Consider the following 115343-nt stretch of genomic DNA (forward strand, 5'->3'; position numbering starts at 1 on the left):
CTACTTCTTACAGGAGAAAAACTGTTTCCGGAAGTACAGAAGGATACTCTAATGTGGCCACTGTTTATGTAACAGCGCCATTGGTAGCTGGTAATATCGGACCTGCCTCACAAAATATTGTGTACTACCAGGCCCCCGCCACCATTACGGGACCTGCGGCGTCAGGAGGCGACTGCAGCGGCAACTATATCTACCAGTGGCAGTCCGGTACGAACGGAACTAATTTCACCGATATCAGCGGCGCCAATGGCGTATCCCTGGTATTTCAGGGAACCTCGGATCTTACTGTCAATACCTATTTCAGAAGAAGGGTAACCTGCGGTAGCGCAGTAGGGTATACCAATAATGCTTTGGTAAAAGTATTTCCGTATTTATCTGCCGGTTCTCTTCAGGCAACAAATACACAGGTCATCTATAACACCAGTCCCGGTATCATACAGGGAACACCTTCTACCGGAGGAAGCTGTGATGGGGCTTATGTTTATAAATGGATCAAAAGTCCGGACGGTAACCAATTTGAAGTGATCAATGGCGCCACCGGCGTAAGCTATACACCTGGCCCCCTGACGGCAACTACCTTTTTCTACCGTCAAACTATCTGTGGTACTGATCTGGTGAGTGCGAATACCGTGCAGATTACCGTGGCACCTGCATTGCAGGGTGGCAGCATTTCAGCACCGGTGTTAAATATACCCAGCGGCACACCATCCGGTAATATTACCGGTACTGCTGCTGCCGGTGGAAATTGTAACGGTGCTTATAGTTACCAGTGGCAGTCTTCTCCCAATGGGGTCATGTTTACCGATATTCCGGGCGCTACTACCATAAATTTTGATCCCGGAATACCCACTGCCACTACTTCTTACAGGCGCGTGGTAAGTTGCGCAACAGAAACATCTTTCAGCAACATAGTCACTGTTGTAGTGCAGCAGGCTCCCGCCGATGCGCTTAATATGAACTATATCCGTACCCGTAGCTTCCTCAAACCCCTTATCGTGGATGAGGCGGTGGCAGATGCCCAGGCCAATCCAGAAGAGGTGCGGCAGGTAACGGAATACTTCGATGGCCTTGGCAGGTTGATCCAGAAAGTGTCTAAACAGCAAAGCGGGAGTGGAGCTCCTGCTGACCTGGTGCAACCGCTGGAATATGATGTATACGGAAGGGAGAGCAATAAGTATATGCCGTATGTATCGGCCGGAGCTGATGGCAATTACAAGATCAACCCACTGACGGAACAACAGAGTTTTAATGCGGCCCAGTTTCCCGGCGAATCCTCTTTTGTGGAGAAAGTGAGTTATGAAGCATCTCCACTTAACAGGGTTATTAAAACCAATGCTCCGGGTGCCAGTTGGTCCGGCAGCAACAGGGGTGTTGGTGTACAATTCCTCACCAATACTACTGCAGATGAAGTAAGGATCTGGAATATAAATGCAGATGGTACTTATACTTCGCCTTCTGCCTATCCCGGCGGTACACTTTACAAATCCATTACCACCAATGAGAACGGCAAGCAGGTGGTGGAGTATATTGATAAAAACAATAACCTGGTACTGAAAAAAGTCCAGCTGGCGGATGCTCCCGGTGTTAATCACACTGGATGGTTATGTACTTATTATGTTTATGATGATTACAAAAACCTGGTGATGGTGATACAGCCGGCCGGGGTAGAGTTGCTGATTAAGAATGCCACCTGGAATCCGGCCGCTGTAGCAAATCTGATTACACAGTATTGTTTTGAGTATGCTTACGATGTACAGGGAAGAACGATATCCAAAAGAATACCCGGAGCCACGCCAATATACACCGTGTATGACCAGTGGGGGCGGGTAGTATTAACACAGAGCGGAGAATTACGGAAGACCAACAAATGGATCTTTACCAAGTACGATGGTTTGGACAGGGTGGTGATGACTGGCTTTTATTCAGATGGTAGCCATATTGGTTTGGCGCAGATGAAGAGCTATGTGGACGCCAGTACCCCTACACTTGCCCGTGCAGAAAAAAGAGATATTGGCACTGCCCATGGTTATACCACCAGTCTCAGTTTTCCGTCGGTGTTGAATCCGCCTTTTCTTACCGTGAGTTATTATGATGACTACGACTGGTGCAGCACACAGGGTGTCAATGCGGTCAAAAATAACAGCTACGACAGCAAGCTGCCGGCTGCTTCCAATACAGTTTATCCCTATCCGCAGTCCATTGCACAGGGTACACAAATAAGGGGTTTGACTACCGGTGTGAAGAACCTGATACTGGACGATGGGAATACGGCTACGGTGAGCGTGAATTTCTATAATGTCAGGCAGCAACTGGTTCAGTCACAGACCAAACAGCAAACGGGAGGGATAGACATTATCACTACCCAATATGACTTTGCAGGAAGGATAAATGCAAGTTATCTCAAGCAGGAGAAAGCGGGTGCTAATGCACAGGTACATGAAGTACTTACCCGCAACACCTACAATCATGTGGGACTGCTGAGCGTGCGTAAGAAAATATCCTCTTCACTGGCGGCCGACAAACCGGAACAGTCCATTGTTACCTACGAATACAATAAACTGGGTGAACCGCTGCGCAAGAAGCTGGGCGCTAACGACGGAGCCCTGGAATCAGTTGATTATACCTACAATGTAAGAGGATGGGTGAACGGCATCAACAGCGATTATGTGAAAGGTAATGGCACCCACTATTTCGGTATGGTGATCGGATACGATAAAACTGATGCAGGTATCCCGGGCACGGCTTACCAGGCGGCCAGGTTCAATGGCAGTATCGGTGGAGTAGTATGGAAAAGTAAGGGAGATGGGATACTCCGCAAGTATGACTACAGCTATGATAACCTGGATAGGCTGAATAAGGCTGATTTTACCCAAAACCAGGACAACAGTGGTTGGTCTGCCGCCAGTGTTGATTTTAGTGTATACGGGGCTCCTGAGCATGGTAATAAGATTGGGTACGATGCCAACGGTAACCTGTTGAGCCTTTTCCAGAACGGCCTGAAAATAGGGGCTTCCGCACCGCTGGATAAGATGCGCTATACCTATGCTGCCGGCGGGAGCAGTAACCAGTTACTGGCAGTAACAGAAGATGCATCCATCGGGCTTACCAATAATAAGCTGAGTGATTTTACAGATGTTAACCGGAGTAACGATGATTATTCTTATGACGCCAATGGCAACATGCTAACGGATAAGAATAAACGAATCAGCAATATTGTTTATAATCACCTGAACCTTCCCCGGATCATCACGCTGCTAAAGAGTGACGGAACATCCAAAGGTACCATAGAATATATCTATGATGCCTCGGGAAATAAGCTGACAAAAAAGATAAATGAAACAGGCAAGCCGGTAAAAATTTTCCAGTATCTCGACAATGCGGTATATGAAGATGACCAGCTGAAATACTTCCAGCATGAAGAAGGCCGTATCCGTTTTACGAAAGGTATAGGTGGCAGCCTGGGCAGGTATGATTTTGACTACCTGTTAAAAGACTACCTGGGCAATGTCCGGATGGTATTGACAGAGGAAGTACAGACGGACGCTTACCCTGCATTATCCTTTGAAGGTGCATCCGGTAGTCCCGAGGTGGTAACTCAGGATAGTAATTATGAGAATCGAGCTGGTAACAGCATCGCTGTTGCCAGCAGCCGGACTGCCTGGCCTTCTGCTTATAAAGCCAATAACCCGGTAGCACCCGGCACGGTGAATGATTACGGTATGCTGGTGAAAAAGAGCGCTGGTGCCATTGGTGGAGCTAAGCTGCTGAAAGTGATGAGTGGTGACAGGCTGCATGTAAAGGTAGACTACTGGTATGATGTACCCAATGCTAATAATACCGGCGCCAATGGAGCGCAAAGCATTGTCGCCAGTCTGTTGAATGTACTTACCGCAAGCGCAGTGCCTTCTGAACTGATCAAGGGTAATGTATCAGCTATTACGAGTGGACTTTCCGGCAACGCTGACCTGGCAAATCTGCTGAATACCAGCCCCGCCACCAGCGGTACCAACCAGGCCCCCAAGGCATATCTGAACATTATATTCTTTAATGAGCAACTGCAGTTTGACAAAGTAAACAGTAAAGTTTTCCCTATAGGTTATATCAGTAATAAGGTAAAACAGACGATTGATAAATCGTTGTCCAATGCCATCAATGTCAATAAGAACGGATATGCCTATATCTATTACAGTAATGAAACAGAGGAAGCGGTATACTTCGACAATTTCCAGGTAACGCAGCAACGTAGTGCGATTCTTGAGGAAACGCATTACTATCCTTTTGGAGGAAGGCTGGAAGGTATTTGCAGTAAGGCATTCGGCAAGCAGGTCAACGATTTTCAGTTTGGCGGTAAGGAGTTGCAAAGTCGTGAATTCAGTGACGGGGAAGGATTGCAATGGCTGGATTTTGAGGCACGCATGTACGATCCACAGATCGGCAGGTGGTTTACCCCGGATCCGCGGGCAGATGAAATGAGGAGGTGGTCGCCTTATAATTACGCTTTTGATAACCCTATCAGGTTCGTTGATCCGGATGGAATGTCACCTGTTGATGGTCCGGGTCCCCGTAACAGGATGGACCAAATGATGGCCAATTATATAGCGAGAGGATTGAGGGTTCCGGGACGGGATAATGGAGATCATGGCGTGGATCCAAAACTGCAGGCTTACTTTAACTTCATGATGGATAAAGCCATCCCTGCAAGTAAGCCTTTTGTAAAAGCAATGGATTTTGCGCAGGAAGTTGTAGAAGGATTTGTACCTTTCGTAGACGCCGCTAAAGAGTTTAAAAAAGGGAATTACATTACCGGCGTATTATATGCTGCCGTTGACGTGGCAGGAGAGTCGTTACTAAAGGGGGCCGCTAAAGGCCTCACCAAGGTGACGATGAAAGTCGCCGAGAAAGTCCTGGTAAAGGAAATATCGGAGCAGGCGGTGAAAATGGCTGAAAGGGCCACGGTGAGGGTGGTGGTAAACGGAAATGAGCATTTAATTCCGAAAGGACTGACCAATACAGAACTGATACAGTTTGGCGCCAATGAGGCAGAAAGGATAGTAGGTGGTACGGGGAGATACGCGGGGACGCAGAAACACACTTATGTGAATGCACTTCTGGATAGGTTTGAACGTATCGATGGATCAAGGGGTTTCCAGTACGATGTGTATTTTGGACCTGAAAACGGTAACGGGCGCGGGTTCCTGGATTTATGGGATCCGCAGAATAATATGATATATGATTTTAAATTTGGGTATCCAGACAAAACACCTGCTATGTTGAACAATTCTCCCCAAATGGTCAGGTATCGTAATGAGTTTAGAGGTTCATCATCAACAATTATCAAACCAACTAACTAAGAATGACGGAGAAGGTATCAAGTAAAACGATTACACAGGAATGGCTGAAATCCTTGCCGGGTCTGTCGATGTATTCAGGTACAAGACTATTTAAGATACTCGGACCACTGGTTATAGGGGTAGAAATAATTAAGATCCCCGCCAGGGGACGTTATGCACCCTATTTTGTTTTTATTCCGCTGGTCGATCTAAAGGAGGATGGAAAAGCAAGGGGTACACAAATAGTCATACAGGCAAGAGATACAGATAACAGGCAGTTATTTATATCTGAAGAACAGTATGATGCTATACCACCGACAGCAATTGATTGTGTACTTACGCAATTCAGCATTTCTTTGGATCAGGATATAACACAGCAGGCACTTTACAGGATGATTGATAATTTTACGGGATGGATCGAAGTGAAAGCGCGAATCAGATATCTGATAGATTTCCACCTGATAAAATTACATACGGCACTTTATCTCGATGACGAAATACAGATACAGGAAAGTCTGAGAAGCATCAGGGAAGAAACTGCAGCTGTTCCTGAGACTACGCTGATAGCATGGTTTGGTGACTTAGCCTGGGAGCAACGGTTGAATACAATGGTAACAAACCGGGCGGCTTACCTGGAGCAGATAAGGGAAAAGATAAAAAAAGATAAAAAGTTGTCGAAACTTCCGAGGAATGACATTTATCGTTGATGATCCGGACTGGTGTAATAAAAGAAGAGCGCTGCAGGGATGCAGCGCTCTTCTTTTATTACATAACCCAGCATGAGTTGTCAGCTGATATTGGGCAAAATTAAAAAAGCCCGCAGATACAATATCTGCGGGCTTTTCGGCATATCGTGTAACAAAGCGCTACTATGATTTTAGCCATTTTGTCGGGACGACTAGATTCGAACTAGCGACCTCTTGCACCCCATGCAAGCGCGCTACCGGGCTGCGCTACGTCCCGTTTTACCGGTATTCCCCCGTTGGACGGGGATGCAAAAGTAGCCAATTATTTTATTTTTCAAAATATTAAGTATACTTTTTTATAAAATATTTCAAATATAAACTGTTAGCCTTATCTATCGGCACGGATTGGCGCCGGGTACCTCGCAGGGCGTTATGAAGGTGATGAAGTATCAGCTTCGATACTTGATTTAAACACCTGGCAATTTTGAAAATTAATTTATTAAAAATAATATTTTCATTTTGTGTTAGTTGATGTACCTGGTAATAACTTTATCACTATTAATATTTTATCAATGCCTACATTTACAGCCATAATATCTGTGCTATTAATTTAGTTAACCAAAGCCATATAATGTAATCACATGAAGTATTATTTATCCCTGTTATTCCTCTCGTCAGGATTGTATCTGCATGCACAACAAAAAACAAATCTTATCGCCGATACCGGCAACATCGGCATCGGAACACGAACGCCCACTGCTTTGCTGCACGTGAACGGCGGCAATATTAAAGTATCGGATCCCATCGGCTACCCCTGGGGTATGGCGATAAATTTGACCAATCCTACCAGCCCCTGGGCCAGGGAATTCAGTATCTCTGCGGGTAGCACCGGAAAAATAGCAGCATTCGGTGCTTTTGGCAATGCCGGAACATTGAATTATGCTTATATAGGTGGCAATTTAACCGCGGAAAGCGCTCACCTTACACCCTGGATGGTTTTCAAACCCAATGGCTATATTGGTATCGGCACGGTTGATCCGCCAACAACATTTGCCGTGAATGGTGGGGTAACTATTTTCTCAGGTGTAAACGCTGTTATGGCAAGGCCTCTGATAACAAAGGAAACGATGACAGGAGAAATACGGGGTACTAGTCCGAACTGGTATGCAGGTGATGATGGTTTCCTGAGATTGAGTGCAGGCGGAGGAACCAACGCGGGTACAAAGTCTTTTATTGATCTGTCGGGTTACACAAACAACCAGCCGGATCGCTACCAGAACATCACGCTGGGTACTTCCGGTGCCGAAAGAATGCGCATCACTTCAAATGGAAACATAGGTATCGGCACCAGTAATCCCACGGCTAAGTTGGCAGTAAACGGTGATATTAAAGCCACACGCGTAAAAGTGACCACTAATGCTGCCGATTGGCCGGATTATGTATTCAGCACATCTTATCAATTGCCTGGATTGCAGGAACTCGAAGAATACATCCGGAAACATCAGCATTTACCTGGTGTGCCTTCTGCTGAAGAAGTGAAGAAGGAGGGGAGTGCAGACCTGGGAAGCATGAATGAAATACTGCTCAGAAAAGTAGAGGAGCTAACCCTTTATATGATTGAGCTGAAGAAAGAAAATACAGCCCTGAAAGGCCGCATCGAAAGCCTGGAGACTAACCGATAAATATAGGTAAGCAGCCCTGAAGATAGCCGTTTCAGGGCTGCTTTTATACGGTAATTTATTATCCCCGTTTCCCGCCACGGCTTATCAAAAAAATAATCAAACCTACTACCACTGCTACGGCAAGTATCCCTGTCCATACGCCTGCTTTGAATATTCCGCCTATCACCTCGCAACTGCTGAGGAAAAGTACCAGGCATGACAGCAACCAATAAGTGACGTGTTTCATATCGTTCAGTTTTAATGATATACACACCTTGACACATCCTGTACCAAAATATATTTGCAGGTGTCAAAATAATTCACAAGCTTTAGATGATCAACCAGGACATGTATGAATACAGGGAAAGCCTATAAATCAGGCCTGCGCGTGGTGGCTTCCCATTCCTCACTTTGGGGACTCTTTCTACAAGGTGACCGCCACGCTTTCGCCGAAATATATGATGCGCATATCGATGACCTCTTTCACTACGGTATGCACTTTTGCCAGGAAAAAGAAAGGGTAAAGGACTGTTTACAGGACCTGTTCCAGGACCTTTGGATCAGCAGGGCGCACCTGTCTGCCGACATTCAGAATGTACGCTATTACCTGATCAGCAGCCTGAGAAGACGTCTGCTCCGGGCGCTCCGTAAAGATCGCCGCTATCAGCACCGCGAGTCCTGGGAAGCTTTTGAATTTGAATATACCCTCCCCCTCGAAAATCAACTTATTCAGCAGGAAACCCTCGAAGCCCAGAAACGCCTCCTGCAGGAAGGTCTGGCTACCCTCACCCGTCGTCAACGGGAGGCCATCTATCTCCGTTTCTTCCAGAACCTCAACTACGATGAAGTAGCAGATATTATGTCTATGCAGGTAGATTCTGTCTATAATACCATCTCCAAAGCAATCGGCATCCTCAAGAAAAACATTTCTCTGCCGCTCCTGTTGCTGCTTTTAAGCAAATAAAAAAATATTTTGAAAAAAGTGATGAGATTTCTTTCATGGATGTCTCTTTAAGAAAAAGCACGTTCTCTTGGCAGCCAGCAACTATTTATCATACACGGCCAGGGAGTTTGCAATGGATGAGGATTTCCAGGAATGGGTATTGCACCCGGAGCTAAGAAATGTGTTTTGGGAAACGTGGCTCACGCAAAATCCGGATAAGGAACCCATTATCAGCAACGCCCGGCAATTGGTGCATAGTATCAGATTCCGCTCATACACCCTCTCCGCTACGGATAAGGAACAGCTGTGGGATGGGATATGGAATGGGCTCGCAGAAGAGGAAGAAACAACAAACGATATAGCCCGCATACCCTGGTGGAAAAACACCTGGAAATATGCAGCGGCAGTGTTACTGGGGATACTGCTCACAGGCGCCTGGTGGAAATGGCAGTCAACCAGCCATGAACCAGCTATCGTCAGCATACATACCCGGCTGGGCGAAACCAAAAATCTGTTACTGCCTGATTCTTCAGAAGTAACACTCAACGCCGACTCACGACTGCTCTATGCAGTAAACGGAGATGGCAAACGCGAAGTATGGCTCGATGGAGAAGCCTTCTTCCATGTAAAACATACCGCTTCCCATCAGAAATTTATCGTTCATACCTACGATAATCTCAATGTGGAAGTACTGGGCACACAGTTTAATGTGAACAGTTCCGGGAAAGAAATTATAGTAGTGCTGCAACAGGGTAGTATACTGCTGAATATAGGTGAACCCGTTAAGGGAAAAACCGCTGAACTATACCTGCATCCAGGTGAAATGGTTCGATACAATAAACAGGATGGCGATTATACCAAGAAAAGTGTAGACGCAGATCACTATACCTCCTGGCACACAGGACGACTGGTAATGGATGATTTTACACTGACAGATGCTGCCGCCTTTATGCAACAGGTGTTTGGTAAAACATTGATTGTTCGCGACACACAATTATTACGATATAAGGTATCAGGGTCAATGCCTATCATTTACAACCCCGATACCATGATGACTCAGCTGGGAAAGGTTTTCCGTATGCAATTCAACCAAAGAGGCGATGAAGTCTGGATCCATAAACAATAAAGATCGCCGCTCATAATTATAAGTAGTCTATTCCTTAATCGTTAAAACCTGTTCAAGATGAAAAAAGGTTTACGTGTTTTGCTAATGCAAACATTAGCCCTGTATTTCCTATCCCAAACGGTGTCGGCACAAAACCTCGCTGCCACCAATAATCAGCAGATTCCCCCTGAAACCGGTAACAGTGAGGAGCTGCAACCCGATGAGTCTTCACTGAAAACAGTGCTGCACCTCATCGAAGACCGCTTCAGCGTTTCTATTGCCTACAAAAGTAACCTGGTGAAAAATAAAAAGGTACAACTATCTGTTGCTACCTGTCAGTCACCCGAAGAAGCATTGGGCAAAGCCCTCCTGCCCTTCAACCTCCACTACGAAAAAGTGAGGGAACACTTTTATATGGTCACCGAAAAAGCACCGGCGCCAGCGCCTGTCGAATCAGGTGTTCTCCAGCAACAACATCCTGTGAAAGGGGTGGTGAAAGATGATAAAGGAAATCCCTTTCCAGGTGTAACGGTACGCATTACCGGCACAAACATTGGCACGGTGACAAGCCCCGAAGGTACCTATTCCATCTCCGCTCCGGGCAAAAGTAACGATGAACTGGAAGTCAGTTTCATCGGATACGAAACACAACGTGTAGCCATTAGCGGTAGACAACTCATCAATATCACTTTAAAAGAAGGCGCCAGCGCCCTCAACGAAATTGTGGTAACAGGATATACCACCCAGAAAAAGAAAGATCTTACCGGCTCTGTAGCAGTGGTAAATATCGATAACTTAATTAAACAACCTTCCGCCCAGGTAACAGAACAGTTACAGGGACAGGCCTCCGGTGTTACCGTAATAGGCTCCGGCCAACCGGGACAAGCACCACAAATCCGTATCCGTGGGGTAAATACCTTTGGTTCCAACTCCCCGCTGTATGTAGTGGATGGAGTGCCTACCACCGATATCGCCGACCTCAATCCAAATGATGTGGCCAGTCTGCAGGTATTGAAAGATGCCGGCGCATCTTCTATTTACGGTGCCCGTGCTTCCAATGGTGTGATCATCATCACCACCCGCCGTGGTTCCGGTAAAGTAAAAGTAAGCTACGATGGTTACTATGGCCGCCAGCAACCGAAGAAAGGTAATGTATGGAATACACTCAATCCGCAGGAACAGGCGGACCTCAGATGGCTGGCGTACAAAAACTCCGGTATAGATCCCGGCACAGAGCAATATGGTAACGGCGCCACGCCCAGGATCCCTGATTATATTCTGCCTTCGGGTGCCATGGAAGGCGATCCACGGGTAGATCCTTCCAAATATTATCTGAATCCGAATTATACTGATCTGACGGATTATGGTAACTTCTACCAGATCTCCAGGGCAAATAAAACAGGTACCGACTGGTATCATGAAGTATTTCGTCCTGCCCCAATAACCAGCCACAATGTGGCCGTAAGCGGTGGTGGTGATAAAGGTAATTATCTCTTCTCCCTGAATTATTTTAATCAGCAGGGAACATTGATGAATACCTACCTGAGAAGATATACTATCCGGTCCAATACCCAATACAATATCACGGATCATATCAGGGTAGGAGAGAACCTGGCATTCTCTATGTCTGAAAATCCTACCGTTGAAATCAATACTTCTGATGCCGCTATTGGTCATGCAATGCGGGAGCAAAGCATTATACCGGTGTACGACATTAAAGGCAACTTCGCCGGTTCCGCAGGAGATGCACTGGGCGATGCTTTTAACCCGGTGGCGATGCAGTATCGTACCCGTAACAATAAAGCCTTTAACAGCCGCTTGTTTGGTAATGTGTATGGAGAAGTAGACTTCCTGAAATACCTGACCTTCCGTACCAGCTTCGGTGGTGAAATATCTTCCGGATGGTCGCACAGTTTTACCTTCCCGCAGTATGAAAATAAGGAGAACTCCACCAGCAACTCCTATACAGAAGGATCTACCAACGCTCATGCATGGACCTGGACGAATACCCTGACCTATCACCAGACATTCAACCAGGTACATGACCTGAAAATAATTGCAGGTACGGAAGCATTCGACAGCCGTAACAGAAGCGTGGGAGGTACTACAAAAGATTATTTCACTTTTGATGCCTACTTCCCCGACCTGACCACTGGTACCGGCGTACAAACCAACTACAGTACCCGCGAATCAGAAAGCCTGTATTCCATACTGGGTCGTATTGATTACTCTTTTAAAGACAGATACCTGCTGAGTGCTACTATTCGTCGGGATGGTTCGTCTAAGTTTATAAATAACCGTTTCGGTACCTTCCCTGCTATTACCGCCGGCTGGCGTATTTCGCAGGAAGAATTTATGAAGAAGGTGAGCTGGGTTTCTGATCTGAAACTCCGTGGTGGCTGGGGAATTATGGGCAACCAGTTAAACCTCGGTGTCAACAATGGTTACTTCCTGTATGGTGGTAAACGCAGCTCTACCTACTATGATCTCGCTGGTGTGAATAATGGCCTCACCGCAGGTTTTGCCAGTTTCCAGATCGGCAATCCCGATGCAAAATGGGAAAGTGATGTTAATGCCAACATTGGTATTGATGCCAGCCTGTTTAACGGTGAACTGGATTTCTCCGCCGACTATTATCGTAAGGATATCAGGGACCTCCTGTACAATCCGGAACTACCGGGCCTTGCAGGTACTTCTGCACAGCCTTACGTGAATATTGCACAAATGAAAAATGAGGGTTTCGACTTCTCTATTGGCTGGCATAAAAATATCACTAAACAACTGCAGATAAACCTAACGGGTACACTAACTACTTATAAAAATAAGATCGTTAAAATTGCTGACGGAGTGGAGTATTTTGATAGTGATGGCCGTCGTTTTGATGGTAGTAATATTATCCGTAATGCGGTAGGTCAACCGGTGTCTTCTTTCTTCGGTTATAAAGTGATTGGTTTCTGGAATGATGCAGCTGAAATTGCAGCAGCAGATAAGCAGGCGCAGAAAGCTACCAGCACGCCGGATGCTACTTACCAGGAAGGCGAAGGACTGGGACGTTTCCGTTACCAGGATGTGAATGGCGATGGTATCATTACACCGGATGATCGTACTTTCCTGGGCAATCCAAATCCGGATTTCTCTTATGGATTGAATATCGGTCTGAGCTACAAAGGTTTTGATTTTAGTTTGTTCCTCTTCGGTACCCATGGTAATCAGATCTGGAACAACGTACGCTGGTGGCGCGATTTCTACCCTTCTTTTGAAAGCGCCAAGAGCAAAACCGCGCTGTATGATTCCTGGAGACCAGATCATAAAAACGCTAAAGCACCTATACAGGAAGTGGCCGGGTCTACCAGCACCCAGGGAGTACCTAACTCTTATATGGTGGAAAATGGTTCCTATCTGCGCGCCAAGAACCTGCAGCTGGGATATACTTTCCCGGCAGGTTCACTTAGCCGTTTACGTATAGAAAAATTGCGTGTTTACGTGCAGGCAGCCAACTTGTTTACCATCACTAAATACTCCGGTCTGGATCCTGAAATTGGCGGTTCAGATATTACCGATTTTGGTGTAGATGAAGGCGCTTATCCTAATCAACGCCAGTTCCTGATTGGTATTAACCTGGGTTTTTAACAATTGCTCATTTAAAAAAGTATGATCATGAAATCATTTTATCATATACTACTGAGTGTGGCTTTTGCAACTCCCCTGATGTCTGGTTGTAGTAAGAGTTTCCTCGAACGTACCCCGCAGTCTTCCCTGGAAGAATCATCACTTACCAATAAAAAAGGTGTCAACGCCCTGTTGATCGGCGCTTATGGTGCATTGGACGGACAGGATTTCAAGGACGGCGACCTGACCAATCTCTCCGGAGGCAGTGGCTATGCCGTATCTCCTGATAACTGGATCTATGGCAGCGTATGTGGTGGTGATGCTCATAAAGGTAGTGATCCCGGTGATGCATCTGCTATCCTGCAGATAGCTACTTTTGTTGGTAACGCTACCAACGGTTTCTTCAACGAGAAATGGCGGGTAGATTATGAAGGTGTGCGCCGTTGTAATTTCGTGTTGCACCTGTTGAAGAACGTTACTGACATGACGGAAGCTGAAAAGAAAGAAGCGGCAGGTGAAGCGCGCTTTCTTCGCGGACATTTCTATTCAGATCTGAAAAAGATGTTTGATCATGTATCCTGGGTAGACGAAAATTCCGAAAGCTATTCCAAGCTGAATGTAGATGATTATAAAGTACCCAATGATAAGGATATCTGGCCAATGATTGAAGCTGACTTCAAATATGCCGCCGATAACCTGAATGAGATACAGGATGTGATAGGCCGCGCCAATAGCTGGGCAGCCAAAGCTTACCTGGCCAAAACCTATCTCTATGAGAAAAAGTATGTGGAAGCGATGCCCATTTTTGAAGATGTGATTGCCAACGGCCAGACAGCCAAAGGTGTTCATTTTGAACTGGTGCAGAAGTTCCATGATAACTTCGATGCTTTTACAGAAAATAACAGCGAAGCCGTTTTTTCTATTCAATACAGCGCAAATGATGGCTCCGGTGGTACTGGTAATGCTAACCAGGGAGAGATGCTGAATTACCCTTATAATGGCCCTTTCAGCTGTTGTGGTTTCTATCAGCCTACGCAGGACCTGGTGAATTCTTTCCGCACTGATGCCAACGGGCTGCCATATATCGATGACTTCAACAGCCACCCTGTTGAAAATGATATGGGCATTGCCAGTGATGAAGCCTTTACACCGGATGCAGGCAACCTGGATCCCCGTCTGGACTGGACCGTAGGCCGTCGTGGTATTCCTTTCCTTGACTGGGGTAATCACCCGGGTAACAACTGGATTCGTGACCAGCATTCTGCCGGCCCTTATTCCGCTGTGAAAAATGTATACATGCAGGCCACACAGGATAAATTTTATGATGGTAATGGCTGGGCACCGGGAAATGCGATCAACTATGTACTGATCCGCTTCTCTGACGTACTCCTGATGGCCGCTGAATGCCAGGCACAGGTAGGAGATCTGAATATTGCGCAGCAACATGTAAATACGGTGCGTGCACGCGCCGCCAATCCGGTGAGCTGGGTAAAGACTTACATCGATCCGGAACATCCATTGGCTGGGTACACCAATACCCCTGCGGCTAATTATAAAATCAGCACGTATACAGCCGGCACCTTTACCGCAAAAGGCAAAGCATGGGCTACGAAAGCCATTCAGTTTGAGCGTAAGCTGGAACTGGCAATGGAAGGACATCGTTACTTTGACCTGGTGCGCTGGGGCATTGCCCAAACAGAGCTGAACCGCTACTTCAGCTACGAGAAGACAATTACTACTGATATTGCCACCGGTAACTTTGGCGCCAAAAATGTGAGATACCCGATTCCACAACGCCAGATAGATCTGAGCGTGAAGAACGGCGCCCCTGTACTTATTCAGAATACGGGCTACTAATTATACACATCTAATGAAGAGGGAAAGGCACATGCCTTTCCCTCTTTTATCAATCCTCATTACAAAAATATTAATTACATGAAACACGGCTATTACCTGTCGCTGTTAATGAGCCTTGCTTTGCCGGTACGTGCCCAGCAATGGATTACTGCCAGGCAGCCATTGGAAGGGAAATGGCAGATACAGTCTGCTGCTAAAGTAAAGGAAGGAGGGAAAGAGATTACGGCCATGAACTTCTCCGCAGCACAATGGTACCCCGCCAAAGTGCCGGGAACAGTAATGGCGTCCCTCGTGGAAGATGGCGTTTACAAGGATATCTTCTTCCATAACAATATGGAACATATTGCCACCGATCCCTTTAAAGATCCCTGGTGGCACCGCAGGACCTTCGAATTGCCTGCCATGGCCCCCGGACAGGTGGTACAGCTTCTTTTCAATGGTATCAACTACCGCGCATCGATCTGGCTGAATGGAAAGCAGGTGGCCACGGATACGGTAAGAGGTGGTTTCCGCAGATTCAAATTTGATGTGAGCCAACTGGTACATACCGGCACCAACGTACTGGCAGTAAAGGTGACGGCGCCGGCGCCCGGTGAGCCTACGCTCGGATTTGTAGACTGGAATCCCGCACCTCCCGATAAAAATATGGGCATCTGGCGTGATGTACAACTGCTGCTAAGTGGCCCCGTCACCATATCACAGCCATTTGTCCAAACAACGGTGGATACGGTGGCATTTAAGCGTGCATCCGTTACCGTGAGTGCTGTACTCAGCAATGAAAGCAATGCGCCGGTTACAGGTACGCTGGAAGGACATATCGGGGACGATATCCACTTTTCCCAAGAAATTACTTTAACCCCCAACAGTCACCAGCAACTTACTTTCACGCCACTGCAATACCCGGCGCTGATTATCCGGAATCCCCGCCTGTGGTGGACCCGTGACCTGGGCAAACCGGAATTGTACCAGCTGTTGCTGCAGTTTAAAACAGGTAATACAGTAACGGATACACGAAAAACAAGGTTCGGCATCCGGCAGGTATCCGACTATATCAATGCTGATGGACATCGGGGTTATATCCTCAATGGCCGCAAATTGCTGATCCGCGGCGGCGGATGGACAGACCCCATGCTGCTCAACGCCACCACCGATTACGAATGCGCCGGTATCGACTATGCCGTTCATATGAACCTCAATACCATCCGCATGGAAGGCTTCTGGGGCAACAATGAACACCTCTACGATCTGTGTGACGAAAAAGGCATCCTCATCATGGTAGGATGGAGCGCCCATTGGGAATGGGATAACTACATGGGCACAAAAGCAGACGACTTTGGCGGCATCATTACACCGGAACAACAATTTATTGCAGCGCAATCCTGGAAAGACCAGATCATCTGGTTGCGCAACCATCCTTCCATATTCGTTTGGGTATATGGCAGCGATAAGCTCCCACGTCCTGCCCTGGAACAGCAATACCTGGATATACTGCGGCAATACGATCCATCCCGCCCTTCGTTGAGCTCCGCCCACGATAATACCAGTACACTCACCGGTCCTGCCGCCGTAAAAATGCGCGGCCCCTATGATTATGTGCCACCAGACTATTGGTATATCGATGATAAAAATGGCGGCGCCTTCGGCTTTAACACAGAAACAGGCCCTGGTCCACAGGTGCCTATGCTGGAAAGTCTGCAGAAAATGATCCCGGCAGATTCCCTATGGCCCATTTCCAGCGCCTGGATGTATCATGCAGCAAGAGGGGAGTTCCATAACCTCGACTACTACAACAATGCCATGGAAAAACGTTTAGGCAAAGCCGTTAGCCTGGAGGATTACCTGCGCAAAGCACAATATCTCAACTATGAAGGTATGCGTGCCATGCTGGAAGCATTTGCTGCCAACCGTCCTGCCGCCACCGGCATTATCCAATGGATGTACAACTCTTCCTGGCCTAAGCTCTGGTGGCAGTTATACGACTACTACCTGCTGCCTACTGCCGCATTTTACGGTGCCCGCAAAGCAGGAGAGCCCCTGCATATCTCCTGGAACTATGGCCGCCGCGGAGTAGATGTAATCAACAATACCGGCCATACCACCGGTCAGCTGAAAGCCAGTATTCATGTTCTGGATGCTGCACTGCAAACTATTTATAAAACAGATACGCTGGTCACCGGCCTGCTGCCGCAAAATGCCAGTCACCTGCCCGCATTGCCGGTATCGCCGGCTACGGGTACCTGGTACCTGGATCTGCAGCTGCAGGACAAGGATAAAACGGTGAGCCGTAACTTTTACGTGCTATCATCCCGGCAGGACCTGCTGGATACCRCCAAAACAAACTGGTATGTTACGCCGCAAACAGCCTTTGCAGACCTCACTGCCCTGCAGCAATTACCTGCTGTAAAACTGGAGATGCAGTCGAAACTGCTACCCAAAAAAGATACAACTTTTGCCAGTGTAGTACTGAAAAATCCAGGTAAAACACTGGCATTTATGGTGCACCTGGATATCCGCCGCAAGAGCGGGGAAACAGTGGTGCCGGTATTCTGGGAGGATAATGACTTTACGCTGCTGCCCGGTGAAAGCAGGGTAATTAACGGATATGTACATACGAAAGATTTACAACAACAACCTGCGGTGGTTTCTTTAAGTGGCTGGAACATCGTACCAATTCATCAATAATGAAAAACAGGAATTATTATATTGTTGGTTTAATCATGCTCACCTTTTTCGTGATTTCTTTTCTCACGAATGTGATAGGGCCGCTGATACCAGATATCATTAATGGTTTCCACCTGAGTCTTACCCTGGTGGCACTATTGCCTTTTGCTTTTTTTATCGCCTATGGCGTTATGTCAATTCCTGCGGGGATGCTCATAGAAAAGTACAAGGAAAAGAAAATCATGATCGCAGCTTTTGTAGTAGCCTTCCTCGGTGCGTTGCTGCTGTCCTGCTTCCCGAATTACTTAACCGCGGTGCTATCTCTCTTTTTAATTGGTTGCGGCATGGCCATGTTGCAGGTAGTGATTAATCCATTACTGCGTACTTCCGGTGGAGAAGAGCATTATGCATTCAATTCCGTGCTGGCGCAACTGATATTCGGACTGGCCTCTTTTGTGAGCCCGCTCGTATATTCGTACCTGGTAGTACATATACAAAGTGGTAGCCTGCACACCTTTGCCGGTCTGGTACCGGCTAACTTGCCATGGATTTCGCTGTACTGGCTGTTTACATTGATTTGCATTTTCATGATTGCTATCATCGGACTGTCTAAATTTCCCAGCGTAGCGTTGACAAAAGAAGAGACGGTAGGTGCTTTGCAAACACATATCGATCTGCTGAAAAAGCCGGTAGTGGTATTGTATTTCTTTGCTTTGTTCTGTTACGTAGGAACCGAGCAGGGGATTGCCAATTGGATTTCGCAGTTCCTCATGGTATATCACCATTATGATCCGCAAACTACAGGCGCCAATGCAGTGGCGTATTTCTGGGGTTTGATGACAGCGGGTGGTGTATTGGGATTACTCCTCCTGAAATTGATAGACAGCCGCAAAGTATTGGTAGGCTTCACGCTGCTGGCCATGATCAGTCTTACTGCAGCGCTGTTTGGCAGCGGCCCGGTCGCCCGGATTGCTTTCCCTATGGTGGGTTTCTTTGCTTCGGTGATGTATCCCATTATTTTTTCACTGGCGCTCAACTCTGTATCCGAACACCATGGCTCTTTCTCAGGTATCCTGGTAACAGGTATCACCGGCGGCGCCGTATTGCCGTTGATAGTGGGCTGGCTGGGAGATCATTGGGGACTTCGTACTGGTCTGTGTTTCCTGTATCTGACGATGGGGTATATTTTAAGCATCGGCTTCTGGGCGAGACCGATTGTTACCAATAAAACATTAAGCTTCAGCGGGAGGGAGTAGCGTTAGCTGCTCTGCCCATTGCAAACCGCCGGCTAATGTACGGTTGCTGAATTCAATATGTATCACCCTGCGGTTTTGTCCGTTGCTGCTGCGGCTGGAAGCATGCATCAGCAGCGGCCGCATAATCATGATGCCGCCCCGTAGTACTGCACAACTAACATCACCTGTGCCGTTCATATCAATAGTGTTTGCCCGGTAAGCGCCTTTCAGGTGTGAGCCGGGTATCACTTTTAAAGCACCATTATGTTCATCCGTATCATCGAGGTGGATACGGATAGTGAAATTGTTTTCCAGGATATCAACAGGCGGCTGTACGGCATATTGGTCGGGCTTTATCGTCCACGGACCATATCCTTCCACCGGCAGTTTCTCCGCAACAGAAATGGTCAGGTCCTGGTGCCAGGCCACAAACCAGTTAGACTGCCCCGGCTTATCAAAATAGATGGATTTAACCGGGAAATATCCCACACCGAAAAGCTGCTGTAGCAATGTTTGTAATTGCGCTGTAAAAACAAGTGTTTGTATAGCCGGCACTACCTGCAGAAACCGACGGATAGCAAAAAGATCATTCGTCTTTCTGAATAAAGGTCCGGTAGGACTTATATCGTTGATAGCAGCCAGCATCGCATCGATCGCGGACTTGTCAAATACATCCGGTATCACGGTAAATCCTTGCTTGCTAATGCGTTCCTGGTGTGCTGTGATGTTCATATTACTGATTCATTGGGTATTCGTTAATCCAGTGAAAGCCTCTGTTGACGGGCAGGAAATCATTTGGATCGTTTCTTTTTAATTGCAGGTGTATACTATCTTTTTCGGCTACACCATTTACTATTTTATCAGCGTAATATTTCCCTTGAATTCAAATTTTTCCCCACTCTCACACACTGTTTGCATAGAATAAATGTAAGTACCCAAAGGCGCTTCTCTGTTGTTGCTACGGCCGTCCCATCCTGCGGAAGGTACGTTGACAGGGAAGTGCGTTCTCTCAAATACCATGGTTCCCCAGCGATCATAGATGCGTAACCATTCCACTTCCTTTACACCTTTTCCCTTAGGATAAATTCTTTCATTCCTGCCATCCTGGTTAGGGGTAAATGCATTCGGCATAAAGATGGCGCTCTGCTGGCAGAGCACATGCACTATCACATCATCAGATGCTTTACAGCCATACACATTTTCTACTTCCACCTTGTAAAGAGTGCTGAGATTAGGAAGGGCCTGTACCCGCTGACAGCTTGCACAGTCGAGATATTCAGCAGGTGTCCAGCTCCAGCGGATCACATCATTGCTGTTATTGCTGGCCAGGTACACGGGTATACCTGCCATGGTTTGCCGGTCAATACCAGCACTGACCACCGGTGTAGGATTTACTTTTACCGTGAGCGAGGTCTTGTCCGAGAAGCAATTATCTTTATCATAGCCGGTTACTTCGTAGGCATACTGGCCGGTGCGGTTAATGGTTGCAACCGGAGTAGGAGAGGCGGGCCTGTCGAGCCCAAATCCGCGCCATACATAGTAATCTGTTCCCCATACCCGTAGTGGCAACTTATCGCCCAGGCACAACAATGTATCGGGCGTGGCATGTATTGTAAAGGGTTGTACCACCCTTATTTTTACCTCGTCTGTATTCACGCAGCCTTTCGCGTTCGTTACTTTTACCTTGTAGGTAGTGGTAACAGTTGGAGTCGCTTTTGGATCCGGACTTGCAGGATTGTCCAGGCCGGCAGCAGGCGTCCATTCATAAATACTTCCCCCTCCGGCATGCAGTATGGTGGCGTTATTCAGACAAATAAATTCAGCAGGTGAACTGGCTTTAATATCCGGGAGCGCCAGTACATTCAATGGATGCGTAGTCTTGTCAGCACAGCCATCTTTGCTGGTAACCGTCAGCGTTACGGTCGTATTGCCGGTGGTAGAATAGGTTTGTGCCGCAGGTTGCTGTACGGTACTGGTTTTACCGTTGCCCAATTCCCAGGCCCAGGTTACATCTGTTGCCCGGGTGACACTGCCGCCAAAGGTAATGGGCGCATCTTTACATACTTCATCGGGGCCCGTAATCACAGCTAACGGTTGAGGATATACGTTATATGATTCCTCCACTGTTTGCGTGCAACCATATTTGGTGGTAGCGGTAAGTCCAAATTTATATACCCCCACTTTGTCCATATAAAACGAAGGGGTAGTGGTGTTGATGTTAGTGGGTGTAAGGGAAGCATCATATGTCCAGGTAAAGGCGGGAGGCATGTTGAGCTCATCTACAGAGTAGCTGTTGAAGGTTGGCGCAAAGGTCAGCGTACCTTCGCCGCATATCCTGTCCGGATTAGGATGCAGTTTAATATCCAGCTGATCTATTACGATCGGGTGATCCAGGAAGGCATTGCCTTTGCAGCCAGCATCATCTTTCAGCAAGAGTTGCGGCTTGTATATCCCTGGCTCGGTAAAACGATGGGTGATGTCCAGTTTATCCGTTTCTTCCACATCTCCGTCTGTAAAATCCCAGCTAAAAGAAGTGGCATTTTCCGGCTTTACTGTAAAGGATATTTCCTTTTGGAGGCATCCCCCTTCGGCACTGGTGGTAATGGTAGCATATGGGCCCTTCACCACTACTATTTCGGTGTATTCATCTTCTGTATCTGCAATACCTGTTACTTTCAGGGTTACTTTATAGTGTCCGGCTACCGTATAGGTATGCACCGGAAAGGCCTGATCGGAAGTGGCCCCGTCACCAAAGTCCCATGAACAGGTATTGTAGTTGATGGAAGTATTATTAAAGCGGAAGATCATTGGCGCACAGTTACTGCCGTTTACAAATGTTCCGGTATAAGTGAAGCCCGCACCCACAGCAGATACTTTGATGTTCTTTGTTTTTTCATCCGTACAGCCGTTATTATCTTTGATCTGTAGCTTTACAGGAAATACTCCTTTGTCGGGGTATTGGTGTGTGACGGAATACGGATCTGCAGAGGTGTTGCCATCTCCCAGGTCCCATTTAAGTTCGGTAATATTTCCACCCACATCGTAAGAGCTGTTCCAGAAATTCACATAGCTGCCCGGCATCACCACATATGCATCTGCGTTGAAGTCTGCCACCGGCCCGTTTACCTGTAAATATTTACCGGCGAACGTATTAACGCAACCATCCTTATCCGTTACAGTGACAGAAGGCGTGTAGGTGCCAGCTACCGCATAGGTGTGTTTAAATGGCCCGCTGGTGTAGGTTTGGGGACTCGAATTATCTCCAAAATTCCATACCCATTTTTTAACCCCGCTGCTGTTGGCAACATCTGTATTGTCTGTGAAGGTAAGTTCCGTCCCTTTACATTGTGCCTGAGAAGGAAGATTGTAATCCGCCAATGGCCCGCGTACCGTGATATCAATGTTGTTACTGTTGTTAGGGCAACCCAGTCTGTCCTGTATCCTTAGGCTAATGGTATGCTGACCTGGTGTAAGATTGGAATATGCCTGATGATTTTCATAGTACGAATAACCAGCACCATCCAGTTGCCAGTAATAAGCCCAGCTATCATGTATGCTTGCATCTTCTGCCGTTACGTGTCCAACTACTGTTTCATTACTGCATAGTGTAATCTTATCAGTAGCGATTGTTACGGGAGAAGGGGCTATAATGTTGACTGTGCTGGTGAGATACGTTGTACAATGGCCGTCAGAGGTAGTTAGTTTTATTGTATAAACTCCCGATTTGGCATAAATATGTGTAATGTTATCGCTATGGGTGGTATAACTGGTATCCTTTCCATCGCCCCAGCTCCATTTCCAGCTTGTAGCACCCAGTGAATATTCGGTAACGGAAACGGTAGTACGCTGATCACAATTTACGGGGTTAATCCTGAATCGGGGAAAAGGATTAACTGCGTTGATATAGGCTTTTTTTGTAATTGTATTCGGACAGGTACCGTTGGTAACTGTTAAAGTCACATCGTAGTAGCCAGGTTCTGCGTAGCTATGGGTAGATGTGCGGCCCGATCCCCAGCTGCCATCACCGAAAGCCCAGTACCAGTCGGTACCTGCATCGGATTTGTCGGTGAAGGTTGTCAGGGAATTTCCGCACACTTCCGGTGCATTCGGAGAGCTGAAATCCGGTGTTGGCTTTTTATATACGTCCATCCGGTAAGGAAGGTTGACCGTTCCCGTACAGCCGTTAACGGTAGTGTATTGCAGGGAAGCCGTGTAAGAACCGGCTTTAGGGTAGGTATGCGTGGGAGAGGGATCTGCGGAGGTGTTCCCGTCCCCGAATTTCCATAGATAAGTTTTTATCTGATCACCGCTGCTGCTCCCTGCATTGAAGGTGGCGGAGAGTCCTTCACAGCCATTGTAGTTAGTGGCATAAGCGGAGATATATGTTTTATAAATGTATAAACTGGAATAGGCGGTGGCAATACAACCATCTTTACTTTTCGCGTACAGATAAATACCGAAGTTATCTTCCCGGTTGTAGGTGTGTACAGGATTCTGTATAGCAGCACCCTGTCCGTCACCAAACGTCCAGTTCCAGCTATCAGCCCCGGTGGTATTGCCCGTGAAATTAATGGTAGCCGGTACATCACAAATAGGTTTATTATCGGTACTGATCGTTGCGGTAGGTGTTTGTTTTACGTCCACTGTTTTTTCTACTACATCGGGACAATTGCCGAACATAGCGGTCACTTTCACTTTTACAGGTCCTGCGGTGGTGGGATAGTAAGAAAGGGTATTATCCCAATACGCCCATGCAGGCTGTCCATTCACTTCCCAGGTGGTGCTTTGAGGTTGAACAGGAGAAAAGGTGGCTTTGAAATCAGCGTTCTGGCCGCTGCAAATGAGTGCAGGAGTGTTCAGTGTGGTCACGTAATTACCTACATTGATATCGTCTGCGGTTTTAGTAGCTGTGCAGCCCCGTTCATTGCTTACCGTGAGTTTTATACTGTGTGTACCTTTGGTGGTAAAGGTATGTTTGCCGGGGTCTTTAGCGGTACTGCTGCTGCCATCATCAAACTCCCATTTATACGCAAGTGTTCCGGCACCGGAAGATGTATTGGTAAACAATGCATCTACCGGCGCTTTACACAGTACTTTCTGTGCAATAGTGAAATCAGCATTGAGTGCCGCTGCCACATCCACCGCTTTGTCCATTACTTTAAAATTCGTGCAGCCATAGCTGTTAGTAACGGTCAGCAGTACACTATATACGCCCGGTACGGTGTAGTTATGACTGATCGTACCTGCTGCATTTTCCGCCGCGCCGCCATCGCCGAAATCCCAGCTATAGCTTTGCAGGGTACCATCTCCCGGTTTGGATTTATCTGTAAAAGTAGGGCTGAATGTTACACATCCTTTAGGGGAAGACACACTGAAATCCACAGTAGGTTTAGATCTTACGTGTATGTAGTCTGCCTTGGTTTCTGTTTTGGTACTGCCATCTGCATAAGTTACTTTCAGGGTAACGGTGTAATTCCCGGTCTTTACATAAGTAGCTGCAGGCTTCTTTTTCGTACTGGTATTGCCGTTACCGAAATCCCATTGCCAGGAAACCGGGCTGCCGGTGGATAAGTCCGTGAAGGTGGTACTCACAGACTCACAATCACTGACAACGGAAGCTGAAAAGTCAGCTTTTTGCTGTGCCCGGGCACTATGGATATTGAAAAAGGTGATAAAAAAGTATAGCATCAGGGAGCCAACAATGTTGCGCTTGACAGGGAACAGATACATCGTATGTATAGGTATAAGGTGCCAAAATTAAGTATTTCCGGGCATATTTTCCGGCGCATTCAGGTACTTGAATATTATGTTATCGCTATACGATAAAAGCTTAATTTTAAAGAACTTAAAAGCAACAGATTATGTCTCATTTGTTCAGTCCTTTTACGTTGAGGGAAATTGTGTTCCGCAATCGCATTGCAGTATCACCCATGTGTGAATATTCTTCGCAGGACGGATTTGCAAATGACTGGCACCTGGTACACCTGGGCAGCAGGGCGGTAGGTGGCGCAGGACTGGTGCTTACAGAGGCAGCGGCAGTATCACCGGAAGGACGTATCTCCATTCATGACCTGGGCATCTGGAAAGACGAACATATTGCTATGTTGCAGAGAATCACCACTTTTATTGCCGCACAGGGCGCCATCCCTGGTATACAGCTGGCACATGCCGGCAGGAAAGCCAGCACAGTAAGGCCCTGGGAAGGGAGTCGCGCGCTCCCGGCAGCAGAAGGGGGCTGGCAGGTGGTAGCGCCCAGCGCCATCCCTTTCAATGACGTATATCCATTACCGGAAACACTCACGGAAACGGGCATACGCAAGGTACTGGACGATTTCAGGGCCGGTGCACTCCGTGCTTTACAGGCAGGATTTCAGGTAGTGGAATTGCATGGGGCACATGGTTACCTGCTGCATAATTTCCTATCGCCACTCAGTAATCACCGCACAGATGAATATGGAGGTACTTTTGAAAACAGGATACGCTTGTTGGTACAGGTGGTAGAAGCGGTACGTACAGTATGGCCGGAACAATATCCGTTGCTGGTCAGGATCTCCGCTACAGATTGGGCAGAAGGTGGCTGGAATCTGGCGGAGTCGGTACAATTGGCCACCATCCTGAAAGACAAGGGAGTAGATCTGATAGATTGCTCTTCCGGAGGTTTGGCCGCTCATCAGCAAATCAAGGTAGGACCGCTGTATCAGACGCCATTCGCAGAAAAAATACGCCAAGAAGCCGGCATTGCTACCGGAGCAGTAGGGATGATCACCACTGCAGAAGAAGCAGAAGGGATCATCGCAGAAGGTCGCGCAGACATCGTCCTGATGGCCCGCGAATTATTAAGAAGTCCCTATTTTCCCTTACATGCAGCCCATAAACTGGATGCAGACATAACATGGCCGGTGCAATACGATCGTGCAAAAATGAGGAAGGTATTATGAATTACGAATTACGAATTACGAATTACGGATTTGTGGGGAGATGTAATGTTGTTCTCCCCACAAATCCGTAATTCGTAATTCATAATTCGTAATTATTTCAGTATCGCTTCGATGGCGTCAAGTTCTTCTTTCGTGAAAGCAGTATTCCGCAGGGTATCCAGGTTATTGTCCAGTTGTGCTACAGAGCTGGCACCAATCAATACTGTCGTAATACGTTTATCTTTCAGGATCCAGGCCAGTGCCATCTGGGCTAATGATTGCCCGCGTTGCTGCGCCAGCTGGTTCAGCTTTTTCACTTTTTCAATCTTTTCAGGGGTTACTTCACCTTCCTGCAGGAAGCCGGTAGGCTTGCTGGCACGTGAACCCTCCGGAATGCCTTTCAGATAACGGTCGGTCAGTAAGCCCTGCGCCAGTGGAGAGAAGGGGATACAGCCAACGCCATTTGCTTCCAGTACATCCAGTAAGCCATTCTCTACCCAACGCTCAAACATGCTGTATTTAGGCTGGTGAATGAGGCAGGGAGTCCCGAGTGATTTTAAGATGGCAACAGCGGTGCTGGTTTGTTCTGCTGTATAATTGGAAAGACCTACATACAACGCTTTTCCCTGTTGAACGATGCTATGCAGTGCTCCCATGGTTTCTTCAATCGGCGTAGCCGGGTCAGGCCGGTGAGAATAGAATATATCTACATACTCCAGCTGCATACGACGTAAGCTCTGATCCAGGCTGGATACCAGGTATTTGCGGGAACCAAAGTCGCCATAGGGGCCAGGCCACATGGTATAACCAGCTTTGGTGGAAATGATCAGTTCATCACGCAGGTTACCTGTGAAATCCTGTTTTAAAATTCTGCCAAAAGTTTCTTCTGCACTGCCAGGTAACGGACCATAATTGTTGGCCAGGTCAAAATGGGTGATACCTTTGTCGAAAGCATTACGGATAATGCTGCGTCCATTCTCAAAATTATCTATAGAACCGAAGTTGTGCCATAATCCCAGCGAAACGGCAGGCAGCTGAAGGCCACTCTTACCGCAACGGTTATAGGTCATACTTTTGTATCTGTCGGCTGCAGGTGAGTATTGCATGGAATTTTTAATTTTAGGGAGACAAGATAAAAAATAAAAGGGAAACATACCTCCTGGTATATTTCCCTTTTGTATCGTATTTTTTGTTGTAATTAGTGTGTTTCTTCTACCGGTACACGTTGGGAGGCCAACTGCGACAGCTTATTACTTTCCTTCAGCTTTTCCGGTATAGGGCGTATTTCCCATACAATGCCCAGCAAGCCTAACGTTTTGATAACATAGTAGGTGATGTCAAATTCCCACCAGTAAAAACCTTGTCTGGCTGCACTCTGATAATAGTGGTGATTGTTATGCCAGCCTTCTCCCAGTGTAACCAGTGCCAGGACAGCACTGTTGCGGGATTCATCTCCGGTATAATATCTCTTCTTACCAATTTTGTGCATCAGGGAATTAATAGTAAAAGTACCATGGTACAATATCACCGTACTCAGGAAGAACCCGATCAGTAGCGTAGATAAACCTGCGGTCCAGTCGAACCAGCCGGTGCCGTTCACTTTATTACCTACAAAATATACGGCTACTGCCAATATAATAGCGGGTACCCAATGCCATTTGTTCAGCCACATTAATTCTTTGGCTTTGTGATCTTTGATCAGGTCAAAACGGGTAGGCTTGTATTCCGGCCCCATGATCCAGCCAATATGTGCGTACCAGAATCCGTAAACATTCGCTGAATGCGGATCTTCAGGGGTATCACTATGCTTGTGATGGATACGGTGATTAGCTGACCACCATAAAGCACCTTTCTGTAAGCTGCTCTGTGCACCTCCAGCCAGAATAAACTGGAAGAATCTCGACGTTTTAAATGCACGATGTGAGAAGTAACGATGGTAGCCCGCCGTCACAAAAAACATACGTATCACGTACAATACACCACATAAGATCCAGTCAAATGCAGTAGTGCCGGTAAAAAATGCTAATAAGGGCACCGCGTGTATGCCCATGAAGTCTGCCTGATGCCACCAGTTTGGTGGTTTTCTGTCTTGCTTGATCGCCTTATTCATTCCACAAAGATAATTTCCGTCTGTTGTTAAATCTATGATTTAAATCATTTGGACAAAGTTAAGTGCTTTCCCCGGTTTTTCCGTGGCCTATATTCAACCGAACTTTTTATGACAGGATGTGTTAGAGGAAAACGTAGTACTATCCTTTATTTAATATTAAAGTAATTATTATGTCACAATTCATCTCTGCTATTCGTAATAATGTGAAGTATTGGTGGCTGTACCTGCTCAACGGGATCATATTTCTCATTGCGGGTTTTATTGTTTTCTCCAATCCATTCAGTAGTTATGTGCTGCTGAGTATTTTTTTCAGTGTTACATTGTTTGTGACAGGGATCTTCGAAATCGCCTTTGCACTCAGCAACCGTAAAGGCCACACCGGGTGGGGCTGGTCGCTGGCCTCCGGGATCGTGGATGTAGTCATAGGGGGAATCCTGATAGGCTATCCCTCCGTCAGTATGGCCGTCATACCGCTGTTCCTGGCCTTCTGGTTTATGTTTAAAGGTATCAGCCTGATAGGATTTTCCATTCAGCTGCAATCAGACAGAATCCCCAACTGGGGCTGGCTGCTGGTCGGAGGAATCATCTTAATTATCATCGCTATTGTTATACTGGATAACCCGGCACTCGGCGTAGCCGCCATACTGGGCCTGATGGCCGCTGCCTTCTGGGCAACAGGTATACTGAGCATCCTTTTCGCTTTCCGTCTGCGACAGGTGAAGAAAGAGCTGCTGGGAGCATAAAGGATAAAGCAGAAAGCAAAAAGCTATTGAAGCGATTGACCAACACGGAAATATTTATCGTGTTGGTCAATCGCTTCAATAGCTTTTTGCTTTCTGCGTTCAGCTTTTTGCTTTTTTCCAGTATATTCGGTCCATCTAAATCTTTTCTCTTCCGATGAAAATCAACAAAATCTATGCTATTGCGTCCTTGTTACTATGCGCAGGGATACAGCAGGGAGCAGCCCAAACAACGTCTAAATATGACCAGCACGAGGCTTTTGCTCCTTTGTTTTATCCGGCCCCGGGTAATGAGTTCCGCAGTGCCGGCGGACAGCCGGGCCCCAAATACTGGCAGAATGCTGCCGACTATAAGTTGGACGTAACCCTGGATACATTGCAGCACCGGCTGAGTGGTACTGTAGTAATTACTTACAAAAACAACAGCCCGGACCAGCTGCCTTTTTTATGGCTGCAGCTGGATCAGAACGTGTACCGGGAAGACTCCAGGGGTTCCAAAACAGTAGCTGTTTCCGGAGATCGCTTTGCCAACAGAAATTATACACAGGGGTTTGAACTGAAAACAGTTAGTATTATCAGCAACGGTAAAACCATTGCGGCCAACTACCTGGTGAATGATACCCGTATGCAGATTAAGCTGGCAGAAGCCATGAAATCGGGTACTGCCCTGCAGATCAAAATCGAATATGCCTACGCCATTCCGGAATATGGTACCGATCGTACTGCCCGCCTGCGCACTGCCAACGGATGGATATACGAAATTGCACAATGGTATCCCCGTATGGCCGTATATGATGATGTACTCGGATGGAATAATATTCCCTACATGGGCGCATCAGAGTTTTACCTGGAGTACGGCAACTTCGATTACAGCATTACCGCGCCCGCCAATATGGTGCTGAGTGGCTCCGGTCAGCTGGTAAACGAAGCGCAGGTATTATCACCGAAGGAAATCAGTCGTCTCGCTAAAGCACGCAACAGTGATCAGACCGTGTTTATCCGCGACAGCACAGATATTAATACCATCGCGGCAAAAGGTAACCGCACCTGGCATTTTGTATGTAAGAACTCCCGCGATGTGGCCTGGGGCGCCTCCGGCGCTTTCATCTGGGACGCAGCCCGCATCAATTTACCCGGTGGTAAAAAATCGCTCGCCATGTCGCTCTATCCGCTGGAAGTAGCGGGTAGCAGTGCCTGGGGCAGATCCACCGAATATGTAAAAGGCTGTATTGAACATTACTCCAACCAGTGGTTCGTATATACTTACCCGGTAGCTACCAATGTGGCAGGTACAGTAGGAGGAATGGAATACCCCGGTATCGTTTTCTGCTCCTGGAAATCTACCAGAGGTGGCCTGTGGGGCGTAACCGATCATGAATTCGGCCATAACTGGTTTCCTATGATCGTAGGCTCCAACGAACGTAAATATGCGTGGATGGATGAAGGCTTTAATACTTTCATCAACGGTATTTCTACCAAAGCATTTAATAAAGGTGAATACAGCAGCCCTCAGCCAGTACAGAGAATGGCGCCGATGTTGTTCTCTTCCAGGGCAGAACCTATTTTAACCACACCGGATATACTCGACATGAATTACCTGGGCGTAGCGGCGTATTTCAAACCAGGAATGGGTTTGAGCCTGCTCCGTAATGAAATCCTGGGACCGGAACGTTTTGATTATGCATTCCGGGAATACATTAAACGCTGGGCGTTTAAACATCCTACCCCCTGGGACTTTTTCCGTAGTATGGAAAATGCTTCCGGCGAAGACCTCGCCTGGTTCTGGCGTGGCTGGTTCTTCAATACCTGGAAACTGGATCAGGCGGTGAAGAATGTACAATATGTAAAGAATGATCCCGCACAAGGTGCGCTGATTACCCTGCAGAACCTGGAGCAATTGCCCATGCCCGTAGTTATGGCTATAAAAGATGTAAATGGTAAAACAGATACAGTACGCCTGCCGGTAGAAGTATGGCAGCGCGGTGCTACCTGGACTTTCCACTATCCGTCTACCGTGAAGTTAAGCAGCGTAGTTATTGATCCTGCCGGGAATTTTCCTGATGTCAATCCGGCTAACAACAGCTGGAAAGCAGATGCAGCTCAGCCCATACCTGCCGGCACTACGGCAACGACTGTATTAAATAAGTACATCAACGCTATCGGCGGCTCAGATAAACTGAAAGCAGTAAAGGATCTTTCCATGGAAGTAGGTGGTGCGCAATTCGAATATACCGTGAAAATGAAACAGCCGGACAAAGTACTGAACACCGTATTTATTCCCAGTAATAATCAGGTAGCCATGAAATTGCTGATCAACGGTAATAATATCTCTATGTCCAGCAATGGAAAGGAAGTGCCGCTTGCACCAGCTGATAAGGCAATGATGAAGGATAGATACCTGATGTTCCCCGAATTGTATTTTGCGGCGCCTGAAAATAACGCCAAGCTGGAACTGTCACCCACCCTGGAAGATGTCAATGGTGTCCCCTGTTATGTTGTCAGCGTAGCTACTTCCAATGGAGTCTTATTCCGCTATTATTTCGATGCTAAAACCGGCTTCAAAGTACGCGGGATGTCACTGGCAGGACAGGAAGGCGGTGCCCCTGAAGCAACCACTGATTACAGCGATTACCACGAAGTGAGTGGTATCATGTTTCCGTTTAAAATGGGCACTAATACCGGCGGATATAGCGCAGATATGAAAGTAAAAACAGTGACCGTCAATAGCGGATTGACTGACGAAGTATTTAAATAAGCCCAAAGCGTAAAGCGTAAAGCAAAAAGCCATCGAGGCGAATGATGTGAATGAAGCGAATATCTCCCCGCTCACATCATTCGCCTCGATGGCTTTTTGCTTTCCGCTTTATGCCTTCTGCTATTTTAAATATCTTCGTCCCACTTAAAGACGAGATGCATATGAAACACCTACGGCCTGTCATGTTTGTTGGTACTGCCTCTGATGTGGGCAAAAGTGTCATCACTGCTGGGTTTTGCCGTATTTTTAAACAGGATGGATACACACCGGCACCTTTCAAGGCGCAGAACATGTCTCTCAATAGCTATGCTACTCCCGATGGCCTGGAAATAGGCCGTGCGCAGGCGGTGCAGGCAGAAGCGGCAGGCGTACCCTGTCATACTGATATGAACCCTGTGCTGCTGAAACCTACCAATGATCAAACTGCCCAGCTGGTGCTGCATGGCAAACCCGCCGGTAACCAGTCTGCCTGGGAATACTTCATGGAAGATGATAAACGCGCCTTGTTTGAAGAGGTGAAGCAATCATTTAACCGGCTGTCTCACCAATATAACCCGGTGGTAATGGAAGGCGCCGGCAGTATCTCTGAACTCAATCTCCGGCAGAAAGATATCACCAATATGCGTATTGCGCTGCATGCCGGTGCTGCAGTATACCTCATTGCAGATATTGACCGCGGTGGCGTTTTTGGAAGCGTATATGGCACTATTGCCTTGTTGCCACCGGAAGAAAAAGCACTGATAAAAGGCATCATCATCAATAAATTCAGAGGTGATATCCGCTTGTTTGAAGATGGGCGTAAACTACTGGAAAGCCTTACTGGCGTGCCCGTAACAGGGGTATTGCCCTATTACCATGATATTTATATTGAGGAAGAAGATACCCTGGGACTATCGCTAAAGCATAAACGACAAACAACCGGCCGCGTAAATATAGCAGTAGTGCTGTTAAGACATATGTCTAACTTCACCGACTTCCATGCACTGGAGAAAGATGAGCGGGTACATCTTTTTTATACAGATAATCCGGCAGAACTGGCTACTGCTGATATTATTATACTACCCGGCAGTAAAAACACCATTGAAGATCTCATCGCTATCCGGAATAACGGTACGGCCCGTGCGATAACGGAAGCGCACAAACGAAATAAAGTGGTGATAGGTATCTGTGGTGGTTACCAGATGATGGGAGAGCAGGTGGCGGATCCATTCGGGGTGGAGGGACCAATGGCAAGTATCCCCGGACTGGGCATATTACCCGTAACAACCGTACTTACCAGGGAAAAAACTACGCAGCAACGTACGTTCCGTTACCGTCACCAGGAAAAAATATGCGAGGGATATGAAATCCATATGGGCGAAACCAGCACCCAAAAGCCTTCTCCACTCAATGAACTCACGAATGGTGCCTCAGATGGATATTTCCTCAGTCCTCAATGCTGGGGTACCTATCTGCATGGTATCCTTGACAATGATACCGTGGTAAGTGATTTATTGGCACAATGTGGGAAAGTGTCCGTGGTAAAGGATTTCGACTATCGGAGCTTTAAGGAAGCGCAATATAATAAACTGGCAACGCATATACGTGAACATCTGGATATTTCAGCTGTTTATAAGGCACTGGAATTATAACTTTATTGCATTATGATACAAGGACATGGAGATGATGGCTATCTGTTTGACCAGCCTGTTAAAATGGATTTTAGTTCAAATGTGTGGTATGGTGGCTTGCAGGAAGGACTGAAAACCCATCTCAGCAGCAGGATAGCGGGAATAGATCACTACCCGGACGCCGGCGCCGGGAAATTGCAGGCGCTGCTGGAAAAACAGGCGGGCCTGCCCGCCGGCAGCATCATGGTTACCAATGGAGCGACAGAAGCTATTTACCTGGTAGCACAGGCTTTTACAGGCGCCACGGCTACCGTAATAGCACCTACTTTTGCGGAGTATGCAGATGCCTGCAGTTTGTACCGGCACCAGGTGTTGTATATGTCATGGGATAAACTGACCCCTGATACCACCTTCAGCACCGATATGGTTTTTCTGTGTAATCCTAATAACCCTACCGGGCAAACGTTGGATGAGCATGCATTGCAACGACTTCTTCAGCTCAACAAACACACGGTATTTATTATTGACGAGGCTTATATTGAATTTACACTGGATGCAGCCAGTATGTTGCCACACCTGCATCGCTTACCTAATGTATTGGTGTTAAGATCCCTGACCAAGACTTGCTGTATTCCCGGGCTGCGCCTGGGGTATATTGCCGGCAGGAAACAACTGCTGGACCGGGTGCGCGCTTATAAAATGCCCTGGTCAGTCAACAGTCTCGCGCTGGAGGCAGGTTATTATATCCTGGATCATCTGAAACAATTTACACTGGATAAAGAGTCATTGTTGCAGGATACTTTTCATTTATGGGAAAGCATTCGTAAGATGCCGGAGTTTAAAGTAACGCCAACGCATACACATTTTTTTCTGTTCGAAACACTGACGGGTACTGCAGCTTCGCTGAAGGCCTGGCTGATGGAAAAACATGGTATCCTTATCCGGGATGCCTCCAATTTCTATGGCCTGGAACAAGGACATTGCCGCGTTGCCTGTCGCAGTGCCAACGATAATAAACTATTGACTACCGCATTGCGCCAATGGACCCTGTATTAAAATTCGTATTGCCGTTACTGTTAGGCTATGCCGCCGACCTGCTGCTGGGTGATCCCCGTAGCTGGCCGCATCCGGTAAAAGTATACGGTAAGCTGATTCAGCATGGTACCCAATGGCTGAATAATGGCATTGCCCGCTTCTGGAAAGGTACATTCCTTACACTCATATTGTGTATCGGGGTATACTGTTTTTTCTATTTTGCACAAGTGGGCTTATCACAATGGCCTGTGGCCTGGTATATTTTCAGTACGGTGTTTGTCTTTTTTGCTCTGGCCAACAAAAGCCTTCTGCAGGAAGGAAAAGAAGTATTTAATATACTGCATAAAGATGGGGTAGAAGCGGGGCGGGAACGACTGTCATGGATTGTAGGGAGAGACACTGCGCAGTTGTCTCCGCAGCAAATTCGTATTGCTGTCATGGAGTCAATGTCTGAAAATCTAAGTGATGGTGTGATAGCGCCACTTTGTTTTTATGCGGTGCTGGGACTTCCTGGTATGATGCTTTATAAAATGATCAACACGCTGGATTCCATGATAGGCTATAGGAATGAGCAATATCAGTACTTTGGCCGTTTTGCTGCCCGACTCGATGATGTAGCGAATTATATTCCGGCACGTATCACTGCTTTACTCATGATCCTGTTGTGGGGAAGCAGCCGTGCCTGGCACTACATGATCCGGTATGGATCCGCACATGCCAGTCCTAATTCAGGTTACCCGGAAGCTGCACTGGCAGGCATTCTTGATTGCCGTTTCGGAGGCCCAAATACTTACGGAGGGAAGGTCGTGCATAAACCCTATATCGGTGAAAATGAACGCAACATTGAACATGAAGAGTTTGTGAAAGTAATGTATATCAACCACGCAGTTACCTTCGTGATGATCATCTGTATTGTATCGGTCAAATATTATTTGCTATGGAATGTACAACAGCAATAGCCGTTATTTTTTTCTTTGTGTAGGAATGATCAGCGTTACCTTCACACCTTTACCACCTTTGTCTTTTTTGTCTGTAACAGCGATGGATGCGAGCTTCCCGGTTTGCTTGCTCAATATTTTTAAGCGCTCCTGGGTAATAATGCCGGAGAGAGAATTCTTTTCACGATCGTGTTTTTCTACGAGGCCAAGACCATTATCTTCAATAACGCAGTGGAGTAATTCATTGGTCAACAGCAGGGTGACGGTAATATGTCCTTTGTAGGGAAGGTTACGCATGCCGTGCTGGATGGCATTTTCAACAAAGGGCTGCATCAGCATGGGGGGAATAAAAACATCCATGTCTTCACAACCTTCAATGGGATAGATCTCATAATCAAAGACATTTCCAAAACGAATGGCCTGCAGGCTCAGATAGTTTTCCAGCGCTTCCACTTCCTGGTGCAGTTGTACCAGGTTGTGACGGGAGTTTTCGAGGTTCAGTCTTAACAACCGCGCAAATTTGTTCAGGTATTTAACGGATTTTTCTTTCTCATCATGCCGGATAAAACTTTGCAGCACGGCGAGCGTATTGAAAATAAAATGTGGTTCCATCTGACTGCGCAGTAGGCGCTGTTCCAGTTCTGTACTGTGTTGCAGCGTTCTCAGTTTTCGTTGTCTGATCAGTACAATGGTCAATGCAGCGCCTACCAGCAAAAGGATCCCAAAGATAAACAGGATGAGACGTTGCTGCCGCAGGATAATGGCCTGGTTATTATATTGCCGGCTGATATCAATTGTTTTATGTTGTTGCTCTTTCAGTTCATTGATCGCCTGCAGCTCCATTACCTTTTTCAGCTGTTGTTCTTCCATTTCCGTGAGCGACATATTGGAGGCGGAGTCGAGGTATATCACGGCATTTTTGTAGTCGCCGCTGGCATAGTAAATATTGTATAGAGAACTGTAGGCAGAACTTAGATCACCGGCATTTTCCGGATCCCTGGCTTTATCCACGGCTTTATTGATATAGAAGATAGCTTTAGGATAGTCCTTTTCTTCCATAAACATTTGCCCGTAGTTGACATATTCCCGGAAGGAAACTTTGTTCGCTCTTTCTTTGATATGAAAAGCCTGTACCATCAGACGATGGCCTTTTTGCATGTCGCCCATTTCTTCGTGCAACACACCCAACGCGGAGTATACGGTCGCAATTCTGATGGAATCAGGTTGCTTTAAGGCCAGTTGTAGTGCACTGTCTTCGTAATGAAGCGCCAGCTTATAGTCATGTTGGCGCTCGGCTATCCGCGACTGCGCTTCCATGAGATACGACATATAATAGTAATTTTTTTTGTCGGGGTATGCGGCGATGGCTTTGTCTGTATAGAGTTTGGCTTTGTCGTACACGCCATATCGGAAATGGATTTCGGCAGCCAGGTCGTACAGGCGGTATATTTCTGTATAATGAAACCGTTGGGCCAGTTCCAGTAGGGTATACATCCTGGAAAAGGTGCTGTCATCAATTTTCTTTTGCAGCTCCAGTCGCAAGAGTCCCATTTGCTGTAGCATATACAGTGATATATAGCGGCTGGTATCAACGGGAGTGGTCGGTAACATGCGCCGGTAGCTGATGGCAGCGGGTTTAGCGCTGTCTGCAAAATATTGTAGCCTGCCCAGCAGGTAATAATAAAGTCCTCGTCCCTGCTCTCCGGCCGCTATAGCAGCAGGTTGCAGGGCCAGCATTTTTTTCCGGGCAGCTGTACCGGAAAAACGCTCACCGGAATCTATCAGTTGTTTCAATGTGCTTATCACTGCCGGATCTGCGGTGGTGGGGGTGGAAGCAGGAGGCACGGGCTTATTTTGCCGGTTGCAACCAAGCAAACAGCAAAAGGCAATGATCAGTAATAAAATAAACCGGTAGGAAAAAAGCATGTATGCAATTTAATGTTCGCCGGTGAGAAACTGCCTGACGAACTCCCTTTTACGTGATGACACCGGGATTTCGCTACCTTCTTTCAATACCAGGATACCGTCTTTCAGAAAACGGTCGATAAAATGATGATTCACAATGTACGACTGATGGATACGTATAAACCAGTTTTCCGGCAACAGTTCCTCATATTCCTTGATAGGGCGGGATACCGTAACTTTTTTCTTGTCGGTTAAATGAAAAGTAGTGTAGCTGCCATCACTCTGGCAATATAATATTTCTTCAAAAGAAACCACCTGCAGATATTGATGGGAGCGGAGCACAATACGGTTATGCAATCCCGGTTTTTTATGGGCATCTGCCACTTCCAGCTGCAGCTTGTTATTGACAGGGCTTTCAGACTTTAAGCGGTGAAGGGTTTCAGATAACTCCTCTTCATCTACCGGCTTCAACAGGTAATCATATGCACCAAACTTAATGGCTTTGATCGCATGTTGATTATAGGCAGTAATAAAAATGATACGGAAGTTCCTCTCCGGAAACTGCTGTAACAGTTCAAATCCTGTTCCGTCAGACAGCTCAATGTCCAGTAACAGCAGATCCGGCTCTGTATTGGGAATAATTACCTTAGCTTCAGCAATACTACCACAACTACCCAGTACTATAAAATCCGGATAACGCTTCATCAGCCATTCAAGGTCCTTTCTGATTGCGGGTTCATCATCAATTATCAACGTACGGATCATAATTTCCTTTTAATTTCCAATGCTATTTCACAGGTAAGCGATAAACAGGTATCTAAAAGTAAGGGATTTTCACAGTCTTCTAAACTATGGGTTATAAACAGAGATGAGAGGCCGGTTAGATGCCCTGATTATTGGTGTTAACCAGGATGTTGGCTTCGTCTTCGAAAGATTTAAACTCATCCTTGCGGGTAGACTTAAACACCACTTTGATTAACAGCAACCCTATAATAACAGGGATGGCGCCGCCGAAGCTGATGATCAGCTGTTGGAAAATGAGGCTCAATACAACGGTGAAAAGGGCAAAGCCTGCCAGCATACCACCTATGATCCACATCACCGGTGGTATGAAATCCACCTGTAGATAATGTTGCTTATACCGCAGCAGGTATTTAAAATTGTCGTGCGGAATAATGATGGTCTGCGGACTCAAAAATGGCTTTTTCAGTTGCGCCTTTGGAAAGTGTTGCTGTACCTCTGAAAAGATCTGCTGTACACTTTTCGACTGTGAATTCGTAATCTGCATTTAAAAGGGATTTATTTATGGGTTTCTCAATAATGTCTTGTTTGTAATATGGCTGCAAAGTAAGATGGTCAACGGGTGCAAACAGGACGGAATCTATATCCGCTCACATATTCTATATATTCGCTGGCTTTAATTGGATGCGTTGATTGTTTTTTATCTTCGCCGCCATTGCCATCCGGTACATGAAGGGGTTAGTGCAAAAAACTATATACTTCCTGCATCCGTATTTATAGGAGTGCAATTGTAAAATCTTAGTATGAGCAGTAAAGAGGAAAAGATTAGTATTTTAAGTTGTGGCTGGCTGGGGAAACCACTGGCACTGCATTTACAGGCAGCGGGTTATCGGGTAAAAGGCGCCAGAACCAGCATGGAAGGAGTGAAGGAGCTCACTGCACTCGGATTGGAAGCTTACATGGTGATCTTATCTGAAGAAGTCCTGACCGGTCCCGATGAATTCTGGGACGCGGATATTCTGATCATTAATATTCCCCCCCGCAAGGAAAGAGGGATGGACGCGCATGTGACAGAAATAGCGCTGCTGCGCAGTTTTATAGAAACGACCAACATCAGTAAAGTGATTTTTGTGAGTTCTACTTCTGTTTATGCAGATGTAAACGGCCTGGTGACCGAGGAGAATGAGGTCATGCCAGATACACCCAACGGGCAGGCATTGCGGGCAGCGGAGGCCCTGTTGCTGGCGGCTGAGCGGTTTGAGACAACCGTGCTGCGCTTTGGCGGATTAATAGGTTACGATCGTTTACCCGATGCCCGCCGGATAATGGAAGGCAAAAGAATGAATGAACAGCCCATGAACGTAATCCACCGGGATGACTGTATTGGCGTTATCAGCCGGGTGATCAGCCAGGGCGCCTGGGGCGAGGTGTTCAATGCCTGCGCCAGCGGCCACCCGCAACGCAGCAATTATTACAAGGCCGCCGCCCAGGCACTCGGCGTAACAATGCCCCGCCGTTTGCCGGCACAGGAGGAACCCTATAAAATTGTGGGTTCCCGGAAGTTAAGGCACGTACTCGGCTACACGTTTAAATACGATGACCCGTTACTGGTTTTTGAAGAGATGAGGAAGATCAGGAAGTAGAGATATCTTTGCGGTAAATATCCAACCTATGCGCCAATACCTGCCCTACCTGTTTTCGTTCCGGCGACTTTTTCAGCTGGCGTGTATCTGTGGCTTCCCGCTTTTCATGTTGTTTACCATGACCTGGGGATTTGTAGATAGCTTGCCTATAATGGACAATGAGTACACCAGTGAGACGCTTATTGTTTGTGGTTTTCTTTACATGATAATTTCAGGACGTTTCTATACGAATCGTCCACACGTCTTTTTAATTTTTTTTACAATCGGTGAAGCTTGTCTGCTGGCAGGATTGGCTGCGCGGGTTTACTACTTGTATTATTCACCTTTTTACCCGGAGCGGGGTTACTAAAAAAATTTGTTTACATATATTAAAATCGCTATATTGTTATACTACCTCACTATAGCCAACGGGAGGTACGCCTGACCATAGAATATTTGTATCACCTAAACCTAATCAAAGCCGTGAATCTGCTGCTCCTTAGCCTGTTTGCCCTGGCATTATGGCTGATGTTCTCCCTCTACCGGAGTCACAATCGCAAAAAGGCCGAATTGCTTCTGCCTGTGAGATCTGCGAATATTGTAAAAATTCATAGTTACAAGTCTTTCGGCATTATTGCCACTATCAGGTTTAAGGATGACCTTACACCACAGATAGGGGACCGGTTACATGAAGAAGGAAACATTTATCAGATAACGGGCGTGGTCACGCCGGATGCCATACAGGAACAACCTAAAGACACCTGGGACTGTCGTCTGGTAAAAATCTAGCAATGGAATACCTCAAAATTTCCTGGCTTCATCGTTTTGAGGATGAACCGGTATTCCTATACAGTGAAATTGACGCACTGCGTTTTGAAAACCGGAAGATTGAAATATACCAGGATGGTAGCTTCGGCATTGCCAACAGTAATTTTCATTTTGGTGGTACCGCCTTATCGGATGTAGTGATGCCCGAAATAGAGGATATCTGCGAGGATAAGCACTTTATACCTGAACTGATTTCGCAGGCCGAATTTGAACTTATCTGGAATCAATATTATTATTTTTTGTCCTGACATAGCTGGTCCGTGATTTGCTGATGATCTGTAAAAGGATCTTATGAACGCTTTTATGATTAAAACATCCGGAGGCCGCTTCTACGTAAAGCCATATTCAGCCGAACGCTTTCTGGTAGATGTGGATGGCGAAGAAATTGTTATGGAGAAAGATGAAGATGGGTACGTACGTGCACCAGGCGCAACAGACCATGGTCACCGCTTAAATATGGGCTTGCTGAATAGCATCGCAGACCAGATTGCCAGGCAGACAGCGTAAAAAATCCACAAACCGGGGTTATTTGTGTGCCTCAAAAGCAGACAGATACTTATCAATATACAGCTCCTTGGTTTTTGTTTTATACTGCATCACGAAACGGGGATGCTCTAACGGTACGATTGTTTTGAAAAACTGCTCCTTCTCATTTAACGCCTGCAGGAATGCAGCATTTTTTCCGGTACCCATACAATAGCAAACATCACGACCGATATTCCATTGCAATTGTTCCTTTAAACTACTCACTATAAAAGCATAAGCCGCTTTTGTCAGTGCGGCGCTGTCATAATAATTATAATTTATTTCTTTCCCTCCCGGTTGAACCGAGGTAAAGCCAAGCGGGCAGATACTGCTGATATAAAAATGCTGGTAAAAGTTTTTCACGCCCCCGTATGCGTCTATTACATCATATACAAATACAGAAGAGGGTTCATGTGTTTTCAGTCCGGGGATCTCAATGCCACATTTATCCAGCATCCGCTTGGTATCTGTAAAGGGCACACCAGTAGATCCTGACCCCAATCTGCCAGGGTTAATACCCAGGATAAGTTGTCTGGGCTTTTTATCGTTATAAAACTTTTTATAGAATTGGGTCATAATGCCGGTAATCCCCGGTCCCTCCTGAAAAGGATTCAGGACACGTATACCCGCAGGCAGTTTGCCGGGAAAATGCAGATGGCTGTTGAATGCGATGATCTGATCCGCTATAGTCATTCCGCAATTTACGCCATTTGATGATGCCTCGTAATTTTCTCCAGGATATCCTCTTCCCGGTAAGGCTTCATGATATAATCATTCAATCCTGAGCGGAGGTACAGCGCAATATCATCTTCCATCACGTTGCCGGTAATGGCAATAATGGTGACTGCCGCTTTTTTCTTGTCGGGAAGTTCTCTGATCATACTGGTGAGCATCAGTCCATCTATGCCGGGTAAATCAATATCCGTCAGCACAAAATCGAAGGATTCACGCTGATATATTTCCAGCGCTTCCTCCGCAGAAGATACGATCAGGTAGGATGCCTGCATCCTGTCCAGCATCAGGGCCAGTAATTTCTGATTGAGGATGCTATCCTCCACTACTAACAATCTTATACCTGCCGGTACAACGGCGCTTGTAGATGTATTACTCACGGGGACAATAATTTTTTTAGTAGCAGGTGATGGTGTCATCAGCTGATACCGGATTTCAAAATAAAAAGTGGTGCCTTTGCCGGGGAGGCTCTCCACATGAATCTTACCGTTATGCAGATCAATGATTTTTTTGGAAATGTGTAATCCTAAACCACTGCCTTTATGATAATGGTTATTTCCCTGGGAGAAAGCGTCGAACACTAAAGGTAGTTCTTTATGTGAAATACCCGAACCGGTATCTTTTACACTTATCTGTAACAGGTTGTTGTCACGCATATGCGCAGTGACCGTTACGCTGCCTGTTTCTGTAAACTTAATCGCGTTGGCAATCAGGTTGATTAACACCTGCTTAAGCCGGAAAGCATCTCCCATCACCAGCAGGGTGCTTGGAAAATAAATATTGACTTCCAGCGGGAGAGATTTCATTTCGGCCTGTACCGCCAGGGTATTACATACTTCTTCAATGGCGGTCCGGGGCGCAAATTTTTCCAGCCGGAGTATCGGTTCGGCTGTTTCCATGCGCGTATAGTCAAGCACGTTATTCACCACCTGCAACAGCAGATCAGCCGAATGTCGTATAGCCGATACCGTTTCCGGTGTTTTTCCCTGTTCGAGCAGCCAGGTATAACCGAGTATAGACTGCACCGGTGTACGGATTTCATGGCTGATAGTAGCAGCGAAATCACTTTTCTGCTCTGCAAATTTCTCTGCCTGCTGCTTCGCCTTCAATAAAGCCAGGTCGTAACGGTACAAGCGTATAATACCATATATAATGATACCTGCCATCAACAGTATTAAAGGGATTTCCCAATAATTGTGTTTATCCAGCTTATAAAGAGAATGGTCAATGTCCTGCCCCAGCTGTAACCGCTTTTTGTCTGTTTCGTCCAGCATGTTTTGTTTCAGTGCTGCCATGAGGTGCAACAGTTCTGTAAACAACCGCTCATTGGCCACTACCAGCGCATATTCTTTCTGTTTCAGGTTATTATGACTGTCTGTAGCATCTTTTATAAATTTATTGTAGGCGTCCTGGATTTTCTGCAGCTGCTCCCGTGTAAATGCTTTGCCATTGGCATTTGTATCGTATTGTACAATCTTTACCTGCTTGCTGGTTTGCTGGATATTGGGTTTGTTGTTGATAGCATCTTTGATACGGCCAAACAGTTTCTTTTTGCCTTTGGTATGGGCTGTTTCAGTGGTCACCACCGTATCCGCCTGCCGCCGGGGTTGCGGTAATTTTATATTGCCTAACTGCTGCAGGGGCAGGGGAGTAGTGGCGGTATCCCATACCTGCGATAACTGTAACAGGGAATCTACGTATAGCCGTGTCTGTAAAAACAACTGCGACTTCCGGGCCTTGTCCGCCAGTAGTGCTTCCATTTGCCGCTCATCCTGCCTGGAATTCACCGCACTGTCGAGATGCTCGGTAATGCGCTTCAGCTGACCGACATAACTATTTAAATAATTCCTGTCAAAAGTGAGGGTGTAGATACGAAAATTGTTATCCGCTGCGTATAATAACTGTACCGCCTGGTCGATATGACCAGCATCTGTTTTGGTAGCCACAAGGTTTTTAACAACAATGCCTAACTGTTGGGATTCCCGTTTCCGTAAAAAGATGATCATGAAAAATGTCATCAGCACCAAAACCATTATCGTTAGCACAGCATAGCGTACAAAGGTCTTTTTTTCCTGAATTTTATACATCGTTACATTATGATTGGATGTTGGCCGGCAGTCCTTCCGGACTGCGCACGAAAATAAATGATTTTATTGGCCGTAACTAATAGATAATCAATGTAAAACAATGAATATAGGTATATATTTTCCCCTGAATTGCATATGTATTGTTTTATTTAATACATTATATTTTTTTACTTATTAAAAGATTAATATTCCGTGGAATCTGTTTTTTAATTCATGATATTTATAATATCTTTTGTCACAAGGAAAGCTCAATATTGATTTTTGTATTATTGTTGCGTTATAATATTTTTCCTCAATGCACTATCTGAAAAACTGTTTTATCACCTGTTTATTATTTTTTGCATTACTACCATTTACCTATAGTCAATCAGTTTATCCGGATCCGCAGTATAAATTTGTAGCAGGTCCGGGGACGTTACAGGATCGTAATTTTTATCTGTTTACCCTCCTGGAACGACTACCAGGCCTACCTTCGCTCCTGGCTAAAGATAGCAGCCTGCAGGCACTCCGGAATCAGTATAAACAACGTATATCCCATCCCGTGAGTAACGGGGAAAATCCCGCTGTGCTGTTATTTTCCGATGCAAGCATCCAACAGGTAAGCAGCGCTTTCACCAGGTTGTTACAACAAAACCCGGCGCCGTTTGTCCGATTGTTGCGGGAAATGCGTGGCAGTGGCCTGTTTGAACTGCATGCACGTAAAAGTGATGGAGAATTTCTGAACGCAGCCTGGAAAGATGCAGCCGATGGTGTTAACTATATCATCAATGCCTATACGAATGGTACCGGCCTGCGGTACCCGGTAATTGATTCAGCATTGTTGTATGTACATTCACCTGCCTATAAAGCCGGCGTGCAGCATTTGCTGGCGCAGGTAGAGGAGAAGGACAGGCAGGATGATTTGTTTTTTCAGCCATCGCTGCAGCTGGCACTTGGATTACTTACTCTTAGCCACCGCGATGAAGCTGCCCGCTATGAGCCTATGTCGGCCACTAACGGAGACGCCTATAGGCAAATAAAGAAAACCGACTGGAGTAAATATCCCTATCCAGTCATGCTGATCCTGGGAGCCAGCCCGGTAGCCAAAGAAGTGCTGAGCGAAACCGGGAAAAGCCGTTGCCGCACCGGTGCAGGCTTATATCAAAAAGGCCTCGCACCCTTTATTATTGTTTCCGGTGGGCATGTAAGACCAGTAGGCACCCCTTATTCGGAGGCGGTAGAAATGAAGAAGTACCTGGTCAACGAGTTGAAAATACCCGCTGCTGCAGTCATGATAGACCCTTATGCGAGACATACCACCACCAACGTGCGTAACGCTGTACGCATTGCATGGAGAAGCGGTATCCCGGTCAACAAACGGATGTTATGCGTATCTGATGCGATGCACCTGGTATATGTTACCAGCCCGCTGTTTAAGCAACGCTGTATGACCGAACTGGGATATATGCCTGCGGCAGACATCGAACAAACAGATCTTTATTATTTGTCGTTCGTACCAGACCTTCGTTCCCTGCAGGTTAATACCTTCGATCCACTGGATCCCTGATACACAATATTTTGTTCACTTATTCGTCTTCCATATAAACCTTACAACACAAAATTATGTCTGATCAATCTATCCAGCCCTTGTATACTATCCTCGGAGCAGGGGGCATTATCGCTAATGAACTGGCTGCAGAGCTCGTGAATAATAAAAAACGGGTTCGCCTGGTAAGTCGCTCCCCCAAGTCAATTGCGGGCATTACCGACCTGGTTGGGGCTGATATCACGGATTACGAACAAACAAAAAATGCGGTAAAAGGAAGCAGCATCGTTTTCCTCACGGCAGGTTTGAAATATGACATCAAAGTATGGAGCGATGCGTGGCCTAAGATCATGACCAACGTGATCAATGCCTGTAAAGAAGCCGGCGCCAAACTGATTTTCTTTGATAACGTATATTCTTACGGGTTAGTAAATGGCCCTATGAAAGAAGATACTCCTTATCAGCCTTCGAGCAAAAAAGGGATCATTCGTGCGGCCATTGCCAAACAACTGATGGACGAAGTAAAAGCAGGTAAAATCACTGCTACCATAGCGCGGGCTGCCGATTTCTACGGCCCGGGCGCCGATAAAACAGGCTTCCTGAACATCCTGATCATCGATAAATTTAAAAAGAACAGCTCAGCCATGTGGCTGGGAAAAGATAACCAGACGCATAGCTACACCTTCACACCAGATGCTGCGAAAGGCTTATACCTGCTTTCCCAGGATGATACTTCCTGGAACCAGGTATGGCATTTACCTACTGCCAATCCAGCACCGGATGGTAAAGGCTATGTAAACCTGATTGCTACCCAAATGGGCGTAAAGCCCAAATATATGAAGCTGGGCAGCTTTATGTTAACACTCTCCGGATTGTTCGATGCCACCATCAGAGAAATGAAGGAAATGCTTTATCAGAGCAACTATCCATACATACTGGACTCTTCAAAATTTGAAAAGCACTTTCATGTAAAACCCACTTCCTATGAAGAAGGGATCCGTTTAACACTGGCAAAACAGTAGTCTACTAATTTTGTAGGAAAATAAATTTGGTAGTTAATTTTTCTGCATTATCTTTGCGTCAGTTCTTTAAATAGCTTATCAAGAAAGGAGGAGGGACATGGCCCGACGATACCTTAGCAACCATCACTGCGCAAGCAGTGAAAGGTGCTGCATCCATCCCGGTTTAATTACCAGGAAAGATAAGTCAGATTCTAAGTTTTACTATACATTATTATCTATATAATGATAAAACTCATCTGGCTCCCAGGTGAGTTTTTTTTATGCCCCGGCCTACCCTTGATATGCTCATTTAACGGACCTGTTTAATCAATTTTCATCAAACTAAAAATCAAAAAACAGATGAGCACAATTACTGAACTGATCCACTCTATTCCCGTAGACCCTCACACCGGCGCCATTGCTGTGCCTATTTATCAAACTTCTACGTTTGTGCAGGAAGCACCCGGCGTCAATAAAGGATATGACTATGCCCGCTCCAATAATCCTACCCGCGAAACAGCCGAGAAGATTATTGCCAAACTGGAAGGTGGTGCCACCGCATCCTTGTTCTCCAGCGGGTTGGCAGCCATTGATGCGGTTATCAAACTGCTTAAATCCGGTGATGAAATTGTAGCGGTAGATGATATCTATGGCGGCGCTTTCCGCCTCTTTAATAAAGTATATGAGAAGTTTGGTATCAAAGTAAGTTACGTGGATACATCAGATACCCAGGCGGTCTTTAATGCTATTACGCCCGCTACCCGTTTAATATGGCTGGAAACACCCACCAATCCCACATTGAAAATCTCCGATATCGCTGCTATTGGCCGTATTGCAAAGGCTCATAATTGTTTGTTTTGTGTAGATAATACTTTCGCTTCCCCCGTATTGCAAAAGCCATTGGAGCTGGGCGCTGACCTGGTGATACACAGTGCTACCAAGTACCTCGGCGGACATAGCGACCTGATTGCAGGCGTGGTCGTTGCTAAAACAATACCACTGGGAGAGGAGATTAAATTTTACCAGAATGCCTGTGGGGCTATTCTGTCGCCCTTCGACAGTTTCCTGCTGATACGTGGTATTGAAACACTGCACCTGCGCATTAAACAACATGGCATCAATGCACAGGCGCTGGCAGCATACCTGGAGAAACATCCGGCAGTAGAAAAAGTATTCTATCCCGGCTTGCCTTCCCATAAAGGGCATGAGCTGGCAAAGCAGCAGAGTAAAGGGTTTGGAGGTATTATTTCTTTTACATTGAAAGATGATACCACGGAAGCAGCTACAGCATTTGTTACCTCTACTCACTACTTCAAGCTGGCAGAAAGTCTGGGTGGTATCAAGAGCTTACTTTGTCATCCGGCAGCAATGACCCATAAATCTATTCCTGCAGAAAAAAGAAGAGCGGCCGGCGTGAGCGATAGCCTGATCCGTTTGTCGGTAGGACTGGAAGAAACAGCCGATCTGCTGGCCGACCTGGAGCAGGCCTTTACGAAACTGCCGGTGCCCGCCCACGCAGAAAGCGTGTTGTCAGCATAGCCGCTACGTTGTCGCCGGTAGCATTGAGAATGGTTGCCAGCGGATCTACGAGTGTACCGATAATCATCAGCGGTGGCAAGGCTTCTATCGGGAATCCATAGATGCTCATCACCAGCAGCTCACCGATATAGCCGCCATTGGGGATGCCGCCTTCCACTATGCTGGCGATAACAGTAACGCCCAGGGCCATCAGGACAACGGAAGGACTGTCGAAACTTTTACCAAACATGGCAAATACTACCGCCATTTTTATAATAGAAGAAATACTGGAGCCATCTTTATGCAGGGTGGCTCCAAGCGGCACCACCACATTACCAATATCCTGCGGGACACCCATTTTGGCCACCGCTTCGAGGTTGGCCGGAATAGTAGCAATGCTGCTGCCCGTGCCTACTGCCGTAAGGGTAGGTATAATATTATTTTTCCAGAAGATTTTAATACCAGGAATTCCTCCGGCCACAAACGCATACAGACTGAATCCGAATATAAAGTAGAAGATACCGAAGCCATAATAGATACCCAGGGAATGTGCGTAGGTGCCAAACAGTTGAGGGCCTACGGTGCCTACCTGGTAAGCGAAATAAGCGCCCAAACCAACAGGTCCCAGTTTCATGATCACGCCTAGCACTTCTTTCATCACTTCATTGCCGGAATACAAAAATTGCCGGAAAGCTTTGCCGGCCTCGCCTACACGCATGGCCGCAAACCCGGTGAGGCCGGAAAAAATGATGAAAGGCAGCATGTTTTTGCGCGATAATAATTCATAAAACTCACCCACTGTGAGTAATCTGCTCAACTGTTCCCCCCAGTTGCCCGGCTGCTCTATGTTGATGTTTTTTGATAGGGCTACCTGCTGGTGGATAGGGAATAACCATACTGCCACAATGGTCAAAAAAGCAGATATCAGAATGGTACTGAGGAATACCAGCGACATCATGCCCAATATTCGCCCCAGTTTATTGCCGGCATCGATATGTGCAATGGCATTTGCAATACAGAAAAATACCAGCGGTATGATTACGGTGAACAACAGGTTCAAAAAAATATCGCCTATCGGCTTTATAATGACTACCTTTTCTCCGAATATAAGCCCGGCAATACTGCCGGCTATGATACCTGCCAACAGCCAGAACATGCTGCTGTACGTTTTAAGGAATCCCATGAATGAAATTTATATTATACAAGATAGCCAAATGTATCTGATCATTGAACAATCAGACATGATTATTGTTTATGCTCATAGCAAACCAATATGTTAGTCATGAAAAGCTTGCTGCTCTGTTTGTTGCTGCCCTTTTTTTTCCAGGACCGATCCTACACCATAGGAGAGGTGATGCGCAATGCCAGGCAACTGCAAAGTGACAGCATACCGGTTAAAATTACCGGTTATGTGACGAAAAAACTACGCGACAATAATTACCTGTTTGAAGACAAAACTGCAGAAATTCAGATAGATATTGACCCCAGGTATCTCCCCCGCAAGCCATTCAACGACAGAGATGCGGTGACCATCAAGGCCCTGGTAAAATACGAAATCAACAAACCCATTACTCTTAAGGTAAATCAGGCGGTTAATAACGATTAACGGAGATGACTATATGATTTTTACCACGAAGCTGTAAATACTCTTCATACTTACCAGGATCACAATCACCGCTACCGCTACCATAATGGTTTTGGCAGAAATTTTATTGGATACCTTTGCTGCAATAGGAGAGGCAATAGCACTGCCTACTACCAGCCCCAGTACGGCGTCCCAGTGCACATGATAAAGCACGGTGATGAAAGTGAGGGAGCTGAGCATAGCAATAAAAAAGCGGGTAGCCTTTACCGTGCCCAGTGAAAAACGGGGGTGTCTGCCGCCGGCAATCAGCGATGATAATACAATAGAACCCCAGCCGCCGCCGCCAATAGCGTCTATAAAACCGCCACCAAAGCCCAGCAAGCCAATTCTCTTTATTTTTTTGGTGACATGTTTTTTGCGTTGTGCCCGAACAGCCCGCAACAGGATCACAGTACCCAGTATCAGTGTATACAGCGATACCAATGGTTTGGTATACATTGCATAATGTTCCAGGGAAGATAACAGGTAAGCACCTATCACCGCTCCGGCAATACCCGGCAATATCAGTATTTTGAAAAGCTTTTTGTTGACATTGCCCATCCGCTGATGCATCCAGCCTGCAATGCCGCAGCTCAGGATCTCAGAAATATGTACTGCCGTACTGGCGGATGCCGGAGGAATGCCCATGGACAGGGAAAAAGTAGTGGAAGTAATGCCGTAAGACATGCCTATGGCGCCATCAATCATGGCAAATATAAAACCAGCTATCAGAAAATAATAAAAAGTAGGAGGTACATCTTCCACATAGGTGCGGAATGCAGGTGATTGCCACCAGGAGATACCCAATATAATCACCAATAACAAAATACCCCCCAAACCGTATATCCAGCGCTGTTTTTTGTAAGCACGGCTTTCGTTGGCGTTGCTGTTTTCGGGTGGCAATGATGCCTTTGATGCTGCTGTGGTCGTGGTTACCGTGGTAACCAGGGTGGTAAGTTCTTTCTCCATTTTTTATAATGTGCCGGCCTTAATTCACCACAAAATACATAAACTCTATGAAATAAGTAGACTACTTACGAAAAAATTACGAATTATGAATTACGAATTACGGATCTGTAGGGAGATCATTTATGGAAGAATTTCCCTACAGATCCGTAATTGGTAATTCATAATTCGTAATTCCCCAAAATACTCCAACGTATAAAAATTGATTTACCTATATTTGGGGTTGCGAACCAATCTACGAACTACATGCTTTGGCAACTTTTCTGGACAATTATATTAGTGCTATTAAACGGATTCTTTGTTGCGGCAGAATTTGCCATTGTTAAAGTACGTTCTTCTCAAATCAACAGTAAAGGTGGAGTAGCCAGTAAAAGGGCCACTGCAGCCGCTAAAAGCGTGTTAAGTAACCTGGATGGTTATCTGGCCGCTACTCAGTTAGGTATTACCCTGGCCTCCCTCGGTTTGGGTTGGGTTGGAGAATCCGTAATGACAGCCATCGTGCTGCAGGCAATGGAGAAACTGGGGATCACCGCTATTTCCGCCGCTGCCGTACACTGGATATCTGTTACAATTGCATTTACCATTATTACCATATTACATATTGTTTTCGGGGAGCTGGCGCCTAAATCAATGGCCATCCGTAAACCGCTGCCTACCACATTGGCCGTAGCCATCCCGCTGCGCGCCCTGTTCGTCATCTTCCGCCCCTTTATCTGGATGCTCAACGGCTTGGCCAACAGTATTCTCCGGATGATCGGCATCAAGCCTGCCGGTGAGTCAGAAATTCACTCTGAAGAAGAACTGAAACTGATCATTTCTGAAAGCCAGGAAGGCGGCGCCATCGAAGAAACAGAACGGGAGCTGATCCAGAACGTATTTGAATTTGACGACAGCCGCGTAAAGGAAATCCTCACCCATCGCAAAGATATTTCAGCTCTCGATATTAACCTGCCCCTGGATCAACTCATTGACCAGGTGATCAAAGACGGCTATTCCCGGTATCCCGTATACAGCGGTTCCCTCGATGAACTGAAAGGCGTGGTATATACAAAAGACGTGGTGAAAGGTGTGCACGAAAAAACGCTGCAGAACCTGAAGGATATCATGAAGCCGGTATTTTATGTACCGGATAGCATGAAAATAAAAGATCTGCTGCGTACTTTCCAGGGCCAACGCCTGCAAATGGCGGTGGTGACCAATGAATTCGGAGATACCGAAGGTATTGTTACGATGGAAGATATCCTGGAAGAACTGGTAGGAGATATACAGGATGAACATGACCATGAAGCGCCCATCGTAGAACAGAAGGATGATAACTTCATTGTAGACGCACATGAATACCTGGCAGATATCAATGAATTACTACCTTATCCGCTGCCAGAGAGCGAACATTATGAAACACTTTCCGGTTTAATTAATTATATACACGGAAATATTCCCCGCGAAGGTGAGGTGATCATGATTGAAAATTATGAAGTACTGATCCTGAAAATGTTCCGTAGTTCTGTTGAGAAAGCAAGACTCAAACTGATCCGATAAAATATTTTTATGGAGAAGAAAATCCTCCACGTCCTGGAAGGACGTGAAAAGCACATTACCGATACAGAGGTAGTGCGGCAATCACTGCCCACTATGCAGTTCCGCTTTGCCAATCCCTTTATTGTAGTGCATCATATGCCTGCAAAGTATTTTGCTCCCGGGTCTCCGGAAGACAGGCTCCATCCGCATCCGCACCGCGGTTTTGCACCGGTTACCTTTATGTTGCAGGGACAGGGCTATCACCGCGATAATGCCGGCAATGCCATGACAGTGACCGGTGGCGATGTACAATGGATGTTTGCCGGCAGGGGTATCCTTCACAGCGAAGGCCCCTCCACCGAATTTCTCGAAAAAGGAGGCAACTACGAACTACTGCAGTTATGGTTTAATGTACCCGCTGCCCATAAGGGTGAAGCACCCTGGTACCAATACATAAAAGGCACAGAAATGCCACCGGTAGCCGTGAAAGATGGTGTACACCTGACACTCATCAGCGGTGAGTATGAAAATAAAAATGGTCCGTTAAAAAATTTTACACCTATTACTGCGATCTGGGGCAATGTGGAAGCTGGTAAAGAAGTAACGTTGACGGCTACACGGGGGTACTGGACTTTGCTGTATGTAATTGACGGCGGTTTAAAAGTGAATGGTGCAGTAGTAAGTGGCTATCACCTGGTAGTTTTTGATAAGGAAGATGAACAGTCAGATGTTCATATAGAAGCGCTTGAAAATACCCGCCTGTTGTATCTTTCTGCAGAACCTATCAATGAACCGGTAGCTGCAAAAGATAATTTCGTGATGAATACATCTGAAGAAATTGATCAGGCCATGGAAGACTATAAAAATGGTTTATTCGGCACACTGGAAAAATAATCATACAATTTATGGGGAGAAGTATCATTACTTCTCCCCATAATCATTCACCACACTACACAGTATCTTTTCGCTGTCTCCAGGTAGTATCTGTTTTCTTCTTATCTTTTTTATGATGTCTCATTGTAGTATCCAGCGGTTTTGGTGGAAATGTATCCTGCTGGAAAATCTCAATGTTGTTATGTTTTACCGGAGCAGCCTGCGCAGCACGATCCGGATCTCCCTTAAAGAAAATAAACAGGGTGAGTATGGCCATTAGACCAATAGTGGCTGGAAGGTTTTTCATATAGTTAAGATTTATGTTCAGGACTATAAATGCAGATATCATGCTCCATTTTATCTGCAGTACCCAATTTTTTATAACCACCTGAGCATTCTTCAGTTGTCTCTCTTTTTTAAGGCTGTTACCGTTTGAGGAACACCATTTTATTGTGGACATTGTCCGACAATCAGTGGAAACAGGGTAACATTCCTGTCCGTGACCGGCGCCCCGGATGGGGAAAGGAGTGAGGCACTGCTTTTGTGGCGCATTGGATATTGTTCACCAAAATATTTTCTTATGAAAGGTACCAGAAGTGAAAATACCCGGCAGAGTAAACAGCAACATTTCTCCAATATGCCCAAACCTGAAATCAGGGATAACCTCGACAGCCGGAAAAATGAAGAACAGGATTTCAAGGGTAAAGATATTACCCATAACAGCAAAGACACAAAAGAGCATAAGCACAAAAAACATTAACCAAAAGCTTCCCGGGGAGCCATTTCCCGGGAAGCTTTTTACATTACTTCTGCACGATTAAAGTAGGAATAAATATGAGGAATGATAAAATGATCCTGGCAGGTTTCCTGGCAGCCACTATTTTCCTGGCCTGCAACAGCCCTATGCAGAACAAGAAAGAGCAGGCAGCGCATGATTCCGCTAATGCCCCGCCAAAGTCACCGGATACAGGTGAGCTTAAAACCATGCAACGGGATACCACCTACGGCGACTATCGTATCAGTATTATTACCCGTGGCAATGGTTATATGCGCGACCTGGTTCTGGCCATTGGCAGTAAAAAAGATACTACAGCGGCAGATAGCATTACGGAGAAGGATATAAAGGGACAATTGAAAGATGTAATGCTAGCGGATCTTGATGGAAATGGTCAACCGGAAATCTATTTCGCGATGCTGTCTGAAGGTACCGGCAAATATGGAAAAATCTACGCATTCGACCTGAGAAGGCCCGTTTCCCGTATCAATACCAATTCCATTGATACTATGCAGCAAGTGGCTTACCGCGGACAGGACACATTTTATATTAAGGGAAAAAATCTCGTGCGTACTTTCCCTGCTTTCCGGGAAGGAGATCCTGATGCATTGACAGCCAACACCAAAGGCATCATTTTATACGATCTCAGGAAAGAAAAAGATACGTTGAAGTTGCTGCCCGTAAAGTGAGCAGAAGGCATAACGCAAAAAGCCCTTGGTGCGGATGACTATAGCAAAGATTTACGTATCTGCTTTGATCATTCGCTTCAAGGGCTTTTCGCGTTATGCTTATTTCTTATAATTAATTCCTTCTTTATCCCAACGCGCATAGAAAAACTGTAATGCCTGCTGAAACCGGGTAAAGTCCTTATTAGCAGGTGCACTCCAGCCGTCTTCGGCATAAGCCGCCAGTCTTGGAAATACCTGGTGGTTCATTGTCTTTACATCTGGTATCCATTCTCCCCACATCTGACACCCGGTACCCAATATTTTTGAATAGTATGTAGGATCCAGTCCGGCAGGAATCGGATCAAAGCTATAGGCTTTTTCCAGCGATATTTCGTTGTAGTCATAGTCGAGGTAAGTGGAAGCGTGGTAAGAATTCACCACATCATATCCTTTGGAAACGGCCTCCGTGATCAGTTTTAATTCTCCTTTCCAGAACTGAACAATGGTGCCTGGCGCCAGTTTCTCTGTAGCAGACGCATCTTTGCTATCGGTAAATTCATGCAGCTTGCTGCCCATGATTTCATTCCAGCCAGCCATGCGGCGACCTTTTTTGGACAGGTATACTGAAATATTATTGGTGAAGAAAATCTGCAGGTCGGCAGGAGAGGCCAGCTTGTGTGCGGCCATATAGGATTGTACACCGGGATCTGCTTTCCACTGATCATATTTCACCTCGTCACCGCCAATATGTATCACTTTGGAAGGGAACAGTGCGCTTACCTCATCCAGTACATCCTGCAGGAAGCCGGTTACCTTTGGGCTTGTTACGTTAAAAACATCGTAATGCACCCCAAATGTGCCCGGAACCTTTATAGGTGTCTCCCTGGTACCTAACCACGGATAGGCAGCGATAGCGGCGCTGGAATGCCCCGGCATTTCTATTTCCGGCACAATAGTGATGTGCCTGTCCGACGCATATTTGATAATCGCTTTGATCTGCTCCTGGGTATAAAAACCTTCATGTACTTTCCCATCAAAATTTTTGCTGTTCCAGGTACCAATCTGGGTAGAATCACGTTTTCCACCCACTGTGGTGAGCAGCGGATATTTTTTGATTTCAATACGCCAGCCCTGGTCATCGGTCAGGTGCCAGTGAAAAACATTCATTTTCAGAAGCGCCATTTCGTCCAGTAAATGCTTTACCGTTTCACCGCCTTTGAAGTAGCGGCCTTCGTCCAGCATGAATGCTCTCCAGGGAAAGCGCGGTTTATCTTTTACGGAAACGGCATCTATCGTATAGGTATTGCCGTTAGCGGCAATCAGCTGACGCAGGGATTGGATACCATAAAAAATACCGGCGTTGGTGGCGGCAGTAATGGTGATGCTGCCAGGGGTTACGAGTAGCTGATAACCTTCTGTACCTAATTCCTGCTTCAGTTTTTCGTTTAAGGTTAAACGGATAAAATCACTTTTAGCAGCAGGTTTGAGTGAGAGGGAGAGTCCATATGTTTCCTGCAATGTCTGTTGCAGTTGGTTGGCCTCGCCGGCGCTCTTGCCTGGAATGATGGCAGTGGCGCCGGATAAAGTGAAGGTGCCGGATAATGTTTTTACTTCCGATGGCTGTGGAATAATATTGATGGCTTGCAGCCGCATAGTACCTACTGATAGCAGTAACATGAAGGCACTGGCCAGGGTGTTGCTTAGTTTTGACATACGCAGATTTTAATTGTTCACTTGTTTAAGGTGAGAAAATACAAATAAAATCCCGTGATTTTAAAAAAGCTACGCTAATGCTATTTGTTCCCTGGAAATCGAAATATCAGTGATGGCCTCAGAATAAAATACTGGTGGCACATTTTTCAGCGGTAACAGGCAGTCTACAGCTTCCTTGTCGGTACTGCGGAACCAGCGCTGCTGCGTTTTTGTTTTATCGATAAAATAGAGCTTCCCTAATTTATAGCGGAAGCTGTCTTCTTTATAAATACTGCTCATTTCCACAATCACTTCCAGCTGATGTTCGTCATCTGTTTTGTGATACGCATATACATATTTACCATCGCTGCCTTCGCTGAGCTTCCATCCTTTTTGCTCCATGTACCTGTTCAGGATATCGCTTTCCATGGAAATATCCTCGAAGTCGTGTACCAGCGTGGTATAGGCCTGCTGAGGAGGGAGCGCAGCCACCGGTCTTTCCAATTGAGGAAAGACCGGTATAATCTGCAACGTTGAAAATTTCTGCTTCCATTGCTGCAGGGTAGGTGCATCCAGGTAAACAGGATGGAGTATCCGTATTGAAGCATTTTCCGGGAGCGTAATGGCGGTATCTACTAATGTCAGCAGGGTACCATCTTCCCGGCAATAGAATGTGGTGATCAGTTGTTCCTGCTCATCAAAGAGGCCCCATGCTATGCGGGTAGCGAATACAAACATGACAGGGTGCTGTAGAAAGAGTTGCTGCCATTGAGCAGTACTCCACTTTCTTTGAATTACCAGGAAGTGCTCCATGCGGAGAGATTGCAACTTCACAATTTCCGCCACTTCTTTGGTAAGTGCTTTGAATGATTCCCTTACTTCACTGGAAGTGGCTGCTGGTATAGCTTTTAAGTGACGGTTGTTGTCGTTGAGATAAGCAGGCTTGAAGTTGCTATCTAAAAATGCGCGGTAAACATCCTGCTTTACTTCAAAATATTTAAACCGGCCATTGAAACCGAAATCAGGTATGATCCGGTCGCCAAGTTCATGAATACTGAGGCCCATTTCTGTAGCCGTATTTTGCAGGGCTGCCAATGCGGCTGCGCCTACATTTGATTTACGGATACGATATCTGCGTGACAGGAATTCCACCTCTCGTAAAGCAGGGGCGCTACCCTGAAGCGCCAGGGCGGCTACACCGTGTTCGGCCATCTTAAGGCGTTTGGTATCTATCCAGTATTGAATGGCACTGCGCAGGTTTGTTGCCAGCACATCATCGCCCACCAGGGCAGCTAATGTCATCAGGTACTTGAATTTTGCATCGCCTCCCTGATTCATATAAACCTGAAACAGGTGTGCTGCAAAAGCCCCGCTGCTGGAGCGGTCGATCAAGCGAAGGAGCGGTTTTGCTTCTACGTCAGCGCGAATTTCGGTGACACGCCCCATCCGGTACATCAGGAAACGCACCATATCAGTGGAGAGCATGTCGCCATTCAACAGGTAGAGCGGAGGCAGGGCGCTGTCGTCCAGCCATTTTTCGGCTGGTTTGGAAAGCTTGCTTCTTTTTTTTGCATAGGCTACCAACTCTCTTACAACGGCCATGTCATCTTCACCGGTAATAGTATGGTGCCCCAGCGTTTCCAGCATCAGATCACGTGCATCATCGTTTACTTCTTTCTGTAATATTTGTTGCAGCAGTGTTAATGCATGCGGATTATTGAGTCTGCAAAGAATCTGCACACCGGTAAGACGTTGATCTGCTTTTGAACTTAATAATAGTTCTGCTGCCTTTTCCAGTGCCAGCGGATGCTCTGCCAGAACAACGGCAACGAGCGTACGAACAGATTTCAGCTTGTGGAGGGTAAACGGCCATAGCTGATCTATGTAAAGGGAGTTAGGTAACCGGGTCAGTGCCGGCAATACAACTTTTGCATCGTAATCATTCTCCAGCGCATTCATTAATAAGGATACGGCGCCTTCCCCGAGTTCATCTGCCAGCAGCTGGAAAGTATCCGGGTGCAGGTAGCGTTTTTCAGAAAGGTAACTATCCAGGGAGTGGAGCAGGTTTTGACGGTCATTCTGTAATAAGGCACGAACCGCCAATAGGCCTGATGGGATGATGTCAGGTATCCATTGGCCTGTTACCAGTGATCCGGTTAATGCGCGGTCATCCATGCCTGTCTTTGGCAGATCCAGGTAATCATAGGCTGTTTTTACCAGCCTTTGATGATATTTTTCCGGGAGATGATTAGCCAGTAGATGATAGCCTTGTAGGGCGGCGGCATAATCCGGTAGTAAGGAGGCTCTGTCAGTAGCTTTTTCGATTAATGATTCATATTTCTGCAGATTGTTTTGCAGTAATACTTTGGATAGTTCGTGCTGGTCGGGCAGATTGCCGGTTTGCAGCAGGATGTTTTCCAGGTAGTCCATTTCACGTTCCGGATGTGCTTTGGAAAGGAGACGGTAGAACAGGGAATTCCAGTTTTTTTGTTTCCATGTAACGAGGTAGGCATCGATCACATGTCTTTCTGCGCTTTTGATCAGGTCCTGTAAAAATTTGCGCAGGGGCGTAAATTTTAGTGGCGCCAGGTCAAAGTTGTTGCCATCACTGGAATAGCTGATCAGCTGGGATCCGATTTCTTCCGGTGTGCAGCCTCTTTGTTGCAGGAAGCTGGTGAAATAGCTGAATCGTAGTACAATAGAAGAGGAGGTGCCTGGCATGTCCATCATAGGAACGATCCTCGTCAAAAAAGCATGTTTGCAGACCTTCCAGGTGTTGGGTGCTGCGATGAGTTGTAATACCAGGCGGTCATTGTCGTTCCAATGTTCCGGTACCTGTAGTAATTGAATAAATAATCCGAGTGTGGTGGCGTCTTCGTCTGAGTTAAATACGGGTGGTTGAAGTGTTTGCCCTGTAAGGAAATCTACCCCGGTCCGTATAGGTTCATTGTTTTCATAGATAGTCAAGTTCAGTCTTTCAAGCAGAGGTAGTATGTCTTCCTTTTTGTACGGCATAAGGTATAAATAGATTCATTTATTTTTTCAGCACAATATCTTCTTTTGCGGCCCATTGTGCAACATCCTGTTTGCTCAATGCCATGGCCATCATATCCGGGAATTTATCCGGTGAACAGGCAAATACGGGTATTCCCAGGTTGGCGAGAAACTGTGCATTTTCATGATCATAGCTTGGTGCGCCATCATCGTTCAGTGCCAGTAATACGATTACCTGCACACCTGCTGCCGCCAGGTCGGTAAAGCGTTTACGCATGTTTTTTTCATCGCCTCCTTCAAAAAGGTCTGTGATCAGTACCAGTACGGTGTCGGTGGGCCTGCTGATAATTTGTCCACAATATTTCAATGCGGCATTAATATCAGTGCCACCGCCCAGCTGGACGCCAAACAACAGTTCTACCGGGTCCTGTAATTCTTCCGTAAGATCGGCAACGGCGGTGTCAAAAACAACCATTTGTGTTTTTAAGGCAGGGATAGATGCCATGACCGCTCCGAAGATGCCGGAATATACCACAGAGGTCCCCATAGAGCCGCTCTGGTCCAGGCATAGCACTACTTCTTTGAGCGCTGACCTTTTACGGCCGTACCCAATCAGTGTTTCCGGGATAATAGTTTTGTAGGCAGGTTGATAGTGTTGCAGATTTTTCTGGATAGTCAGGTGCCAGTTCACTTCGTTATGACGGGGGCGCCTGTTGCGTACGCTGCGGTTTAAACTGCCACTGATGGCCTGTTGAGTAGGTTGCGACAATTTTTTCAGCAGATCGTCCACCACCTTTCTGACTACCTGCCGGGCTGTGTCTTTGGTCTTTTCCGGAATGACCCGGCTCAATGTCATGAGGGTAGCTACCAGGTGTACATCGGCTTCCACATTTTCCAGCATCTCTTTTTCAAAGAGCATTTGAGTGAGGTTGAGCCGCTTCAGCGCATCCTGTTGCATCACCTGTACTACGGAGGAAGGGAAGTAACTGCGGATGTCGCCCAGCCACCGGCTCACATTAGGTGAGGAGGGGCCTAAGCCACCCTGCCGGGTGTTGTCGTACAACGCTTCCAGTGTTTTGTCTACCTGCAGGTCCGTTTTATTCAACGAAAAGGCGGTACCATCATTCTGGGCTCCACCCAGCACGAGCCGCCACCTGCGAACCTGTTCTTCATGCTCCATCTGCTAACAATTTTGAGTCATTCAATCCCAGCATTTGCATCACTACCGGAATACCTTTGGCACCGCGATCATTGTCGATGCCTCCTATGGTAGCGGCTTTTATGCTGGTGCCGCTGCCACCGTTCTTTACTTTGTCGCCCAGTTTTTTTCGTTCCGGGCCGGTAAAGTTAGAAAAGGTGCGGCGTAATAACGGCAATACCTGTATGAAAATATCATTTTCCAGCTGAGAAACCCAGTTATGTACCATTCCCCATAGCTCTTCATCGAGCAGCAGCAAGGTGCCACTGCCTCTCAGGAAGCCTTCCAGCCAGGCGGCTGCCAGCGATGGTGGGTTGGCGATGGACATGGATACACTAAAGGCCTTGCTGAGCGCTTCTCCTGTGATCACTTTGGCATCGAACAACAAACGGGTAGCGTATCCGGCTATCATGGGTGCAGACTGCTCATTGCGGGATATCGCCAACAGCGTTTGCTGCCAGGAGCTGTCAAGGTCTTTGTCCTGCAACAGGCTGATAGCATCATTCATGGCGTAGAAAAGATCCAGTAATGCCAGTGCCGCGTCTTCGGCTACGGAAGTACAGGCAGCGGGTAAACTGATACAGATACGGCCAATCATGCTTTCGGTGATATCATTTACGAGGGCCGCATCCGTTTTACGTACATTGCCATACCGGCTGATATTTACGAGGGATGGAATAACTTCCATCAGCTGCAATACATCTCCGGAAGCTGCCGCCAGGTTGTTGATACGATGAATCAGCACTTCCACAATGGCCGGAAGTTCCGCCGGTATAGCTGATTCCAGCATTTTACATACCTGCTGCAGGGTGCTGGTATTTTCGGCGCTATGGGTTACATAGCGGGTGGTAGCTTCCGCCACCGTATTCCCCCAGCTGCCTTTTTCGATGATGTCTATTGAAAAAGCAGGATCCCATTGTAGTCGCCACTGCTCCTTAAAAGTACCTTTACCAGCTATCTCGGCACGTTTGCCCCAATAGATCTCCAGTAATTGCAGCCGGTGCAGAAAAATACTTCTTTCCTGATCAGTATCCTTGCGCAAATCCAGTACATAGTCTTTGAAATCCGCTGTTTGTGGTAGCCGCAGTTTCTTCTGCCATTTGGCAATATCTGTTTGCAGTGGAGGAGTGGGAACCTCTACAGGCACTTTCCCGATGCGGTTACGTACAATGAGTTCGTCCCGAATGAGCTGCATGAGGATACTCTCTCCGTTACACAATACACTGAGAGTAGCTTCATTCAGCTCTTCCAGTCCGGGGCGGGAATAGTGCCGTAAGGATGCCAGGGAGTTGGCTAACCGTACCGCTTCCATTACGTGTGCTACGGAGGTATCCTGTTGTTGCTCCCTGAAAAGTTTTGCTACCAGCGCCATCCAGCGGGTGCCATCATCGTTGGGGTATTCCCAGATATGTTCATACCATCCTGGTGAGGGAATGCCGGCGCCATAACCGCTCTCGTAACTTAAACGGCTATACGTCCATGGTATCCAGGTGCATTCCACTTTTGCTTTAGGCAATCCTTTCAGGAGGTCGTTATCTTCTTTTTGTTTCGGCATGTTCTGCAGTGCCGGCGCATGCCAGGCGCCACATATCACGGCAATCCGCTGGAACATCTCTTTTTCAGCCAAACGGATACATTTGCGCATCCATGCTTCCCGGAGTTGTTCCCGGTGATCTTCTCTGCGTGGCAATTCTTCCCGGAGGGCCTGCATGGCATCGTTCACCGCTTCAAACACGGATGCCTGTGCCAGGCGATATTCAAACATATGTTCCCACCATCTTTCTCCGTCATCATAACCAGCTGCCGCGGCCAGGTGTGAAATAGGATCACGCTGGGGGATAAACGAAGTTTCAGGTGCTGTTGTAAAAACTTCTTCGTTGTCATTGTGTGCATTGTTATGGTAGCGGGAAGGAGTGCCGAGGAATACATTATTTAATGTAATAAAGGGAGTATCGGTTGTATCGCCTTCAGGAACTTCACCTGGTCCTTCTCCTGCTGCCTTCTCTGCTGCTTTTGCCACAGCCTCATTTTCCATTCCGAATACATGTGCCAATGGAAGATCCATGAAGCGGGCATGTATACGATGTTGCTTTGCATATAACATGGCCTGCCACTCCGGCGAAAAGGCCGCGAACGGATAGAAGCAGGCTTTCTGCGGACTATCCGGCTGATAGGCAAGGATGGCTACCGGAGGCTGCAAATCCTCGTGGCCTGCCCATTGCAGTAAAACATCTGCTTCCGGTGGTCCTTCTATCAGCACAATATCCGGTTGCAGCTCTTCCAGAAAAGCTTTTACATTCCTGGCAGAACCAGGTCCGTGGTGCCGGATACCTAAAATATGTACAGACATATGTAGCGCTTAATCGTAAAATAAACTTGTTTTCTGAGATTGGTATCTTCAGAAATTAAATAATTACAAATTGCTGATTATCAATTTATATGAAATAGCTAGTTGGTAATAAGCAATAAATGGAAACGACTAATTTATGCTGCAGCAGGTTATCTGTCTGCATCACCTTCATTTCTGTCTTCCTTATTCGTCAACGGCTATTCATTTTGTCATCATCAACTCATGATGGATACATTTTTCAACACTTCCAGGTACCAACCTTTACCCGCTAAACTAAATCCCTGCAGGCCCGGTACACATCTTTCCAGTCTTCCCGGGTTTTCACCACCGTTTCCAGGTATTCCTGCCATACCAGTTTATCCTGCACCGGATCTTTCACCACCGCGCCGATGATACCGGCGGCCAGATCTGCTGCATTCAGCCTTCCATCACCAAAATAAGCAGCCAGGGCTAACCCATTGTTAACCACGGAAATAGCTTCTGCTGTACTCAACGTGCTACCAGGAGATTTTAGTTTTGTTTTACCGTCCAGGGTCACACCGTTACGTAGTTCGCGGAAGATGGTAACGATGCGGCGGATTTCTTCCAGCGCAGGTTTTTCTGCAGGGAGTTCCATCACTTTTTCGAAGCTTTCCACCCGTCTTCTCACAATATCAATTTCTTCTTCCATAGAATCAGGTACGGGCAGTATAACGGTATTGAACCTACGTTTTAGTGCACTGGATAATTCGTTCACCCCTTTGTCACGGTTATTGGCGGTGGCAATCACATTGAATCCTTTAGTAGCCTGTACTTCTGTATTCAGTTCCGGGATAGGCAGGGTTTTTTCAGACAGAATGGTAATCAGGGTATCCTGCACATCGGCGCCTATACGCGTCAACTCTTCTATTCTGACTACTTTACCATCCTGCATGGCCCGCATCACCGGCGTTTCCACTAATGCATTTTTAGACGGTCCTTCTGCGAGGAGACGGGCATAGTTCCAGCCATAGCGGATACTTTCTTCACTGGTACCAGCGGTACCTTGTATAATCATGGTGGAATCACCGCTGATGCCGGCTGCCAGGTGTTCACTCACCCAGCTTTTGGCGGTACCGGGCAAACCATATAACAATAGCGCGCGATCTGTTGCGAGGGTAGCCACGGCAATTTCCATCAGGCGTCTGCTGCCAATATATTTAGGAGTTACTTCAAAACCATTTTTCAGTTTGCCGCCTATCAGGTAGGTGACTACAGACTGGGGAGATAACAACCAGTTATGCGGGCGCTTTTCGGAGTCCTGCTTTTTCAGTTCTTCCAGCTCTTCTGCAAAAAGCTGTTCGGCATGATAACGTAAAATGTCTGACATGGGATGTTGATTTAGCTTTTAGCTGTTGGCCTTTAGTTGTTGGTAAGGGGCTTCAGCTGTTAATATTATTTGTTGAAACTCCCTGGTAGCTGGCTTTTAGCCTGTAAGAGCCGGCCCAGGTGAACTTTTATATTATTCCAGTATCCTACATGATAAGATTCCGTTGGCACAATATCATCGAGCGTAGCAGTGATGGCTACGGGTATCTGCCGGATCACATTATTCATGAACAGCTGGTTATAGGTATAAGGTTGTGTGGCCGCATACCGCATTATCCTGGTACACAAAGGCACACTCCATTCCTCCGGGTTGTTGCTGGCATATTTGATGATCGTTTCCGGGTGTTCATCAAAGAATTTCTCACTGAGTTGCTGTTGCTGATCCGTGGGCAGCATCGGAATGATATCAATAAAGAATGTTTCACTGTACTGCATAAACGTAATGGCCCGTTGCCGGTCCTCAAACCAGGTAATGGCTTGTACCAGCGCCGGTACGAAGGGTTGCAGTGTTTCATATTGTCCGAACAGCCTCATTACTTCTGCAGTAGAGCGCCCGAAATGGGTTTCCCAGCGGGAGGGATGTACCAGGCTGACTAACTGATAGAGGATATGTGTTTCGTCTGATACCTTTTTATTATTGCTGAGTTTTTCGATACCACTCTGAAAAATACGGTCATCTTTTAAGTCCGGCAGGGCGATCACTACATGGCCATCATCCTGCAGCTGTATTGCGCCGGCTAATACCTGCCAGTATTGTTCATGTAGGGAAGAGCCGGGTAGTTTTTTCAGCAGGCGGATGACGGTTTCTTTCACCTGCTTGCTTTTTTCACTTAGCAAAGATTCCAGCCATTCAATGTCTGTTTCATGGGGTGGCTGTTCCAGCACTGTCAGCAACTCTGTTTTTACAGTAGCGCTTTCTTTGGACCAGGTTTGCTCCAGCCAGGTGCGGGCCATAACGGGATCGGTTGCACGTAATTCTTTCAATGCTTCCACCCGTTGTGCGGTAGCACCATTTTCCCATCTGTCTTCCAGTGTTTCTGCTACGCGGGAAAAGTTCCAGTCGGGGTTAAATTGCCCCAGCCACTCAGCGCGATGACCACCGGCAGCAGCAGTGAGTACCCGTAGGGATTTATTGCGCCATGCTTTGTCCAGCATCACCGGCAACTGCGCAGGAGGCAGCAGCAGGTTTGCTTTGGTGCAGTATTCCAGCCATAGTTGCAGCAGTTGTATGCTGTCTGTTTCCAGTACCGGTTGCAATACGCGGATAGCTGCGGGCGGACAATAGGATTTGGTTTCTGCAGCACATACCGCTATGGGTTGAATGGCGGCGGTCACTGGTTGGGTACCACTTTGCCGGTAATTATAGACAACGGACGCCAGTTGCAGGAACTGCTCTTCTTTATCGGCTGATGCGTTGCCGAGGATTTGCTCCGCCGCCGCCTGCAGCATACCATTCAGACCCTGGCTGTCGGCCTGTTTTTTGGCGGTGCCCAGCAGGGCGGTATTGATGATATTATTCCAGCGCTCCATTATAATATTTTGTATTCATGTTCATGCCATACCCCGATTGGTTCATACTGCATTTCCCGGCCGGTTACGGCCATATGCAGCGGGGCACCTCCGCTGAGCGCCAGTAGTTTCCAGATATGCGGGAATCCTTTTTTTACCGGCATCAGTTGCTGCCGGCTATCCTGCAGCCACCATTGCTCCTGGTGCCATACTGGTGTGAGACCCGCAATCGTATATACCTGGTCGTTATACACCGGTAATACGGCGCTGATATCAGTTTGGGCAGATACCACTTCTTCCCATCCGGAAAAACCGCTGAAGGTATGATCCGGGGGAACTGTCATTTGTTGTTTGATAATGGCCCGGAGTGGTGCGGCAGAAGGGTAGTATACCAATTCTGCCTGGATGGTGGTGCCGGGAGTAATAGGATTGGCGATGGTGCTCTGGCCGCGTACAAAAAACTGCAGTATCAATGCACGGCGTTGTGTACGGATGCCGTATAGCCAATATCGTTCTACCACGAGACGGTCTTCCTCTGTGGTTTGTTTGCCCAGTACCCGCCAGGTGTCTGTAACACCGGTTTGTTCTTTCAGTTCTTCCTGTGCCTGTGCAAAACCAATCAGACTACGAACATCCTGCTGTAATGTTTCCGGCAGTTGGTCGAGGTGTTGATACCCCTGAATCACCAGGTAGATACGTATCAGCTGGTTCATGAAAATGGTTTGCCACCCTTCATGAAAGTAGCTGATATCGGCGAGTTCGCGCATCATGGCAGCCAGACCAGGGGCCTGGGCATCCACCATACGGCGAATCATATTTTCAAAGAAGGAGGGGTCTTTTTCAGGCAGGTCCATGATACCATTGCGTACCAGGTCTTTTATCCAGCGCAGTAGTTCCGCAGTACCATCGCTGACTTTCTGCTGCCTGGCCTGTTGTCTTTTAGCCTGGGCGGTGGCGTCTACCTGTTTTTCAGGTGCGTTGGCGGTTACTGCTTTTTTTTCTTCTCTCTCGGCACGTTTGGCTAACCATTCGCTGACCCAGGCCGGAGGTGTTTGTTCCGCAAAGGAGTCAGGCTGCCTGGAATATTGCAGTAACAGTCCCAATCCATGTTTGCAGGGAAACTTACGACTGGGGCAACTGCATTTGAATGCCATGTTACCGGTATCTATTTGTGTCTGGTATGGTTTGCTGCCGCTACCCTGGCATTCTCCCCATAACGCATTATCGCCAACGCCTTTACTGACCCATTTGGCCGGGTTGGCCAGGTCTTTCCCGGATTTACGGGAAGAGTCATCAGGCGCCATAGCAAGCACTTGTTCGTCGGATAGGTTCAATGGATTAACGATTTAAGGCACAAAGTAAATAATTCCATAAAATAAAAAACCAAATATCAAATAACACTACGCAGTGTATTTGGTATTTGGTTCAATATCTGGTATTTTTTATTGCTTAAAGAAAGCCCAGTTCCAGCTTTGCTTCTTCACTCATCATTTCTTTAGTCCAGGGTGGATCAAAAGTAAGGTGTACATCCACGTCAGAAACGCCTTCTATATTTCTTACTTTTTCATCTACTTCGCGGATAATATCTCCTGCCACCGGGCAACCGGGTGCAGTAAGGGTCATATCAATACCAATCCGGTTATTTTCCTTGATCTTGATTTCGTATACCAGCCCAAGTTCCATGATGTTCACCGGAATTTCCGGATCAAACACGGTTCTCAGCTGTGCTTCTATCAGTTCTCTTAATGTTGCTTCACTCATTGCTGGTTAATTTTTGCCTGGTAAGCGATGGAATACAGCTTCATTTGTTTCAGCATACTCAGTAACCCGTTGGAACGGGTAGGGGAGAGATGACTGCTCAAACCAATGGCGTCAATGAAATAGATATCTGCTGCTGCAATGTCCTTTGGTGTATGCCCGGAAAGTACATAAATCATCAGGCTGACCAGTCCTTTGGTGATGACTGCATCACTGTCGCCGGTAAAAAACAATTTCCCGTCTTTCAGTTCTGTATGCAGCCACACACGTGATTGACAGCCTTTGATCAGGTTGTCCGGTGTTTTAAATTCTTCTGCAATGAGTGGTAATTCCTTACCTAACTGGATGATATATTCATATTTATCTTCCCAGCTGCCCATCATCGAAAAATCCGATACTATTTCTTCCTGTATTTCCTGAATCGTCATATTCACCTGTTTACAAAAGCATGGAGGCGGCTCTTTTAATGCCGGCTACCAGTTTGTCTATTTCTTCCCTGGTATTATAAAAAGAGAGTGATGCACGAACGGTACCGGGGATCTTAAAGAGATCCATCAGCGGTTCGGTGCAGTGATGTCCTGTTCTTACAGCGATACCTTGCTGATCCAGCAGTTCGCCCATGTCAAACGGGTGAATGTTGTGTACCAGGAAGGAAATCGCACCACTTCTGTTGGCAGCATCCCCGATAAAGCGGATACCATCGATCTTACGCAGTTCCTGCATCGCATATTCCATCAGTTCTTCTTCCCACTGCTGGATGTTGGAGATGCCGGTCTTTTGTAAATATTCAATGGCAGTACCCAGCGCAATGGCGCCTGCGATATTAGGGGTACCAGCTTCGAATTTATAAGGTAATTCGTTATAGATCGTTTTCTCGAAAGTGACGGTCTTGATCATATCGCCACCACCCTGGTAAGGAGGCAGTTTATCCAGCCATTCCTTTTTGCCATAGAGCACACCGGTGCCGGTAGGTGCATAAATTTTATGGCCGGAAAATGCGAGGAAGTCTACGTCCAGGGCCTGTACATCAATACTGATATGTTGAATGGCCTGTGCGGCATCCAGCAGTACCGGTATATTTCGTGCATGCGCCAGCGTGATGATATCCTGTACCGGATTCACGGTACCCATCGTATTGGAAACGTAGGTAACGGCAACCATTTTCACGGAGTCGTCCAGCATGGCTTCGTAGGCATCCATCAGCAGTTCACCGCGCTCATTGATAGGGATTACCTTCAGTGTGGCGCCGTTTTCTTCACAAACAATCTGCCAGGGCACTATATTACTATGGTGTTCCATGGAAGAAATGATCACGCTGTCGCCTGCCTTCAGGAAACGACGGCCCATGGTATTGGCTACCAGGTTGATACCATCTGTAGTGCCTTTGGTAAAGATGACTTCGTGAGGATCTGCTGCGTTGATAAAGCCGGCTACGGTGATACGGGCTTTCTCGTATGCATTCGTTGCTACCTGGCTCAGGTGGTGTACACCCCGGTGCACATTGCTGTTATATTCTTCATAGTAGCGGGCTTCCGCTGCTATTACTACCTGCGGCTTCTGCGTGGTTGCTCCGTTGTCGAGGTATACCAGCTGTTTGCCATGTACCTGTTGCTGCAGAATAGGAAAATCCTTTCTGATCTGCGTTACATCCAGGCCGGCGGTCACTATGTTAGCAATATGTTCCATCGTAATTTTAGTTATTCATGATCTCCGCAATCTGCTCCTGCAGGTAATGTTGCAGGGCTGGTACCTTTATGGCATCTGTAATGTCATGAGAGAAGGCATTTACCATCAGTGCTTTTGCCGCATCTTCACCTATGCCACGGGAGCGCAGGTAAAACATGGACTCTTCGCTGAACTGACCGGCAGTAAAACCATGGCTGCATTTTACATCATCGGCATATATTTCCAGCTGTGGCTGTGAGTTAATATCTGCCTTGTTGCCCAGCAGCAGGTTATTGTTCTGCTGGAATGCATTTGTTTTCTGCGCTTCCTGGTGTACCAGGATTTTACCGGTGAATACGCCATTGGCATTATCCAGCAGTACGCCTTTGTACAGCTCATTACTGTTACAGTCAGGCATGATATGATCCATAAAAGTATGGTTATCTACATGCTGATGTTTGCTGGCAATATATAAACCGTTCAGATTAGTTTCAGTATGACTGCCATTCAGTGCCACGCTCAGGTTATTACGGGTGAACGGGGTATTGGGCAGGGTGAAATTAAAATGATGATAACGGCTGTCTTTGTGTTGTTGTGCAGCAGTGGTATGTACTTCGCGGAAGCTTTCTTCTCCCTGTTGTACATTATAATGCCACAGTTCTGCATTTTCCAGTATCACGGTTTCCAGTACACTGTTGGCAAAAGCCACGGCAGCAGTTTCCGGATGAACGGAGCTTTCGATAATCGTAGCGGCAGCGCTTCTGTTCAGCACCCATAAATGACGGGGTTGAATGACTGCGTGCGCTGTGCAGGAATATACGTGTACTATGTGTACTGGTTTGTCCAGTACGGTATTGGCAGCCAGTTCTATATACAAACCATCTGCGAAGAGGGCAGTATTTAACTGGGCCATTGATTCACCGGCCAGGTGTTTCTGTTCGTTGAAATACGTAACAAAACCAGGGGCAGTGGTGTTTGCGCTCATTGCGCCCACCGTGATGCCTTTACCTTCAGGCAGTGTAGACTGATCTGCCTGCAGGTGTCCGTTTACCAGTACTATACGGTAGCAATCCAGTTCAGGAATTGCTTTACTTTCTGCTACTGCGGCGGAAACCGGTGTAGCAGTGGTCAGCAATTCATATGGAAATTCTTTCAGATAGCGCTGAATATTCGTGTAGCGCCATGCTTCTGTTTTCAGCGTAGGAAGTCCTGTTGCTGTGAAGCGCTCCAGCGCCTTGCGGCGGATGTCGTGCAGTGCTGCAGTAGCAGGAGTGGATACCTGTGCAGACAGTGCATTTACATCTTCCGTTAACGCCTGGTAAAATGGCAATATCATATCGCTTGTCATAATTCGTTTTATACAGATTCTTTCAAATGTAATTCCTCTTTCAGCCAGTCATATCCTCTTTCTTCGAGTTCCAGTGCCAGTTCTTTGGTACCGGTCTTGATGATACGGCCATTGTATAATACATGCACAAAGTCAGGTATGATATACTCCAGCAGGCGTTGATAGTGAGTAATCACTACGAAGGATTTTTCTGCATCACGTAATTTGTTTACACCATTTGAAACAATACGCAGTGCATCGATATCCAATCCGGAATCTGTTTCATCCAATATTGCCAGCTGTGGATCCAGCATAGCCAGTTGGAAAATTTCGTTACGTTTCTTTTCGCCACCGCTGAATCCTTCGTTCAGAGAACGGTTCATCAGGTTGGAATGGAAATCTACCAGTTGTTGTTTTTCTTTGGTCAGCTTCAGGAACTCTCTTGCTTCGAGGGCAGGGAGACCTTTATACGCCCTGATTTCATTCAGTGCGGTTTTCATGAAGTTGAGGTTAGAAACACCGGGGATTTCTACAGGGTATTGAAAAGCCAGGAATACACCTTCACGGGCGCGATCTTCCGGAGCCATATCCAGCAGATTTTTGCCGTTGAACCATACCTCACCTTCGGTGACAGTATAGTTATCACGACCCGCCAAAACAGAAGCCAATGAGCTTTTGCCGGAACCGTTAGGTCCCATGATAGCGTGCATTTCTCCTTTGTTTATTTCGAGATTAATGCCTTTCAGAATTTTTTTCCCTTCTACTTCTGCGTGCAGATTTTTAATCGTCAGCATGTTTGTTTTTTTCGTTCTGTATGTATTAGTTGGATAATGAATTATCCAACGCTTCCTTCAAGTGTAATAGATAATAATTTCTGTGCTTCCACTGCAAATTCCATTGGCAGCTGGTTCAGTACTTCTTTCACATAACCGTTTACGATCAGGGCTACTGCTTTCTCGCTGTCGATACCACGTTGATTCAGGTAGAAGATCTGATCTTCTCCGATCTTGGAAGTGGTAGCTTCATGTTCGATCATCGCCGTTTTGTTCCTGGATTCGATATACGGGAACGTGTGAGATCCGCATTGGTTGCCGATTAGCAGGGAGTCGCACTGGGTGAAATTGCGGGCATTGTCTGCACGGGGACCAACGGATACCAGTCCGCGGTAACTGTTGTCGCCACGACCGGCAGAAATACCTTTGGAAATGATGCGGCTTTTGGTGCCTTTTCCGATATGGTGAATTTTGGTACCGGTGTCAGCAATCTGTTTGTTACGGACTACTGCTACGGAATAAAATTCGCCTTCAGAATAATCACCCTGCAGAATTACGCTGGGATATTTCCAGGTAATAGCAGAACCTGTTTCCACCTGTGTCCAGGAGATTTTGCTGGAAGTACCTTTGCAGATACCTCTCTTGGTCACGAAATTATAGATACCGCCTTTACCGTCTTTATCACCGGGATACCAGTTTTGTACGGTAGAATATTTTATTTCAGCCTGTTCCATGGCTACCAGTTCCACAACCGCAGCATGCAGTTGATTTTCATCACGCATAGGTGCTGTGCAACCTTCCAGGTAACTTACGTAGCTGTTGTCGTCTGCAATGATCAGGGTACGTTCAAACTGTCCGGTGTTCTGTGCATTGATACGGAAGTAAGTGCTCAGTTCCATCGGGCAACGAACGCCTTTCGGAATGTATACGAAAGAACCATCGGAGAATACGGCAGCGTTGAGCGCAGCAAAAATATTATCCGTATGAGGCACCACACTACCCAGGTATTTTTTTACCAGATCAGGATGTTCCTGCACCGCTTCACCGAAAGAGCAGAAAATTACGCCCATTTCTTTCAGTTTACCTTTGAAGGTGGTTGCCACAGAAACGCTGTCAAATACAGCATCTACTGCTACACCGGTCAGTGCTTTCTGTTCGTTCAGGGGAATACCCAGTTTTGCGAAAGTCGCCAGCAGTTCAGGATCTACTTCATCCAGGCTGTTGAGCGTTATTTTCTTTTTGGGTGCTGCATAATAAGAAAGTGCCTGCAGATCAAGCTTAGGCATTTCAAAATGCTGCCATTTGGGGAATTCCATTTTCTTAAATGCGGCAAATCCCTTCAGGCGCCACTCCAGCAGCCATTCAGGTTCATTCTTCTTCGCCGAAATAAAACGGATGATATCTTCATTCAGCCCGGGAGGAGCTATATCCATTTCAATATCGGTGCTAAAGCCAAACTCATACTCCTTATTGGCTATATCATCAATTATTTCGTTACTGTTGATCATACAAGTTTAAAATTTATACCCCGAAGCTTTCGCCGCAGCTACAGGTTCTGGTTGCGTTAGGATTGTTAAAGAAAAGGCCTTTGCCATTCAGTCCATCAGAAAAGTCCAACTCTGTACCATACAGGTACAACAGGCTTTTCATCTGTACCACTACTTTAATGCCTTTATCTTCAAATATCTGGTCGCCTTCCTCTTCTGTTGCTTCAAATTTCATCACATATTCGAGGCCTGAGCAGCCACCACCTTTTACGCCTACACGTACAAAGGTGCCCGGTGCATGATGCTCTCTTTCCATCAGCGCTTTGATATATTCTCCTGCTTTTTCTGAAACGGTTATCATACTCAGAATTTGTTTTGATTAGCTATCACCGGTTTCCCGGTGTGTTTCCACGATTTATCCTTCAATACCTGCTACCACATGCGATTTTGCCGCACACAGTAACTGCACCATCGTATCCAGTTTGTTTTTATAAAACGCAGTCAACCCGCGGGTTTGCGGATCATACAGGTTATCTTTTAAAATAGGCAGGGAATATGGTAATACCCATGCCCTTAAGGCCTTAGCCACTGCATCCATCGCATTAATACCCTGCATGGCCTGTGTGCCGTCTGCCCAGGAGAGCAAAGCTACAACCTTTCCTGTTAAATAAGGACGCTGGTTCTTACTGGTCATTTCCAGCCAGTCCAGGCAGTTTTTCATAGCACCTGTCATGCTGCCATGATATAATGGTGTCATCCATATATGAAGATCGGCCTTACAAAACGCTGCACACATCGCATCCACTGCCGGCGGTTTAAGCCCCGCTTCCTGTTGGGAAAAGAAGGGGATCTGTGTGTTACCCAGACTAAATATCTCGGGCGAAAACCCTTTTTCCTGTAATTTCTCCGTCAGATACACCGCCAACTGGTTAGAAGTGGCATAAGGACGGTCATCTATAGCACCATTAAATATCAGGACGTTCATTAATATCTAATATTTAGAGATTTAAGTGATTATGAGATTATGTTTTGATGGACTACCGCTCACAATCATCAAAATCCCAAAATCTTTTTTTTAGCTTTCACAAAAATACCGATATTTGATAATAAAACAAGTAATAACTTGGAAAATTATCCAATACGAACCAAGAATGCTGCCGAACGGTTTTTGACATTGCTCAAGACCCGGGGACCGCTGTCTGCAGCCGAACTGGCGAGTGAATTGGGTATTACCGGAGAAGGTGCCCGGCTTCAACTACTTAAACTGGCAGAAGAAGGTTTAGTGCACTCCGAAAGCACGTCCAGAGGCGTTGGACGCCCCGTTTTAATCTGGAGCCTCACCCCATTGGGCAATGCCCGTTTCCCGGATACACATACCGAACTCAGCCTGCAATTAATACAGACCATTAAAACTGTTTTAGGCAAGGAAGCGCTCGATAATGTAGTCAATGCAAGAGAAAAAAATCAGCTCGAAAAATACAGCAGCGCCCTGCAGGGTGTAAACGGCCTCGAAAACAGGCTGACTTCGTTTGCTGCCATCCGTTCCGGTGAAGGCTACCTGGCGGAATGGAAAAAGGAGGGAGACACTTACTTCTTCATAGAAAATCACTGCCCCATCTGTTGCGCTGCCTCTGAATGCGATAACATCTGTACCTCAGAAATGAGAACATTTGTCAGCATCCTGGGCGAGAAAATGAATGTTTCCCGTATGGAACATATCATCAACGGCGCCCGCCGTTGTGTTTACAAGATCGAAGCAGAATAATCCGTTACTTTAATATCAATACCAGCGTACCGGCAATAATCAGCCCGGCACCGATAGCCGTTTTCCAGGTAAGCGCTTCGTGCAGAAATACCGCTGCCAGTATAATGGTAAGCGCTACACTCAGTTTATCTACGGGCGCTACCTGTGATACCTTTCCGACCTGCAGTGCCTTGAAATAAAAAATCCAGGAACAACCCGTTGCCAGTCCGGACAATACCAGGAATAACATACTGTGTTTGGAAATCGCTCCGAAATTTTTGTACTCACCCCTCGCCAGCACAATCGCCCAGGCCATGATCAGGATGATCACCGTCCTGATGGCAGTGGCCAGGTTGGAAGGAATATCCGCTACCCCGATTTTCGCAAAAATAGCGGTGAGCGCTGCAAAACCAGCAGATAATAAAGCGTAAATCCACCACATAGCACAGCGTTTTGAGATTCTAAATTATAGATGGAAACTGTATACATTCTGTAGCGGCGATAACCGCTATATTATTTTGTATCCCAATATCTTCAGACTTCTTTCCACACCATCGAGTACTGCAATTTCAGGAAGATGTGCCCATTCTTTGAAACCTATGTCAGTAAATAGTTTCAGACTGGGTTGATTGTGCGCAAAAATAAATCCAAGCAGGGTTTGCACGCCAAACTGAGGCGCTACTTCAATCGCATGACGCAGTATTTGTTTGCCCAAACCTTTGCCACGGGCAGATTCATCTAAATAAATGCTGACTTCTACAGTGCCATTATAAGCAGGGCGGCCATAGAATGACTGAAAGCTCATCCAACCTATATTGTTCCCATCCAGATCAATCATCCACAACGGACGCAGGGCAGGGTTGTGTGCATGAAACCAGGACAATCGGCTCTCCGGCGTTACCGGACTGGTATCCGCCGTCACCATTCTGCCGGCGATAGTACTGTTATAAATTTCAACGATCCTTGGCAGATCTGATTCTGTAGCATGCCTGAATTCCAAACTCATGGTATATATTAATTAATAAATAGACTCGCGGGTATGTTCGTGCCTTAAACGGCTGTATAGCTCTGCATTCACAAATTTTCCTTTTTCAAAGAAAGCATCCCGTAAAAAGCCTTCATAATGAAAACCCAGCCTGGACAATAGTTTCGAAGACGGAATGTTCTCCGGATCCACAAAAGCCTCTATCCGGTTAAACTGTAACTCCTCATAACCGTATGTGAGCATAGCACCTATTGCCTCTTTCATAATACCTTTGCCCCAGAATGCCGGACGCAGATCGTAACCAATTTCAGCTTTGAAATGGGGCTTGTTGATCTTATGATATCCGCAGGTACCAATCAATTCATCTTTTCCTGCCAGGGTAATCGCCCAGCGCATACCTTCCTCATCTTCCAGGCTTTTCCGGAAGAATTGAATAATGTGGGTTGCCTCGCTGATATTTGAAAAAGAATCGATGTCCATATATTTTGTTACCGCATCATCTGAAAAGTGATGGAACAGGGTAGCAGTATCTTTTTCTTCTATAGGTCGCAATACCAGGTTGCCGGTACTTAAAACGGGTAAATGCATAATACTGTTGCCGGTTTAGGTTGAAGCAAAGCTAACAGATATTGGTAAATTGTCCATACCATCTTTGATTTTAATGTGGCTTTAATGAACGCCGGAGTAAACAATCCTACTTTTGCAAGGGTTATTGCTTTTAATTATTAGCTATGAAAATATTGGTGATAGAAGATGAAACCAAGGTAGGCGCCTTTATAAAAAGAGGACTGGAAGAACACCACCACCAGGTGGAAGTGTGTACCGACGGTATAGCAGGACAACAAGCCGCATTGGAGCAGGACTATGACCTGATCCTGCTGGATATTATGTTACCGGGTATCAATGGGATCACCCTGTGTAAAAATTTACGTACACTGGAAGTCAGTTCACCCATTCTGATGCTGACCGCTTTAAATGCTACACAGGATATCGTGGATGGATTAAACGCTGGTGCTGATGATTATCTCGCCAAGCCGTTTCATTTCTCCGAACTGGTAGCCAGAATTCACGCACTCTCCCGCAGAAAAAGCCAGTTTCACCAGGAACAGGCTGTTCTTACTTTTGCGGATCTGCAATTGGATACCAACACCAAAACAGCCACCAGGGAAGGGCAGGAGATCACGCTCACCGCAAAAGAATATGCATTGCTGGAACTGTTGCTTAAAAATACCGGCAAGGTCCTTTCACGCGCACTCATTTCGGAAGCCGTATGGGGACTGGAATTTGATACCGGAACAAACACCATCGATGTGTATGTTAACTATCTCCGGAATAAAATAGAAAAAGGCTTTACCGGTGAAAAACTAATCCATACCGTAGTAGGAATGGGTTATGTGATGAAACAGAAGTAAGCTTTTAGCCATTAGCTTTTAGCTTATTTTTTATTTCTTAACAACAAAACATTAGCTAATAGCTAATAGCTAATGGCTAATAGCTAAAAGCTTCATGAAAATACGGCATCGTTTATCACTTCAGTTCACGCTCATTTCAGGTATTATACTGACCATCGTTTTCGTACTGATATACCTGTTATCTGCCCAGTATATTCAAAACAGTTTTTATAAACTGTTGCAGATGCGTGCCCTGGTGACTGCCCAGGTGTACCTGGAAAAGGATGAACTGACCAAGAAGAAATTCCTCGAAATAGAAAAGAGCTACCGGGAACGGATACCCGATGAATCCTCCAATATATATGATCAGCACAACCAGGCTGTATTTATAGAAAAAACAAAATACAACTGGCCGGCGTCTATGCTGGAAACTATCCGCCACAGGGAAGTATACCGGTTCCGCTTCCAGGAAGAATCCGGCCTCGGTATCTATTATCCGGATAACCAGGGCAATTTTGTGGTGATTGTGACTGCCCGCAATACCATGGGAATACAACAGCTGAATTACCTGATGTGGATATTGATCGTAATGTTCCTGGTAGCATTACTGATCACCTTTGTGATGGGCCAATGGTATGCCAGCAGGGCACTGGAGCCCATTAAGAGCATTAACCGGCAGGTGAAAAATATTCGTTCCAATAACCTGCATATGCGCGTACAACAAGGACGCAATAAGGATGAAATAGACGAACTGGCCACAAATTTTAATGGGCTGTTGCAGCATATGGAGCAGGCCTTTGATATGCAGCGCTCCTTTGTGTCCAATGCTTCCCATGAGTTGCGCACACCACTGACCACCATCATCGGGGAAATAGAAGTGACCCTTCAGAATGAACGCAGCCGCGAAGATTATATACAAACATTGGGTACACTGCTGGGAGAATCAGAGAAACTGAAAATTATTACCGATGGACTATTACAGCTGACCAGGTTAGATGTTATTCTTACCGATACCAATTCAGAATTGATCCGGCTGGATGAATTATTATGGGAAATACAGGAGTTCTGGCGACATAAAACACCTACGGTACGATTGCACGTAAAGTTAAATGATATGCCTGAAGATGCTGCACAACTCTGTATTCGGGGGAATCGTTCCCTGATGACGCTGGCATTGCAGAATATCATCAGGAACGCTTTCAAATTTTCGTATAACCGTGACGTTGATTGTCAGCTGACTTATAGTAAATCCGGAATAACATTGTCTGTAAGTGACCATGGCATTGGCATTGCAGATGCTGACCTGGAAAAAATATTTATGCCGCTTTATCGTGCAAACAATGCCCATGCTTTTGATGGATATGGTATTGGGTTATCGATGACACAGAAGATCCTGCAGCTGCACAAAGCGGCGATTACGGTGAGTAGTGTACTGGGTCAGGGAACCACGTTCAATATTTTCTTCCCGCATGTTCAGAAATTCTAATTTTGTTTTAACTTCATTCTAATATGTAGCTAATAGCCTAATGCCATCTTTGCAACGAAAATTAAGTTGTATGATCATTAGACCAGCATTAAGCACCTATCTTGTACTGTTCGCCACCCTATTCCGTTTCACGGCATCGGCGCAGATAAAAGACACGCTCCGGCTCACGCTTCCGGAGGCAGAACAGCAGCTCCTGCAGAAAAACATTCCGTTACTTACGCAGCGTTACAGCATTGATTCTGCCAGGGCAGGTATCATAACGGCTAAGCTGTATGATAATCCGCAAGTGACGTTTGAGAATGTATTGTACAATCATACCACAAAGAAATGGTTTGACTTTTCCTACGAAGGACAAAATTCCCTGCAGGTAGAGCAGCTCGTCAAACTGGCGGGTAAACGCAATAAGGCCGTGAAGCTGGCGCAGAGCGGTGTCAGAATGAGCGAATACCAGTTTTATGATATCCTCCGCACCCTACGCTTTTCACTCCATGATAATTTTTATGACCTCTATTATAAGCAACGCTCATTGCAAACATTTGCCAGCCAGATTGCTTTCCTGCAAACCGTTGTAACAGTATTTACCGCACAAAAGGAATTAGGTAATATAGCACCTAAGGAAATTATCCGGATAAAATCCATGCTCTATGATCTGCAGCATGATCACCTGGCATTGCAACAGGATATACAGCAAACACAATCCGATCTGGCCCTGCTGATCAGAGTTGCTCCCGGTACCATTATACAGCCGCAGTTGCCGGATACTTCGACAGACAAACCCATTGCGCAGCAATATACTTTTCAGTCGCTGCTTGATACCGCCAGGTCAAATCGTTATGACCTGAAGATCGGTCAGGAAACCGTGAATTATAATCACCTGAACCTGCGGTTGCAGAAGTCGATGGCTGTGCCGGATCTTCAGGTGGGGTTTTCTTTCGATAAGCAGGGTAATTTTGAACGTAATTACAATGGGTTGAATGTATCTATGCCATTGCCTTTCTTTAACCGCAACCAGGGAAATATAAAAACTGCCAAAGCCCTGCTGGAGAGCAGTAAACTGCAGTTGCAGGGACAGGAAGATGAACTCGCACATGAAGTAATGAACAGTCTGGAGCTGGCATTGCAAACAGAGAAACTGCTCCATGAATTCGATCCCGGATTTGAAAACGATTATGGTAAAATGATGAATGAAGTAGAGAAAAATTATCGTCTTCATAATATCGGGCTGCTCGAATTCATTGACCTGTACGATGCTTACAGAAATAATGTACTTAAAATGAACGAACTGAAATATGACAGGCTGCATGCACTGGAGTCGCTCAATTTTAGTACCGGTGCCCTCATTTTTCATCCCTGATAAATTTCCTGAACATGCAATATTCTATAAAGCACTTTATACCTGCAATTGTTATTATTATTTCCATCACTGGTATCACGACTGGCTGTGGTAGCAGGACGATCCCGGAAGAGTCCCGTTCATGGACACTTTCGGACTCTCTGCTCCGCACGCTGGTGGTGGATACTGCTACCGTCAGGCCGGTAGAAAATGAAATACTACTCACAGGAAAAATTACGGAGAACGAAGATAAAACGGCCCGTATTTTTCCCATGGTCAGTGGTATTGTAACAGACGTGAAAGTACATTCCGGCGATTTTGTGAAAAAAGGACAAGTGCTGGCTATCCTTAAAAGCCCTGAAATGGCTGGGTTTACCGCTGATCAGCGTATATCCGTGAATGATATGCAAACAGCCAAACGCAATATGGATGTTGCGGAATCTTTTTACAAAAGCGGCCTGAATTCACAAAGGGATTATGAAGAAGCCAAAAGCAATTATGATAAAGCCGTAGCCGCACATAACAAATCACAGGCTATTCTGGATATCAATGGGGGCGGTCATCAAACCAATTACGCCGTGAAAGCGCCGGTACCGGGTTTTATCATCAGTAAAAGAGCCGCTGAAAGTATGCAGTGGCGGCCAGACAACACAGACCCTATTTTCGTGATTGCCGATCTCAATAATGTATGGGCTATGATCAACATTTTTGAGTCAGACATCGCCAGCATTCATGAAGGAGATCGTGTACAGATGTCTACTTTATCCTATCCCGATAAATCCTTTTCCGGTACAATCGACAAGATCTATAATGTACTGGATCCGGAGAACAAAGTGATGAAAGCCAGGGTGGTGGTAGATAACCCTGGATTCCTGCTGAAGCCTGAAATGTTTGTGCGGGTAAAAGCTAACCGGCATGCAGATAGTAATGTGGTGAGTATTCCATCCAGGGGAATCATTTTTGATCACGATAAATATTATGTACTGGTGCGGGTAAACTCAAAAAGCGGTGTAGAAATAAGGGAAGTGAAGATCGATAAAACCAGTGAAGGGCGGGCCTTTATCAATTCCGGCCTGAAAGAAGGTGACCGGGTTATTGCATCCCGGCAGGTATTCATTTATGAAACGCTGAAGGATCAGCAGTAACCGCTAAAGGCCATTATTATGAACAAGTTTATAAAGAAAGTCCTTGCTTTTTCTTTAAGCAATAAATACTTCATTTTTTTTGCAACAGGTGTATTGGCGATTGCCGGCTACATCAGCTTTAAACAAATAGGAGTAGATGCATTTCCGGATGTAACAAATACCTCTGTTACTATTATTACCCAATGGCAGGGCCGTAGCGCTGAAGAGGTAGAGAAGTTTGTAACACGCCCCATAGAGATTGCCATGAACCGGGCGCAGAAAAAAACGCATATCCGTTCCTCTTCTCTATTCGGGCTATCTGTTGTAAAAGTAATTTTCGATGATGATGTAGATGATACGTTTGCCAGGCAACAGATTAATAATAACATTACTTCCGCTTCCCTACCGGATGGCGTAGATCCAGAAATAGAGCCACCATATGGTCCTACAGGGGAAATTTACCGGTATACCCTTGAGAGCAGCAAACTTTCCATACAGGAGCTGAAAACATTACAGGATTGGGTGATTGAACGCAATCTATTGTCTGTGCCGGGTGTAGCGGATATTGTAAGTTTTGGGGGAGAAGTGAAGATCTACCAGGTGACCATTGATCCGGACAAAGCAGTACAGTACGATATTACCGCGCAGGAAATGTTCCAGGCATTGTCTAAAAGCAATATCAATGTAGGGGGTGACGTGATCGTTAAAAATGCACAGGCATATGTGGTGCGGGGTATTGGTATTCTCAACAATGTTGATGAAATCAAAAACATCATTGTAGATCATATCAACGGAACGCCTATACTGGTAAAGGATGTGGCAGAAGTAAGTGTGGCGGCGTTGCCCAGACTGGGGCAGGTAGGCCGTGACATGGATCATGATGTAGTGGAAGGGATTGTAGTGATGCGCAAGGGCGAGAATCCCGCGGTAGTGATCAAGTCATTGAAAGAGAAGATAACGGAGCTGAATACACGCATTTTACCTGATGATGTAAAGATCAGGGCATTCTATAACCGCGAAGACCTGATTGATTTCTCTACGCATACCGTACTGCACAATATGATTGAAGGAATCATTTTTGTGACGGTAATAGTGTTCCTGTTTATGGCCGACTGGCGCACCACCATTATCGTTTCGGTGGTGATTCCGCTGGCGTTGCTCTTTGCATTCATTTGTTTGCGCATAAAGGGGATGAGCGCCAACCTGCTGTCTATGGGGGCTATTGACTTCGGGATTATCATAGACGGAGCTGTGGTGATGATGGAGGGCATCTTTGTGGTATTGGACCGGAAAGCGAAAGATGTAGGGATGGAACGGTTCAATAAGTTGAGTAAGCTGGGGATGATCCGAAAAGCCTGCCTGGAAAATGGGAAGGGCATTTTCTTTGCCAAACTCATTATCATCACCGGGTTGTTACCCATTTTTACTTTTGAAAAAGTAGAAGGCAAGATGTTTTCTCCACTGGCCTGGACACTGGGCTTTGCCCTGCTGGGCGCGCTGATACTCACTTTTACCCTGGTGCCGGCCCTGGCCAGTGTGCTGCTGGGAAAGAATGTGCGGGAAAAGCACAACGTATTCCTGGAATTCATTAACCGTACCACACTGAAGATCTTCAACTATTGTTTCCGGCATCGGCGTATAGCCTTTACCGGGGCGCTGATCGTACTGGCGTTTGGGTTATACTGTTTCAGGTTTCTGGGTACCGAGTTCCTGCCTCAGCTCAACGAAGGCGCTATTTACATCCGGGCCACCGGGCCGTTGAGTACCTCCCTGGAGGAGTCCGTGAAAGTAGCTAATGATATGAGGAAGAAGCTGCTCACTTTTCCAGAGGTAAAACAGGTAATGTCACAAACCGGGCGGCCTAATGATGGCACAGATGCTACTGGTTTTTACAATGTTGAATTGCATGTAGATATCTATCCGCAGAAGGAGTGGAAGAGCGGCTTATCTAAAACCGCCCTGATAGAGAAGATGAATGATAAGCTGGACGGGATTCCGGGTATTACCCTGAACTTTTCCCAACCTATCATGGATAATGTGGAAGAAGCAGTTTCCGGTGTAAAAGGATCAATTGTGGTAAAGCTGTTTGGAGATGATTTTAAACTGATAGAAGATAAAGAAGAAGGAATAGAAAAGATCCTGAAGGGTGTGCATGGTATTGAGGACCTCGGCATTCTGCGCAATATCGGGCAGCCGGAATTGCGGATTAACCTCGACCAGCAGAAGATGGCGCTGTATGGTGTTACCACAGAAGATGCCAACTCTGTGATAGAGATGGCTATTGGCGGTAAAGCGGCTACCCGCATATACGAAGGCGAGAAGAGCTTTGATCTTCGTATACGTTATCCCGAAAATTTCAGGGAAAGTGAAATTTCCATTGGTAATCTAACGATCCCGACTATACGGGGTAATAAGATTCCATTGAAAGAAATCGCAGAGATACAGCATATTGTTGGGCCCAGTATGATATACCGCGATAAGCACATGCGTTATGGGGCCATCAAATTCTCTGTGCGGGGTAGAGATCTTGGCAGCACCATTGCAGAAGCGCAGGAAAAAGTGGGAGCGCAGATACATCTGCCCAAAGGCTATTCCCTTGAATGGGCGGGCGATTTTGAGAACCAGGAACGCGCTACCAGGCGGTTGATGCAGGTAGTGCCCATTAGTTTATTACTGATATTCCTGATCCTGTTTATACTCTTTGGCAAAATCAAAGATGCTTTGCTGGTGTTAGGAAATGTACCATTTGCGATCATAGGAGGTATTTTTTCCTTGTGGCTTACGGGCATGAACTTCAGTATTTCTGCGGGTATAGGGTTCATCGCCCTGTTTGGAATTTGTGTGCAGAATGGGGTGATCCTGTTATCAAAATTCAAGACAAATGTGCGGAATATGCACAAGGCCTCTCATTTCAGTCTGGCGCATGCCATCCTGGAAGGGGTGGAGTCAAGGATCAGACCTGTAGTGATGACGGCCATGATGGCAGCTATAGGACTGTTGCCGGCAGCTACCAGCATGGGCATAGGCTCAGAAACAGCGCGACCGCTGGCGCGGGTGGTGATAGGAGGACTAATTACAGATACTTTTTTCAATCTCTTTATTTTCCCGATTATATTTTATTGGGTATACCGGAGAATGTTGAAGAAAGATTCAGGGGATCCTGCATTACAATAACAATTGGTTGTTGATTATAGGTAAGAAGTTGTTCCGGTAATTCCGGAGCAACTTCTTACTTATATGCTATATCAGGCTGGTGTTTCGTCCGGATCTATTTTTTTTACTTTTTTCACTTTGGGTTTGGATTCATCTCCCAGCAATATAGCCCAGGGATGCATTTCTTCGATATTTTCACAAATGATTTTGATAATGGCAATTGAAGGAATGGCGAGGAACATACCAGGTATGCCCCATAGCATATTGCCCAGTACCACGCCTATAATGGTAATAAGTGCATTGATCTTTACCTTGGAACCAACAATACTGGGAAATAACACATTGCTGTCGAGTACGTGTACAAGGAACAACGCAATACCTGCCTGTAAAGCCTGTATAGGTGTGCCCGTAGCCAGGGTAACAAGTATGATAAGTATAGCGGCTGTTAGAATGCCCACATAAGGAATGATATTAAAGATAGCCGCCATTACTCCCAACAGGATGGCGTATTTAATGCCTAATATTAAGAATAGGACGGTATTGAGAATGGCCACAATAACCATTTCTATCATCAGTCCGCCTACATAGCTTTTTATAATGGAACGCGTGCTCGCGATCACCTTGAGTAATTTGTCGCGATGTTCTTCTCTGAATATTTTTATCAGGAAGGATACCAGTAACCTGCGGTAGAAGAGAATAAAAAAAGCATACAGAAATACAAATACTACAAATACCAGCAGGGAGGAAAGGGAAAGAAACGTTTGACTGAGGAAGCTGGTAGCGGTTCCCAGGGTACCCATCAGGGCTTTCTCCATGTAACTTAACTGCGTACTGGAGTTAATATGAAATTTAGCATTGACCCAGTCCTGTGTGGAGCTAATGACCAGCACCAGTTTTTGTTGCAGTTGCGGGAAGTCCGAAATGAAAGATTCCATTTGTTTGCCGAGCAACGTCATGATCAGTGCAATGATGATGATAAAGAGCAGTACTGCTAAAACGGCCGCCATTCCACGGGGAATGCGCCATTTCTCCAACCTGTGCACTACAGGCAGCAGCATGATGGCAATCAGCATGGCGAACATCAGGGGCACTATAATGCCACTGCCAATATGTGCCACATAAATAACCAGAATGATAGATAACAGGGTGAAGGTGAGTCTTGCGTTAAACGGTAGTTTAAACTCATTCATAGATTTAGTGCTTTTATCAAAGATATTAAAAATCAACGTGTATAACATTACAATAGCTATTATACATTTGTTTGGAGGAAAAGATTGCAGTTCCCCTGTGCTTTCATTATTTTACTGGAATGCCGGATAGCTTTTATCCATTAGCTATTGGTAGCTGGTAAAATGCCGATAAAAAATTAAAAGACTTATGAAAAAACTATTTGCCCTCTTATTGCTTGTTTGTAGCAGTGTTTCTTTTTCTTTTGCAAAACCCCTGCCGATAGATACGTTGCCTGTACGTGGATTTTGTATAGCCGCGCCCAGAGCGGAGGGGCTATCTTCTTTTCTCAGGTTTATAGAAACAGAGCTGGCGCCGCGACATATCAACACATTGGTGCTTCGTGTTGATTTTAATTACCAGTTTAAGTCGCATCCTGAGTTGCGTGATCCTGGTAGTCTTACCGGGCAGCAGGTAAAACAACTGGTCCAGGCTTGTCGTAAGCACAATATCCGGTTGATTCCACAGATTAATCTGCTGGGGCATCAGTCATGGGCGGGTACGACTACCAACCTGTTGAAAGTGTATCCTGACTTTGATGAAACGCCCTGGGTAAAGATGCCGGTAAAGTACGAATGGCCTAATGCGGATGGTTTGTATTGCAAAAGCTATTGTCCGTTACACCCGGGAGTTCATAAGATTGTTTTCGAGCTGGTAGATGAGATTTGTGATGCGTTTGAGTCGACGGCTTTTCATGCAGGGATGGATGAAGTGTTTTATATCGGAGAGGAGAAGTGTCCGCGTTGCGGAGGTAAAGACAAAGCGGAGCTGTTTGCCGGTGAAGTATGGACGATCCGTAATCACCTGGCAGAGAAGGGCCGTGCGTTGTGGATATGGGGTGATCGCTTACTGGAAGGTAAAACCACTGGTTTAGGCGCATGGGAGGCGAGTATGAATAATACGCACCGGGCCGTTGACCTGGTTCCAAAAGACGTGATGATCTGCGACTGGCATTACGAAAGACCGGATAAAACGCCTGTTTATTTTGCTATGAAAGGATTGTCTGTTATTACGTGTCCCTGGAGAATGCCGGAGAATGCAAAGCAGCAACTCAAGGATATGTATGATTACCGTATAGCAGCTACCAATGAAATGAAGCCACGTTTTCAGGGAATGATGCAAACGGTTTGGTCTGACGCAGGTAGTTTTCTGGATGAATTTTACGGAAGAAGTAAGCCACAGAAGGATACTATGAATACAAGTGCGAACTGTTTCCGGGCTGTATTTACCAAATAGGAATTACGAATTAAGAATTACGAATTACGGATTTGTGAGAAGATAATAGCGGATAATCTTCTCACAAATCCGTAATTCGTAATTCTTAATTCGTAATTCTTCTTCAGTAATGTTTTTTGAGCAACGGAATAAAAATTTCAGAATAACTCGGACCATTGAGTGAAATGAAGAAATGATTTCCGCTCATTTTAAAGATCCCTTCTTTGCAGTTCATACTGATAAAGTTATACATCGGTACGCCTGCTGTAGCAAAATCCATGGGAACGGGTAGTTTGAGATAGTTGCCCCCGGTGATTCTTTTCGTCATCAGGTAAGAAAAGTTCTGTTGCAGTTGCTGATGTGCGGCGGTAGCTGACAACGGAATATGGATTCCGGCAAACATCGATAACTTCTCATAATCGGTAACAGGAACAGCATCCAGGGTGCCGGTAATGATCCTGCTTTGGGGCAGGTCATACAAGGTCTGCATCTTTTTAAATAAAGTATAATGCTGGGTCATCCTGGCAATCATTTCAGCAACAGGGTCCTGTCCCCGGGAAATAAGGGAATAATAGAGTATACTATCTGGCAGCTTTATTTTTTCACAGCGTTCATAGCTAAATAAACCGCCGAACGCTTCGCTGCCAAAGGCTGCGGTGATACCTTCCGTAATCTGCAGGGTTCTTCTTTCGTTAGGCAGAATAATAATGCGGCGGAAGTCCTTTGGACTTTCTTTAAAATGTTGCTTGAAAGCTTTGCTAAAAGCTGCTGTGGTAGCGTATCCGCAATGATCACTTATTTCACTGATATTATAGCCACTATGCCGGAGCAGGCCGGCCGCAAGTTCAAGCCGGTGCCGCTTTACATAATGCCAGAACGGTTCTCCCATGTATTCTGTGAAATTGTGATAGAAATAAGAGTAGGAGATTCCCAGTCTTTCTGAAACATCTTTAATATTAAATGGGTCGCTGACATGATCATCTGCATAGGATAAACCCTGTAAAGCAAAATTTTCGAGTTGTTCTTTCGACAGAAGGGCGGACATACAATATGGGGATTTAAATGATTTTCAGTGGATTTCGGTACATGCTGATTTCATCAAAACTCAATCTTTCTCTACATGAACATTATCTCTAATTTAATTTTTTTTACGATTACCGGATACGTAAATTTTTATATTATATTATATGATTGAATATCAATATAATATAAAGGTTATTGAAGTATTATTATTCATAATATGTTTAATTTCGGTCCTGGGACCTCCCATTATTTTTGAAGAAATAGTAGAAAAAGCTAAAATGGACAAACCACTAATCACCGGAATAAATAACTTTAGCAGCAGTGTCATGTTCATAGCTCCAGCCAGGTAATTCAATACGGATTTTATAGCATTCAACATATTTTGTCCTATCAATCCTGTTGTGGAGTTGCGGCAGCGCAACGCCATTTCCAGGTGGTAAAAGATAGCAGATACAGTCGCATAACCTTATTATTATGATAGCCATCATCGTTATTTTAGTGTTATTGTTGTGCCTTGGATGGGTATTATTATTCCGTCATTTCAAGGCATTACAAACAGCGAATATCAACCTGGTAAAACAGGAGCAGAGAGAAGCTACGCTACTATACCAGCTGCGCGAGGTAAAAGAGAAATATCATAAGCTGGAAGATAAGCTGAGAAAGGTGCAGTATGAGCTGTACAGCGCAAAACATAAAGAGGACCATAGTTAAGCCCAGACATCCACCTTTTATAGATTCGTCAGTGTTGGTTTTACCAATATTTGGTTAGGTTTGTCCCCATGCAGGTAGTTTTTCAAATCACATCCGGTGAATCCGATGTACAGCTGTCTATGCTGGGGCAGCTCCATAATCTTCTCCAACAGGCAGTAGCCACCCAAACACGTATAGCCGTAGAGGTAGTTGTGCATGGACATGCATGGAATCTTTTACTCATAGATGGGAATCCCTTGTCTGAAAAGGTGCTGTCTTTGCAGGAACGCGCTGTTAAATTTCTTATTTGCCGGAATACCCTGAATGGTCGTCAGCTACAGACAAGCCAGTTGCTGCCTTTGACGGAAATTGTCCCCGCCGGGATCTTCCATCTGATCAGCCGGCAGGAGCAAGGGTGGGCTTATATAAGATGTTAGATTAATTGTTTATGAGTTAATTGGTTTATTAGTTTATTTTTACATTTTATTAACCGTGCGGGTATGCGTGTGAAAACTATTGGAGGGGGAGCACCAAATAAAAATTGTAATAATAACGTTAAATGGATGCACGATTGAAAAGGACTAACCTCTTAAACTTTAATACATTGAAATTTACAAAATCTACCGGAATACTGTTGTTATTCATGGCAGTTCCCTTTCTCACCTTTGCGCAGGACTGGCACGTAGGCGCTTTTCTGGGCATTAGCAACTACAGCGGAGATCTGACCCAGCAAAGGGTAGATATGAAGTATACCCGCCCCGCGCTTGGTTTATTGGTAAGAAAGGATATTAACCGTTACCTCACTATTAGGGCGGCCATTACCTGGGGAATCGCCACAGGCGCCGATAGCACCAATTCATCAAAAGATTTGGTAGCGAGGAACCTGAGTTTTCGTTCAAATGTGCTGGAGGGAAGTCTGATTGGAGAATTCAACTTTTTTGATCTGGATGAGAAAGGCTTTACGCCTTACGTTTTTGTGGGCATCGGTGGATTTGGATTTGATCCTACCGGGAAAGACCAGTCAGGTAACCGTATACGGCTTCGCCCACTCGGTACAGAAGGACAGGGATTACCGCAGTATCCTACCCGTCAGCCTTATGACCTTTTGGCTATTTCCATTCCTTTTGGAGCAGGTGTAAAAGCTATACTGAGTGACAAGTGGACCCTTGGGTTTGAAATAGGATTCCGTCCTACCACTACCGATTACCTGGATGACGTAAGTACCACCTATGTAGATCAGAATACACTGCTGGCGTATCGTGGTCAAAAGGCGGTGGACATGGCTTTTCGAGGTGATGAATTAACAGCTAAAGGCACCACTCCGGGGACTTATCCGGCGGATGGTACTATTCGTGGTTCTGACAAACATAAAGACTGGTATGCTTTCTCCGGATTTACGATTACTTATCGTTTGGGTGGCGATCGCGGATGGGGTAAACAGAAAGCTACCCGCTGTCCGATACTTAGACCGTAAGAAATTGACTATTAATATATTGAATGGGTTATTTAGTATTGCAATCCCGGCTTTAAGCCGGGATTTTTTTATTGGCATAGTTGTTGGATTTATGAGTTCAAACAGGTAATGACGCAGCCACCAGCTTATGGCGGACAGCAGAATCAGAAATCGCGGAGATAGTAATGAGACGATAGCCGCAAAAATAAGTTGGTGTGCAACTACCTGTTATAACTAACGAAAAAGAAGTGCCATGAAGAAGTTTTTGTTTTTAGCTTCAGTGATGTTGATAGTGGGTAGTGACAGTCTTTTTGCTCAACACAGGCCGCCACATCCACCGCTGCCACCGAGGCCTCCGCTGCCGGCACATTTTCCACATCCGCCGGCACCACCAAGGCCATCGCATCACTGGCATCCGCCAAGGCCACCAATGCCGCCGCATCCACCAAGGCCAGGATACAGACCTCACCGTCATTATAAGCATCATAAGCCTCACCATCGTACCTATCACAGGTATAGCTACGTGGGATATCCGGGAACGGATTATGTTGTAAATAATGTAACTGTAACAGGATCTCCTCTATAAATGAATACACCACAACTTTTATTTGCCAACCGATCTTGAACTAAAAACCACACAACATGAAAAAAGTATTGTTATTGATGCTGCTGATGGGCGGCACAGTGCTGACTACTTATGCACAAAGAGGATACGATCGCGGATACCGTGATCACGGTCGCGGACATGGACACGACCGCTGGGAGCGGGACAGATGTGAACCACCAAGAAGAGAATACCGCCGTGGATGGGATGATGATTGTTATCGTCCGAGAAGAAGGGTAGTATATATGGAACCAGCTTATTATCCGGTTGTACCAGTGCCGGTACCTGCACCAGTGCGCTACTATCCATCCAGGCCGAGAGCCGTATTCCACGCGGGTGTTACTATTGTGAACTGATAACTGAAAATGGAATAAAATGAATGCCTCCCATTATTTAATGGGGGGCATTTTTTATTGCGGTGCGGGATGGTTACTTTTGTTGATTGGTAATAAGATTCAAACATGGCATATAAAAATCTCAGACATTTTATAGGTACGCTGGAACAGGCAGGAGAACTGGTACGCATTAAAACCTATGTGGACCCTAAACTGGAAATAGCTGAAATAACAGACAGGATAAGCAAGTCGCCGGATGGGGGTAAAGCGTTGCTGTTTGAAAATACCGGGACAGATTTCCCGGTTCTTATCAACTCCATGGGCAGCTATAAGCGTATGTGCCTGGCGCTTGGCGTACATGAGCTGGATGATGTAGCCGGTGAAATTGAAAATCTTTTTAAACTATTATCCAAGCCCAAAGAAAGCATCCTCGATAAATTGGCGCTTTTGCCCAAACTGGGACAGTTTGCCTCCTGGATGCCCAAGGTAGTGAGTGGAAAAGGCAGCTGCCAGGAAGTCGTGATGTCTGCCCCGGACCTCAGCAAACTACCGGTGCTTACCTGTTGGCCTAAAGATGGTGGCCCGTTTGTGACGCTGCCGGTAATACATACCAAAGATCCGTTGACAGGTACCCGCAACGTTGGCATGTACCGTATGCAGGTATTTGAAAAAGATATGACCGGTATGCACTGGCATAAGCATAAAGTGTCTGCCAAGCACTTTATGGAATATAAGAAGTTGAATAAGCGTATGCCCGTTGCCGTAGTGCTGGGCGGTGATCCCGTTTATACCTATTCAGCTACTGCTCCGCTCCCGGAAAATGTGGATGAATACATGCTGGCAGGCTTTCTCCGTAAAAAGAAAGTAGAGCTGGTAAAATGTATTACCCAACCGGAAATTGAAGTGCCGGCAGATGCAGATTTTGTGATAGAAGGCTACGTAGAACCATCTGAAGAGCTGATATGGGAAGGCCCGTTTGGTGACCATACCGGTTACTACTCTCTGGCCGACTGGTATCCTAAATTTCATGTAACAGCGATTACGCACCGAAAGGACGCCGTATATCCGTCAACGATAGTGGGTATTCCTCCGCAGGAAGATGCCTGGATAGGAAAAGCCACAGAACGTATTTTCCTCGCGCCAATTAAAATGACGCTGGTGCCGGAGATTATTGATATGGAAATGCCGGTAGAAGGGGTGTTCCATAACCTGGTGATCGCACAGATCAAGAAGGATTATGCAGGACAGGCGCAGAAAGTAATGAATGCGATGTGGGGAGCCGGACAAATGATGTTCAACAAGATCCTGGTAGTAACAGATGACGGGGTAAAGATCAACGATTATAAACAACTGGCACAACATGTCTTCCGTCATCTTAACCCGGCTACAGATATTTACCTGAGCCAGGGACCTATGGATGTACTCGATCACTCCTGTTCCAAAATGGGTTTTGGTGGTAAGATGTGTATCGATGGTACCCGCAAGTATGAAGAGGAAACAGATACTGCTTATTTGCAGGTAGCTGCTCCCCGTACCATAGATACCGCCGCTATTATGCAGCAATTCCCTGAAATTAAGGGTATTAACAGTAACCTGCTGGCGATCGACATCTCCTGTATTCTGGTAGCGGTAGAAAAGCGCCGCCCATTCCATGTGCGGGAGCTCAACGAACAGCTATATACCTTGCCAGCACTGGCAGGCATAAAAATGATACTGTATGTAGAGCATACTGTGGATGTGAGTGACCTGGCGTCTGCACTCTGGCGTTTCTGTAATAACCTGGACCCCAAGCGCGACAGCTTTGTGATCAATAAGCCATCTGCCGAGGCCGGGAAGTATATTGGTGGCATAGGTATGGACGGCACCCTGAAAACCAGGCTGCTGGACAACTTTGAGCGGGATTGGCCTAATATTATAGTAGCAGATGATGCCACTATCAGTAAAATAGATGCCAAATGGGGAGAGCTGGGCCTGGGCCCCTTCCTTGCGTCGCCATCTCTCAAATACAAACAACAGATTTATGGCGAAGAAGCAGTGGTACAGCAGTAAGTATATACTCCTGTTATCTTTATTGGCCGGCAGCGTTTCCGCAGCCGGCCAGGCCAGTACAGCAGACTTTCACTTGCTGGACAAACTTCAGGGTACCTGGAAGATGAACACCCGGAAAAGTACAATCGTGGAAAGCTGGAGCCGGGTAAATGATTCTACCTGGAGCGGCAAAACCTGGCGGATAGTGGGTGCTGACAGTGCTTTACAGCAAACCATGCTGCTCACCAGAAGAGGTAATGACATGTACTTTATGCCTGTTTATGAAGGACATCAGCCAACGATACCTGTACGTCTGCGATTAAGGGTATTAAAGCCGATAGGCTTCGTAGCAGAAGACCTGAACAATGATTTCCCCAGAAAAATTACTTATCGTTTTAAAGATACCCGCCACCTGGATGCCCGCGTAGAAGGCATGCGGGACGGCACTACAGAGGAGTATATCTTTCAGTACTCTATTTCAGAAGACTAAAGATTCCCGATTGCGTAAATCATTTTCCCGGTTCGATAGGAACCCTGGCATTGCTGTACCTACTTTTGTGCAACACACGATACACACCTAAATCAAAATATTCTCAATTAAAGCAATAATTTGAGTTGGTCGTACAAGCAATGCCGCACTCGTTCACGGGAAGCGGCTTTTTTTAGCTTTTAGCCTTTTTTAGCTTTTAGCCTTTTTTAGCTTTTAGCCTTTTTTAGCTTTTAGCCATTAGCTTTTAGCTTTTAGCAAATGCAGCGAAGATCATAATATGTCAATCTTCGCTGCATTTGCTAAAAGCTAAAAGCTAATGGCTAAAAGCTAAAAAAGGTTAAAAGCTATTCAGCTATTTATGTATTTCTGATGTAAAATTGAACTGGATATCCGGATTGTTGGTGCGCTCGGTATTCAGGTACCACTCGGACTGTGCCAGGTAAACGAGGTGGCCGTCTTTATCTTCCACGATATTGGAAGATTTAAAGCGGATGAATTCTTCTATTTTATCTTTAGGACCGGTAAGCCAGCAGGCTTTATAGAACTGGAGGGTGTTAAACTGACATGCTGCACCGTATTCCTGCAGGAGGCGGTACTGGATTACTTCAAACTGCAGTTCACCCACGCAACCAATGATTTTGCGGTTGCCACCATGCTGTGTAAACAACTGGGCAACCCCTTCGTCTGTCAGCTGACGTATACCTTTTTCCAGCTGTTTGGTCTTCATCGGGTCCTTGTTCACCAGTTCTTTAAACAGTTCAGGAGAGAAGCTTGGAATGCCGGTAATGTAGAAGTTTTCGCCTTCGGTTAAGGTATCACCGATTTTAAAGTTACCGGTATCAAATAACCCTACCACGTCTCCGGGGTAAGCATCATCCACCACATTTTTTTCACGGGCGAGGAAGCTGTATGGGTTACTGAACCTAACGTCTTTGTCTAAACGAACGTGGTGATAAAACTTGTTACGTTCAAATTTACCGGAGCAAACACGGAGAAACGCAATACGGTCGCGATGACGCGGATCGAGGTTTGCATGTATTTTAAAGACAAACCCACTGAATTTGTCTTCATTTACATCTACTTCGCGGGAGGTAGCGGTACGGTTGCGGGGAATGGGAGCGATGTCTACGAAGGTATCCAGCAGGTCTTTCACGCCGAAATTGTTAACGGCGCTACCAAAGAAAACCGGCGCCAGTTTGCCGGCGAGGTAATCTTCCCGGTTGAAGGTATCGTAAACGCCTTCTATCAGTTCCACATCGCCACGCAGCTGAGCAGCATCTTTTGCGTTGAAATGTTCATCCACGTAGCTGCTGCTGAGATCTGCCAGCGGCACGATATCTTCATCAGTGGCTTTCTTGTTGGGCAGGAAGGCCACCAGGCTTTTATCATACAGGTTATATACCCCTTTGAAGTCGCTACCCATGTTAATGGGCCAGCTGAGTGGTCTTACACGGATGCTGAGTTTTTCTTCCAGTTCATCCAGCAGATCGAAAGGATATTTACCGTCGCGGTCCATTTTATTCACGAAGATGATAACAGGCGTATCGCGCATGCGACACACTTCCATCAATCTTTCGGTTTGTTCTTCCACCCCTTTCACACAGTCGATCACCAGCACTACGCTGTCTACTGCCGTCAGTGTGCGGTAGGTATCTTCTGCAAAGTCCTTGTGACCGGGCGTATCCAGGAGATTAACGAGGATATCGCGATATTCAAAGGTCATAACAGAAGTGGCTACCGAGATACCTCTCTGTCTTTCAATTTCCATGAAATCCGAAGTGGTATGCTTCTTTATCTTATTGGACTTCACCGCACCGGCTGTTTGAATAGCACCGCCGAACAGGAGGAATTTCTCTGTCAGCGTGGTTTTACCGGCATCCGGGTGAGCGATGATAGCAAAGGATTTTCTTTTACTGATTTCGTTAGCGTACTTCATAAATATCCGAAAAATGGCAGCAAAGGTAACTAAATTTTTTGTCCGGCTATATTTCGTGTTTATTGGCGCTGCCGGTGAACATAAATCCGCTAAATTTGAAATATGATAGCAACCCTTAAAATATTATGGAATAGTTTCAAAATGGCGATGCAGGAGCTGCGGGTGAATAAGCTGCGCACCTTTTTATCGTTGTTTGGAATTACCATAGGTATCTTCTGTATTATTGCGGTACTTACACTGACAGGCAGCCTGGAACATAACATCAGAAAGGATCTGTCCGATCTGGGAGAAGATGTGATTTATCTGCAGAAGTGGCCCTGGGGAGGTAATGGCGAATATGCGTGGTGGAAATATATGAACCGCCCGGAGCCTGAATATAAAGATCTAAAGCCGATACAAGATAAGGTGCATAGCGCTGTCTATGCGTCTTTTAACTTTGACGCGAGTGGCAAGAAGGTAGAATTTGGTGATGATTATATGGATGGGGTGACGATGATGGCGGTTACCAATGATTTTGACCAGATACAAACCCTGCAGATACTCGATGGACGCTTTTTTGCCAACAGCGAGAGTAATAGTGGCGCCAATGTGGCTATTCTCGGCTTTACCATCTGGGATGGTTTGTTTTCTTCTCCGGAATCTGCTATGGGGAAAATGGTGAAGGTAGCCGGCCGGGATGTGAAAGTGATAGGCGTACTGAAGAAAAAAGGAGAAAGTATGATCGGGGCAGGTAGTTTCGACAATGCGATCATCCTGCCTTATCGTTTTGCAAGGACGGTGGTAGATGAACGTCGTTTTGCTGATCCTTATATATTGGTGAAGGCGAGACCTGGTGTGAGCCTGGATCAGCTGAAAGATGAGCTGAGAGGAGTGATGCGGGCTACTCACCGGTTAAGACCACGGGAGGAAGATGATTTTGCGCTGAATGAAATCAGTTCTGCCAATGACAGTCTGAACTCCATGTTTGGCGCTATTAATCTTGGCGGCGGCTTTATTGCCTTCTTTTCCCTGATAGTAGGTGGTTTTGGTATTGCCAATATTATGTTTGTGACCGTAAAAGAACGAACGAATATCATCGGGTTGAAAAAAGCCATCGGTGCCCGCCGCAATATTATCCTGATGGAGTTTTTGCTGGAATCTGTGTGTCTTTGTTTATTCGGGGGCTTGCTGGGGCTATTTATGGTTTATCTTCTGACAATAATTATTAATTCGGTGAGCTCCTTTGAAATGGTTATATCCGTTGGTGCCTTTATTGCCGGTTTGGTAGTTTCCGTTGGTGTAGGAGTATTGGCAGGGTTTATCCCGGCTTATATTGCGGCCAGACTGGATCCTGTGGTGGCTATCCGGAGTAATTAGACAGATAAATATTTGGGCAGCAGTGATGTTGTTGTACAGGCGGGGTTTTCCCGCCTTTTTTTTATTAATTTTGCAGCTTATGTCTGTTAAAATATTAGCGATAGAATCATCCTGTGATGATACAGGGGCGGCGGTACTGGTAGATGGAAAGGTGCTATCCAATCACATTGCCAATCAGAAAGTACATGAACAGTATGGAGGAGTAGTGCCGGAGCTGGCTTCCAGGGCTCACCAGGAGAACATTGTACCGGTAGTGGATATCGCCCTGCAAACGGCGGGAGTAAAACGGGAGGAGCTAAGTGCGATTGCGTTTACCCAATCACCGGGGCTGATAGGTTCCTTGCTGGTAGGGAGTTGCTTTGCCAAGTCTATGGCGATGGCGCTCGACATTCCGCTGATAGGTGTGCACCATATGCAGGCACATGTACTGGCTAACTTTATAGATGATCCCAAACCTGACTTCCCTTTTTTGTGCTTAACCGTTTCCGGTGGTCATACGCAGATTGTTTTATGTGAAAGTCCGCTGCGTATGCGGGTGATCGGTGAAACGCTGGATGACGCCGCCGGTGAAGCATTTGATAAAAGTGCCAAAATACTGGGACTGCCTTACCCCGGCGGCCCGTTAATAGATAAATACGCTCAAACCGGTAACCCTGACCGTTTTAAATTTACGGAACCCCGGATACCTGAGTTGAACTTTAGTTTCAGCGGATTGAAAACCGGGATATTATATTTTCTGCAGGAAAACCAGCAGAAAAATCCCGATTTTATTCAGCAGAATTTGCCGGATATCTGCGCCTCCATACAGCAGCGCATCGTGAGTATCCTGTTAAATAAAGTGGTGAAAGCCGCTGAGGAAACGGGTATACGTGATATCGCCATTGCTGGCGGCGTGAGTGCCAACAGTGGTTTGCGAAAGACCCTGGAACTATATGGGCAAAAACACCACTGGCGTACTTTCATTCCAAAATTTGAGTATTGTACAGATAACGCAGGCATGATTGCTATTACGGCTTATTATAAATTCCTGGCAGGCGATTTTGCCGCATTGGACGTGGTGCCAACTGCAAGAGCAGCTTTTTAGCTTTTAGCCGTTAGCTTTTAGCTGTTAGCAAATGCAGCGAAAATAACATTTTATGATCTCCGCTGCATTTGCTAACAGCTAAAAGCTAACGGCTAAAAGCTATTTCAAACCAGCTTTTGATAAAATCCTATGCTTTTCCTTGCCTCAATCGATTTAGCTTTATGTCCGGTTATAACAGCAAATTATCTATGAAGAAAATCTTGATTGCTTTATTCGGTCTGGTGATGACCTTTCAACTGGTGTCGGCGCAGGAACTGGCCGCACATACGGAGTGGAAGAACCAGAAATATTCCATGTTCATTCACTGGGGAGCTATTTATTCTACGCTGGGCGGCGTTTGGGAAGGTAAGCCTGTAACCCGGGGGTATAGTGAGCAGATACAATCGCATGCGGGTATTTATAGTGATGTTTATGGAGATGTGGCTAAAAGATTCCATCCGGAGCAGTGGAATGCAGACTCGATTGTTTTGCTGGCAAAGGCGGCGGGTATGAAATCGGTGGTGATGACATCGAAGCACCATGATGGTTTTTGTATGTTTCATTCTGCCTTTACAGATTATAATGTAGTAGATGCTACACCGTTTAAACGCGATGTGCTGAAAGAATTATCGGATGCCTGTCAGCGTAACGGCCTGAAGTTCGGGATGTATTTTTCCTTGATCGACTGGCATTTTCCGCAGGCATATCCTATCTCCAGCAGCAATAGTGATCCTATTACACCGGAGCATCATGAATATAATAAGAAGCAGGTGACGGAGCTGATGACCAACTACGGTCCGGTGTCAGAGATATGGTTTGATATGGGTTCCCTGACAGCGCAGCAGAGCAGGGAACTGGCAGAAATAGTACATCGCCTGCAGCCGGGCTGTATGGTGAGTGGCCGTTTAGGGAATGATGCCGGCGATTTTTGTGTGATGGGAGACAATCAGTATCCTGATTACAAAATTGCGTCTGCCTGGCAAACGCCGGCTTCTGTGTATGATGAAACATGGGGTTACCGTAGCTGGCAGCAGCATGGTAAAGCGGAAGATAAAGCGCATGAGAAACTGGAAGGGCTGATTAAAGTGGTAAGCCGCGGCGGGAACTACCTGTTAAACATCGGGCCACGTGGAGACGGGTCAGTTGTAGATTTTGAAAGAGATGTATTACTGCTGAATGGCGCCTGGCTGAAACTAAATGGTGAAGCCATTTACAGCGCATCGGCGAATCCATTTGACACTACTTTTACCTGGGGGGAAGTCACTACCAAACCTGGTAAATTATACCTGCATTTATTGCAGACACCAGCAAATGGGGCTATTATTTTACCTGGATTGAACAGTAAGATCAGCCAGGTGACACTGCTGAGCAGTGGCAAACAAGTGCCGGTTAAGATAACCGTGAAAGGAGGCAATACGCATATCCAGTTGCCTACCGGTTTTACTGTTGCAGATAAGGACATTGTGGTATTATCGCTTACCTGTAAAGAAGGGGTGAGTATTACTCCGCAGCACTTGTTGAAGGAGGCTACCCGTTTGACAAGAGATAACGCTACACCGTTGTTCAGTTTCTCCGGCGTGGATTACGAAAGCTATTACCGCAGCCAGGTAGGTGATTCCTGGGCGTTTACCGCTACGAAACCAGCCCGCCTGCAGTTGATCTACAGCGATGCGGAAAAGGGTCGTCGTATTCGTTTTACGTTGAATGGTACCACCAAAGAGGTGTTGCTGAATGGTGGTACTACTATGCCGCTGCATAATGATCCGGCTGCTTTGCAGTGGGGTCCTATGTATAGCGCTGGTCCTTTCTGGTCAGGGATTGATGGTACTCATGGATCGGTGAAAGATATAGATCCTGCAAAGCCATGGCCTGATAAAGATAGTAAAGGATGGACGCTGCACAACGACTGGCAGAATGATGCGCTGATAAAATGGGAGGCCGACAGAAGTGTAGCACAATATATTTTACAGGAAATTACCACTGCCAAAGCGGGTGATTACCTGGTAGGCTTCACCAGTGGAGATGGCATTGCGGTATATTTAAATGGAGAAGAACAGGTATTACATAATAATCCTGAAAGAGGGGGAGTGGCAACTGAAGTGGTGCTGTTATCCCTGAAAGCAGGCAGGAATCAGTTGGTGGCAAAATCATACAGCCGTTTTGCAAAGCAGTCTGTAGTAGCCATTAACCGCAATGTACCGCAAGTATTATATGTGCAGTCACTGGATGCAATGGTAAAAGGAAACGGGAAGGTAGAAACGTGTGAGATCCGCGAGGCCGATCCGGTATCTGTGCATCGTAATCTGCGGATGCCTAACCTGGCAGTCGTGATGGAGTCAAAATAACAATGGCAAATACATTTTTTAAATTTAAAGAGTTTACCGTTCACCAGGAGCATTGCGCCATGAAGGTGTGTACAGATGCCTGTATACAAGGAGCTTTTACGGCGCAATACCTAGTGGATAAAAATACAACGGTGCCGGCTATACTGGATATAGGAGCCGGCACCGGGTTGCTCAGTTTGATGCTGGCGCAGCGTATTCCCGCCACCATCACTGCCGTGGAGCTGGATGCTGGCGCGGCACAACAGGCCCTGGATAATTTTGCTGCTTCTCCATGGGCTAACCGGCTATCCCTCATGCAAACGGACATACGAAAAATGGACAACGGATTGTCCTATGATTTCATCATTACTAATCCGCCGTTTTATGAAAGTGCGCTGAAAAGCGGGCATGCACAGAAAGACCAGGCGATGCATGCCACCAACCTCAGTTATAAAGAACTGATTTCGGCGATTGATCGGCAGTTATCACTATCAGGTGAAGTATCGGTATTATTGCCTTATAATGAATTTGAAACCTTCCGTGAACTGGCGCTGGTAGCCGGATTTTATCTTCAGCGGGTATTGTATATCCGACAGAGTGTAAACCATGGCTTCTTTCGGACTACGGGTATATTTGGGAGAACCCCTGGAGCTGCTGTAGTACAGGAACTCGCTATATATGATGCCAGCAATGTATATACCAGTCAGTTTGCAGCGTTATTGCAGCCATTTTACTTATATCTATAGCTATTTTGTAATTCTTGGGACCTATTAATCCTGATCATGTACCGAGGGGATGTATAAATGGGGCCGGCTCGGCCTATGTAAGTGGGATATGAGAAGGGAAATGAATATCGTTACATCGTAGAGCATATTCACAAGCCTGATGTAAAAGGTACAGGATGTAATTTTGAACAGGATGGGATGGATCTTACGGGGCAGGGACTATGTCGTACCTCGGTGTGTTTTCCTACGTTTGTGAAGAGCTTTTTGTATGTGGCTGCCGGCTTTACCCTTTCCACCGTTTGCGAGGGAAGTGCACCTTTAAGGTGGTCAATGATACGGGTGTAACGAATGTACTATGGGATTTTGGAGATGGCACCACCTCCACGCAGCTATCTCCTGAACATCTTTATGTGAGTCATAAAACCTACACTCCGAAAGCAGCCGTTACTGCGACGTGTAGTACTAATGATAAAACCAGTGAGGTAGTTATTGATGGTAAAATAGGTAGCGCGGTTACTAAATTTATCTGTGAAGGGAGTACTTATGTTTTGCCGGACGGTAGGACAATTAACACTGAAGGAACTTATGTCAGCACTATAAAAAGAGCACGCAGTAATTGCGATAGCATGATTACAACTATTTTGAAGTTTGTTTAATTATAAACCAATAACAGTAGCAGTACAGCCAGGGTATCAGTATTTGTGTGGGAATGGCAGCACCATCAACGCGTAGGTGATTCGTTATCCCGGCCCCTACCGGGTGAGTGTTAGCAATGAGTGTAGTGCCAAAATGTTACAGACGGAGGCAAAGGATCGCGCGACGGACTTGTATGTGTCTAATACATTTACTTCTAACAGAGGCGGGCAGAATGATGTATTTCGGTTACGTACCCCGCATGGGCTGGTATTACTGGAATTTAGGATACTTAATCGTTGGGAAGCAGAAGTATATGTCTCCACTGACATATTACGGGGATGGGATGGTATCTGTAAAGGAGCGCTGCAGCCTGTAGGTAGCTATGTTTATTTTATCCGTTATAAAAATATTGAAGGGAAGAGAAGGTGCAGAAAGGGGTGTTCATTTGTTACGATAATTTATCAGGAGATACCTTTTGCATAATCTTCCAGGTAATCAAATGCAGGAGAGAGTGCTCCTTTGCTGGTGATGGTGGCCCGGCTGATCATGTCGCTGTCGTTTTTCAGTAATTCTTCAAATACATATTTCATCAGCTGATCACCGAAATACTGGGAAGCATCCCGGGGGAGTTCGTTGGGTAAATTGCTGACGCACATCATGTCGATGGTACCAGGCAGATAGGGTGCTGTTTGCTCCATTGTATCCTTTGTAACGCCGTATACGGGGTCTTCTATGGTACTATCGCCCAGGTTGCAGGGGATAGAGCCATTGGTGTCGTCTGTGATGTCTGCAATGACCTGTATACGAAAATTGTCTTTTTTCAGGTCTGCAGCCTGGAAGAGGGGAGGGATGTTATGGTCCCAGTAGATGCCGTTCATCAGGATATCGCTGGCGGTAACATAAGGGAGGAAGCGGCATTCGTAGTTTTCAGGATGTGCGTGAAAGTCGGTCCTGCTATATGTTTTATCGTCTTTTTTCAGGTATAGTTCTCCTGCTTTCAATTGTGTATATACGGGATAGGCGTAGCTGTTAATCAGGTATTCTTCTGGCGGGAGGTATTTGATGCCGAGCAGGCCCATGATTTCCAAAGCGCCGGCAGCAACGCGTCCGGAGCCGGTGATTACGATTTTCAGAGGTGGCAGTTTGATGCCGAAGTAATGCGCGATCAGCTCCTGGAAATCGTGGCAGGTATGTACTCTTTTAAAATGAAAGCTTTTTGTTTTTTCGCCATAGGCCATCAATCCGTTGTGCGCCCCCACGATACCGGCAAAGAAGCCGAAGCCCAGGATGCGTTGCCCGTCAGGATGTACAAGGCATTCATAGTCGATCAGCGTAATGTTTTTTTGCAGCATCGTTTGCAGCATGTGTTGGTTATGCGGCTGTTTCTTTTTGGTATGGCTGAAGAAAAGATAGGTTTTACCTGCTATCAGTTTATCTACGGGAACCTCTTTAATACCCAGGAGTATGGCGCATCCCGAGAGATCTTCCTGTAATGGGATACCGGCTTTTTCATACTCTTCATCCGTAAAGCAACGCAGGGGAGATGGCTGTACGTATAGCCGTACCTGTGGGAAATGGTGCATGATCCATTGGCATTGTTTGGGAGTAAAGGCCACCCTGTTATCGTGTGGATGTTTATCTTCCCGGATCAGTCCTATATGTATCGTGTTTTCCATCTTTGAATTTACAGTATTTTAATGAACCGGGAGATGCCGGAAATGTTAAGGTGTGATGGCCATAGGGGTGGTTTTTAGGCTAAAATGGCGAGTTTGCAGGAAAGAATTTTACGAATAAAATGCGGTAGGAAGATTTGCTGTAGTTGTTTGTGATGGCTGATTTTGTAGGTATTTTATGATAGCTGTCAGTGGTTTGTACCCTGCTTTTTTCTTATTTAAATGAAAAATTTTCTTGGAGAATAAAAAAGAGTTTCTATATTTGCATCCCGCAATTGACGCGGCGAGTTCTTGTAAAATGATTGCCCAGATGGCGGAATTGGTAGACGCGCTAGACTCAAAATCTTGTTTTCGAAAGGGAGTGCAGGTTCGATTCCTGTTCTGGGCACCCTGATTATCAATGTCTTAAGAAGGCTCACGAAAGTGGGCCTTTTTTATTTGCACAAAAGTTGCCAGCAAAGAAAAGTGCAGGAAGCAAAGAACTAAGCCTTTGAAATTACAATTACTACGGACACATCTCTCCACAATTTTTCCAACTTCATCTTATCAGGGTTCACTGTTTATATTATAACTAAACTATTGCCTGGATTTTGAGCTGCAATGAAAGCTGTAAATTCACGAAGACATGGGATCAAGTTGAAAAGTTGGGGGATAGTGTGAATTTTAAGCATAAAGTTTATAGTGTATTAAGAACACCCATCATTATAGTCAGCATTACCTTTTCATTATGTAGGCTCCGTCCAGGCTATGCTTAGCATCCGCTATGTACCTATAGTTGCAGCGCAGGAGAGGTGGACTTGATGCGGGGATGAGTTCCGGATGTATAACCGGGATGAAATTGCATCAGAAGACAGATGGAGGTCGGAAATGGCCATAGCAATGCTGCTTCCCTACCAGGGGGGAGCTGTGGAAAGAGATAGACTATTTAAAGAAAGCAGGTATAAAAGGGTTTATTCATCAAAATATCTCCAGGGGCAGGATCGCTTTATTCCAGTTGAATTACAGCTGGATATGCGTGTGTATAGGTAAGGTCTGGAAGCAATCTTGTCCGCTTGGGGTAAGTGCGTTTTTTAGCATATCTGGGCACTTGTGGCGCTGCCACCGCAATAATGTCGGCGGCCATATATTGTCTGTTGCCGGATGGGCCATCCTTGTACATCGCTCTTACCTGGAAAACTACTACCAGTAAACCCTGCCCGGGTACATCCAGTGAAACATTTGTTTCCTGGAAAGTGGTATCGGGGGCTATCATGAGCGTAACCGTTTCGCTACCCGCCACCTGGCGTGATATAAAATCAATACGCTTAGCGATCACTTTTACTTCCAGGACAGCAATACCTTTATACCCGGCGATGGTTTGTGCGGGAATATTTAATATTCCGTTAGGGAAAAGCCGGGGAGCTACCGGAAAAAAATGATCTACACCGGTATGCTGATTGAAGCGGAAGCCAGTTATGGCTGCATGATGATCGCCGGCAGCAATGAGTAGCTTGTTTAGCCGATTGATGTGCCCGCCGTCACAATGGACATCCAGGTGGGGGTAGAAAGCATGCCGGATAAAAGCGCCTTTCCTGCTGGCGATGCCAAAGCGCCGGGATGCGCGGCGGGTAGCAGTGGTTTGCCGTACGCTTTCAGGCATGGAGCGCAGAAAGTATTCGCCATTGCGCTTATACCCAATGAGATGGCCGAGTTTTCCCGTAAAAGAAATGATAGACATTTGTTTTGCCATGGGAGATTATTTTGATAAGATAAATATAAGATAATTCAGGGAACGTGTTTGCGGGGTAGATGGAAGATTCGCTACAGCTAATGCCATGAGAATTGTATAATATTCAAAGATAGTTCGATGGGGATTTTAGAATGGCAAATGCGGGTGTATGGGCATTTAGAGCATATTGAAAAAAGATATCCCGCAGGTTTTCAACTTGATCCAAGACACGCCGATTTAATAACGGTGAATTTTTTTGTTTATCATTTATTATGATAAGTAATCATCATGATAACTCATACTTTTGTTTTCTTTGTGTGCTGTAGCAGATCATGTTAAAAAATGAATGAAGGAGATTTTTTGAGAAGAAGATGGGATAAATCTGGCATGTTGGCATACAATAAACAATAGGTTCGAGTAACAGCTGGATTGATCGTTATAGAAATGAATGATATCATTCTTGATGTAATGGTTGGTGTTGCGAACAATGATGTACCAGGCGGCAGTGCGATAACGTCTAAAACCCAACTATATCCATTTGTTTTTTGTAATTTCCGGGAGACATTCCGGTGATTTGTTTAAAAATTCTGGAAAAGTAAAATACATTTTCAAAACCTGTTTGTGTAGCAATTTCAGCAAAAGTCATCTGGGTTGTTACCATCAGGTATTGGGCCCGCTCGATTCTTTTTTCCTGTATATATTTCACCGGCCTTTCTCCGGTGTGCTGATGGAAAAGGCGTGAAAAATAATCTGTATGCAGGTTGGCTCTTTTCGCCAGAGCTGTTACTGATAAATCGCGGTGTAAGTTTAACTGAATATGACTGATGGCATTTAAAATTTTTGCCGGCACCTGTTGCGCATCGTTGTATTTAAATGCGTCTTGTGTTAGAAAGCGCGAAACCAATTGGAGCAGGATTCCATGAGTTTCCGTAAATGTTGACATGCTTTGCCGGTTGTTAAGATCCTGGTAGGCTTTATAAAAAGTGTTTTTTTCATACACCTTGGGATTGTCGGAACCATTGATACCTCTGCCGGGATTAATTTCCAATAGGCGCGCAAAGTTAAGTATATCAATTTCCATCGCCTTTACCTTGAAAATGGATCTGTTATTTTCGAATAATGAAATACCATCCGAGGATTCCTCAAAAAACTGTACGAAATGCTGGCTAAGATAATGTGGGCATACCAGGTTGCATAACGTGAAGCTTGGTATAATATACAGAAAGCCAGGCTCAAGTGTGATCTTAGTTGACGCATCCCAGATTTCTCCTGCTCCCGCATCGATATAATATATCCTGAAATATGGGCTGATCACATTTTTATAATTCCATTTGGAATCAAGCTTTACATGGTCAACGTTCAATAACGTGAATGTTTGTTTTAGTGTTCTTTTAATCATACGATATTGTTAACGACTGAAACATGCCATCCGGAATACTGCTATTTACTTTTACGGTTGGTATATTCCTTCAATGTTACAGTTTTGTTATAACAATGATAGGTAAATAGTCGGTTTTGTATAAAAAAAAGTCCAATTAGGCTAAATGTTGGGTAGCTATTTCGGAGTAAGTTTGATTTGTCAATTAGGCTTTCTGTGATGTGCCGGGAATTGCCGGTAAAAACAGGTAATTCCCGGCACATCAGAGCAGCCGGTAAAATTAAATTCCATGAAAAGAAGAACGTTGATAAAAGGATTAGCTACGGGTCTGTCATCCCTATATCTATCTGATCTTTATGCACACAGTTTGTTAAAGACCGAGTCAATTCCACGCATGGCGCCAGGTCCATTTCAGCCTACCTGGGATTCACTGGGGCAATACCAGGTGCCGGACTGGTTTCGTGATGCAAAATTTGGTATATGGGCGCATTGGGGGCCTCAATGTCAGCCGGAACACGGTGACTGGTACGCCCGCGGCATGTACGAAGAAGGAAGTGATCATTATAAATATCATCTTCAAAAATATGGTCACCCTTCGAAGTTTGGCTTTAAGGATGTAATAAATGACTGGAAGGCGGAGAACTGGCATCCGGAAGAACTGGTGGCCTTATACAAAAAGGCTGGCGCCAGATATTTTATGGCCATGGCCAATCACCACGATAATTTTGATTTGTACGATAGCAAATATCATTCATGGAATGCTACTAAGCTGGGACCCAAAAAGGATCTCATAGGGGGCTGGGCAAAAGCAGCCAAAGAACAGGAGCTGCCCTTCGGAGTTACTGTCCACGCTTCTCATGCCTGGACCTGGTATGAGGTGGCCCGGCGTTCAGATAAAATGGGACCCTATGCCGGTATCTCTTACGATGGTAAGCTGACCAAAGCCGATGGCAGCAATAAATGGTGGAAGGGTTATGATCCCCAGGAATTGTATGCTCAAAATCATGCGTTGAGTAAAGATAGTTTGAAAGGGGATATGGGCGCCTACTGGGACTGGGGGAATGGTGCAAGTGTACCTGACAAGGCCTACTGTGACAAATTCTTAAAACGGACCATTGATCTCATTGATAAATATGGCCCCGAGCTTATTTATTTTGATGACAACGCATTGCCGCTTTGGCCAGTAAGTGATGCAGGTTTAAAAATAGCTGCGCATCTCTATAATGCCAGTATCAAAAAACACGGAAAATTACAGGCCGCTTTGTTCGGAAAAAGATTGAATGAGCAGCAACGCAAATGTATGATATGGGATATTGAGCGTGGACAGAGTAACCAGATAGAACCACTGCCCTGGCAAACGGACACCTGTATTGGCGGCTGGCATTACGATCGTCGCCTGTTCGATAACAAAGGATATAAAAGCGCTAAAACAGTAGTGCACACGCTGGTAGATGTGGTCAGTAAAAATGGTAATCTTTTACTTAATATTCCCGTACGTGGAGATGGTACCATCGACAGTGAAGAGCGTGGCGTTGTGGAGCAGGTGGCTGACTGGATGCAGGTCAACAGTGAAGCGATCTACAGTACGCGTCCCTGGAAAGTATTTGGGGAGGGGCCTGCCATGGAGTCAGTAGTAGCGTTAAGTGCTCAAGGCTTTAATGAAGGAAAGGGCAAACCTTTTGTAGCGGGGGATATTCGTTTTACTACAAAGGGTAAAACACTGTATGCAGTTATGTTGGGCTGGCCGGCAAATAATGCAATATTAGTGAAGTCCCTGGCTGCAAATGATCAGGTAGGAAAAGTGAGCCAGGTAAGCCTGCTTGGAAACGACCGGCTGAATTTTCAGCAAACATCCGAAGGCCTGAAGGTACAATTGCCGGAACAACCACCGTGTAAAGAGGCTTTTGTATTAAAAATTGAAGGAGCGATCGTTTGAGTACCAGGATGAATACATACATACGTTACCTGTTTGCGGAATAGGCCGCCTGATAGATCCCTGTTAAATTTAAAATTCAAATGGCAAAGAACCCTACATTATTCCCGTTTATACTGATTACAAGCCTGTTTTTTTTATGGGGTTTTGCACATAACCTTGATCCTATATTAATACCGCATTTGCAGAAATCATTTACGCTGACTACAGTTCAGGCTACACTGGTTGATTCTGCCGTGTTTATCGCTTATTTTCTGATGGCTTTACCGGCTGGCTTGATTATGAAAAAGTATGGCTATAAAACAGGAATTATCGTAGGGCTATTGGTTTTTGCCCTGGGCTCGTTTTTGTTTATTCCTGCAGCCAATACACAGCAGTATACGTTTTTTCTGATCGCATTATTTATTATTGCCTGCGGCCTGACTATTTTGGAAACAGCGGCAAATCCTTACGCATCATCACTTGGAGACCCTGCATCGTCTACACAGCGGTTGAATCTTGCACAATCATTTAATGGCCTGGCAGCTACGCTTGCACCTGTGATTGGCGCACGGGTCATCCTTACAAAAGGATATACAGCTACGCAATTAAGCACCATGACAGCAGAAGGTCGTCAACTTGCGCTTGCTGCGGAAGCCGCCACGGTGAAAATGCCTTATTTTATTTTGGGAAGCGTACTGGTATTAATAGCGATCATTTTTGCCTTTACCCGCCTGCCGGCGATCAGGACAAATGAAGGAGATACAACCAGCAAGCATATTTTTCACGCCTTTAAGCACCAGCACCTGACCTGGAGCGTGGTGGCGCAATTCTTTTATGTAGGTGCGCAGGTATGCGTGTTTAGCCTGTTTATTCTTTATGCAACAAAGGCTGCGGGTATTACAGAAGTAGAGGCTGCTGATTACCTGGGAGCATGTGGCCTGGCATTTTTAGTAGGAAGATTTATCGGGACTTATTTAATGCAATATTTCAATTCTGCCCGGTTGCTGGCGGTATATGCAGTTATTAATATTTTGCTTTGCATAATCGCGATCTGTGGATCTGGCATGATTACGATTTATACAGTAATTGGTATCTGCTTTTTTATGTCTATCATGTTTCCTACCATCTTTGCGCTTGGCATCAAGGGATTACGCGGCGACACCGAGTTTGGAAGCAGTTTAATCATTATGTCTATTGTTGGAGGCGCAGTTTTGCCAAGGATATTTGGCTATATCAGCGATGTAACCGGGAATATTCAATATGGTTACGTGGTGCCATTGGTCTGCTTCCTGGCTGTGGCCTTCTTCGGATTTAAAGGTCATCGTGTAAAAATGAAATCTGAAAAATTAATTGCTTCACCTATTCTTTGAAAATAAGTAGTCATCGGTATGGAAAAACTCATATTGCCGGAAGTAATTTTTGGCACGAGCGGGTTAGGAAATTTATATATAGCACTCCCGGATGAAATGAAGCGTTCCATTGTTAGTGAATGTATAAAATATTCGCCAGGTCCGGTTGTATTTGATTCCGCGGGCAAGTATGGTGCAGGACTGGCGCTGGAGGCTTTGGGCCGGAGTTTAAAACAATTGCAGATTGCCCCCTCGGATGTGCTGATCAGCAATAAGCTGGGGTGGTTGCGTACTGAATTAAAAACAACGGAACCCACTTTTGAACCGGGTGTATGGCGAAACCTGGAACATGACGCTGTTCAAAAAATAAGTTACCAGGGCATCCTGGAATGCTATAAACAAGGTAATGAATTATTGGGTGACTATCGTGCGGACCTGGTATCCGTGCACGATCCCGATGAATACCTCCTGGCATCCGGGAATGAACAGGAGTGGCAGCAACGTTATCAGGATATACTGGATGCTTACCGTGCCTTACATGAATTGAAACAGGCCGGTAAGGTCAAAGCTATAGGAGTCGGAGCTAAGGATTGGCGGATCATAGCGAAAATAGTGCAGGATGTAAAGCTTGACTGGGTGATGATTGCAAATAGTATGACTATTCATAGTCATCCTTTGGCGTTGGTGGATTTTATGTTAAAGCTGGAGCAGCAGGATATTGCCATTATAAATTCGTCTGTTTTTAACGGAGGCTTCTTAACCGGATCTGCTTATTACAATTATCAATTAACAGATCCGGTAAAAGATAAGGCGTTATATGGCTGGCGGGAGCAGTTCTACCAGTTATGTCTCGATTATAATATCAAGCCTGTAGAGGCATGTGTGATTTTTGGCCTGAAGGCACCTGGTGTCCGGAGTATCGCTTTAAATACTACACAAGCGGAAAGGGTAGCACAAAATGTTGCATTGCCTCAATCAATCATTCCCGAAGGATTCTGGAAAGAAATGGAGCATGTTGGATTGATTGATCCTACCTATGCATCCAGTTATTTGTAAATATTAAATGAAGCTATGAAAAGATATTGTTTAGCGCTTGATCTGAAGGACGATCCCCAGCTGATTGCAGAATATGAATACTGGCACAAAGCAGAGAACGGCTGGCCGGAAGTAAGAAAGAGCATTCTGAACGCAGGAATTGCAGAAATGGAGATTTATAGAACAGGTAATCGCTTAATGATGATTATGGAGACAACAGATTTCTATAATGAGCAGCAAAAAAAGGCATCAGATGCAGCTAATCCTAAAGTGCAGGAGTGGGAACAATTAATGTGGAAGTTCCAGCAGCCATTACCCTGGGCAAAAGAAGGAGAAAAGTGGGTAATGATGGAACAAATCTTTCAACTTTAAAAAAATATCATGCGAACAATAGTTTGTGAGGAGCCGCGAAGATTGGTATTACAGGATACACAAAGACAAGTACCGGGAGAAGGTTATGTCCAGATCAGGATTCGCCGGATCGGCGTTTGTGGCACAGATCTGCATGCCTTCGAAGGAACGCAGCCTTATTTTAGCTATCCACGTATTTTAGGGCATGAACTTTCGGGTGAATTAGAGGACTGCAACGGAGCGCATGGATTTTCCAACGGAGAAATCGTAACTTTTATTCCCTACTTTAATTGTGGTGATTGTATTGCCTGTAGGTCAGGAAAGCCCAATTGCTGCGTTAAAATGAATGTTTGCGGCGTTCATGTTGACGGAGGCATGAGGGAGTACCTGAATGTGCCTGCCTACGCCTTGGTACATGGCAATGGCCTGGGATATGATGATCTGGCACTGGTTGAACCTTTGGCCATTGGTGCACATAGTATCAGACGGGCAGACGTAAAACCCGGCGAATTTGTATTGGTGATTGGTGCTGGTCCCATCGGATTAGGGATCATGGAATTTGCGCGTATTGCGGGTGCTAAAGTAATTGCTGTAGATGTTAATGTCAAAAGATTGGCATTTTGCAAAGAAAAATTGAAAGTTGATCATATCATCGATGCATCCAATGAAAACGTAGCGGAGCAGCTGGCTGCAATTACTAACGGAGATATGGCAACAGTAGTTATAGATGCCACCGGTAATTTAAAGGCAATAAATAACAGCTTTCAATATATCGCACACGGCGGCAGATATGTTCTGGTAGGGTTGCAGAAAGCGGATATCAGTTTCAGTCATCCGGAATTCCACAAGCGGGAAGCTACATTAATGAGCAGCCGTAATGCAACACGGGAGGATTTTGATCACGTTATCGCCTCCATCAGAAAAGGTTGGGTGCAACCGGCCAATTATATAACTCATCGTATTGCATTTGAAAAAGTTGTCAACGAATTTGAAAGCTTGCTGGATCCTTCCAATGGAGTTATTAAAGCAATTATAGAATTGGATTGATGAGGTAAGGTAAAATTTCCTTTGACAAAAGCTATCGACTCCGGAAAAAATAACGGCAATAAGCACCTTGGTGATTATTGCCGTTATTGGTACGCTTTTCTTATACAGGTTATTCCTGTTTGCTTATGTGGAATGGTGTTATGATACGTTTATTGCTTAATCACCTTGAATGATTTTGTCCATGTACTTCCTGTTACTTTAATGATATAAGTATTTGGTTTGAGGGAGGCGCCCAATTCCAATCGGTTTTTAATGGCGGCAGGTTTTATAGACTCAATGACCCGACCTGTCATATCAAGTATTTCAACAAGCGTTATCTTTTCGTTGTTATTAATTACCAGATTAAAAATTGATGAAGATGGATTAGGATATACCGTGAACTGGACAGGTTGTTTGTCGATGGAGGATTTGCTGACAAATGCCTCGGATGCCGATTGCGCTGCTGTCCGGGCATTGGCTGCAGTAGAGGTCCACTGCTGGTTAAAGCTGGAACTTGTATTCCATTGGGCCAGGTCAGCACCGTTGCCTGTTTGACCGAGGCCATCAAGGTATAAACCAGTTGCCCTGTTCCTGAACTTCACAAAGCCTCCGCTATTTTCCATGGTCCATTGCTGATTGTTACTGCTACTGCTGGTCCATTGTCCGGCGATTGATCCGTTGGACGTTCTGCCCATTCCATCTAAATATAATCCTGTGGCCCGGTTTTTCAGCTTTACATAGCTTCCGGTTGTTTCTAAAGCCCATTGCTGGTTATAACTTCCGCTATTGCTCCATTGTGAACAGTTATCTCCGTTGGATGTTCTGCCTATTCCATCCATCAATAAGCCGGTAGCGCGATTAGCCAGGGTAATATAGCCTGATGGAGATCCGCCGGCACCCTGCATGATAGCATTAATTACGCCCTGGTCATTTACTGCTGCCGTACTGCGGTTAAATAAACCAAAATCAGCTGCGCCATTATCCCAGTAAACTGGAATCATACCTTTACTCTTTGCGGAACTGGTAACATATTTATTAAAGTATTCCCTGGATGCCAGGTGTAGTGAAAGATCAGCAGGATTGGTTCTTTTTATTGCACCAAATTCACCAATGATTACCGGAATGCCATTATCTACGAACTTCGTTTTCATCAATCCCAGGGCACGTTCAACTTCGCTCTCCTCTCCCCAGGTACTGTTGCGGTCTGTTTGTGTGGTAGAATGGAAGCCATTTCCCCAATAGTAAAACATGGTGCCCCAGGAGGCATCTGCCGTCAGGCCGCAAAATTGCCATGGCGCGTAATAGTGAACTTCCATCATCAGACGGTTGGAAATCTGATCGGTTGGCATAGTATTCATCAGGTTATAGGTATTGTCTATATTTGTAGACGGCCCTTGTATGATAAGACTGCGGGAACTGTTATTTCCCCCCGTTGCGCGAACCGCATTTATAAAGGTCTGGTGATAAGACAATAAAACTGACATACCTGTTGCATCGCTGACAGCCGGCTCATTGGCACTGGCAAAAAGTAAATGTTCGTTATAGTTTTTAAAATAATTGGCAATCTGGGTCCAGTAATTTTGTTGTTTGGCATTTACGGCGTTTTGTGCGCCGGGCGTGCAGTTATTCTCCAACCAGCCGCCATCCCAGTGGATGTTTATGATGACGTACATATTATTACTAATACAGTAATCTACCACTGTTTTCACGCGGGCTATCCATGTAGCATCAATTACTCCGTTGCTGGTATGGCAATCCCAGGCACAGGGGATGCGCACTGTATTGAAACCAGCAGCCTTTACTGCATTGATCAGCGCCTGGCTGGTATTTGGATTCCCCCAGGCATTTTCACCGCAAATGGCATCCAGCGTATTCCCAAGGTTCCAGCCTACTTTCATCTGGCTGGCCACCTGCTGCGCAGCAGGTAGCTGACTCCATGCTGGAATGGATAAGAAAATACCGGCTGCTGCAAATAGCAATTTGCATTTGTATTTTAACTTTGCTGATAAGCATAAAAGATGTTTCATGGTGTTAGTTGTTTGAGATTGGTTGAAAGAGATGATTAACTATATTTTTGTTCGCGGATGCTGGTATATCTGAGAGAGGTAAGCTATATTTGCCAGTAGCGTTTGGCTTATGGGAATGAACTGCTTTTTATTTTTGTCGTGGAATAAATTATAGTAGCAGATCATCTGCGAATATCCCTGTAAGCAGGTATTCAGATGAAAGAAACAATGGTGTCGCAGTGCTCCCTTTTTAACAGCAATACAGTACCCTTACATTATTTGCAAAAGTATAAAGCCTTGTTGGGCGTCTCTGATCATAGGGGTTTTATGGCAATATTTTTTTATGTGTTTAATTGACACTTAAGAATAGTAATTTACGGCGGCAGACTTTTTGAGGAGGAAATACAAAACAGGAAAGCCTGGAAAACAGGCAACAATAGGAATTTTTTCATAACGAGGCATGTTAACTACGTGGAGTAATATTATAAAGTTATATAGTCCATCCCATAATGAGGGGTATGGAATATTCCGGATTAGGGTATATAATGTTACAATACCCTGGAAAAAATATCTTTCCTGACAATATGAACGGGAAACCAATACCAACCGGAAAAGCATTAATGCCGGCACAAAATCTTTTTTATACCTAAAACCTACGTCAATGCGTTACCTTTTTGGGGTTGTTTTGTTGCTCCAATCCCTTATCGCTTTATCACAGGGTGAGCACTATAATTTTTCAAAGCTGAATACCTATAATGGCTTGTCTCACAACCAGGTAAACGCAGTGTTAAAAGACCAGGACGGCTTTTTGTGGTTTGGGACTACGTACGGATTGAATCGCTATGATGGTTACTCCTGCAAAGTATTTCGTAAAGATCATAATGACAGTACTTCTCTGAAGGGCAATTATATCACTTGCTTTTACGAGTTACCCGGCCGGAAAATGTGGGTGTCAACGACGAACGGTCCTTGTATCTACAATCCGGATACAGAAAAGTTTGATGCAGATGATAATCGCTATTTATCTGCTATGGGTTTACCTGCAGGTGCAATTTCCAGTATAGTTAAAGGAAAGGACGGGAGATACTGGTTTCTTTATCAGGACAAGGGCTTGTATTTGTATTCCGCCAACGATGGAAGCGTAAAATTGTTTAACCCAGAGGGAGGCATTCCCTCTGCTGAAAGGATTACTTCCATAAAAGAAACAGGGGATGGAAAGTTATGGCTGGTATATCAGTCCGGCCTTTTGCAGAAGTATGATGTACAGTTGAGGAAAGTTATATTTTTCAGTACTGCACTGCAAAAGCAGCATAAAGGGGGAAATCCTGTTAACCTTTTTGTTGACAACGATGGCGATATATGGTGCTGGAGTTACAAAAATGGCCTCTTTTTTTTCCATCCGGAAGATAGCAGCGTTATTCATATGGACAAAAACTCGTTTCCTGTAAAGCTAAAGTCGGACCTGGTGAGCCAGGTTGTTCAGGATAATAATGGGCTGATTTGGGTGGGAACAGATCATGGAGGTATAGCCCTGATTGATAAAAAGAACAGATTTAATACCACTTTTCTGTTGAATAATCCCAATGATCCTAAAAGCATCAGCCAAAACAGTATCACTGCCATCTATAAAGATAATCAGGGAATTATCTGGCTTGGCACCTATAAGCAAGGCGTAAATTATTATAATAGTAACGTTGTACAGTTCTCTTATTTTCATCACCGGGAATCAGATCCAAAGAGTTTGCAGTTTGATGATGTGAACCGTTTTGTTGAAGACAGATCCGGCAATATCTGGATAGGCACCAATGGAGGAGGGCTGATTTATTTTGACAGAAAGAATAATACTTTCAAACAGTACCTGCACGATCCCAATAATAGCAATAGTTTAAGTAATAATGTGATTGTGAGCCTTTGGATTGACCAGGAAAACATCCTTTGGGTGGGGACCTATTTCGGAGGTCTTAACAGTTTCGATGGTAAACAGTTTACGCATTACCGGCATCATGATAACGATTCTTCCAGTTTAGCAGATGACATTGTGTGGGACATATTTGAGGATAGCGACCGGCAATTATGGGTAGGCACTTTGGGGGGCGGGCTGGATCGTTTTGATAGAGCTGAAAACCGCTTCTACCATTATAAAAGCGGGGGAGGTTCAAATTATATTTCTGCCATTATGCAGGATAAAAAAGGGGATTTGTGGATAGGCACCAGTGGGGGGATTACTGTTTTTGAAAAGAATAAAGCAACAGCTATTTATCAGCATACAAACAAGAAAAACAGTCTAAGTGACGATGGTATTTTCTGCCTGTTGGAAGACAGTAAGGGGCAGATTTGGGTGGGAACGAGGGAAGGACTTAATTTGTTTAATAAGCAAACAA

The 115343-nt window shown here is 45.7% G+C and carries 92 protein-coding genes, 2 tRNA genes and 1 riboswitch (2 of these 95 only partly in view); of the genes, 54 read left to right on the forward strand and 40 right to left on the reverse strand.

What is annotated here, in order from left to right; genetic code table 11:
* Positions 1–5351, forward strand: the 3' portion of a protein-coding gene (locus AB4Z08_RS21490; RefSeq protein WP_441575839.1) for a DUF6443 domain-containing protein. It extends 553 nt beyond the left edge of the window; 5351 of the gene's 5904 nt are visible here — the last part of the coding sequence; its start codon lies off the left edge, out of view; it ends in the stop codon at positions 5349–5351.
* A gap of 2 nt (positions 5352–5353) precedes the next feature.
* Positions 5354–6037 carry a hypothetical protein gene (locus tag AB4Z08_RS21495; RefSeq protein ID WP_441575840.1) on the forward strand — a complete coding sequence of 228 codons (684 nt, stop codon included), beginning with the start codon at positions 5354–5356 and terminating at the stop codon, positions 6035–6037.
* A gap of 182 nt (positions 6038–6219) precedes the next feature.
* Here the strand turns inward: AB4Z08_RS21495 and AB4Z08_RS21500 are convergent.
* Positions 6220–6293 (reverse strand) — tRNA-Pro (locus AB4Z08_RS21500).
* Between the two features lie 364 nt (positions 6294–6657).
* On the opposite strand from AB4Z08_RS21500, the gene AB4Z08_RS21505 reads away from it, so the two are divergent.
* Complete coding sequence (locus tag AB4Z08_RS21505) at positions 6658–7698, forward strand: hypothetical protein (RefSeq protein ID WP_441575841.1); 1041 nt, start codon at positions 6658–6660, stop codon at positions 7696–7698.
* A gap of 58 nt (positions 7699–7756) precedes the next feature.
* On the opposite strand, the gene AB4Z08_RS21510 is transcribed toward AB4Z08_RS21505, so the two are convergent.
* On the reverse strand, positions 7757–7924 hold the full coding sequence (locus AB4Z08_RS21510) for a phosphatidate cytidylyltransferase (protein ID WP_441575842.1): 168 nt from the start codon (positions 7922–7924) through the stop codon (positions 7757–7759).
* 105 nt (positions 7925–8029) lie between these two features.
* Between AB4Z08_RS21510 and AB4Z08_RS21515 the strand changes: the two genes are divergently transcribed.
* The 6 genes from AB4Z08_RS21515 to AB4Z08_RS21540 all read left to right on the forward strand — a co-directional run bounded on the left by AB4Z08_RS21515 (position 8030) and on the right by AB4Z08_RS21540 (position 19108).
* Positions 8030–8641 (forward strand): RNA polymerase sigma factor, encoded by a 612-nt coding sequence (locus tag AB4Z08_RS21515; RefSeq protein ID WP_441575843.1) that lies wholly within the window; start codon positions 8030–8032, stop codon positions 8639–8641.
* 67 nt (positions 8642–8708) lie between these two features.
* The gene (locus AB4Z08_RS21520; protein WP_441575844.1) at positions 8709–9746 is read left to right on the forward strand and encodes a FecR family protein; all 1038 of its coding nucleotides are present in this window, start codon (positions 8709–8711) and stop codon (positions 9744–9746) included.
* 57 nt (positions 9747–9803) lie between these two features.
* Positions 9804–13355, forward strand: a complete 3552-nt coding sequence (locus AB4Z08_RS21525) for a SusC/RagA family TonB-linked outer membrane protein (RefSeq protein ID WP_441575845.1) — start codon at positions 9804–9806, stop codon at positions 13353–13355.
* A 27-nt stretch (positions 13356–13382) separates the two neighbouring features.
* Positions 13383–15191 carry a RagB/SusD family nutrient uptake outer membrane protein gene (locus AB4Z08_RS21530; protein WP_441575846.1) on the forward strand — a complete coding sequence of 603 codons (1809 nt, stop codon included), beginning with the start codon at positions 13383–13385 and terminating at the stop codon, positions 15189–15191.
* Positions 15192–15269: 78 nt separating this feature from the next.
* Positions 15270–17873 (forward strand): glycoside hydrolase family 2 protein, encoded by a 2604-nt coding sequence (locus AB4Z08_RS21535; RefSeq protein WP_441575847.1) that lies wholly within the window; start codon positions 15270–15272, stop codon positions 17871–17873.
* On the forward strand, positions 17873–19108 hold the full coding sequence (locus tag AB4Z08_RS21540; RefSeq protein ID WP_441575848.1) for an MFS transporter: 1236 nt from the start codon (positions 17873–17875) through the stop codon (positions 19106–19108). The genes AB4Z08_RS21535 and AB4Z08_RS21540 overlap by 1 nt, the downstream gene beginning before the upstream one ends.
* Here the strand turns inward: AB4Z08_RS21540 and AB4Z08_RS21545 are convergent.
* Both AB4Z08_RS21545 and AB4Z08_RS21550 read right to left on the reverse strand, forming a co-directional pair.
* A complete protein-coding gene (locus AB4Z08_RS21545) occupies positions 19085–19819 on the reverse strand; it encodes a phytanoyl-CoA dioxygenase family protein (protein ID WP_441575849.1) in 735 nt (244 codons plus the stop codon). The genes AB4Z08_RS21540 and AB4Z08_RS21545 overlap by 24 nt on opposite strands.
* A gap of 120 nt (positions 19820–19939) precedes the next feature.
* The gene (locus tag AB4Z08_RS21550) at positions 19940–24817 is read right to left on the reverse strand and encodes a PKD domain-containing protein (protein WP_441575850.1); all 4878 of its coding nucleotides are present in this window, start codon (positions 24815–24817) and stop codon (positions 19940–19942) included.
* A 131-nt stretch (positions 24818–24948) separates the two neighbouring features.
* On the opposite strand from AB4Z08_RS21550, the gene AB4Z08_RS21555 reads away from it, so the two are divergent.
* A complete protein-coding gene (locus AB4Z08_RS21555) occupies positions 24949–26025 on the forward strand; it encodes an NADH:flavin oxidoreductase/NADH oxidase (protein ID WP_441575851.1) in 1077 nt (358 codons plus the stop codon).
* 92 nt (positions 26026–26117) lie between these two features.
* On the opposite strand, the gene mgrA is transcribed toward AB4Z08_RS21555, so the two are convergent.
* Positions 26118–27110 carry an L-glyceraldehyde 3-phosphate reductase gene (gene mgrA / locus AB4Z08_RS21560; protein ID WP_441575852.1) on the reverse strand — a complete coding sequence of 331 codons (993 nt, stop codon included), beginning with the start codon at positions 27108–27110 and terminating at the stop codon, positions 26118–26120.
* A gap of 92 nt (positions 27111–27202) precedes the next feature.
* Positions 27203–28114 carry an acyl-CoA desaturase gene (locus AB4Z08_RS21565; RefSeq protein ID WP_441575853.1) on the reverse strand — a complete coding sequence of 304 codons (912 nt, stop codon included), beginning with the start codon at positions 28112–28114 and terminating at the stop codon, positions 27203–27205.
* Between the two features lie 170 nt (positions 28115–28284).
* Here AB4Z08_RS21565 and AB4Z08_RS21570 point away from each other — a divergent pair, with 170 nt between their 5' ends.
* The 5 genes from AB4Z08_RS21570 to cbiB all read left to right on the forward strand — a co-directional run bounded on the left by AB4Z08_RS21570 (position 28285) and on the right by cbiB (position 35213).
* Positions 28285–28857 (forward strand): HdeD family acid-resistance protein, encoded by a 573-nt coding sequence (locus tag AB4Z08_RS21570; protein WP_441575854.1) that lies wholly within the window; start codon positions 28285–28287, stop codon positions 28855–28857.
* Positions 28858–29011: 154 nt separating this feature from the next.
* Positions 29012–31609: a M1 family aminopeptidase gene (locus AB4Z08_RS21575; RefSeq protein WP_441575855.1), complete on the forward strand. Its 2598-nt coding sequence runs from the start codon at positions 29012–29014 to the stop codon at positions 31607–31609.
* Between the two features lie 161 nt (positions 31610–31770).
* Entirely contained in the window at positions 31771–33240 is a 1470-nt protein-coding gene (locus tag AB4Z08_RS21580) for a cobyric acid synthase (RefSeq protein ID WP_441575856.1), read from the forward strand.
* Between the two features lie 12 nt (positions 33241–33252).
* Positions 33253–34275, forward strand: coding sequence for a pyridoxal phosphate-dependent aminotransferase (locus tag AB4Z08_RS21585; protein WP_441575857.1), 1023 nt, complete (start codon positions 33253–33255; stop codon positions 34273–34275).
* Complete coding sequence (gene cbiB / locus AB4Z08_RS21590; protein ID WP_441575858.1) at positions 34260–35213, forward strand: adenosylcobinamide-phosphate synthase CbiB; 954 nt, start codon at positions 34260–34262, stop codon at positions 35211–35213. Before AB4Z08_RS21585 ends, cbiB begins: the two co-directional genes overlap by 16 nt.
* A 3-nt stretch (positions 35214–35216) precedes the next feature.
* On the opposite strand, the gene AB4Z08_RS21595 is transcribed toward cbiB, so the two are convergent.
* The 3 genes from AB4Z08_RS21595 to AB4Z08_RS21605 form a co-directional block, all read right to left on the reverse strand.
* Positions 35217–37118, reverse strand: a complete 1902-nt coding sequence (locus AB4Z08_RS21595) for a tetratricopeptide repeat-containing sensor histidine kinase (RefSeq protein WP_441575859.1) — start codon at positions 37116–37118, stop codon at positions 35217–35219.
* Positions 37119–37127: 9 nt separating this feature from the next.
* On the reverse strand, positions 37128–37862 hold the full coding sequence (locus AB4Z08_RS21600) for a LytR/AlgR family response regulator transcription factor (protein ID WP_441575860.1): 735 nt from the start codon (positions 37860–37862) through the stop codon (positions 37128–37130).
* Positions 37863–37977: 115 nt separating this feature from the next.
* Positions 37978–38385, reverse strand: a complete 408-nt coding sequence (locus AB4Z08_RS21605; protein WP_441575861.1) for a hypothetical protein — start codon at positions 38383–38385, stop codon at positions 37978–37980.
* Between the two features lie 256 nt (positions 38386–38641).
* Here AB4Z08_RS21605 and AB4Z08_RS21610 point away from each other — a divergent pair, with 256 nt between their 5' ends.
* The 5 genes from AB4Z08_RS21610 (at position 38642) to AB4Z08_RS21630 (ending at position 40795) form a co-directional block, all read left to right on the forward strand.
* The gene (locus tag AB4Z08_RS21610; protein WP_441575862.1) at positions 38642–39481 is read left to right on the forward strand and encodes an SDR family NAD(P)-dependent oxidoreductase; all 840 of its coding nucleotides are present in this window, start codon (positions 38642–38644) and stop codon (positions 39479–39481) included.
* A gap of 28 nt (positions 39482–39509) precedes the next feature.
* Positions 39510–39830: a hypothetical protein gene (locus AB4Z08_RS21615; protein WP_441575863.1), complete on the forward strand. Its 321-nt coding sequence runs from the start codon at positions 39510–39512 to the stop codon at positions 39828–39830.
* 113 nt (positions 39831–39943) lie between these two features.
* Positions 39944–40249, forward strand: a complete 306-nt coding sequence (locus tag AB4Z08_RS21620; RefSeq protein ID WP_441575864.1) for a hypothetical protein — start codon at positions 39944–39946, stop codon at positions 40247–40249.
* Positions 40250–40251: 2 nt separating this feature from the next.
* Entirely contained in the window at positions 40252–40536 is a 285-nt protein-coding gene (locus AB4Z08_RS21625) for a DUF6881 domain-containing protein (RefSeq protein WP_441575865.1), read from the forward strand.
* Positions 40537–40579: 43 nt separating this feature from the next.
* Positions 40580–40795, forward strand: a complete 216-nt coding sequence (locus AB4Z08_RS21630; RefSeq protein ID WP_441575866.1) for a hypothetical protein — start codon at positions 40580–40582, stop codon at positions 40793–40795.
* An 18-nt stretch (positions 40796–40813) separates the two neighbouring features.
* Here the strand turns inward: AB4Z08_RS21630 and AB4Z08_RS21635 are convergent, their stop codons facing one another.
* Together AB4Z08_RS21635 and AB4Z08_RS21640 are read right to left on the reverse strand one after the other, a co-directional pair.
* The gene (locus tag AB4Z08_RS21635; RefSeq protein ID WP_441575867.1) at positions 40814–41506 is read right to left on the reverse strand and encodes a uracil-DNA glycosylase family protein; all 693 of its coding nucleotides are present in this window, start codon (positions 41504–41506) and stop codon (positions 40814–40816) included.
* Between the two features lie 8 nt (positions 41507–41514).
* The gene (locus AB4Z08_RS21640) at positions 41515–43563 is read right to left on the reverse strand and encodes an ATP-binding protein (RefSeq protein WP_441575868.1); all 2049 of its coding nucleotides are present in this window, start codon (positions 43561–43563) and stop codon (positions 41515–41517) included.
* Between the two features lie 364 nt (positions 43564–43927).
* On the opposite strand from AB4Z08_RS21640, the gene AB4Z08_RS21645 reads away from it, so the two are divergent.
* The 3 genes from AB4Z08_RS21645 to AB4Z08_RS21655 all read left to right on the forward strand — a co-directional run bounded on the left by AB4Z08_RS21645 (position 43928) and on the right by AB4Z08_RS21655 (position 47697).
* Positions 43928–45178, forward strand: coding sequence for a YdcF family protein (locus AB4Z08_RS21645; protein WP_441575869.1), 1251 nt, complete (start codon positions 43928–43930; stop codon positions 45176–45178).
* 56 nt (positions 45179–45234) lie between these two features.
* Positions 45235–46179, forward strand: a complete 945-nt coding sequence (locus tag AB4Z08_RS21650) for an NAD-dependent epimerase/dehydratase family protein (RefSeq protein WP_441575870.1) — start codon at positions 45235–45237, stop codon at positions 46177–46179.
* Between the two features lie 72 nt (positions 46180–46251).
* A riboswitch (SAM riboswitch) is annotated at positions 46252–46365 on the forward strand.
* 153 nt (positions 46366–46518) lie between these two features.
* Complete coding sequence (locus AB4Z08_RS21655; RefSeq protein ID WP_441575871.1) at positions 46519–47697, forward strand: trans-sulfuration enzyme family protein; 1179 nt, start codon at positions 46519–46521, stop codon at positions 47695–47697.
* Here the strand turns inward: AB4Z08_RS21655 and AB4Z08_RS21660 are convergent.
* Positions 47648–48859: a dicarboxylate/amino acid:cation symporter gene (locus AB4Z08_RS21660; protein ID WP_441575872.1), complete on the reverse strand. Its 1212-nt coding sequence runs from the start codon at positions 48857–48859 to the stop codon at positions 47648–47650. The two genes, AB4Z08_RS21655 and AB4Z08_RS21660, sit on opposite strands and share 50 nt — an antisense overlap.
* Positions 48860–48958: 99 nt before the next feature.
* On the opposite strand from AB4Z08_RS21660, the gene AB4Z08_RS21665 reads away from it, so the two are divergent.
* Positions 48959–49282 carry a NirD/YgiW/YdeI family stress tolerance protein gene (locus tag AB4Z08_RS21665; RefSeq protein ID WP_441575873.1) on the forward strand — a complete coding sequence of 108 codons (324 nt, stop codon included), beginning with the start codon at positions 48959–48961 and terminating at the stop codon, positions 49280–49282.
* A 9-nt stretch (positions 49283–49291) separates the two neighbouring features.
* On the opposite strand, the gene AB4Z08_RS21670 is transcribed toward AB4Z08_RS21665, so the two are convergent.
* A complete protein-coding gene (locus AB4Z08_RS21670) occupies positions 49292–50269 on the reverse strand; it encodes a sulfite exporter TauE/SafE family protein (RefSeq protein ID WP_441575874.1) in 978 nt (325 codons plus the stop codon).
* A 243-nt stretch (positions 50270–50512) separates the two neighbouring features.
* Here AB4Z08_RS21670 and AB4Z08_RS21675 point away from each other — a divergent pair, with 243 nt between their 5' ends.
* Both AB4Z08_RS21675 and AB4Z08_RS21680 read left to right on the forward strand, forming a co-directional pair.
* Positions 50513–51805, forward strand: a complete 1293-nt coding sequence (locus AB4Z08_RS21675; RefSeq protein WP_441575875.1) for a hemolysin family protein — start codon at positions 50513–50515, stop codon at positions 51803–51805.
* A gap of 9 nt (positions 51806–51814) precedes the next feature.
* The gene (locus tag AB4Z08_RS21680) at positions 51815–52678 is read left to right on the forward strand and encodes a pirin family protein (RefSeq protein ID WP_441575876.1); all 864 of its coding nucleotides are present in this window, start codon (positions 51815–51817) and stop codon (positions 52676–52678) included.
* A 55-nt stretch (positions 52679–52733) separates the two neighbouring features.
* On the opposite strand, the gene AB4Z08_RS21685 is transcribed toward AB4Z08_RS21680, so the two are convergent.
* Complete coding sequence (locus tag AB4Z08_RS21685) at positions 52734–52964, reverse strand: hypothetical protein (RefSeq protein ID WP_441575877.1); 231 nt, start codon at positions 52962–52964, stop codon at positions 52734–52736.
* 273 nt (positions 52965–53237) lie between these two features.
* Between AB4Z08_RS21685 and AB4Z08_RS21690 the strand changes: the two genes are divergently transcribed.
* Both AB4Z08_RS21690 and AB4Z08_RS21695 read left to right on the forward strand, forming a co-directional pair.
* Positions 53238–53417, forward strand: coding sequence for a hypothetical protein (locus tag AB4Z08_RS21690; RefSeq protein ID WP_441575878.1), 180 nt, complete (start codon positions 53238–53240; stop codon positions 53415–53417).
* Between the two features lie 74 nt (positions 53418–53491).
* Positions 53492–54121 carry a hypothetical protein gene (locus AB4Z08_RS21695; RefSeq protein ID WP_441575879.1) on the forward strand — a complete coding sequence of 210 codons (630 nt, stop codon included), beginning with the start codon at positions 53492–53494 and terminating at the stop codon, positions 54119–54121.
* 99 nt (positions 54122–54220) lie between these two features.
* On the opposite strand, the gene AB4Z08_RS21700 is transcribed toward AB4Z08_RS21695, so the two are convergent.
* The 15 genes from AB4Z08_RS21700 to AB4Z08_RS21770 form a co-directional block, all read right to left on the reverse strand.
* The gene (locus AB4Z08_RS21700; protein WP_441575880.1) at positions 54221–55813 is read right to left on the reverse strand and encodes a beta-N-acetylhexosaminidase; all 1593 of its coding nucleotides are present in this window, start codon (positions 55811–55813) and stop codon (positions 54221–54223) included.
* 69 nt (positions 55814–55882) lie between these two features.
* The gene (locus tag AB4Z08_RS21705; RefSeq protein WP_441575881.1) at positions 55883–58807 is read right to left on the reverse strand and encodes a DUF4132 domain-containing protein; all 2925 of its coding nucleotides are present in this window, start codon (positions 58805–58807) and stop codon (positions 55883–55885) included.
* Positions 58808–58826: 19 nt separating this feature from the next.
* Positions 58827–59966 (reverse strand): VWA domain-containing protein, encoded by a 1140-nt coding sequence (locus AB4Z08_RS21710; protein WP_441575882.1) that lies wholly within the window; start codon positions 59964–59966, stop codon positions 58827–58829.
* Positions 59956–62334 (reverse strand): DUF5682 family protein, encoded by a 2379-nt coding sequence (locus AB4Z08_RS21715; RefSeq protein WP_441575883.1) that lies wholly within the window; start codon positions 62332–62334, stop codon positions 59956–59958. Before AB4Z08_RS21715 ends, AB4Z08_RS21710 begins: the two co-directional genes overlap by 11 nt.
* A 268-nt stretch (positions 62335–62602) precedes the next feature.
* A complete protein-coding gene (locus tag AB4Z08_RS21720; RefSeq protein WP_441575884.1) occupies positions 62603–63682 on the reverse strand; it encodes an ATP-binding protein in 1080 nt (359 codons plus the stop codon).
* Between the two features lie 65 nt (positions 63683–63747).
* Positions 63748–65211, reverse strand: coding sequence for a DUF5691 domain-containing protein (locus AB4Z08_RS21725; protein ID WP_441575885.1), 1464 nt, complete (start codon positions 65209–65211; stop codon positions 63748–63750).
* On the reverse strand, positions 65211–66524 hold the full coding sequence (locus AB4Z08_RS21730) for an SWIM zinc finger family protein (RefSeq protein ID WP_441575886.1): 1314 nt from the start codon (positions 66522–66524) through the stop codon (positions 65211–65213). Before AB4Z08_RS21730 ends, AB4Z08_RS21725 begins: the two co-directional genes overlap by 1 nt.
* Positions 66525–66639: 115 nt before the next feature.
* On the reverse strand, positions 66640–66951 hold the full coding sequence (locus AB4Z08_RS21735; protein WP_441575887.1) for an iron-sulfur cluster assembly protein: 312 nt from the start codon (positions 66949–66951) through the stop codon (positions 66640–66642).
* Complete coding sequence (locus tag AB4Z08_RS21740; RefSeq protein WP_441575888.1) at positions 66948–67376, reverse strand: SufE family protein; 429 nt, start codon at positions 67374–67376, stop codon at positions 66948–66950. Before AB4Z08_RS21740 ends, AB4Z08_RS21735 begins: the two co-directional genes overlap by 4 nt.
* A gap of 10 nt (positions 67377–67386) precedes the next feature.
* A complete protein-coding gene (locus AB4Z08_RS21745; RefSeq protein WP_441575889.1) occupies positions 67387–68634 on the reverse strand; it encodes an aminotransferase class V-fold PLP-dependent enzyme in 1248 nt (415 codons plus the stop codon).
* A gap of 7 nt (positions 68635–68641) precedes the next feature.
* Positions 68642–69961: a Fe-S cluster assembly protein SufD gene (gene sufD / locus AB4Z08_RS21750; RefSeq protein WP_441575890.1), complete on the reverse strand. Its 1320-nt coding sequence runs from the start codon at positions 69959–69961 to the stop codon at positions 68642–68644.
* A gap of 8 nt (positions 69962–69969) precedes the next feature.
* Entirely contained in the window at positions 69970–70734 is a 765-nt protein-coding gene (sufC, locus tag AB4Z08_RS21755; protein ID WP_331963425.1) for a Fe-S cluster assembly ATPase SufC, read from the reverse strand.
* A gap of 41 nt (positions 70735–70775) precedes the next feature.
* Complete coding sequence (sufB, locus tag AB4Z08_RS21760) at positions 70776–72221, reverse strand: Fe-S cluster assembly protein SufB (RefSeq protein WP_441575891.1); 1446 nt, start codon at positions 72219–72221, stop codon at positions 70776–70778.
* Positions 72222–72234: 13 nt separating this feature from the next.
* Positions 72235–72561 carry a HesB/IscA family protein gene (locus AB4Z08_RS21765; protein ID WP_133808162.1) on the reverse strand — a complete coding sequence of 109 codons (327 nt, stop codon included), beginning with the start codon at positions 72559–72561 and terminating at the stop codon, positions 72235–72237.
* 54 nt (positions 72562–72615) lie between these two features.
* Complete coding sequence (locus AB4Z08_RS21770) at positions 72616–73185, reverse strand: NADPH-dependent FMN reductase (protein WP_441575892.1); 570 nt, start codon at positions 73183–73185, stop codon at positions 72616–72618.
* A 138-nt stretch (positions 73186–73323) separates the two neighbouring features.
* Here AB4Z08_RS21770 and AB4Z08_RS21775 point away from each other — a divergent pair, with 138 nt between their 5' ends.
* Positions 73324–73965 (forward strand): helix-turn-helix transcriptional regulator, encoded by a 642-nt coding sequence (locus AB4Z08_RS21775; RefSeq protein WP_441575893.1) that lies wholly within the window; start codon positions 73324–73326, stop codon positions 73963–73965.
* Between the two features lie 4 nt (positions 73966–73969).
* Here the strand turns inward: AB4Z08_RS21775 and AB4Z08_RS21780 are convergent, their stop codons facing one another.
* The 3 genes from AB4Z08_RS21780 to AB4Z08_RS21790 all read right to left on the reverse strand — a co-directional run bounded on the left by AB4Z08_RS21780 (position 73970) and on the right by AB4Z08_RS21790 (position 75517).
* Complete coding sequence (locus AB4Z08_RS21780) at positions 73970–74386, reverse strand: EamA family transporter (RefSeq protein WP_133808158.1); 417 nt, start codon at positions 74384–74386, stop codon at positions 73970–73972.
* A gap of 66 nt (positions 74387–74452) precedes the next feature.
* Positions 74453–74950 (reverse strand): GNAT family N-acetyltransferase, encoded by a 498-nt coding sequence (locus AB4Z08_RS21785; protein WP_441575894.1) that lies wholly within the window; start codon positions 74948–74950, stop codon positions 74453–74455.
* A 12-nt stretch (positions 74951–74962) separates the two neighbouring features.
* On the reverse strand, positions 74963–75517 hold the full coding sequence (locus tag AB4Z08_RS21790) for a GNAT family N-acetyltransferase (RefSeq protein ID WP_441575895.1): 555 nt from the start codon (positions 75515–75517) through the stop codon (positions 74963–74965).
* Between the two features lie 143 nt (positions 75518–75660).
* Here AB4Z08_RS21790 and AB4Z08_RS21795 point away from each other — a divergent pair, with 143 nt between their 5' ends.
* From AB4Z08_RS21795 to AB4Z08_RS21815, 5 genes are all read left to right on the forward strand, one after another.
* On the forward strand, positions 75661–76341 hold the full coding sequence (locus tag AB4Z08_RS21795) for a response regulator transcription factor (protein ID WP_441575896.1): 681 nt from the start codon (positions 75661–75663) through the stop codon (positions 76339–76341).
* Between the two features lie 94 nt (positions 76342–76435).
* Entirely contained in the window at positions 76436–77806 is a 1371-nt protein-coding gene (locus tag AB4Z08_RS21800; protein ID WP_441575897.1) for an ATP-binding protein, read from the forward strand.
* Positions 77807–77876: 70 nt separating this feature from the next.
* Positions 77877–79160 (forward strand): TolC family protein, encoded by a 1284-nt coding sequence (locus AB4Z08_RS21805; protein WP_441575898.1) that lies wholly within the window; start codon positions 77877–77879, stop codon positions 79158–79160.
* 14 nt (positions 79161–79174) lie between these two features.
* Positions 79175–80284 carry an efflux RND transporter periplasmic adaptor subunit gene (locus AB4Z08_RS21810; RefSeq protein ID WP_441575899.1) on the forward strand — a complete coding sequence of 370 codons (1110 nt, stop codon included), beginning with the start codon at positions 79175–79177 and terminating at the stop codon, positions 80282–80284.
* A gap of 18 nt (positions 80285–80302) precedes the next feature.
* Positions 80303–83437: an efflux RND transporter permease subunit gene (locus tag AB4Z08_RS21815; RefSeq protein ID WP_441575900.1), complete on the forward strand. Its 3135-nt coding sequence runs from the start codon at positions 80303–80305 to the stop codon at positions 83435–83437.
* A gap of 71 nt (positions 83438–83508) precedes the next feature.
* Here the strand turns inward: AB4Z08_RS21815 and AB4Z08_RS21820 are convergent, their stop codons facing one another.
* The gene (locus AB4Z08_RS21820; RefSeq protein ID WP_441575901.1) at positions 83509–84606 is read right to left on the reverse strand and encodes an AI-2E family transporter; all 1098 of its coding nucleotides are present in this window, start codon (positions 84604–84606) and stop codon (positions 83509–83511) included.
* A 187-nt stretch (positions 84607–84793) separates the two neighbouring features.
* Between AB4Z08_RS21820 and AB4Z08_RS21825 the strand changes: the two genes are divergently transcribed.
* Complete coding sequence (locus AB4Z08_RS21825; protein WP_441575902.1) at positions 84794–85879, forward strand: family 20 glycosylhydrolase; 1086 nt, start codon at positions 84794–84796, stop codon at positions 85877–85879.
* 103 nt (positions 85880–85982) lie between these two features.
* On the opposite strand, the gene AB4Z08_RS21830 is transcribed toward AB4Z08_RS21825, so the two are convergent.
* Positions 85983–86903 carry a helix-turn-helix transcriptional regulator gene (locus AB4Z08_RS21830; protein WP_441575903.1) on the reverse strand — a complete coding sequence of 307 codons (921 nt, stop codon included), beginning with the start codon at positions 86901–86903 and terminating at the stop codon, positions 85983–85985.
* 452 nt (positions 86904–87355) lie between these two features.
* On the opposite strand from AB4Z08_RS21830, the gene AB4Z08_RS21835 reads away from it, so the two are divergent.
* The 3 genes from AB4Z08_RS21835 to AB4Z08_RS21845 all read left to right on the forward strand — a co-directional run bounded on the left by AB4Z08_RS21835 (position 87356) and on the right by AB4Z08_RS21845 (position 89045).
* Positions 87356–87592 (forward strand): hypothetical protein, encoded by a 237-nt coding sequence (locus AB4Z08_RS21835; protein ID WP_441575904.1) that lies wholly within the window; start codon positions 87356–87358, stop codon positions 87590–87592.
* A gap of 68 nt (positions 87593–87660) precedes the next feature.
* Positions 87661–88008, forward strand: a complete 348-nt coding sequence (locus AB4Z08_RS21840) for a DsrE family protein (protein ID WP_441575905.1) — start codon at positions 87661–87663, stop codon at positions 88006–88008.
* A gap of 167 nt (positions 88009–88175) precedes the next feature.
* A complete protein-coding gene (locus AB4Z08_RS21845; protein WP_441575906.1) occupies positions 88176–89045 on the forward strand; it encodes a DUF6089 family protein in 870 nt (289 codons plus the stop codon).
* 200 nt (positions 89046–89245) lie between these two features.
* Here the strand turns inward: AB4Z08_RS21845 and AB4Z08_RS21850 are convergent, their stop codons facing one another.
* Entirely contained in the window at positions 89246–89623 is a 378-nt protein-coding gene (locus AB4Z08_RS21850) for a hypothetical protein (RefSeq protein ID WP_441575907.1), read from the reverse strand.
* Positions 89624–89666: 43 nt separating this feature from the next.
* On the opposite strand from AB4Z08_RS21850, the gene AB4Z08_RS21855 reads away from it, so the two are divergent.
* The 3 genes from AB4Z08_RS21855 to AB4Z08_RS21865 all read left to right on the forward strand — a co-directional run bounded on the left by AB4Z08_RS21855 (position 89667) and on the right by AB4Z08_RS21865 (position 92481).
* Positions 89667–89984, forward strand: coding sequence for a hypothetical protein (locus tag AB4Z08_RS21855; protein WP_441575908.1), 318 nt, complete (start codon positions 89667–89669; stop codon positions 89982–89984).
* Between the two features lie 105 nt (positions 89985–90089).
* A complete protein-coding gene (locus AB4Z08_RS21860; protein WP_441575909.1) occupies positions 90090–92012 on the forward strand; it encodes a menaquinone biosynthesis decarboxylase in 1923 nt (640 codons plus the stop codon).
* Entirely contained in the window at positions 91984–92481 is a 498-nt protein-coding gene (locus AB4Z08_RS21865; RefSeq protein ID WP_441575910.1) for a hypothetical protein, read from the forward strand. Before AB4Z08_RS21860 ends, AB4Z08_RS21865 begins: the two co-directional genes overlap by 29 nt.
* A gap of 352 nt (positions 92482–92833) precedes the next feature.
* Here AB4Z08_RS21865 and AB4Z08_RS21870 read toward each other — a convergent pair whose 3' ends face one another.
* Positions 92834–94417 (reverse strand): peptide chain release factor 3, encoded by a 1584-nt coding sequence (locus AB4Z08_RS21870; RefSeq protein WP_441575911.1) that lies wholly within the window; start codon positions 94415–94417, stop codon positions 92834–92836.
* 102 nt (positions 94418–94519) lie between these two features.
* Between AB4Z08_RS21870 and AB4Z08_RS21875 the strand changes: the two genes are divergently transcribed.
* The 6 genes from AB4Z08_RS21875 to AB4Z08_RS21900 all read left to right on the forward strand — a co-directional run bounded on the left by AB4Z08_RS21875 (position 94520) and on the right by AB4Z08_RS21900 (position 101004).
* The gene (locus tag AB4Z08_RS21875; RefSeq protein WP_441575912.1) at positions 94520–95773 is read left to right on the forward strand and encodes an ABC transporter permease; all 1254 of its coding nucleotides are present in this window, start codon (positions 94520–94522) and stop codon (positions 95771–95773) included.
* Between the two features lie 79 nt (positions 95774–95852).
* The gene (tsaD, locus tag AB4Z08_RS21880) at positions 95853–96857 is read left to right on the forward strand and encodes a tRNA (adenosine(37)-N6)-threonylcarbamoyltransferase complex transferase subunit TsaD (protein ID WP_441575913.1); all 1005 of its coding nucleotides are present in this window, start codon (positions 95853–95855) and stop codon (positions 96855–96857) included.
* A gap of 188 nt (positions 96858–97045) precedes the next feature.
* Positions 97046–99181 carry an alpha-L-fucosidase gene (locus tag AB4Z08_RS21885; protein ID WP_441575914.1) on the forward strand — a complete coding sequence of 712 codons (2136 nt, stop codon included), beginning with the start codon at positions 97046–97048 and terminating at the stop codon, positions 99179–99181.
* 2 nt (positions 99182–99183) lie between these two features.
* Positions 99184–99906: a tRNA1(Val) (adenine(37)-N6)-methyltransferase gene (locus AB4Z08_RS21890; RefSeq protein WP_441575915.1), complete on the forward strand. Its 723-nt coding sequence runs from the start codon at positions 99184–99186 to the stop codon at positions 99904–99906.
* Between the two features lie 200 nt (positions 99907–100106).
* Complete coding sequence (locus tag AB4Z08_RS21895; RefSeq protein WP_441575916.1) at positions 100107–100541, forward strand: PKD domain-containing protein; 435 nt, start codon at positions 100107–100109, stop codon at positions 100539–100541.
* 133 nt (positions 100542–100674) lie between these two features.
* Positions 100675–101004: a gliding motility-associated C-terminal domain-containing protein gene (locus AB4Z08_RS21900; RefSeq protein ID WP_441575917.1), complete on the forward strand. Its 330-nt coding sequence runs from the start codon at positions 100675–100677 to the stop codon at positions 101002–101004.
* Here the strand turns inward: AB4Z08_RS21900 and AB4Z08_RS21905 are convergent.
* Positions 100983–102197, reverse strand: a complete 1215-nt coding sequence (locus AB4Z08_RS21905; RefSeq protein WP_441575918.1) for an NAD(P)-dependent oxidoreductase — start codon at positions 102195–102197, stop codon at positions 100983–100985. The genes AB4Z08_RS21900 and AB4Z08_RS21905 overlap by 22 nt on opposite strands.
* 301 nt (positions 102198–102498) lie before the next feature.
* Between AB4Z08_RS21905 and AB4Z08_RS21910 the strand changes: the two genes are divergently transcribed.
* A tRNA-Leu gene (locus AB4Z08_RS21910) sits at positions 102499–102582 on the forward strand.
* Positions 102583–103179: 597 nt separating this feature from the next.
* Here AB4Z08_RS21910 and AB4Z08_RS21915 read toward each other — a convergent pair.
* Positions 103180–103923 (reverse strand): hypothetical protein, encoded by a 744-nt coding sequence (locus AB4Z08_RS21915; RefSeq protein WP_441575919.1) that lies wholly within the window; start codon positions 103921–103923, stop codon positions 103180–103182.
* 496 nt (positions 103924–104419) lie between these two features.
* On the reverse strand, positions 104420–105301 hold the full coding sequence (locus AB4Z08_RS21920) for a helix-turn-helix domain-containing protein (protein ID WP_441575920.1): 882 nt from the start codon (positions 105299–105301) through the stop codon (positions 104420–104422).
* A gap of 268 nt (positions 105302–105569) precedes the next feature.
* On the opposite strand from AB4Z08_RS21920, the gene AB4Z08_RS21925 reads away from it, so the two are divergent.
* From AB4Z08_RS21925 to AB4Z08_RS21945, 5 genes are all read left to right on the forward strand, one after another.
* Positions 105570–107216 (forward strand): alpha-L-fucosidase, encoded by a 1647-nt coding sequence (locus tag AB4Z08_RS21925; protein WP_441575921.1) that lies wholly within the window; start codon positions 105570–105572, stop codon positions 107214–107216.
* 80 nt (positions 107217–107296) lie between these two features.
* On the forward strand, positions 107297–108565 hold the full coding sequence (fucP, locus tag AB4Z08_RS21930; protein WP_441575922.1) for an L-fucose:H+ symporter permease: 1269 nt from the start codon (positions 107297–107299) through the stop codon (positions 108563–108565).
* A gap of 18 nt (positions 108566–108583) precedes the next feature.
* Entirely contained in the window at positions 108584–109600 is a 1017-nt protein-coding gene (locus AB4Z08_RS21935; protein WP_441575923.1) for an aldo/keto reductase, read from the forward strand.
* A 15-nt stretch (positions 109601–109615) separates the two neighbouring features.
* A complete protein-coding gene (locus tag AB4Z08_RS21940) occupies positions 109616–109951 on the forward strand; it encodes an L-rhamnose mutarotase (RefSeq protein WP_441575924.1) in 336 nt (111 codons plus the stop codon).
* 9 nt (positions 109952–109960) lie between these two features.
* Positions 109961–110977, forward strand: a complete 1017-nt coding sequence (locus tag AB4Z08_RS21945) for a zinc-binding alcohol dehydrogenase family protein (RefSeq protein ID WP_441575925.1) — start codon at positions 109961–109963, stop codon at positions 110975–110977.
* Between the two features lie 149 nt (positions 110978–111126).
* Here AB4Z08_RS21945 and AB4Z08_RS21950 read toward each other — a convergent pair whose 3' ends face one another.
* Entirely contained in the window at positions 111127–112983 is a 1857-nt protein-coding gene (locus AB4Z08_RS21950; protein ID WP_441575926.1) for a cellulase family glycosylhydrolase, read from the reverse strand.
* 640 nt (positions 112984–113623) lie between these two features.
* Between AB4Z08_RS21950 and AB4Z08_RS21955 the strand changes: the two genes are divergently transcribed.
* Positions 113624–115343, forward strand: partial view of a hybrid sensor histidine kinase/response regulator transcription factor gene (locus AB4Z08_RS21955; RefSeq protein WP_441575927.1) — the 5' portion only. It continues 2366 nt past the right edge of the window; only the first 1720 of its 4086 coding nucleotides appear in the window; the start codon lies at positions 113624–113626; its stop codon lies beyond the right edge, outside the window.

This window comes from Chitinophaga sp. RAB17, assembly GCF_052114225.1.
GTDB lineage: Bacteria > Bacteroidota > Bacteroidia > Chitinophagales > Chitinophagaceae > Chitinophaga.

What these genes read in the sequence shown, in the direction of transcription:
- AB4Z08_RS21595 (WP_441575859.1), bottom strand. Translation starts at nt 37,118, where the DNA reads ATGCTTTTTTCCTACCGGTTTATTTTATTACTGATCATTGCCTTTTGC.
- AB4Z08_RS21875 (WP_441575912.1), top strand. Translation starts at nt 94,520, where the DNA reads ATGATAGCAACCCTTAAAATATTATGGAATAGTTTCAAAATGGCGATG.
- AB4Z08_RS21865 (WP_441575910.1), top strand. Translation starts at nt 91,984, where the DNA reads ATGGCGAAGAAGCAGTGGTACAGCAGTAAGTATATACTCCTGTTATCT.
- AB4Z08_RS21935 (WP_441575923.1), top strand. Translation starts at nt 108,584, where the DNA reads ATGGAAAAACTCATATTGCCGGAAGTAATTTTTGGCACGAGCGGGTTA.
- AB4Z08_RS21525 (WP_441575845.1), top strand. Translation starts at nt 9,804, where the DNA reads ATGAAAAAAGGTTTACGTGTTTTGCTAATGCAAACATTAGCCCTGTAT.
- AB4Z08_RS21540 (WP_441575848.1), top strand. Translation starts at nt 17,873, where the DNA reads ATGAAAAACAGGAATTATTATATTGTTGGTTTAATCATGCTCACCTTT.
- sufD (WP_441575890.1), bottom strand. Translation starts at nt 69,961, where the DNA reads ATGACAAGCGATATGATATTGCCATTTTACCAGGCGTTAACGGAAGAT.
- AB4Z08_RS21700 (WP_441575880.1), bottom strand. Translation starts at nt 55,813, where the DNA reads ATGTCAAAACTAAGCAACACCCTGGCCAGTGCCTTCATGTTACTGCTA.
- AB4Z08_RS21640 (WP_441575868.1), bottom strand. Translation starts at nt 43,563, where the DNA reads ATGACATTTTTCATGATCATCTTTTTACGGAAACGGGAATCCCAACAG.
- AB4Z08_RS21610 (WP_441575862.1), top strand. Translation starts at nt 38,642, where the DNA reads ATGAGCAGTAAAGAGGAAAAGATTAGTATTTTAAGTTGTGGCTGGCTG.
- AB4Z08_RS21805 (WP_441575898.1), top strand. Translation starts at nt 77,877, where the DNA reads ATGATCATTAGACCAGCATTAAGCACCTATCTTGTACTGTTCGCCACC.
- AB4Z08_RS21835 (WP_441575904.1), top strand. Translation starts at nt 87,356, where the DNA reads ATGATAGCCATCATCGTTATTTTAGTGTTATTGTTGTGCCTTGGATGG.
- AB4Z08_RS21685 (WP_441575877.1), bottom strand. Translation starts at nt 52,964, where the DNA reads ATGAAAAACCTTCCAGCCACTATTGGTCTAATGGCCATACTCACCCTG.
- AB4Z08_RS21815 (WP_441575900.1), top strand. Translation starts at nt 80,303, where the DNA reads ATGAACAAGTTTATAAAGAAAGTCCTTGCTTTTTCTTTAAGCAATAAA.
- AB4Z08_RS21660 (WP_441575872.1), bottom strand. Translation starts at nt 48,859, where the DNA reads ATGGGATTCCTTAAAACGTACAGCAGCATGTTCTGGCTGTTGGCAGGT.
- AB4Z08_RS21555 (WP_441575851.1), top strand. Translation starts at nt 24,949, where the DNA reads ATGTCTCATTTGTTCAGTCCTTTTACGTTGAGGGAAATTGTGTTCCGC.
- AB4Z08_RS21905 (WP_441575918.1), bottom strand. Translation starts at nt 102,197, where the DNA reads ATGGAAAACACGATACATATAGGACTGATCCGGGAAGATAAACATCCA.
- AB4Z08_RS21895 (WP_441575916.1), top strand. Translation starts at nt 100,107, where the DNA reads ATGTCGTACCTCGGTGTGTTTTCCTACGTTTGTGAAGAGCTTTTTGTA.
- AB4Z08_RS21575 (WP_441575855.1), top strand. Translation starts at nt 29,012, where the DNA reads ATGAAAATCAACAAAATCTATGCTATTGCGTCCTTGTTACTATGCGCA.
- cbiB (WP_441575858.1), top strand. Translation starts at nt 34,260, where the DNA reads ATGGACCCTGTATTAAAATTCGTATTGCCGTTACTGTTAGGCTATGCC.
- AB4Z08_RS21830 (WP_441575903.1), bottom strand. Translation starts at nt 86,903, where the DNA reads ATGTCCGCCCTTCTGTCGAAAGAACAACTCGAAAATTTTGCTTTACAG.
- AB4Z08_RS21885 (WP_441575914.1), top strand. Translation starts at nt 97,046, where the DNA reads ATGAAGAAAATCTTGATTGCTTTATTCGGTCTGGTGATGACCTTTCAA.
- AB4Z08_RS21510 (WP_441575842.1), bottom strand. Translation starts at nt 7,924, where the DNA reads ATGAAACACGTCACTTATTGGTTGCTGTCATGCCTGGTACTTTTCCTC.
- sufC (WP_331963425.1), bottom strand. Translation starts at nt 70,734, where the DNA reads ATGCTGACGATTAAAAATCTGCACGCAGAAGTAGAAGGGAAAAAAATT.
- AB4Z08_RS21715 (WP_441575883.1), bottom strand. Translation starts at nt 62,334, where the DNA reads ATGTCTGTACATATTTTAGGTATCCGGCACCACGGACCTGGTTCTGCC.
- AB4Z08_RS21565 (WP_441575853.1), bottom strand. Translation starts at nt 28,114, where the DNA reads ATGAATAAGGCGATCAAGCAAGACAGAAAACCACCAAACTGGTGGCAT.
- AB4Z08_RS21705 (WP_441575881.1), bottom strand. Translation starts at nt 58,807, where the DNA reads ATGCCGTACAAAAAGGAAGACATACTACCTCTGCTTGAAAGACTGAAC.
- AB4Z08_RS21920 (WP_441575920.1), bottom strand. Translation starts at nt 105,301, where the DNA reads ATGATTAAAAGAACACTAAAACAAACATTCACGTTATTGAACGTTGAC.
- AB4Z08_RS21780 (WP_133808158.1), bottom strand. Translation starts at nt 74,386, where the DNA reads ATGTGGTGGATTTACGCTTTATTATCTGCTGGTTTTGCAGCGCTCACC.
- AB4Z08_RS21605 (WP_441575861.1), bottom strand. Translation starts at nt 38,385, where the DNA reads ATGCAGATTACGAATTCACAGTCGAAAAGTGTACAGCAGATCTTTTCA.
- AB4Z08_RS21645 (WP_441575869.1), top strand. Translation starts at nt 43,928, where the DNA reads ATGCACTATCTGAAAAACTGTTTTATCACCTGTTTATTATTTTTTGCA.
- sufB (WP_441575891.1), bottom strand. Translation starts at nt 72,221, where the DNA reads ATGATCAACAGTAACGAAATAATTGATGATATAGCCAATAAGGAGTAT.
- AB4Z08_RS21735 (WP_441575887.1), bottom strand. Translation starts at nt 66,951, where the DNA reads ATGAGTGAAGCAACATTAAGAGAACTGATAGAAGCACAGCTGAGAACC.
- AB4Z08_RS21785 (WP_441575894.1), bottom strand. Translation starts at nt 74,950, where the DNA reads ATGAGTTTGGAATTCAGGCATGCTACAGAATCAGATCTGCCAAGGATC.
- AB4Z08_RS21825 (WP_441575902.1), top strand. Translation starts at nt 84,794, where the DNA reads ATGAAAAAACTATTTGCCCTCTTATTGCTTGTTTGTAGCAGTGTTTCT.
- AB4Z08_RS21545 (WP_441575849.1), bottom strand. Translation starts at nt 19,819, where the DNA reads ATGAACATCACAGCACACCAGGAACGCATTAGCAAGCAAGGATTTACC.
- AB4Z08_RS21860 (WP_441575909.1), top strand. Translation starts at nt 90,090, where the DNA reads ATGGCATATAAAAATCTCAGACATTTTATAGGTACGCTGGAACAGGCA.
- AB4Z08_RS21665 (WP_441575873.1), top strand. Translation starts at nt 48,959, where the DNA reads ATGAAAAGCTTGCTGCTCTGTTTGTTGCTGCCCTTTTTTTTCCAGGAC.
- AB4Z08_RS21800 (WP_441575897.1), top strand. Translation starts at nt 76,436, where the DNA reads ATGAAAATACGGCATCGTTTATCACTTCAGTTCACGCTCATTTCAGGT.
- AB4Z08_RS21635 (WP_441575867.1), bottom strand. Translation starts at nt 41,506, where the DNA reads ATGACTATAGCGGATCAGATCATCGCATTCAACAGCCATCTGCATTTT.
- AB4Z08_RS21505 (WP_441575841.1), top strand. Translation starts at nt 6,658, where the DNA reads ATGAAGTATTATTTATCCCTGTTATTCCTCTCGTCAGGATTGTATCTG.
- AB4Z08_RS21915 (WP_441575919.1), bottom strand. Translation starts at nt 103,923, where the DNA reads ATGGCAAAACAAATGTCTATCATTTCTTTTACGGGAAAACTCGGCCAT.
- AB4Z08_RS21625 (WP_441575865.1), top strand. Translation starts at nt 40,252, where the DNA reads ATGGAATACCTCAAAATTTCCTGGCTTCATCGTTTTGAGGATGAACCG.
- AB4Z08_RS21630 (WP_441575866.1), top strand. Translation starts at nt 40,580, where the DNA reads ATGAACGCTTTTATGATTAAAACATCCGGAGGCCGCTTCTACGTAAAG.
- AB4Z08_RS21675 (WP_441575875.1), top strand. Translation starts at nt 50,513, where the DNA reads ATGCTTTGGCAACTTTTCTGGACAATTATATTAGTGCTATTAAACGGA.
- AB4Z08_RS21615 (WP_441575863.1), top strand. Translation starts at nt 39,510, where the DNA reads ATGCGCCAATACCTGCCCTACCTGTTTTCGTTCCGGCGACTTTTTCAG.
- AB4Z08_RS21695 (WP_441575879.1), top strand. Translation starts at nt 53,492, where the DNA reads ATGAGGAATGATAAAATGATCCTGGCAGGTTTCCTGGCAGCCACTATT.
- AB4Z08_RS21925 (WP_441575921.1), top strand. Translation starts at nt 105,570, where the DNA reads ATGAAAAGAAGAACGTTGATAAAAGGATTAGCTACGGGTCTGTCATCC.
- AB4Z08_RS21710 (WP_441575882.1), bottom strand. Translation starts at nt 59,966, where the DNA reads ATGGAGCATGAAGAACAGGTTCGCAGGTGGCGGCTCGTGCTGGGTGGA.
- AB4Z08_RS21580 (WP_441575856.1), top strand. Translation starts at nt 31,771, where the DNA reads ATGAAACACCTACGGCCTGTCATGTTTGTTGGTACTGCCTCTGATGTG.
- AB4Z08_RS21725 (WP_441575885.1), bottom strand. Translation starts at nt 65,211, where the DNA reads ATGGAGCGCTGGAATAATATCATCAATACCGCCCTGCTGGGCACCGCC.
- tsaD (WP_441575913.1), top strand. Translation starts at nt 95,853, where the DNA reads ATGTCTGTTAAAATATTAGCGATAGAATCATCCTGTGATGATACAGGG.
- AB4Z08_RS21745 (WP_441575889.1), bottom strand. Translation starts at nt 68,634, where the DNA reads ATGGAACATATTGCTAACATAGTGACCGCCGGCCTGGATGTAACGCAG.
- AB4Z08_RS21495 (WP_441575840.1), top strand. Translation starts at nt 5,354, where the DNA reads ATGACGGAGAAGGTATCAAGTAAAACGATTACACAGGAATGGCTGAAA.
- AB4Z08_RS21810 (WP_441575899.1), top strand. Translation starts at nt 79,175, where the DNA reads ATGCAATATTCTATAAAGCACTTTATACCTGCAATTGTTATTATTATT.
- AB4Z08_RS21570 (WP_441575854.1), top strand. Translation starts at nt 28,285, where the DNA reads ATGTCACAATTCATCTCTGCTATTCGTAATAATGTGAAGTATTGGTGG.
- fucP (WP_441575922.1), top strand. Translation starts at nt 107,297, where the DNA reads ATGGCAAAGAACCCTACATTATTCCCGTTTATACTGATTACAAGCCTG.
- AB4Z08_RS21765 (WP_133808162.1), bottom strand. Translation starts at nt 72,561, where the DNA reads ATGATAACCGTTTCAGAAAAAGCAGGAGAATATATCAAAGCGCTGATG.
- AB4Z08_RS21670 (WP_441575874.1), bottom strand. Translation starts at nt 50,269, where the DNA reads ATGGAGAAAGAACTTACCACCCTGGTTACCACGGTAACCACGACCACA.
- AB4Z08_RS21680 (WP_441575876.1), top strand. Translation starts at nt 51,815, where the DNA reads ATGGAGAAGAAAATCCTCCACGTCCTGGAAGGACGTGAAAAGCACATT.
- AB4Z08_RS21945 (WP_441575925.1), top strand. Translation starts at nt 109,961, where the DNA reads ATGCGAACAATAGTTTGTGAGGAGCCGCGAAGATTGGTATTACAGGAT.
- AB4Z08_RS21820 (WP_441575901.1), bottom strand. Translation starts at nt 84,606, where the DNA reads ATGAATGAGTTTAAACTACCGTTTAACGCAAGACTCACCTTCACCCTG.
- AB4Z08_RS21770 (WP_441575892.1), bottom strand. Translation starts at nt 73,185, where the DNA reads ATGAACGTCCTGATATTTAATGGTGCTATAGATGACCGTCCTTATGCC.
- AB4Z08_RS21550 (WP_441575850.1), bottom strand. Translation starts at nt 24,817, where the DNA reads ATGTATCTGTTCCCTGTCAAGCGCAACATTGTTGGCTCCCTGATGCTA.
- AB4Z08_RS21720 (WP_441575884.1), bottom strand. Translation starts at nt 63,682, where the DNA reads ATGTCAGACATTTTACGTTATCATGCCGAACAGCTTTTTGCAGAAGAG.
- AB4Z08_RS21790 (WP_441575895.1), bottom strand. Translation starts at nt 75,517, where the DNA reads ATGCATTTACCCGTTTTAAGTACCGGCAACCTGGTATTGCGACCTATA.
- AB4Z08_RS21890 (WP_441575915.1), top strand. Translation starts at nt 99,184, where the DNA reads ATGGCAAATACATTTTTTAAATTTAAAGAGTTTACCGTTCACCAGGAG.
- AB4Z08_RS21600 (WP_441575860.1), bottom strand. Translation starts at nt 37,862, where the DNA reads ATGATCCGTACGTTGATAATTGATGATGAACCCGCAATCAGAAAGGAC.
- AB4Z08_RS21740 (WP_441575888.1), bottom strand. Translation starts at nt 67,376, where the DNA reads ATGACGATTCAGGAAATACAGGAAGAAATAGTATCGGATTTTTCGATG.
- AB4Z08_RS21515 (WP_441575843.1), top strand. Translation starts at nt 8,030, where the DNA reads ATGAATACAGGGAAAGCCTATAAATCAGGCCTGCGCGTGGTGGCTTCC.
- AB4Z08_RS21870 (WP_441575911.1), bottom strand. Translation starts at nt 94,417, where the DNA reads ATGAAGTACGCTAACGAAATCAGTAAAAGAAAATCCTTTGCTATCATC.
- AB4Z08_RS21950 (WP_441575926.1), bottom strand. Translation starts at nt 112,983, where the DNA reads ATGAAACATCTTTTATGCTTATCAGCAAAGTTAAAATACAAATGCAAA.
- AB4Z08_RS21530 (WP_441575846.1), top strand. Translation starts at nt 13,383, where the DNA reads ATGAAATCATTTTATCATATACTACTGAGTGTGGCTTTTGCAACTCCC.
- AB4Z08_RS21940 (WP_441575924.1), top strand. Translation starts at nt 109,616, where the DNA reads ATGAAAAGATATTGTTTAGCGCTTGATCTGAAGGACGATCCCCAGCTG.
- AB4Z08_RS21840 (WP_441575905.1), top strand. Translation starts at nt 87,661, where the DNA reads ATGCAGGTAGTTTTTCAAATCACATCCGGTGAATCCGATGTACAGCTG.
- AB4Z08_RS21650 (WP_441575870.1), top strand. Translation starts at nt 45,235, where the DNA reads ATGTCTGATCAATCTATCCAGCCCTTGTATACTATCCTCGGAGCAGGG.
- AB4Z08_RS21690 (WP_441575878.1), top strand. Translation starts at nt 53,238, where the DNA reads ATGAAAGGTACCAGAAGTGAAAATACCCGGCAGAGTAAACAGCAACAT.
- AB4Z08_RS21900 (WP_441575917.1), top strand. Translation starts at nt 100,675, where the DNA reads ATGTTACAGACGGAGGCAAAGGATCGCGCGACGGACTTGTATGTGTCT.
- AB4Z08_RS21655 (WP_441575871.1), top strand. Translation starts at nt 46,519, where the DNA reads ATGAGCACAATTACTGAACTGATCCACTCTATTCCCGTAGACCCTCAC.
- AB4Z08_RS21795 (WP_441575896.1), top strand. Translation starts at nt 75,661, where the DNA reads ATGAAAATATTGGTGATAGAAGATGAAACCAAGGTAGGCGCCTTTATA.
- mgrA (WP_441575852.1), bottom strand. Translation starts at nt 27,110, where the DNA reads ATGCAATACTCACCTGCAGCCGACAGATACAAAAGTATGACCTATAAC.
- AB4Z08_RS21585 (WP_441575857.1), top strand. Translation starts at nt 33,253, where the DNA reads ATGATACAAGGACATGGAGATGATGGCTATCTGTTTGACCAGCCTGTT.
- AB4Z08_RS21855 (WP_441575908.1), top strand. Translation starts at nt 89,667, where the DNA reads ATGAAAAAAGTATTGTTATTGATGCTGCTGATGGGCGGCACAGTGCTG.